Origin of the sequence: Mucilaginibacter phyllosphaerae (assembly GCF_004378255.1) — a bacterium.
Taxonomy (GTDB): Bacteria; Bacteroidota; Bacteroidia; order Sphingobacteriales; family Sphingobacteriaceae; genus Mucilaginibacter; species Mucilaginibacter phyllosphaerae.
The window spans coordinates 516,927-632,269 of record NZ_SNQG01000003.1; the positions used below are offsets into that span (position 1 = coordinate 516,927).

Here is a 115,343-nt window from a genome sequence, read left to right on the forward strand (position 1 = left end):
TGTTCTGGGCGTTTATTTATAACCTGATCGGCATACCGTTAGCCGCGGGTGTTTTGTACCCCGTGAACGGCTTCCTGCTCAACCCGATGATCGCCGGGGCGGCAATGGCGCTAAGTTCTGTGTCTGTCGTCAGTAATAGCCTGCGGCTTAAATATTCAAAAATTAATTTTTAATAAAATAAACAAATGGAAACTTTAAAATTCAAGACCACCATCAAATGCGGTGGTTGCATATCAAGTGTTACCCCCGTCCTCGATCATTTAGAAGGTATAGAAAAGTGGGAAGTGGATACTGTGAACCCCGATAAGATCCTTACGGTAACGGCAGCAACAGCATTGAAGCCGGAAACGGTGATCAGCGCATTGGCAGCCAAAGGCTACCTGGCGGAGGCCATGTAGGTAAATCTAACAATGATAAGCCCCCGGACCGGTAGGTTCGGTGGACTTATATGATTATCAGGAAAATAAGCTAAATTTAAACAATTGTAACATTCTTGTGTAGTAGTAAATAATGAGGAAATTTGGTGCTTTTAGCTTGGCTGCGTTTTACCTGTTGTTAACAACAGGTGTGTTCGTATGCCTGGTGCATTGTAGTGCCGAATATATGCTCGGAAAGCCCGCACAGGCGATGGCCGCCCATAAAGACGATGATCAAGATGGCCACGACCATGAAGCGATGCTCCCTGCCGGACATGATGATAATCATGAGAAAGGAAAAGCGCACGATCATAAAAAAACCTGCGGAGGAGGAAAAGACTGCAGTTGTTGTAATCAGCATGATAATTACGTCGTTAAGGAGAATACTTCCGGATCGGCTGAACTTCAGCTGACCGCTTTACAGGTTGCTATAATCCCCTTACCCTATCATGCGCTGGCACCGGTGCATCGTATTTACCAGGCCAAAGTATCGTGGCATAATGCAACGGGACCGCCGCGCGCTGCCGAAGAGCAACTATTTATTAAATTCCGCTCCCTTCTGATCTGATTCAAGCTTTGCTGCAATTCTGCGGCCTGAAGAACTATTGCCTTCATTTTCTTTTAGCTTGAATTAAACATGACACTATATATCAAAAATATGGTTTGCGACCGCTGCATCATGGTCGTTAAACAACAACTGGAAAACTCAGGTTTCCGTATTATTTCGATAACGCTGGGTAGCGCTGTTGTCCAGCCCGAACCTGATGCTGTTCAGATAAGTTCTATTTCTTCCTCCCTGAAGCTGCTTGGCTTTGAACTGATCGATAATGAAAAGGACCGCGTTGTACAGCGTATCAAGGACCTGATCATTGAAAAAATACATCACAGTGACCTTGCGGACAGCCACCTCAGTTTTTCAGATTACCTTTCCGACCGGGTGCATAAGGATTACACTTATCTCAGCCGGATGTTCTCGGAATCGGAAGATACGACCATTGAGAAGTATATTATTCAGCAAAAGATAGAAAAGGTCAAAGAGCTGCTGGAATACGGCGAGCTCAATATGAACGAGATCGCCTGGAAGATGGGTTACAGCAGCAGCGCTCATTTATCTGCGCAGTTCAAAAGCATCACCGGTTTTACGCCCAGCCAGTTCAAGGTTTCCGGACAACGGCAGCGTAAGGCTATTGATAAAATCTAAATGTCCCTTTAAAAAGACTACCATGAAAAACAACATATTTACCGTTCTTTTCATCTTAACAAGTTTGCACCTTATGGCGCAGCAAGGGCAGATGAAAAGCTCCACAGCTACTCTGAATGACCATACCATTACACCTGGTAAGCGGGTAACCTACGACCTGTATATCAAAGACAGTATCGTAAACTATTCCAACAAACCCGCGCACGCAATGGCCATCAACGGACAAATACCCGGCCCCGAACTTCAATTTACCGAAGGGGATACCGCTTACATTACGGTGCATAACCTGATGAGTGCTGAAACTTCACTGCACTGGCACGGTATTCTCATCCCGAACCAGTATGACGGCGTACCTTATTTAACTACCGTACCCATTAAGCCCAATACTTCGCACGTTTTCGTTTTTCCGCTCAAACAAACCGGGACGTATTGGTATCACAGCCATTCCATGCTTGAAGAACAATCGGGGCTCTACGGCTCAATTGTGATCCATCCTCAGAAAAAGGCCGTCCAATTTCCGGAGCAGGTGCTGCTATTCTCGGATTGGACAGATAAAAAACCAAGCCAGGTTTTACGGATGCTTAAACGGCAAACCGACTGGTTTGCCATACAAAAGGGCTCGGTACAAAGCTATGGCGAGGCGGCATCAACGGGCTACTTCAGCGATAAGCTGAAACAGGAATGGATGCGGATGCCAGCTATGGATATTTCAGATGTAAAATACGACCGCTTTTTGGTGAATGGCACAACAGGTGCCGATCTGTCCAAATTTACTCCGGGAGAAACGGTTAGGCTAAGGCTGATCGACGGGTCATCTTCCACTTATTTTTGGATACAGTTTGCCGGGGGCAAAATGACGGTAGTAGCTGCCGACGGACTTGAGGTAAAGCCGGTTGTGGTTGATAAGCTGCTCATCGGTATCGCCGAAACTTACGATGTACTGGTCACCATACCCAAAAGCGGAAAATATGAGTTCAGGGCAACTGCGCAGGATGTCTCCGGAAAGGTGTCGGCTTATTTTGGATCGGGGCAGACTACAAGCGCACCCGATATCCCCAAAATTCCCTATTTTAAAATGATGCACAGTATGAACAATATGATGGCGGGGATGAACGGCATGGCAATGGGGGCAGTGGCATCTGATAAGGTAAAAAATGATGGACTGAAACTCGGCATGGACAAAGGCGACAAAATGAATATGGATGGTATTGGAATGGGCGACATGAAAATGAAGAAAGATACCATGCCCATGAAACCTGTGAGTAAAAAAGACATGAAGATGGATGAGATGGGCGATATGGATATGAGCGGCATGAAGGCCATGAAAATGAAAAAAGACACAACGCCCATGAAAGCTAAGCTGATGGATAAAATGGATATGAAGATGGACGACATGGGCGATATGGATATGAACGGAATGAACGGAATGAAGGATGACGGCCGTGGTATTAAAATGGAACATGGCGGGTCCATGATGCTGAGTATGGGCGGCGAAGGCAAAATACTCACTTATGCTATGCTGCAAGCCAAAAACCCTACCATTATCGATGAAAGTCACCCGGTACGTACTTACCAGCTTTACCTTACCGGGAATATGTTGCGTTATGTATGGTCTATCAATAATCAGGTACTTTCCGAGGCTGACCGTTTACTTATCAAAAAGGGAGACCGCGTTAGATTTGTGATACACAATACCACCATGATGGAACACCCTATGCATCTTCATGGGCATTTCTTTAGGGTGCTGAACGGTCAAGGCGACTTTTCGCCGCTTAAACATACGGTAAGCGTAGAACCCATGAAAACCCAGGTGATCGAGTTTGAGGCCGATGCCGCGCACGATTGGTTTTTCCATTGCCACGTACTATACCACATGATGGGCGGTATGGCTCGTGTTGTACGATATGCCGATTCGCCAAGCAATCCCGAGGTTGATAAATACCAGCCGTCTAACCCGCTGATCAATGACGACCGCCATTGGTTTTTGTGGGGCTCCGCGGCAATTCATTCTCAGGGTAGTTCCGGCTCCTGGTTTTTGAGCAATACACGTTATGAAAGTAATATAGATTACAGGGTAAGTTACGATGGCCGCTATGAGGTAGAACCCCGTTTTCAGCGTTACCTGGACCACCGGCAGTTTTTTGCAGCATATATTGGCGGCGATTTCAGCGATGATGTAAAAGGCAACCCGCCGGGCAAGGGTGGTGAACAGATAGGCGTAGTAGGTTTACGCTACCTTTTGCCCCTGTTCTTTCAAACCGACTTGCGTGTAAGCCACAAAGGCCGCGTAAGGTTTATGATAGGGAGGCAGGATATTCCTCTTACCGCGAGGCTGCGGCTTGGTGTTTCTTACAATACCGACGATGAGTACCAGATCGGCACTTCTTACGTGTTGGGGAGAAACTTCGCGCTATCTGCCAACTATGATAACCAGTATGGATTTGGCGGAGGCTTGACATTGATCTATTAACCAACTGATTTATAAAATTTAAAAATTAATTAAATATGGAAAAGATGAATAATGGAAGCTATAAAACTTTTGCACTGACCATGATAATTTCGTTCATCCTGATGTACGGGATCATGTTTCTGAATGTTGATGAAGCGGATCATATTTACCTCAGCATGACCCGCTTTTATATGACTCTGATGATGGTGGCGGCGATGGCTTTACTGATGCTGGCTACAATGGGCATGATGTATAAAAACAAAAGGCTTAACCTTATTATCGGTATAGTGGGTATTGCTGTATTCTGCCTTTCCCTTGTCGGTGTGAGAACACAGACATTAGTTGGCGACGTGCAATATATGAAGGGAATGATCCCGCACCATTCCATTGCTATCATGACCAGTAAAAATGCCCATATCAAAGACCCTGAAGTACGCAAGCTTGCAGATGGCATCATTGCAGCCCAGGAGAAAGAGATTGCGGAGATGAAAGCGATTTTAGCCAGGATGAAAAAGCAATAAATCATACACAGCAGCTGATCATTAACATTTATCGATCAGCTGTTTTTTAATTTTATACAATTGCTTGATATGATTTGATAAATATCGGTTATCTTTAAGCCTTTAGGCTAAGTGCTACATGAAAAAAAACTGTGCGATAATTATGACATCATTTTACCTGTTGTTAACAACAGGTGTTTATGCGTGTCTGTTGCATTGCACGGCAGATTATATTTCCGCAAACCTATTGAAAAGCGCAGCCATTCATGCTGTAACTGAGGAACACGAACATGATGAAAAAGGCGAAGATGACGATTGCCGGAAGGGCGATTGTGACTGCTGCTATCACCACGGCAGCTATGTTGTAAAAGAAAACTACCATCCGGTTGCTGATTACAAATTGACCGCGATCCACGTGGCGATTATTCCTCCAGACCGTCAGCTTTTCTTTTATGTGCCGGAAATATTTATGCCGGTCATCAGCTGGCCCAGATCGACCGGGCCGCCATATTTTCGAAGCCGCCCACTTTACATTTCCAACAGGACTCTTCTTATCTGATTTTAACTGCCGCGAATCTGCGGCCTGGATTGCTATTTCCATATATCGCCAGCGCGATGAGCATTCCTATCGTTAAAAATTTCTTGCCATTATCTTATTAGCCATTTCCATGTGAAATGTTCAACCGGACAGGCAATGCTGTTTAGCATTGCGGCCTGATCTGTTGCATATATGCATTTTCGAAATCAGTTAAAGAGCTTTAAGGTACTGGTTTGCATACAAATCAAATATTAAGTAATCCTAACCATATTTTAAATGAGCAACTATTTTATTACTCAGCCGCCTTTCGGAAAATTAAAAGGAAAATCATCGCTTATCGCCTTCGCCAATAAAGTTCTAAGATTTATGAAAACAGGTTATACGGTAAGCCCTGTTGACACCATTGTTGACATGAACACTCTTGAGCAGCGAATTAACTATTATCACTTATTAGAGCATGTGCTGGACGCGGATATCCCGGGCGACGTTATAGAACTCGGCACTTTTACCGGGCAATGCGCCATGTTGTTCCAAAAAGTACTTGAGCAACATCAATCCGTTAAAACGCTTCACCTTTATGACACTTTCGAATCAAAATACACTATAAAAGGAAGTGTGGAAGAACAACTTATCCAAAACTTTAAAAATGCAGGACTTTCATTGCCGGTTTTACATAAAGGGTTATTTGAAGATACGATCCCTGGCCAGCTGCCGGCACAGATTTCATTCGTTCATATTGATTGTGGTTTTGGGGGTGATCGGTACCAGCATAAAAGCGTTATAACTCATTGCCTGGAAGCAGTATATCCCAAAATGCCGAAAGGTTCAGTTTGCATACTCATGGACTATTACGATGAGGCAGTTAACGGGGTCGGTTTTGATGCCCATCCGGGTGTTAAAATGGCCTGTGACGAATTTTTAAAAGACAAACCGGAAACCGTAAGCTGTTTATATGGCAATCAGTATTATCATGGATTTTTCAGGAAGAAGTAGTTGGTAGCGGTTCGGTTTTCTATCATAAAGACTTTTATGCTTAGAAAACTGTGTCCGTTCATTTTTAACCGTGACCAACCTTACCTGAACTTGTGTAAGGATCACTTTTCAGACAATAAAAATCTTACAGCAATGAAAGAAGACATTATTTACGGTATTCAAAATCAATTTGGTGCAAAAAGAACAATTAAAATTGTTCCTGAAACAGAACCTAAAACGAATACCGGTATCTGTATTACCGGTGCATTTCACCTATTCTACATGATGATGATGAATGCAAATCTGCCGCCCGCTCCTATGGAAATGGACACCTATATGTGTTTTGCAGGGAGCCTGTGTTTTATGGACGACGCCTTCCACGACTGGCATTATGATGGTAAAACCTTCGCAGAAGCAGAAATAGATCAGATCGTTAAAATCATTCAGGATAATGTAAAGGAATGGCTGGACCAGGGCGATATTCCCCTTATTCTTGAAGAATAACATTTGGAAATCAGATAACTGAATGATACCCGAGCGATGAACGAATGCCTGCATTAATATCCTGCCAGGTAACATATATGCGTCGGGAATAGCGAATGATTGTATGTGAAGAAAAAAACGGCCGCAGATTATAAGGGTTGTGATATTTTGATCAGATTGATATAGTTTGTTTTAACTTATCTAAATTAGGACGTCCGTTATATGCCGGCAACCCATTTATAACATATGAATGAACATTTACAATCTATAATCAGCCAATACAAAAACGACAGGGAATCCGTTTATAATACCTGGTTTATTAATAATGAAGAGCGGTTAAAGGCCTTTCGTTCGATCCGCAGGGGTGTCCTGCAGGTTATCGACGATATCAAGTGCAACCGTTTTGGCAACGACTTCAAAGGTACTTCACTGGAATTTGTGCTTTCCTGTATTACGGAACAGAAACAGGTTTTTGAAGGTGCTTCGCACCCTTTTTACTGGAAACCTAAATTGAGAATACCGGACATTTATGAGAACCAGGCGAATAAAACAGCGTTCGGACAGTTCCTTGAAAACTGCATCCATGCAAAAAACGAGCAGCAGGTGGTCAAAGAAATTGAAAAACTGGATGCACTGAAGATCAAAGGACTTGGCCCTGCTGTAGCCAGTATCCTGTATTTTCTGCACCCTACCTGGATACCTCCTTTTAATACGGCGATCATTAACGGGTTTAATTATTTGTTCAAGGATAAAAAGAAATTGGGGAGCTGGAGCGAGTACCTGAAGATCAGGGAGGTCATTATGGATATGAACCGGAAGCACTGCAATGAGTTGTCGCTGGATACCGGTGCTTTAGCGGGGCTGCTTTTTGAGATCGGGACGCAGAAGCTGCTTTTGGGCAAAGACGAGTATCTGTCGGAGACGGAGCGTAGCCGGCTTGAAAAACTCATCGAAAAACGGCACAAGGACAAACGTACGGAAATGGCAGATGAGCATCTTCATAATGAAATGCAATATCACCTGTTAAAGATTGGGCATGCACTGGGCTACGATGTCATCGCGGCATCAAACGACCGTTCCAAAAGCTGGGATGGAAGTAAGTTCAGCTTTATTTCACTGGCTGACTTTCCGCAGCTCTCCCTTGAAAAAGAAGTGCTGAACACTGTCAAACTGATCGATGTACTTTGGTTTCAAAAAGGCACGTCAAAAGTGATCGCTGCCTTTGAAGTGGAAAAAAGCACCAGTATCTATTCCGGCATCCTGCGTTTAACGGACCTGAGCTGCAGCCTGAATAATAAGGAGGAAGTACTGTATCTCGTTGTTCCTGATCAGCGGGAGAAAGATGTGCTCATGCAGCTTTCCAGACCATCTATCCGGCAGGGTAATATGGAAATGAAATATATCTGCTTTTCGGACCTGCGGCAGCATTGCGACGCGCTGTGCAAATTTGGCGACGATCATGCGATCATGCAAAAAATAGCAAGAGTAGCGGTTTGATCAATTTCTATCAAAATATAAGAATATGACGGAATTATATAAATCTGTCGCATTACTAATTTTTAAGTTTGTATGGAAATGAAAGGTAAAGCACTGATATTGTTATTTGTATTCCTGCTCAACACGGTCGCCGGGTTGAGCTGTGCCTTACATATGGCTCATCGGGAACTTCGTGAGGTGAAAGATCATCACGGGCACCGGCACGCCATCGGATCTGCAGTTCATCAACATACGGCAAACAAAACCATGGTGTCACCAAATGACCCCTGCTGCCAAGGTGCCGTCAATAACTTTATTTCGCAGGCTAAACAAATTCCGGCCGGCAATACCACCGTGGTTATACCACCCTTTTTCTTTATCAGTCACCCAATTGATTTTTTTTTGAACCCGGTGAGTGATATGTGTTTGCCCCAACTCAAAGTTACGGATGAGCGGCGACGGCCTCCTGACACGGATATCCGGGTTTCCATACAAAGTTTCCTGATCTGATTAGAATAGTCTGAATATATAATGGCTACGCCATGCTTTATAGTATACTATGTCAATAATCAATTTAAAAGATCATGAAAAAAATATTTTTAATAGCAGCGCTGATCGCGACCGCGTTTACTCAACAACTTTTCGCTCAAGGTGCCAAATCAACCGTATTGAGCCCGTTGCTGACTTCCTATTATAGCGTGAAAAACGCACTCATTGCTTCCGCAAGTCCTGAGGCGGCTGCAGGCTCAGCTGAATTTGTGAAATTATTGAGCGCAGTGGACATGAAATCACTACCGGCAGCTGATATGGAAGCGTTTATGTCCTTGCAGGAGAAACTGTCAGCCGATGCCAGACGTATTTCTGAAAGCAAGAATATCTCCCTTCAAAGGGAGCGATTTGCCAATTTATCCGCCAATTTTTTCAAGCTGGCTAAGGCCGTTAAACTGACCGACCAAGCTGTATACTACGACTACTGCCCGATGAAGAAGAGTTACTGGCTATCTGCTGATGCCTCAATCAAAAACCCATATTATGGCAACCAGATGCTTACCTGCGGCAAAGTGAGCGAAACCCTGAACAAATAATCAACGGGAGTAATGAACACCCTGCTAAATGATTTTACTTCGTTTAGCAGGGCTACTATGTTACCATAAAAATTACGTCATGAAAAATCTGATCATCGTCGTTGCCTTTGCTGCAACTTCATTAACCATAGCAGCCTGCAATAATTCAAATAAGCCTGTTGCTTCAAGCACAACTGACACTACTAAAATGGCCTCATCAACCGGAAAACAGGCAGCTCAAACAAAACCGGCGGTAAAAAGTCTTCTTGACAATTACCTGCAATTAAAGAATGCGCTCGCCGCTGATAATAGCGACGACGCTGCCACCGCAGGAAAAGCAATCGCGGCAGGCTTCGCCAATTTTGATCAAACCGCCTTGACTGTTACTCAAAAGAAGTCTTTTGCCGACATTCAAGGGGATGCTAAAGAAATGGCCGAACATATTGGCGAAAGCGCTGGGAAGTTACCCCACCAGCGGGAGCATTTCGAGATGCTGAGCCAGGATATGGTCGATCTTGTTAAACTATTCGGCGCGGGAGAATCCTTATACGTTGATCATTGCCCCATGTATAACAATAACAAAGGAGCTGACTGGCTAAGCGAAACCAAAGCAATCAAAAACCCCTATCTGGGTACTAAAATGCCAACCTGCGGGTCTGTTAAAGAAGAAATCAAATAAGTCATGAAACGGATGTTCAAACGTTTGCTAGGTGTTGCCCTGCTTTTGTTCACCGCTATACAGTTCATCTCCCGTGATCATAACGAAACGGGCAATACGCCTGTCCATGATATCTCCGGCGTTTATCATCTACCTGCCGGCGTCGGGCTGATCCTGAAAAGATCCTGTTATGATTGCCACAGCAATCAAACGGAATACCCCTGGTATGCCAGGCTACAGCCGGTACGGCTGTTGATGGATCGGCATGTGCGGGATGGAAAGGCTGAATTAAATTTTAATGCGTTCGGAACTTACAGCGCCCGAAAACAAAGGAGCAAATTGCGGGCGATAGGTGAAAGCCTGGAGGAGGGTTCCATGCCCTTGTCTTCCTACACGCTGCTTCACCGGGACGCGATCCTTTCCAAGGCGGAACAAATATTATTAATGAATTGGGTTAAACAAACATCGGATAGCCTGTAGAAAAAATAAAGATGAAGAAAATACTGATCGTAGCGGTGCTGCTTTGCCTTAGACAGGTAGTATTCGCACAAAACGATATCCAAAATATGAGCGGGATGCAAAAACAGCAACCCATTACCTATACTTGCCCGATGCACCCCGAGATACATGCTGCGAAACCGGGCAACTGCCCCAAATGCGGCATGAAACTGGTCAAAGAAAAACCGAAAGCTGCTGTTAAAAAAGCTATTGGAATGAATATGCCCATAAAGGAGAAGAATGCGAAAACGGATGGCATGGCAATAGGAACAAAACCGGCAGTACATGCCGGGACCTACACCTGCCCGATGCATCCGGACATCCATTCCACGCAACCGGGCAATTGCCCTAAATGCGGGATGAAACTGGTCAGAGAGCCGTCAAAATCCATGGAAATGCCGGTGGCTGACAGCACAAAAAAGGAAGAAAATATGACCGGCATGAAAATGGACGGTATGGATATGCCCGCTGGACCGGCCGAAATGCAGGCAGCGAAAGCCCGCCTGGGAACTGTCAAAACAGTCTCAGCCAAATATCCTCCGCGTATTGTGCGTTACGATCTGTATATCGCCGACACGACAGTGACTTACGGGGGAAAGCCCAAGCGGGCCATTGCTGTTAACGGAAGCATCCCGATGCCGACGCTGACCTTTACCGAGGGAGATACGGCAGAGATCTATGTACATAACAGACTTAAAGAGGAAACATCTCTGCACTGGCACGGACTTTTCCTGCCGAACCGTTATGACGGTGTTCCCAATATGACGCAGATGCCGATCCCGCCCGGGGCGACCCACCTGTATAAATTCCCCATCAAACAGCATGGTACCCACTGGTACCATAGCCACACGGGCTTACAGGAGCAGATTGGAATGTACGGCGCTTTTATTATGAATAAACGGCAGGAATGGGATATACCGACCATCCCGCTGGTGTTAAGTGACTGGACCAATATGAACCCCAAAGAGGTATCTCGCAGTCTCCATGCCGCAACTGATTGGTTCGCCATCAAAAAAGGCACCACCCAGAGTTATCTGGAGGCCATCCAAACCGGGCATTTTAAAACCAAGGTAGGCAATGAATGGAAGCGGATGAATGCAATGGATGTAAGCGACGTTTACTATGATAAGTTTCTTATCAATGGTGAAAATCAAAACGAACAGCCTCAGTTTAAGGCAGGTGATAAGGTGAGGCTGCGGATCGCCAATGGCGGTGCGTCTTCTTATTTCTGGCTGAAGTACGCCGGCGGTAAAATGACCGTGGTAGCGACGGATGGTAACGATGTGGAACCCGTTGAAGTGGACCGGCTGATTATAGCTGTTTCCGAAACTTATGATGTGGTGGTGACCATCCCGGAAAACAAAAGTTACGAGTTTCTGGTCACCCCGGAGGACCGCACCAAATCCGCATCGCTTTGGCTGGGTAAGGGGAAAAAGGTTTACGCGGGCAAAATGCCCAAGCTGAAGTACTTCGCCGGGATGAAAATGATGAATGACATGATGGATATGAACGGCAATATGGTGCAAATGGACGGCATGGCCATGCAAAACCAGATCATGGACATGAATACGGTCATGTACCCGGAAATCACCGGTGAAGAAAAGCCCAAAACGGCTGACAAAAAAAGCAATATGCCGGGTATGCAGATGGGGAATGATAAAAGTATGTCAGGTATGAATATGGCAGCGGATAATCCTGATATCGTCACCCTTAATTATACGATGCTCCGTGATCCAAATAAAACTACTTTACCTAAAGGCCCGATGAGGGAATTAAAATTTGATCTGACCGGGAACATGAACAGGTACGTCTGGACGCTGGATAATAAAACGGTATCTGAGTCGGACAAGATCCTGATCAAAAAAGGCGAGAACCTTCGCATTATTTTATATAATAACAGTATGATGAGGCACCCGATGCACCTGCACGGGCATGACTTCCGGGTGCTGAACGGTGAGGGTGAGAACGCGCCGATGAAAAATGTGATCGACATTATGCCAATGGAAAGGGACACTATAGAATTTGCCGCCAATGAGCCGGGCGGTGACTGGTTCTTTCACTGCCATATTCTTTACCATATGATGAGCGGTATGGGCCGTGTGTTCAGTTATGAAAACTCCCCACCCAATCCGGACGTTCCTGATCCGAAACTGGCGCAACGAAAGTTATTCTGGGACGACCAGATGCCCCACCTGATGGGGAAAGTCGGCCTGGAAAGCAACGGTACTGACGGACAATTAATGCTGGGCGGTACCCGTTGGAAAGCGAATACGATGTGGCATCTGGGCACGGACGCGATGATGGGTTATGAAAGTGAAACAACGGTGGGCCGTTATATCGGGCGAAACCAGTGGCTGTTCCCTTATGTGGGCTTCGATTATCACTACAAAAAGTTTAACCCTGATGAAAAGAATATTTTTGGCAGCGATTACAAGAACCTTTTCGGCCAGGTCAGTAATAAAGAAAACCGGCACACGGTGGTTGCGGGTGTAGCTTATACGCTACCTATGCTATTTGTGGCTGATATGCGGATCGACGGTAATGGTAAATTGCGCTTCCAGTTGGGACGGGAAGATATCCCGGTAGCGCAGCGGCTGCGCATGACGCTCATGATCAACACCGACAAGGAGTACACAGCAGGTTTGCGGTATATCATCACCAAATACTTTTCATTGTCCACTCATTATGATAGCGACATGGGCCTTGGGGGTGGCTTAACGTTAACCTATTAATTTAGTACTGCTATGGTTAATTAGTGACAACAGTCACTAATTAACCTGTTGATAATCATTGAGTTTAAAGTTCATTAAGTGGAGTTTTGTGCTAAGTAAAATACTTATACAAAATATTCAATCATGAAAAAACTGCATCTTTTATTATTAATAATCGTAACGCTTGCAATAGGTATTACTGTCAAAGCTGTTGGCCAAACGAAAAAGGACACCACTCAGAAAATTTACATCAATGGCAAAGGTGGAATTCATGATCATGGCGGGACAAAGCTTGGCTACATTGATAAAAATAATATGGTCAGGGATAATACCGGTAAAGAATTATATTTTATCGACAAAGCCGGCAATGTTATCGGCTCCGACGGACGAAAATTAGGTACGGCAAAAAAGAACGGATCTTATTATAATATCGACGGGGAGAATGTTTTAAATACAAAAGATATTGATAAAGACAAATGCGCCATTTTAGATCCGCAGGGACATAGTTTCGGAACAGCGCACAAAAATTACAAGCTGCATGCTTGCGCCGCGCATTGCTATTGGCTAATGAAGGCGAAGGAAAAAGCGGTAAAGAAATCTCAATCGTTTAACTGATATTAAAATTAAAGATTATGATGTACTACGGGAGTTTTGGAGGAATGCACTTGATATGGTGGTTCGTTTGGATGATCATGCTTTTCTGGATATTCGCAACACCATACGATATTCCGGGTCAGCGCAGGCGTAAAGACACGCCGCTGAATAGGCTGCAAAAGCGGTTTGCTGCTGGCGAAATTACAACAGAAGAGTACCAGGAAAAGAAAAAGATCCTTGAAATGGATTTAGCCAACTAAACTGAAGACTATGGATATGAGCAAAATGCCGGAAGGTATGGACCACAGTAAAATGCAAAAGGGTCATGACCCGCACATGGGCATGTCGGAGCACGACCATCATGCCATGATGATCGCTGATTTTAAAAAGCGTTTTTACGTGGTGCTGGGACTCACCATCCCTATTATGCTGTTATCAACCATGATACAGCACTTCATGGGGGTGAACTGGACTTTTACCGGGTCTTCCTACCTATTGTTTGCTTTATCCTCCGTAGTTTTTATTTATGGCGGCTGGCCATTTTTAACGGGATTAGTGGATGAAGTAAAGGCAAAGAATCCCGGCATGATGTTCCTGATCGGCTTTGCCATTACCGTTGCCTACAGCTACAGCGTAGCGATTGTATTCGGCTTAAAAGGGATGGATTTCTTTTGGGAACTCGCTACTCTTATTTTGATCATGTTGTTAGGCCATTGGATAGAAATGCGGTCGGTGATGGGCGCGTCAAACGAACTGGAATTATTGGTTCAGCTCATGCCAGCCGAAGCCCATATGGTAATGCCGGATATGGTACATGATGTAAAAACAGATACGTTAAAGGAGAACGATATTATCCTGATTAAGCCCGGCGAAAAGGTCGCGGCAGATGGGATCATACTGGAGGGCGAGAGTTACCTGAACGAATCCATGCTGACCGGTGAATCAAAGCCGGTATTGAAGGTAAAAGGCGATAAAGTGATCGCCGGTTCGATCAATGGCAACGGGTCTTTTAAAGTTACGGTATCTCATGCGGCTAAAGACTCTTATTTATCGCAGGTAGTTAAGCTGGTGGATGATGCACAGAAGTCAAAATCTCAAACGCAGCTTTTAGCGGACACAGCAGCTAAATGGCTAACTGTTATCGCACTTGTTACGGGCATCGGAACATTTCTGTACTGGTATTTAACCGGTCAAACCTTAGCATTTGCAATGGAACGGATGGTAACCGTAATTGTTATTTGCTGTCCTCATGCTTTAGGACTGGCTGTCCCATTAGTAGTGGCTAAGTCAACGGCACTATCCGCTAAACATGGTCTGTTGATCAAAAACCGGACGGCGTTTGAAAACGCAAGGAAGATCACTACAATCGTATTTGATAAGACTGGAACGCTAACTTTAGGTAAGTTTGAAGTCTCTAAAGTTGTTACGCTAAATAAGGAGATAAAGGAAGATGAACTGATCCGTTTAGCTTCTGCCTTAGAACAAAAATCCGAACACCCGATTGCCACCGGCATCCTGCAAAAAGTTAACGAATTAAAACTAACGATTCCTCAAGCCGATAACTTTAAGGCGATCACCGGCCAGGGCATCGAAGCGACCGTAGAGGGCAAAAAGCTAATGGTGGTTAGCCCTGGTTATTTGAAGGAAAATAAGTTAGCTGTGCCGGAGGGTTTTATTGCCAATGATACCGAAACGGTGGTGTTTGTACTGATCGATAAAAAGCTTGCCGGATATATTGCTTTATCAGATGAGATACGTCCCGAATCAGCAGATGCTATTAAAACGCTAAAGGCTGAAAATATCAAATCTATCCTGCTTACCGGTGATAATACGAAAGTAGCAGCCAGTGTAAGTAAAAGTTTGGGTATGGATAGTTTTATTGCCGAAGTGCTACCGCATCAAAAATTGGAAAAGATCAAAGAACTCCAAAGTAAAGGTGAGTTTGTGGCGATGACCGGCGATGGGGTGAATGATGCCCCGGCACTTGCCCAAGCGGATATTGGCATCGCAGTAGGTTCCGGAAGCGATATAGCAGCAGAAACGGCGGGGATCGTGTTGGTGAACAGCAATCCCAAAGATATTGTTAGCCTTATCCTGTTTGGTAAAGCGACTTACCGTAAGATGATACAAAACCTGATATGGGCAACAGGCTATAATGTGGTAGCACTCCCTTTGGCAGCGGGGGTATTATATAACCAGGGCATTGTATTAAGCCCGGCAGCCGGGGCAGCATTGATGACCGTTAGTACAGTAGTGGTAGCAATTAATGCCAGTATGCTTAAAGTAAAAGAATAATCAACCAACATGGCTCGATTAGTGCGTGTATAGTAAAAATTTAACCAATAAAAACATGAAAAGAATTATGATCGCCTTAGTTGCTGTTACCTTAAGTTACAGCGCAATGGCACAAACCAAAATGGCCGACACCTCTATGCATAAGATGTCGCACATGTCTATGAAAAAAATGAACCACTCTGCGATGATGATGGATGGTAAAATGATGACCATGATGCATGGTAAAAGTATGCCAATGACCAAAACAATGACTATGATCAATGGCACTATGGTAATGACAGACGGTACCGTTAAAATGAAAGATGGAAAAACCATGATGCTAAAAGAAGGGCAATGCGTAATGATGAATGGTAAGGTGATGAAAATGCCAATGAAAAAAGGCATGATGGATGATAAGATGAAGATGTAATTGCTTCCGTCTAAAAACCCGGCTGACTCTCTATAATCAGCCGGGTTTATTTAAATTTTTTTATTAGTTTTATGTAAGCTTTTTGAAATAATTGCGACTAAGTCAATAGTTAAGCAGAATAAAGAGTTGTCATTCAAAATATATAATTTTATTATCTTCGAATTGTGAAACGCTCCGCGCTTATCTTATTAACGGCTATTTACCTGTTATCCTGTGTGGGTATCGGGGTGAACCGTTTTTATTGCTGCGGTAAGCTGGCTTCGGTTAAAATTACTTACGCTACGACAGATCATTCTGATAAGGATAATTGCTGCAAAAACGATATCAAATCCTTTAAGGTAAAGGATACCCACGTTAACACAACAGTTTTCGCTTTAAGTGATCTTTCACCGGTGATCCTGCCGACATTAAGCAACTGGAATGCCATTGTCCCTGTAAAGGAAAAAACAGCAGCAATCGGCTATCAAAGCCACGCCCCACCTGGGAGTGCTGCTACACCGATCTATACTTTAAACTGCGCCTACAGGATCTGATCTGTATTTTCTTAGTCCGTACTTTCTGTACCCGGCTATCTTTTCCGTCTTAATCCATCTTAATTCATAACCCCGTATAGGTTTTACCTATGCTATTTATTCATTTTTAAATTTTAACAACATGAAAAAGTTAATGCTGATGGCTGTTGCCATCCTGTTTTCGGCCGCGACCGTTTTTGCAGCCAGTGGTATCAATGCGGTATCCGACACCACCCAAACCAAAAAAGCAAAACCGGCCAAAGTACAATACACTTGTACCATGCACCCGGAAGTATTGAGTGACAAACCTGGCAAATGCCCAAAATGTGGTATGACCCTGGTTAAGAAAGTGGGTGCTGAAAAGAAACCTGCAGCAAAAATGAAAATGTAATTCATTTCAGCCCCGCTAATGGCGGGGCTGATTAAAGCAATTAAGATGATCAATCAATTGATAAGCCTGTCCTTAAAAAACAGGTATCTCGTACTGCTGGTTTCCATCGGGCTTTTTGCCTGGGGCGTTTACGCCGTTCGTGAAAACCCCATCGATGCCATACCCGACCTGTCGGAGAACCAGGTCATCGTATTTACCGAATGGCAGGGCCGCAGCCCGCAGATCATGGAAGACCAGGTGACCTATCCGCTGGTGAGCAACCTTCAAGGCATCCCTAAGGTAAAAGCTATCCGCGCCACATCCATGTTCGGGATGAGCTTTGTATATGTGGTTTTTGATGGTAAGGCAGATGTATACTGGGCACGAAGCCGTGTGCTGGAACGGTTGAACTATGCGCAGCGCTTACTCCCGCAAGGTATCATCCCAACATTGGGGCCGGATGGTACAGGAGTGGGCCACATTTTGTGGTACACTTTAGATGCCAAAGGTATTGATCTTGGCGAACAGCGAGCGTTGCAGGATTGGTATGTGAAATTGGGTTTGCAAACAGTACCCGGGGTGAGCGAAGTAGCCTCTTTCGGCGGCTTCGAGAAGCAATACCAGGTTAATATCGATCCGCATAAGCTCAACTACTACAATATTCCGCTATCACAGGTGCTTAAAGCGGTAAAGAGTAATAACAATGATGTAGGCGGCCGGAAGTTTGAGATGAACGGAACCGGGTACATTGTGCGGGGGCTTGGCTATATCAAGAGCTTACAGGATGTAGAAAATATAGCTATCGGTACTATCAAAACGATACCGGTTAGGGTAAAAGATGTCGCCACGGTTCAAATGGGCGGAGATCTACGCCTGGGAATATTTGACCAGAACGGAGATGGTGAAGCCGTTGGCGGTATAGTGGTGATGCGTTACGGGGAGAATGCCGATAAGGTGATCCATGCGGTTAAAGACAAGATGGCCGATATTCAAAAAGGCTTTCCGCCAGGTGTTAAATTCAAGATCGCTTATGACAGGAGCGAACTGATCGAAAGCGCCATAGGCTCCGTAAGGCATACACTGATCGAGGAAATGATCACCGTATCCATCATCGTTATCCTGTTCTTATTGAGTTTTAAAAGTGCATTAAGCATTATTATTCAAATCCCCATTACCATCGCGGCCAGCTTTATTTTGCTCAATGCCTTTGGCATATCCTCTAATATAATGTCATTGACCGGTATCGCGCTGGCTATAGGCGTTATCGTCGATAACGGCATCGTGATGGTAGAGAATTCACACCGCAATTTATCCATTGCACAAGAAAAAGAAGGTCATGACGACAGCAGAAAGAATTAAGATAATTGAGGCATCCTGCAAGCAGGTAGGGCGGGGTGTGTTCTTTTCCACGCTCATCATAGTTGCTTCTTTCCTGCCGGTATTTTTACTGGAAGGCCAGGAAGGTAAACTATTCGGGCCTTTAGCCTGGACAAAAACCTTTATCCTCGCTATCGATGCTATCCTTGCCGTTACCTTAGCTCCGGTACTGATCTCCTTTTTCCTGAAAGGGAGACTGCGGACAGACGATCATAACCCCCTAACCAGAACCCTCGAAAGAGTATATCGCCCGATACTCGACTGGTGCGTTACCTGGCGCAAAACAACAATAGGGATTAACGTCATCGCGTTAATTATCAGCATACCGCTTTTAATGAGCCTGGGCAGCGAATTTATGCCACCATTAGATGAAGGTACTATCCTGTTTATGCCGGTGACTATGCCCGATGTGTCCAATACGGAAGCCAAGCAGCTATTGCAGGTGCAGGATAGGATCATCAAAAGTATTCCCGAAGTAAAAAACGTTCTGGGTAAAGCAGGGCGCGCTAATACGGCTACAGACAATTCGCCGATCAGCATGGTAGAAACCATCATCCTGTTAAAACCAACCAGCGAATGGCGCAAAGGGATCAAAAAAGAAGACATTATTGATGAACTAAACGCCAAATTGCAGATTCCCGGCGTGGTAAACGGCTGGACACAGCCTATTATCAACCGCATCAATATGCTTTCAACCGGTATCCGTACCGATGTAGGGTTAAAGATCTACGGACAAAATATCGATACGCTATACGCCTTATCAAATAAAATGAAGGCCGCGTTAAATGGAATAAACGGCATCAAGGACATTTATGTTGACCCCATCACCGGCGGCAAATACCTCGATATACAGATCAACAAGGATGCGATAGGCCGCTATGGTTTAAGTGTGGATGATGTGAACGAGGTGGTTGAAAGCGCGTTAGGCGGAATGAGCCTGACACCGACAATTGAGGGCCGAAGAAGATTTAGTGTGAACCTGCGCCTGGCACAGGACTACCGCAGCAACCTTGATGCGATCAAACGCACACTGGTGCAAACCCCCGGTTACGGGCCTATCCCCTTATCATCCGTTGCCGATATCACGATCAGCGACGGGCCTTCGATGATCCAATCGGAAAACGCGCTGTTACGTGGCGCGGTGTTATTTAATGTCCGTGACCGTGACCTCGGTAGCACGGTAAAGGATGCACAGGAAAGGTTGAATACGATGGTAAAAAGCTTGCCAAAAGGCTATTATATGGAATGGAGCGGCCAGTATGAAAACCTGATCAGGGCGGAACACACCTTGAAAGTGATCCTCCCTATTGTGCTGCTGATCATATTTGCTTGCTTATATTTTGCTTTTCATTCTATCCGGGAAGCGTTTTTTAGTCTGATCTCCATTCCCTTTGCCCTTATCGGCGGGGCTTATATGGTGTATTTCTTTGGAGTGCACTTATCAGTGGCGGTAGCTGTAGGGTTTATTGCGCTGTTTGGCATAGCGGTAGAAACGGGTATTGTTATGGTTATTTACCTGAACGATGCGATGCAGCAACTGGTAGCTTTAAAAGGCAATTCTAAGGAAACCATTACCAAAGAAGACCTGCGAATTTATGTAATGAACGGCGCGGTAAAACGTTTGCGGCCCAAATTGATGACCGTTTGTGTGGCCCTGTTTGGATTAGTACCTGTATTATGGGCAACAGGAACAGGCAGCGATGTCATGCTGCCCATTGTGCTGCCTATGATAGGCGGGGTTTTAACCTCTTCGACACATATTCTTTTAGTAACGCCGCTCATCTTCCTGATGGTTAAGGAATACGAGTTAAAGAAACTCGGTAAACTGGAAGTATTAGAAGTAAACCATTAATCAAATGAAAACTAAAGAAACAATATACTTAACACTGCTTTGCTTCGCCGGCCTAACCGCAAAAGCACAGGTACAGTATTTACCGATAGACAGCGTAATGGCTCGAATTGACCTGAACCCCTCGTTGCTTTCTTTTGATGGCAAGATAAGTGCAGAAGATGCATACGTAGCGGGCGCAAGAAGCCTGGAGGCACCTAAGATCAGCGCGGGCCAATACCAGGTCAACTACCAGCCAAAACCTTATGCTGGGTGGTTCATGATCTATGGTGAGCAAACATTTACCAATCCCGTCAAACTCCGGGCGAAAGAAGACTATCTGAAAGGGGTATCCAAAGTAACGGCGGAAGATAAAAATTACCTGAAAAACCAGCTTTTCGCGCAGGCTCGGTCAGCCTATTTTGACCGGGTAGTGCTGGAAAAAAAGCTGGCTTTGCTGAAAAGCACACAGGGGCTATTGGAATATATGATTAAAGACGCCAATATCAAGCTGACCTACGGAAAGGAAAAACTAAGCAATATTTACAAAGCTAAAGCTGACCTGTACCAATTAGATAATACAAGGGAATTGCTGAACAATGAAATACAGCAAAAAAACATCATGCTCAATACATTAATGAACAGAGATAAGCGGGAGGCATTTTCGGTAGATACCAACGTGGTAATCAGAGATTATGAAACTTCGTTAACTGATACTTCATCATTGGCCACATCCCGCAGTGATATCAGAGGGATCAGCCGCAGCATTGAATTGCAGCAGCTTAATGCCAAAGCAGAATATAGCAAGCGGAAACCAGACTTCGGCATTCAGGCTGGCCACATGATAGGGTTCAATAATACACCAAGTCAATATACCCTAATGGGAGTCATCACCATACCTATCGTGCCATGGGCCTCTAAAGGATACAAAGCGAACCTAAAAGGTATCCGTTATGAACAGGAAGCGTTAGCACAAAAGAAGGTGGATGTTTTAAACCAGGCTGAAGGGCAGATCGCCGCCTTAAAAGCGGATATCAGCAGCAGGAAAAGGTTACTGATTAATTACCGGCAAAATATCATTCCCGCTCAACAGAACAGCTACAAGACTGCCCTGCTATCTTACGAGCAAAATACGGGGGATCTTCCATCGGTGCTGAATGGTATTAAGGATCTGCAAATGGTACGAATGGAAGCACTTGACCGCTTACAGGAACTATTACGATTACAGGTTGCTTACGAAAAGGAAAATGAAAAATATTAAAATAGTGTTCGGCTGCATATTATTAACGTCAATGTTAAGTAGTGCCTGTTCTGATAAGAAAGTAAAAACCATGCCTGTGGCCGATGAAAAAATGACCGGTAAATTTACCTGCCCTATGCACCCCCAGATCATGGAGGACCACATCGGTAATTGCCCGATATGCGGGATGTCGCTGGTAAAAAAATCAGGCACCGCTGGTAAAAGCGCGGGGATTAGCCTACTTACTGTTTTACAACCTGTCAATTCCACGGTGATATCAAACGTTAAGGCCGTTCATCCCGAGCAAAAAACGGTACCGACCCAAATTTCGGCACAGGGCTACCTTGATTTTGATACGCGCACCTTCAATAACATCGCTGCACGATTTCCGGGGCGTATCGAAAAATTATATCTTAAATATAGATTTCAGCAGGTACATCGCGGGCAGCGCATCTTTGATGTATACAGCCCCGAAATGGTCACCGCACAACAAGACCTGTTGTTTTTAAACGCAAACTCCCCGCAGGAAACTAATCTGATCAGCGCCGTGAAGCAAAAATTGTTGCTATTGGGGATGACAACCGGCCAGGTAAACCAGGTGATAATTTCGGGGAAATTATATTACAGCCTGCCTGTTTTTAGCCCCTACCAAGGCTATATTACTGATGTGCCTGGCAATCGTATGGCAGGCACTGCCTGGCAAAGTCAAGGAATGGCTTTTGAGAGCAACAGCCCGTTAACGATAAAAGAAGGCATTTATGTGGAAACCGGGCAAACCGTTTTTAATGTGATTGATCCAAGCCGGCTATGGGCTGTTATTAAAGTCGATCCGGCGAGCTTAGCCGCTTTAAAATTAAACCAACGTGTGAAAATATCCATACCCGACCAGCCAGAAGTAAGCATTAGCGGGAAAGTGGATTTTATAGAACCGGTTTTGCAAAGCGGCGATAAAACCACCAGTATCCGGGTTTATATTAAAAACGATGCCCATCATTTAAAAGTGAACAACCTGGTACAGGCAACGATACAAACGGGCGAAACCGCGGGCTTGTGGATACCCCGGACGGCGATTACCGACCTGGGGCAAACAAAAATAGTATGGATAAAAGACGGCAGTGTTTACCGGGCGCATCAGATAACCACCGGAATGAGCCATAATAATGAGATCGAGATAAAGAACGGTTTAAGCGCTACCGATAATGTTGCCGCAGATGCCCAATATTTAACAGATAGTGAAAGCTTTATTAAAACGGACAACCATGAAAAATAACCAGATAAAATACTTGCTGCTGGCTTTTACAGCTACCATTATTCTTGCGGCGTGTAAACAAAAAGTACCGGCCAAGCCCGAAACTATGGATATGGTAAAAAAAAGTAATGCGTATTACACCTGCTCAATGCATCCGCAGATCCATGAAGACCATCCGGGGGATTGCCCTATTTGCAGTATGAAACTGATAAAGGTTGAAAGTACCTCAAACATGGACAATATGAATATACCCAGCCTCAGGCTGACGGCCATACAGGTCCAATTAGCCGATATACAAACAGATACTGTTAGGGAGCAAAACATCGGCGATCAGAAAACGCTTACAGGAACGGTTACTACCGATGAAAACAAGGCAGAAGATATAAGTGCCCGCATACCCGGCAGGATACAGCGATTATTTGTAAAGACTATAGGAGAAAAAATAGGGGTAGGCCAGGCTATTTATTCCATTTACAGCGAAGAGTTGCTGGAAGCTGAGAGAGAATATTTATTAGCCAGTCAGCAGCAAAAGCAGCTTAATAACCCTGATGTAGATTATGCTCAATTGATAGACGCCGCAGCGCATAAACTCCAGTTATGGGGCTTGTCCCAATCGCAGATCAAAACACTGGCATCATCCGGAAAGGTGTCTGCAATAGTCCCCATACTGAGCAAGGTTAACGGGACGGTAAGCGATATTATGGTACGCGAGGGCGACTATGTGACCGAAGGAATGCCCATCATGAAAACCCAGGGATTAAATCGCTTATGGGTGGAGGCACAGCTTTATGCAAATGAAACCGGAAACTATAAAGAGAATAATATCGTAAAGGTTTCCTTTCCAGATCTAGACGATGCATTGATCAAAGGTAAGGTGGAATTTATAAATCCGGAGTTGTCAGCTACATCAAAAGTGGATCTGATTAGGATAAGTATCCCCAACCCGCAAGGTTTGATCCGGCCCGGTATGCAAGCGTATATCGCTATAGGTGGTGGCAATTCCAGTTCGTTAGCAGTACCCACTTCGGCTGTCCTCACCAATGGCAAGGGTAGCATAGTTTATGTGAAAAATACGGATGGTAGTTTTTCACCGAGAATGATCAAAACAGGTACCGGTAACCAAAACTATTTGCCTATTTTATCAGGCTTAAATTCAGGTGACGTGGTCGTTATCAATGGTGCGTATTTATTAAACAGTGAAGCCATCTTTAAAAACGGGAGCGGCAACACGATGGCCGGGATGAAAATGTAGGTTAGCTCAATAGGCTTTTCGTAATCTGTCCGCCAATTCGTCCGATAAAGGGCTTTCTTCAATAGCCAGGGCCGCTTTTTCTATATCATAAGAAAATCGGATGAAATCGATATTTATAGTATCCGTAATGGTAATTATCACATAACAACCCATTGGGTTACCATCTTTTGGCTTCCCAATAGAACCAATATTAATCACATGCTTATCGCCAATAATGCGGTGATAAGGCAAATGTGAATGTCCCACACAAAGCACATTGGCCTTTGCTTCTGCCATCATATCCTGTACATAGCCTTCGTCCGCATCTTCCAATACGTATTCGTTGATGCTGCGGGTGCTGCCATGTGCCAGCACAATATTTAAGTGGTCATTGTTAAGCTGATATTCCAGTTTGATATGTGCCGGTAAGGTATTCAGGTAAGCGCGGTTTTCTTCCGTGACCAATTCATAAGCATAGCCTTTTACCTTTTGGTCATGGTTGCCTGCCAGCGTAGCAATACCGCGCTTGCGTATTTCGGCAATAATTTCATTCGGCCAGATGTTGTAGCCTATCATATCGCCTAAGCAATAAACCGCATCCACCCTACGATTGTCCAGGTCAGCCAGGAATGCATCGAAAGCCGGTAAGTTGGCGTGTATATCTGAAAAAAGTGCGAACTTCATCTTAACCGTTTCTTAACATGTCAGCGTATTCATTAGGCAGCGGGCTATCCTCAACCGCTTTTGCTGCTCTCTCTATGTCATAATCGAAGCGGATAAACTCCACCTGTATGCTGTCCTTGTCTTTTATTGAACTGTTCTCATTGATATGCAACAACACATAGCCGCCTCGCGGGTCTTTGTCTTTTGGTTTACCCACCGAACCAATATTGATGGCATGTCTGTAGTGGGTATCTCCGATAATTTGAGTTGGTAATACCCGATGGTAAGGCTGGTGGGTATGACCAAAGCACATCACATCGGCATCAGCCGTTTCCATAATACGCAGCATACTTTTTTCGTCTCTATCCTCAAACAAGTATTCATTTACCTTGCGCGGGCTGCCATGCACAAACAACACGTTCAGTTTATCATTGTTAAGTTGGAACTCCAAACGGATATGTGCCGTTAAGGTGCGTAAATAAGCCCGCTGCTCGTCTTTCACCACCTCGTTGGTATAAGCGATAGATATTTTGCCCAAGGCTTTTTCCTCGTCTGTTTTATAAGCACAGCCGCAATCATCACTATGGCGGCCAATACCAAAGTCATAGTTGCCGGTGATGCAGGGAATATTGCGTTTGCGGATCTCATCAATAACTTCATTCGGCCAGATGTTATAACCTACCAGGTCGCCCAAGCAATAGATGGCATCAGGTTTTTGTGTTTCCACATTGGCAAAGAATGCTTCCAATGCTGGCAGATTCGCGTGTATATCTGAAAAAAGAGCAATTTTCATTATAAAGCTGTTAGAGTTTTAGAAGTATAATATTTCTTACGGAAATAAAAGGCGAGGTTCACTAAAGCGATCAAGGCAGGCACTTCGACCAATGGCCCGATTACCCCGGCGAAAGCTTCGCCTGAATTAATACCAAACACGCCTATGGCAACGGCAATCGCCAGTTCAAAGTTATTACCGGTTGCGGTAAAAGCAATTGAGGTAGAACGGGAATAATCCGCACCAAATGACTTGCCGATAAAAAAGCTCAGCACAAACATGATGGTAAAGTAGATAACCAGCGGTATAGCGATACGCAATACATCAAAAGGTATCTGTACGATCAGGTTACCTTTTAAGCTGAACATCACCACGATGGTAAACAGCAATGCGATAAGTGTTATCGGTGAGATGAATGGGACATATTTGGTTTGGAACCATTCTTCACCTTTCAATTTGATTAAGGTGTAGCGACTGAGCACACCGGCAGCAAACGGAACGCCGAGGTAGATACCTACACTTTTGGCGATCTCACCAATCGTAATGTTTACCGCCAGTCCTTTTAAACCGAATAACGGCGGCAGTACGGTGATAAACAGGTAGGCATAAACACTGTATAATAACACCTGGAAGATACTGTTTAAAGCAATTAACCCTGCCGCATACTCCCGGTTACCTTCAGCCAACTCATTCCAAACAACTACCATAGCGATACAACGGGCCAATCCTATCAGTATCAAACCAACCATATAGGCCGGATGGTCACGTAATAAGGTAATAGCTAATACAAACATCAATACCGGCCCGATGATCCAGTTCAAGATAAGCGAAGCGCTCAATACTTTGGTGTCCTTGAATACCTCGCCCATGTTCTCGTATTTTACTTTGGCCAGCGGCGGATACATCATTAATATTAAGCCAATAGCTAACGGAATATTGGTTGTACCACTCGAAAAAGAGTTAATAAAATCAGATGACGAGGGAATGAAATAGCCGATACCTACGCCAATGGCCATTGCCAGGAATATCCATAAGGTTAAGTAGCTATCGAGGAAGCTTAATTTTTTACGTTCGGCCACCGGGGCACAGTTGTTTGCTGACATAATTTATTGCGTATATCGTGTTTTAATATGAATTGAGTATTAACTACTTCCAGTTTTCTTTGAATTTTGAAGCTGCGAATAACATTTCCAAGGTGATCAGTTTGGCTTGCGCCTCGTATTGCTCATCGGTTGCACCCATTGCTAAGGGTGTGTATTTTAGTTTTACGGCGAACTTATCAGGGCTTGTCAACAGTGATGCTGCGCTTTCCTGAGCCAGTACGTGGATCGCCTGCGGATTTGACGGTGATGTTTCCATCGTCACCGAACCGCCCTGGTCATTATATTTGGCTTCTTCGCCGCTGATCTTAAAGCCCAGTTTCGCTAATGCAGGTGCAACTTTAGCAGATGACGCTGCACCTACAACAAAGATCTTTACATCATTGATACCATAAGATGCTAATGCTGATTTTAGTACCGCTTTGGCAATAGGCGCGCTAAACCCATCGTTGCCTACAAACTCCACGATCACCGGCTGTTTCTTGCCTTTGGTAACAATGCCCAATTGCTGGATACCGTATAGTACTTCCTGACGATCATCCGTAATAGCACTATTCTTTTTGATCTGTTTAAAGGCTTGGGCCAATTCAGGATAAATAGGGTCTGCCACAGGTGCAAAAGCGGAACTTACCACCAGTAAGCCTGCAAAGAAAAGTAAGGATAAGTGTTTCATGATTTTAAGGGTTAATATTGGTTTTAAAGGTTATTGTTCATGCTTCCGTCAGCAATTTCATCGATCAATTTGTTAAACTGAAAGGATAGTCGCTTAAAGTAGTCCGGATCGAGCCGGTATAAAGTCGCGCCATCTTTTTCCATCCGGCTTAGCACATTTGCGGCTGTTAAGCTTTTGAGGGTTTTCTTGATCACGCTCGGGCTGTTTGTCAATTTGGTTAATTCATTTCCTGCTGTCCAGTCCTGCCGTTCCTGTAAATGAGCGATGATCGCCATACAGGTTGGGGATGCCATTAATTTGTTAAAGGCAGCTAATGCGATATCGTTAGGATCGTAAACTACTGTTGACTTGCCCATGTTATTGATTGCCTTATTGCTATTTAACGATTAATTGGTTCAAAAAAAATTAGTTAACGTGTTCGCTTACAAAATCTGCCGCGTAAACTTTGATCATATCCCGCACCCGGCGAAATTCGTCCATGATTTCTTCGGGTGTGCCGGTCGCTTTAGCGGGATCTGGAAAGTTCTCGTGGAAACGTTCGACCTTACCCGGAAAGAATGGGCAGGCTTCATTCGCGTTATCGCAAACCGTGATCACCTGGTCAAATGGGATAGTGATGTATTCGTCTACGTGGTTAGAGGTATGCTTCGAGATATCAATATGATCCTCCGCCATTACCTGGATGGCTTTTGGATTAACGCCGTGTGTTTCTATGCCCGCACTGTAAACATTGGCCTTATCACCTGCAAAGTAACGCAGGTAACCTTCGGCTAATTGGCTGCGGCAACTATTGCCGGTGCACAGTACTAAAATGTTTTTCTTGCTCATAATTCTTTTTTCATAACGATGGCTGATACCGGGCAAACATGCCCGAACTCAGATGATTGCTGAACTTCGACGGGCACTTCTTCCCGTTTAATTTTGCTGTATTTCTTTCGCTCGAAATATGCTGGTGCGGTTTCTGTCAGCAGGTACAAAGCAGAAAGGCCATTCTTTTTGCTTATGTTATCCAGCCGTGCTAATAGTTTGCCAGCAATACCCGTTCCCCGATGGTCGGGATGCACGGCTAAAGAGCGTAACAGCCCATAATAACCATAAACCTCTACACCGCCTACACCAACCAAATTACCATCCTGAATGGCTACAATAAAGTTGTCCAGCGTGTCCGGCAGGTCGGCTACCGGCAGCTTTTCAGCTGCCAGCAGTTCAACTATCTTGTCGCGGTATGTTTGGGCCTGGTCAATGATCATATTTTTTAGAGTTAGCAGCAGCCTCCACCCGGTGTGCAGCAAGCTTCCGCAGGTGCTGCCAGGTTTACTAATTGTACTTTGGGTTTTTCCGCAACCGCAGGTGTGCAACATTCTTCTCCCTTATCATCCGTACCGCAACTACCACCACGGCCTATCGCTTTACATTGTACCGCATCAGGGCGTAAATCAACCGTTAAAGCATTTCCGTCCACGATCATTTCGTTAGGGAACATTTGGCGGGTATCAAACTCGGAATTACCAAACTCGATCTTTACCGTACCGTTCGGATTAAGGGGTAACATTTTTTCTACAACATCAACGATAGACAAAGCTTTGCCAACTTTCATCGAGCGTTCCTGCTGTTCTGCGTTTTCCGGCACCCAAAGTTGCACAATGATCTCTGTCCAGGCATTCATGACTCCGCCGCAGTCTACGGAGGTGATAGGCGCTTGTTTGATCTCAGTGATATGGTAAGCGGCATCAACCAATTTACCTTCCGCGTATTGAAATTGCAGGTCAAGATCGGGATGCTGTAATAAGGTGTCTTTAAAGGTTTTCCAGTTGATCGATTCTACTTTATTCATGGCTTTCTATTTATTATATTGTAATATTACGATGGATTAATTCAAATTTTTTTTAACAGCAGGTCGCCTTCAAATCATAAGCCGCAAAGAAGCCGCCCATTTGTTCTTTTAGCTCGTTCCAAACCGGAGGATTAATGCAATAGCAAACACTAACGCCTTCAATGGTGCCCTGTATCAAACCGGCATTTTTCAGTTCTTTCAAATGCTGTGATATGGTCGGCTGAGCCAAACCCAATTCATCCACAAGGTCGCCGCAGATACAAGTATTCGATTTGATGATTTCCTGTAAGATAGCGATACGTGCAGGATGTGCGATTGCTTTCAGCATCACAGCTAACCTGTTCTGCTCGTCGGTGAATATCTCTGTTTTTGTTAAGCCCATACTATATATTGCAATATTGCGATTAATATTCGATATATCCAAACTATTCTTATTTCCATTTAATAAAGCCATAAGAAATTAAATTACGTAATTTATATATGCTTTTGAAACATTCGTTCAGATCTGCTTTGATGTTGCTTTTCATCCTTTTCGGGGTATCGGTCAGTGCGCAAACCAAAAAGGTCAAAGCCACAGACTATATCAAGCTGTCACAAAATTTCCTGTATGCTGCCAAAACAGGAGATAGTACCGCAGCATTTATTGATACTTTAAAAAATTCAGATCCAAATATTTTAGCGGAGCAGTTGAACAATGATCATAAAAAACTGGCATTCTGGTTAAACCTGTATAACGGTTTTACACAAGTAATCTTAAAGAAAGATCCGGATCAGTATAAAACGCGCGGGTCCTTTTTTTCCAGTAAACAAATCTATATCGCCGGTCAGGAATTAAGTCTTGACCTGATCGAGCATGGGATATTACGCCATAGCAAGGTGAAATGGAGCGAGGGTTACCTGGGTAAACTTTTCCCTTCGGGGTTTGAAAAAAAGTTTCGGGTTGCAAAACTGGATTACCGGATTCATTTCGCTTTAAACTGCGGGGCTAAAAGCTGTCCGCCAATCGCTTTTTATGAGCCGGAACAAATCGACAAACAACTGAATGTTGCGGTTAAAACCTATTTAAAAGGCGAGGTAACTTATAGTAAAGCGGCTAATACCGTGGAGGTGCCTGCATTGATGGGCTGGTTCCGTCACGATTTTGGTGGTAAAAAAGGTATGCTGGAGATCTTAATCAACAATAAGATCATCCCGGAAGGAACTAAACCAACTATCCATTTTAAAAAGTACGACTGGAGTTTATATTTGAATAATTACAAATCTGAAAACAATGGCTGATCATTATTACAACGCTGAAGACCTCGGCAAATTTGGGAATATAGGAGATTATCAGAAAGAAATGGCCGACAAATTCTTTTCCTATTATGGGGAAGTATTTAAAGACGGCGCACTAACTGCTAAAGAAAAATCGTTGATCGCTTTGGCGGTAGCCCATGCTGTTCAATGTCCCTATTGTATTGATGCTTACAGCAGCGATGCCTATGAGAAGGGTTTTAGCGAAGCGCAAATGATGGAAGCGGTGCATGTAGCCTCGGCCATTAAGGGAGGCGCAGTACTGGTACACGGTGTACAGATGATGAACAAGGTGAAAGAAATCAGCATGTAATGATCAAATCCTTAAAAGTCCTGCAAAACCCTTTAGCTAATAGTTCTTATCAGCTGGATATTCTGGAACATAACCCCGCGCATAAGCATGCTTCGTTCAAAGATAAAGTTGCTGCAACCGGTATGTTCCCACTGTTAGCCGGTGGTGTAGAAATTTTCCAGGTGAACATGGGTAAGATGTGTAACCAGGTATGCAAGCACTGCCATGTGGATGCCGGGCCGGATCGCAAGGAGATCATGACGCGGGAGACGATGCAACTTTGTTTAAATGTTTTAGCTAATTCGCCTATTAAAATTGTTGACCTGACAGGCGGCGCACCCGAATTAAATCCTGATTTCAAGTGGTTTGTGGAGCAGATCAAAGCATTGGGGAAACATATTATTGTCCGTTGTAACCTTACCATTATATTGGCCAATAAGCGTTTTCATGATCTTCCGGAGTTCTTCAAGCTCCATCAGATAGAAGTGGTTTCTTCACTACCCAGCTTCACCCAGGACAGAACGGATAAGCAACGTGGGAACGGTGTGTTTGAAGATTCTATTAAGGCGCTTCAAATGTTAAATGCAGTTGGATACGGAATGCAAGATACCGGCCTAACGTTAAATTTGGTTTATAACCCGGCAGGTGCTTTTCTGCCACCATCGCAGGATGCGCTTGAAAAAGAATATAAGTTCGAGCTAATGAAGAAATACAACATTAGTTTCAATAGCCTTTTTGCCATAACCAATATGCCCATCAGCAGGTATCTGGATTACTTATTGACGACCGGTAATTACGATAAATACATGGATAAGCTTATTGCGGCTTTTAATCCCGCGGCAGTGGCCAATGTGATGTGCCGCAATACCATTTCGGTAGGCTGGGACGGATACTTATATGACTGTGATTTTAACCAAATGTTAGACCTGAAAGTTACCCCAGCAACTTCGCAACATTTGGCAGATTTTGATTTGAATTTATTACAAAACCGGGAGATCATTTTAAAACAACATTGCTACGGCTGTACAGCGGGTGCGGGTTCCAGTTGCGGAGGTGCAGTTGCAGAGTAGTTATGGATGATATTACGCCATTAAATACAGCTCTCATCATATTTGTACGTCACCCCGAACTGGGTAAAGTTAAAACCCGGCTTGGAAAGGTTATTGGCGATGAAAAAGCGTTGTCTGTTTACAATTTATTATTAGGCCATACCCGGCAGATCACGATTCCATTAAACTGCCGGAAATTTATCTATTACACCGACCAGGTTATTGAACACGATATCTGGACTTTCCCCGGCTATACGAAAAGGCAGCAGTTTGGAGAGGACTTAGGCGCAAGGATGTCCAACGCGTTCAAAGAATTATTTGACCAGGGTTTTGAAAGGGTGATGATCATCGGTAGTGATTGCTATCAATTACAGACACACGTATTGGAGCAAGGGATAGACGCGCTGAATGATAACGATGTGGTTGTTGGGCCTACTTTTGATGGCGGCTATTACCTGTTGGGTTGCAACCATTATATTCCTGAATTGTTCACGCATAAGGACTGGAGTACGGATCAGGTCGCTACCCAGACGATTTCGACAATAAGCCAATTGAAACTAAACCATAGCTTACTTGAAAAATTGCATGATGTCGATGAACCTGCCGATCTGGAATTGAACGGAATATTCCTTTAGCGGTAGTTCAGCATTTCTTTATACTTCACAACCATGCTCTCCTGGCTGGCTCCCTTTTGATACATTTTGACGATAGTGTAGTTAGCTTTTTGAACCGTAAGCCAGCCATTGGAATCATACTTCCGGGCGGAAATCAATACGGGCTTCTTGATGATTTTGTACTTACCCTGTTTTCGGGCGCGGGCGCAAAACTCAAACTCTTCCATAATTTTCATGTTGCCGTCAAAACCGCCAGTCTGTTGAAACAGATCTTTAGAGATAAACAAGGTTTGATCCCCACCCATACCGCCGAACGTATCCAGCCGGCTCAGCATAGCATTTAACTTGAGCAGCCAGCTTTTGCTATCATAAGTAGAAAGATACCTGCCCAGATCATATCCGGCTTTTACCGCGTTCGCAATGTCTGTTACGTAAGTCTCTGGCGGTAAGGTGTCTGCGTGAACGAAGTAAAGAAAGTCGCCCTTAGCCAGCGAAGCGCCAAAATTCATTTGTGCTGCACGGCCTTTTTGAGGGCTAATAACGCCCTTTGCGCCGGAACTATTTGCCATTAACAGAGTATGATCACTGCTGCCGCCATCTACAACTATGATCTCTGCCAAACTACCTTTACCAAAGCGCGTTAGGTAGTCCACCAGTTTGCCGATATGTTCAGCTTCATTAAAAACAGGAATGATAATGCTTATCTTCATCGTTTAATTCACGCATCTAATCGGTTAAAATGTACGTATATCAATCAGTGCACGTTAAAGTTAATTAAAGTCATGACAATTAAAATTCTATATACGATTGCCTTTTGCTTGCTGTTATCAGTAAGTTTAAAAGCCCAACAGGTTAAACTCATTTCGGTTTCCCAATTAGAAAGCCGGATGAAACAGGGGAAAGACACCACTTACTTGGTCAACTTTTGGGCAACGTGGTGCAAACCATGCGTAAAAGAACTGCCCGAGTTTGAAAAATTTAAGGCATCGGTAAAGGGCAAGCCTGTTAAAGTGATCCTAATCAGCACGGACTTGAAATCTAAACTGGAAAGTGGCGTACAACCCTTTGTTAAAACGCATCAATTAACCGGCGAAATTTACCTGCTGAACGAAGCACCAAATTCATATACTGAAAAAATAAGCCCTGACTGGTCCGGCGCATTACCGGGAACCTTAATTGTAAAGAACGGCAAAAAAAGGTTTCACGAAGCGGCTTATACTTATGATGAACTGGCTACGGCTGTTAAGCAGGTTGATTAAGCCAGTCGAGCGTTTTGCTTACACCTTCACGTAAAGGCATTATTGTGTAGCCTATTTCCTGTTCTGCTTTTTGAGAGCTAACGATCCAATGTTTGTTGTACTTGCGTACAAACGGGGGTGTGATCATCGGTTGTTTTCCAAACAATTGAGCCATCATCACCTGTACACGCGACAGGAACAGCATCACCGGCAAGGGAACATTGTACATCTTTCTTTTTACCCCGGTTAACTCGTCTACCAATCCGAAAAAGTCATTGTAGGTGGCATTAACGCCACCCAATAAATAACGCTCACCTGGCTTTGCTTTTTCCATCGCGGCTATCAGCCCGTTTATCGTATCATCTATGTAAACGTAATTGCCAATGCTTTTGCCGTTGCAGGGTTTGATCTTCCATTGCCCGTTAATATACATTTTCATCAAACGGGTAAATCCGTTACTCTCGGTTAATATGCCTGGGCCATAAACGCGGCTGGGGTTAACAATCACACCCCGGATACCTTTAGCTATATAGCTTTTCAGAAGCTTTTCGGCTTCCACCTTGCTTTGCTCATACAAGGTTTCCAGTTTTGGGTTGGCGTTCGTGCCTTCACATACTGGTTTGCCATCTACAGAATCTCCTACAACTCCGGCAGTTGAGGTAAATAAAACGTCTTTAATGCCCGATGCAAGGCAAGCGTCCAAAACGTTTCGCAGCCCGCTCACATTAATCATGTGGAAGCTTTGCGCGTCTTTATGCCATACGGATGCCAAAGCAGCGAGATGATAAACCTGTTGGCAACCCTTCATGGCAGTTAACAGAGATGGCGGATTTAAAATATCACCCTCAAATAGGGTTATATTTGGGTGCTTCAACAACAACCTGCCTTTCTCCTCATCACGTACCAGGGCATGTATGGTGTGCCCGTCGGCAGCCAGTCGTAAAGCCAGTTTCTGCCCTATATAACCGGTTACACCTGTGATAAATATCTTCATTAACAGTTTAAATTAGCAACAACCACCGCCGTCATAAAACCAGGTGGAGTTTGATATAAAAATGTCATTACGATTCAACGCTGCCAGGTTTCCCGCTGTTTTATCGCACACGGCCAAAGGTTGATTAGGCATTAAAATATGTCCTTTTTCATCATCGAAATATTCGTTTTCGCCATAATAAATAGCGGCTTTGCCGGTGAACACGCATGGGCCGTCAGCAGGCATAGGGTCTTTAATGGCGCAAACCTCTACACTCTCAATGTATAGTAACTCATCAGTAGGGTACTGTCCTGGAGCCAAAATACGATACGGCCTTTTAGCCCTTATCTCAATCGTACCGAAGCCAATATCGGTGATACTCTTAATATAATCACTTAATGATAGGGAGCCGGTCAGGCATAAGGCCCTTAACCTGTCATCGCTGCGTAACGCCTCGTTCATCGGCTGGTCGCAAACCGGATCAGACATCACCAAACGTCCGCCGGGCTTTAACACGCGGTATATTTCGGTTAAGGCTTGTTTCAAATCGTTTTCCTTAAAGATATTGAACAGGCAATTCTGCCCTGCTATGTCTATAGAGTTATCCGCTACAGGTAACTCCAAGGCAGAGCCCTTACGGAGATCGATAAATTCCTTTTTGAACCAGGGATTCAATTTTTCTGCTTCAATCAAATTATCTGCACAGCTTTGCAACATTTCATCCACAATATCCACGCCTATCACACCTTGAATATTCCGGTTGAAGTAGGAAAATTGCAAAAGCTCCATACCACCGCCAACACCAACATAAAGTATAGTTGGATCGTTAGCGAGATCGTTGGCACTTACGATGGAGCCGCAACCGTAATTCATTTCCTGCATGATCTTAGGTATCTCCAGCCCCGGAAACGCGTTCATTGGCGTTGTGGTGCAGCAAAGGCCAACATCAGGTTTTAATGCAGCACCGCGATATACATTTACAGTTTCTTCAAGATAGTTATCCATAGTTCTTTGGTTATAGAAAACATACGTTATTCGATGGCAGATAGCTTTTGAGCCTATCGAATAAAAAACGTTTTTTGGTTATTAAAACCTAATATCAGAATTTCATCGTAATTTAATAGGAAAAGGAATTCTTGAAACAGACTTCTATCGACTTAACGGTAAGTTCCAAGCTATGAATAATGTATTACAGCCATTAGCAATAGGTCTGCTCTTTGTATTAACTTACATTGCGGAGCATATTTTTCCGGAACAAAAAGGAATTTTAAAGAAGAGACATGATCTCATCAATATCGCCATTGGTATCATCAATTTGATATTTTCATTTATTACCGGCTATGGTTTGCAGAAGCTCATGAATTACGCTGCGGGACAGCATTTAGGGCTGGTTCCTTTTTCAAAAATCCCTGCATTCCTATCAATGCTTATTCAAATCCTCTTAATCGATTTTTTCGTCTATTGGTGGCATCGGATCAACCATAAAATACCAATGCTTTGGAAATTTCACAAGTTTCATCATGAAGATGAAAGTATGAATTCAACAACAGCAGTCCGATTCCATACAGTAGAATTATTTTTTTCCGTATTAGCAAAGGCGGTCTTTCTGGTGCTGATGGGCATTACAGTTACGGGATTGATAGCTTATGGCATTTTGTTTTTCCCGGTTGTTTTGCTCGTTCATTCGAATATCTGTATCAACACTAAGTTGGACTATAAGCTAAGAAAATTGATTGTAAGCCCCCTAATGCACCGGATACATCATTCTAAAATAATCTCAGAAACCAATTCCAATTACGGTTCGATTTTCCCTTTTTGGGATTGGATTTTTAAGAGCTACCGAAAAAAGTCAATAGGGATAATTAAGTTTGGGATATAATATTAAATAAAGTATTATATCCCTATGTATGATTTAAACATCTTTTTTAACCAACCAATCGCCTCAAATCTTTTAGAAAATGGTTCGAGATTATTCCCCTACGGGCTACCAACCCTCTTTACAAAGCGTAAAGAGGGTTTTTGCTTTTTTGAGTTAATTAAAAAGCGCCATGATTGCGTTTAAACGCACATTTTTAGTTCGATTCCCCTAAGGTTATCCTTAGGGGAAGATAATATAAACTCTGATGGATTAGGGATTTAACTGATTAGAAATGAGCAATGTATAACTCTTATAAAAGAGTTCGATGTTAATTGACATCATTATTTTTCGTTAAAATATTTTTTAATTGCAAGGTCGGCAAGTAAATACAAGAAGTTCAATATTTCCTTTGCCTGTTCTTCAGTAGCCGTTATTCCATTTTCCTTTAAAATCTTAATTACTTTTTCGTTGCTAATGCGTCTTTTATTCTGATGTGGATAATCGCCCATATTGGATATTTCTAATTTTCCTGTGGATTAATACTGTGAAAGCAAGTTAAATTATTGCTAACCCATTTGCTGTGGACTTTCCCTTGGGGTTTTTAAAAGATCAAATTAACCAGCTAAACGCGTCAAATCACCTATAAAGAGTTCGAGATTTTCCCCTCAAGGCTATAAAATAGTTAACTACCTTATTATTAGGTATATATTTATTTAGGTAAATGAGTTTAAATATTGACGTTTTGTAAAAAAACAGTTCCGATATCATCGCTTACCTAGTTAATTCCATTCAGCACAGCTATGTTTTTATAGAGATCATCCTCTATGGGCAATTCAGTACTATCATTGAAAGGGTCTTGTTCCGTCCTGATTTATTTTTAAGTTGGCGGCATATTCGAGATAGTTCTTAAACAGTAAAAAAACAAATAGTTACCGTTTGCTTAAATTTAGACGGTACAATGATCTTGTAACAAATACTAAATTCTTAACAGATACTGTTTACCGAGTTTAAGACGGTAAATAGAAATAACACCCGCTAGTCATCAAACCGCGCAGTTCGTAGTCTTCCCTTGCTAAGTAAACGTAATCGGCCCAGCATTTTTAGGCATGAAGGATTAACGCAGATCGTGGTGTTTAATGGATTGCGTTTATTGGTTATCAGAATAGGCGGAAGTAAATAGTAATGTATATTTACAGCGTCATGGTCAAACAGATAACGATCAATAAATTCCTGGAGCTCAAAGACAAAATTGCGCTAATAGATGTGCGCACACCTGCGGAACACGAACATGGCCATGTGCCCGGTGCGTTTAACCTCCCTTTGTTCAGTAACGAAGAAAGGGTAAAGGTAGGAACGACTTATAAACAGGTCGGCCGCGAGGAAGCGATCCTGTTAGGATTTGACCTGACTGGCTCCAAATGGTCCGGGTTCATTAAAGAAGCTTTGATCATTGCACCTGACAAAAGAATAGGTGTTCATTGCTGGCGCGGCGGGATGCGCAGCGGGGCGATGGCCTGGGCGCTCGACCTTTATGGCTTTGAGGTGTATGTCATACAAGGGGGCTATAAAAAATACCGGGGGTGGGTACATCAGCAGTTCGAGCACCCATATAAGCTTCAGATACTGGGCGGGATGACCGGTTCGGGCAAAACGCGCATATTACAGCAACTTAAAAAAATGAGGGAGCAGGTCATTGATCTGGAAGACCTGGCCCAGCACCAGGGCTCATCTTACGGCAGTATGAATAAAATGGTACAACCCACCCAGGAACAGTTTGAGAATAACCTGGCTGAACAGTTAAAAAACACAGGGCCGCAAAAAAAGGTATGGGTGGAAGATGAAAGCCTGACCATCGGCAAACGTTCCATACCTAACACCTTCTGGCACCAGATGCGGAATGCAGCGATGATAGATATTAAGGTAGCGTTACAGCAACGCGTTAACGCATTAGCCGCTGAATACGGTTCTTTAGATAAGCATTTCTTGATGGAATCTACGGAACGCATCCGTAAAAGGCTTGGGCCTGAACAAACCAAATATGCTATTGAAGCCATCATGGAGGGGCGAATGAGGGATTTCGTAAAGATCGTTTTGGTCTATTATGATAAAACATACCGGACAGGTTTAAGTAAGCGAAATGCCGCACAGGTGTTTTCACTGGAGCTAAACGATACCGACATCGCAACCCAAGCCCGTCACCTATTAAATTTTACCGCCAATACTGTTATTTACTAATGGATCAAACAATAAAACTAACCCAATACTCCCACGGCTCGGGTTGCGGCTGTAAGATCAGCCCGGCTGTTCTCGATAAGATACTGCACAGCCCGATACCTGCAATTCCGAATAAAAAGCTATTAGTAGGCAATGATAAACGCGATGACGCGGCGGTTTTAGACTTGGGTAACGGCACCGCCCTGATCTCTACGACCGACTTTTTCATGCCGATAGTGGATGATGCCTATGATTTTGGGCGTATAGCCTCGGCTAATGCCATCAGTGACGTTTACGCGATGGGTGGTAAGCCTGTATTGGCTATCGCTATTTTAGGCTGGCCGATTGATAAATTACCCCCCGAAGTCGCCCAAAAAGTACTGGAGGGTTCACGGGCCATTTGCGCCGAAGCAGGTATCACGCTGGCCGGGGGCCATAGTATTGATTGCCCCGAGCCGGTATTTGGTTTGGCAGTGAATGGTATGGTCAATATCCGGCATCTTAAACAAAATTCGACCGCGACCGCCGGTTGCCGTTTATATCTCACCAAAGCTTTAGGCGTGGGTATCTTGTCCACCGCTCAAAAAAAAGGTGTATTGTTACCGGAAGATGCGGCCATTGCTTTAAAAAGTATGACCACGTTAAATAAGCTGGGCGAAGTGTTCGGGCAGATGGCTGATGTAAAAGCCATGACAGACGTAACCGGGTTTGGATTATTTGGACACCTCTCAGAAATGTGCGAGGGGAGCGGTTTATCGGCCGTTATTGAATATGACAAAGTGCCTGTGATCCCATCGCTAAACGGGTATTTAGAACAAAAATGCTATCCCGGAGGTACCGGGCGCAACTGGAACAGCTACGGACATAAGATCGGGCCGATTACCGAAGAACAGAAATATATCCTGGCCGACCCGCAAACAAGTGGCGGCCTGCTGGTAGCCGTTGCGAAAGAAGGTGTTGCGACATTTGAAGCAACTCTAAAAGGCCTCGGACACAATTTAGCACCTATCGGTTGGTTAAAGAATCCAGATAACGATGCGCTGATAACGGTGATTTAAAGCATTAGTTGATGCTTGCTTTTTAAAGCTACAGAACAGGAAGTTTTGTTTGGTTTGAAAGGGGGTGATATGATCTTCATGGATACACCTGATCTTTTTAAAACCTTTTTGAAGCTGGGAGTTCAATTGATTTTCTGTATATTGTTTAATAGGCAGGCCACTGCATTTTTCGGGGCCATTCTCTGAGAATGTACCTATAACCATATAGCGATTGATCGCATCGCCTGCAATTTTTAAGTAGGCGGTTATCTGGCTTTCCTCGGTCAGGAAATGAAAGGCCGCCCGGTCAAGCCATAGGTCAAAATGCCTGTCGGTTTTGAACCCAGTAATATCGCAAACCACCCATTTGACCAATTCACTTCGTTCGTCAAGCCTGTTTTTTGCTTTGTTGATTGCCGCTTCAGAAATATCCAACACGGTAATATCCTGAAAGCCCTATTGTATAAGAAAATCCACCAGGTTGCTGTCACCGTCGCCGATATCAATGATACTGGAACTTTTAGAGAACAAGAACCCGTAGATAAAATCCAGGGATGTTTGAGGAACCGCCTGCGTCCAGCTTACCTGATCCGAAGTTTTATTGGAATAAACATCATCCCAGTGTGCTTTTTTATTACCTTCATACATAAAAATGTGATCTTTATAATAAAGGTCATCATGATTTGAACAAAATGAGCAATAAAATTCGCTTAACCATTTGCTGCCTGTTAATTGGCGGCCTATGGTTTTCATCGGCAAAGGCGCAGACATCCCCGGTAGCTGTACCTTCTGCCCTTAATAACTATCCCTGGACAGAACATGAACTCATGGAACCTGCTTTACTTGCTGCGAACATCAAAGAAAACCCGGCTAAACTGCCGCTGATTCTCAACATAGGCGCAGTCGAAGACATTAAAGGGGCAAAACATATTGGTGCTGCGGATAAAACAGAAAATTTAAAAGCACTGAAAGCAATGGTAACGACTCTGCCTAAAAACGCGGACATCGTCATCTATTGCGGGTGTTGCCCTTTTACCAAATGCCCTAACATCAGGCCTGCTTTCCAGGAATTGAAGAAAATGGGATTTACCCATATTAAATTGTTAAACCTTCCGGTCAACCTGCAAACCAATTGGATCGCTAAAGGTTATCCATTAGCGGTAAACTGATCAAGTCGGCTACCTTTATCTTCGTAATTCAAATGAATAAGTCAGTTCAGTTGGCGTTGTTAATGGCTTAACTTTCCAAAATTTATATATTGGTAAAATGAGAAGAATAAGTTTTTTTGTACTATCATTTATAATGGTTCTAACATTAAGTGCCCTGTCAGACGACCAGAGTTTAATCGGACAGGGACAGCAGCCACAAGTCAGCATGGATAATAAAGGGATTATCAGGGTGGTGTTCGGATCTGCCGACCAGATATTTTGTGCTGTTTCAACCGATCATGGTGCATCTTTCAGCAAGCCCGCACTCGTTGCCAAATTACCCTTAATGCACCTGGGTATGGCAAGGGGCCCGCAACTAACCAGCTCAAAAAACTTTTCGGTGATCACTGCAATGGATAAATCCGGCAATATCTACTGGTATCGTCTTGCTCATGCTACCGGCAAATGGAAAAGTATGGGCGTCATCAACGATCAGCCGGGGTCAGCCCCCGAGGGATTGATGAACATTGCGACTGACGACCAGGACCATTTTTACGCGGCCTGGCTCGACATACGAACCGGAAAGCAGAACCAGATCTATTTTTCTTCTCTATCGGGTAAAGCGATTCACTGGTCTAAAAATGCGATGGTATATCAATCACCCGACCAGCATGTTTGTGAGTGCTGTAAGCCCAGTATAGCAGTACAGGGTTCTTCGGTAGCTATCATGTTCCGAAACTGGCTGAACGGTTCGCGTGACCTTTATGTAACCCGCTCTTCAAACATGGGGCAAACCTTTGCGGCAGCGCAAAAGATGGGCATGGACACCTGGAAACTGAACGGCTGCCCGATGGATGGCGGGGGCCTGCGGATCAGCCCGGCGAGCGCGGTGCAGACGGTATGGCAACGGAAGGGGAATATTTATTATGCAACTCCCGGAGAGCCGGAAACCTACCTGGCCAGGGGAAGAACATGCAGTATTGCCGGAGGTGGAGCGAACCCGCTGATAACATACCAAACAGGTGATACGCTGAATGTGATCGCGTTCCCTCAAAAAACACCAAGGATGATCGGAACCGGCGGCTATGTGAAAGCGGTGCAACTAAGCGCAACCGGCAATCTTTTTGTGTGGGAACAAAAGAATCAGGTCAGGTTCCGAATAATGTAAAAATTAAACCTTGAGGAAATAAGCGTGATTATATTGGTTACCCCAAAGGCAAACGATCTTTTCCGTTTTGTCGGCAAAAAATTCATCATAAGCCAGTTCTGGACCAAGTCGAAAAGAAGGCCAGATAAACGCGACGCATCTACATGGGGGAGATCAGCCATTTCTTTTTGGGTCATCTTATATTTATTGAAAAAAAGGACGACCAATACCGCAATGTCAAGATCTGAGTGGATACATTTCAGGTAGTTCAACAATGATCAAATTATGTATGATTTGCTCATCCGGAGAAGCGTTTGTGAAAATAAAAACTGCATAAGTTCTGTTTGGTTCATTATTTTGATCACCTAACCATTCACCGGAAATTACAGCGTGGACATTGCGCACGCAAGTTCCGCCATCATAGCTGTTTTTTGCGCATCCAGACCATTCGAATATTCGATCATCAGCGTACGGTTAATGATATTTATATAAAAATCTTTCTGGCTAAATTTTTTAACCAAGTCTCTGAAGTGCTGGTCTATCGCGTCATCAGCACATCCCTTGCCTTCTGCAACCACATAAAATTTATTGGTGAAAGCTTTGTCCATTTTAAAATTGATTGATGCGACCACGAAAATATTGATGATCTTATCGATCAATGATTTCCGACGAATAAAAACTTTACCGTAATCTTTCCTCAATATAGCATATGCGCGGACCTGGTAGCTGCTATCGCTTCCTTGCCTGTCATTCCAGTTCATTTTCGATGCCCTACTTTGGCTTTTTGTAAATATTAAAAAGCATCTCCTGAACTGTTTTTGGACCATCAGCATACCGGTCAGGTTGGCTTGCATAGCCAGATATATAAAATTTAAATTCCTGGTTTCCTTGTAGTCAAGAAACTGCGTTTTATACTTATAATTGAGTAATTCATACGTTTGTTTAAGCGTAGCCACCTCTTTAGGCGATATGCCATCCGTATCAAATTGCAGATATTTCCTAATGTAACCCACGATCATCTGATGTATAATATTATTACCATGTGGATTTTGTGCCAGTTAGCGGTAATTATCGGCAAGGGGCACTATCGCATTATTCCGATTAAAAAAAAACCGGCATGATCCCGAACTTGGCCATGCCGGTTCAGAATTTAGTTGATAACTGTACCGTCTTTAACATCGTCGCCAGCTTTGGTAACGATACGGTCTGAGGGAACCAAAGCACCGAAAACTTCTGTAGAATCTTTTCCAGCAAGTCCTTCTTTGATATCGACCAGTTTCGCCTTACCGTTTCTTACCGTGATCACATATTCCCGCTCGGTGGAGCGAACGATTGCGGTATTAGGTACCAGCAAAGACTTGGCACCGGAAAGCATCGGGATCTTTACCTCCGCATACATCCCCGGTTTAAGTTGTCCGCTTTTATTGATAACGTCGATCTCTATTGCTTCGGAACGCATATTGCCCAATGCATTAGCTGAACGGCTGATCTTTGCGGTGTGCTCGGTGCCCGGCATTGCATTGAAGGTGAAAGTAACCGCTTGCTTCAGATCCACTTTATCTACATAATCCTCAGGGATGGCAACTTCTAAACGCAGTTTGCGGGTATCCTGTAGCACCAGCATGGGCTGGTCGGTGCCTTTGCCAGGCGCAACCAACGCGCCCGGCGAAACATTCCGCTGCACGATGGTGCCGTCAAATGGTGCATAAATTTTCAGATAACCCTGCATCGTGCTAACCGATTGCATATTAGATCGCTCTGCATTGGCTATGGCCATATCTGATTTCATTCTGGATACGGCATTGTCAAGGTCAAGCGGCGATACCGAACCGGGTTCAGCTGCGGCTTGCTTCAGGCGGTTATACTTTTCTTTACTGGCATTCGCTGTTTCCTGTGCCTGCAAATAGCGCGAATTCGCCGCCTGCAACTGCGATTCCATTTCAGGAGCTTCCAGTGTCATTAATAATTGGCCTTTACGAACCTGGGAACCCCGGTCAACGAAGATCTGCTTGACAAAACCGTTTGCTTTGGGGAACAGGTTAACCTCGTTATAGGGGTTTAGTTGTCCGGGCAACCTTGCGTAGCTGGATAAAGCTTTTTCGGTGATGGTGCCAGTCTCATATTTTTTGTTGCCGCTTGCTTTCGCTTCGGTCAGGTCTACCGGCTTTTCATTACCGGAGCAGGCTGCTAAAAAACAGGCTGCAGCGCCTAAAATGATTATTTTCGTTTTCATGTGTTTATATCGTTGATGTTTCAATAGCGGTATTTTCTTCCGGCATTAATGACGGTGATTCATAAGTGGTTTTGTCCTGTACCCAGGCAAATACGAGGGGCAGAATAAACAAAGCGGCAAGTGTGGAAGCAAATAAACCGCCTATCACGGCCCGGCCCAGCGGCGCGGTTTGTTCACCTGCCTCGCCCATACCTGATGCCATCGGCACCATACCTGCCATCATGGCAAAACTGGTCATGAGAATTGGCCGCAAACGGATAGCTGCGCTCGTAATAGATGCGCGGGTAGCATCTCTAAATTCCAGGCGTAGCTTTTCACCATTCGTTACGATCAGAATAGCGTTTGCCACGGACACGCCCGTAGACATGATCATCCCCATGTAGGATTGCAGGTTAAGCGTAGAACCGGTCAGCAGTAAAGCGGTTAGCGAACCTAAGATTACCGCCGGAACAGTCGAGAGTACGGTTAAAGAAAGCTTGAATGACTGGTAATTAGCTGCCAGCAGCAGGAAGATCACCAATACTGCAAAGGCTAAACCGCTTTGCAAACTGCCCATGGTTTCGGTTAGCAAACTCGACATCCCTTTCAATTCGGCGACCAAACCTTTTGGCGGTGCGCCCAGCGAGGTCATCGCCTTTTGAACATCGGCGGTAGCGGTGCCCAGATCTTGTTTATAGATATTGGCGCTCACCGTTAAAAAACGGCGCGGACCCGAACGGTCATATTCACCCGGTGAATAGATCACCTTGAAATCGGCCACGTCGGCCAATGTTGGGGTGCTTTGGCCTTTCAGTAGCGGGATCTCTTTCAGTTCGTCCATCGTGTTCATTACATATTCCGGGATCTGCACCTGTACCTGGTAGGTATAGGCAGCTTTTTCATCCAGCCATTGGTTCTTTTCTGTAAAGCGGCTGGAAGATGTACTGGCCGTAACTGAACGTGCGATATCGGTTACATTCAACCCGAATTGCGACACCTTTTGACGGTCGAGCGTAATGGCTACTACGGGTATCCTTAAAGGTTGTACTATCTGCACATCGCGCAGGTAACTGATCTGCTTTAATTTAGCGACCGCTTTATTGGTATACGCCTCAATCTGCGTCATGTCTTTGCCGGCCACCCTGATCTCAATAGGCGTTGCCGCTCCCTGGCTCATAATTTTTTCCGTCATATCGATGGGCTCGAATGTGATGCGCAGATCTGGTAACTGATGGGAGATGTTTTTCCGCAACGCGTCCTTGAGCTCATCCATATTTACTTTGTAATTTTCATCCAGATTCACCTGCAATACCGCCTCATGCGTACCCGTATTGAATATGTACAGGTTACTGGTACCGTAGCTGCTGGGCACGATGCCCACGTAGCCCGAACTGATAGCGATATGATGGTCTACCGTTTTATCGATAATATTGAGCACCTCTTTGAATTTATCTTCCGTGCGTTCCAACCGGGTACCGTCGGGTGCCTTGATACGGATCAGGAATTGCCCGTTGTTCAACTTCGGCATCATGTCTTTCCCGATGACCACAAAACCCACACCGGCCAGCACGATAACCGCCACGATATAGATCGGTACGATCAGTTTCTTATTCGGCATCCAGCGGGTAATGATCCCCATGAACCGCATTTTGACCTTTTCGAAAAAGTCGTTGTCTTCGGGATGATCCTGTTCTTCTTTCAGGTGATTGTTAACCTGTATTTCTTCCTTTTGATTTAAAGATTCGCCTGCATGTGCATGAAGTTCGCCATGTACATAATGCTGGTACTGCTCGGCTTTGATCAGCCAGTTGCTTAATATCGGTACCAGCGTTTGTGCCAAAACATAAGAAACGATCATCGTCAAACCGATGGACATCGATAAGGGCAGGAACATAGCCTTGGGCACGCCATTCATCAGGAAGGATGGAGCAAATACAGCCAGAATACAAAGTAGAATCAGGAGTAGTGGAAACGCTATCTCTTCACAGGCATCATAAATAGCCAGTTTTTTTGATTTTCCCATTTCCAAATGCTGGTGAATGTTCTCAATCGTTACCGTCGCCTGGTCGACGAGGATACCAATGGCCAGTGCCAGCCCGCTCAAGGTCATGATATTGATGGTTTGACCGAACATGCCTAAAAGAAACACGCCCAATAGAATAGATACCGGGATGGTAATTACAACGATTAAACTACTGCGCCAGTCGCGCAGAAACAGCAGCACCATCAGACCGGTCAGTAACGCACCTAAACCGCCTTCAGTTATTAAGCTTTTTACGGCATTGATTACGAAGATAGACTGGTCAAATTCGTAGGATATCTTCACATCGTCGGGCAGCAAACTTTGCATTTCCGGAATCTTACTTTTCAGATTTTGAACTACCGACCATGTTGAGGCATCGGCGGTTTTAACCACCGGGATATAAACAGAGCGTTTACCGTTGATCAACGCATAATCGACTGTCACGTCAGCCGCATCCGCTACACGGGCGACATCTTTCACCAAAACGGAAACCCCGTTTTGGGTTTTGATGGGAATATCACCAAACTCTTCTGACTTTTTTACCAGAGAGTTGATCGTCGTGGTAAACATGGTATTGTTAATACGGAGGTTACCAGATGGCGACATGGCGTTAAATTTAGCCAGCGCCTCTACCACCTGGTCAGGTGTCAGGTCATAACTGCGCATCTTATTAGGATCTACGCTAACGGTGATTGACCGCGAGTTGGCACCAAATGGCGGCGGCGCTGACAGGCCCGGTACTGAAGCGAACATCGGCCGGATACGAGTAGCAGCCATATCGTAAATTTCCTTTAAACTACGGCCGGGAGCGGACAGGACTAATTGTCCAACAGGAAGTGAAGACGCATCATAACGTACCACCTGCGGCGGCAGGGCGCCCGGCGGAAAGAACTTCATGGCACGGTTTACCTGCAAGGCAACCTGCGCCTGGGCTTCGGCCATGTTTACGTTCTCGTAAAAGCTCAGCTTCAGCATCGTTAAACCCTGAATATTCTTACTTGTAATGGTTTTAACGCCATTTACATACAGGAACTGATCCTGCAAACGGGTGGAGAAAAAGCCCTCCATTTGTTGGGGCGACATACCCCCGTAGGATTCAATAACATAGATGGTAGGCAGGTTTAACTGCGGAAAAATATCTATCGGTATTTTTATTGCACTAAGCACTGCAAATATTAAAAGGCTCATGGTGACCACCACCACGGTGATCGGCCTTTTGAGTGCGGATGTGACCATTGACATAGTTAATTAATTTAAAAGGTTTAAAACTGAACTGACCTGGTTACCTGTCACAGCTTTCTGGAACAAAGCGTTAGTGTACGCGGATTTGGCTTGTACATAATCGGTTTCCGCACGGTATAAAATATTTAAAGCGGCATTCAGTTCAATAATGTCGGTCAAGCCGCTTTTATATAGGGATAGCTTTTGCCTGTAACCGGCATTGGCCGCCTTCAACTGGTTAGGAATTTCCTGTAAACGCTGTTTTGCTGTGTTTAATTCCACATCCGCCTGGTTCACATTTAGCGCTAACGCACTCCTTTGTTCATCCAGTTGTTTTCGCGCATAGTCTGTCGCTGCCTTTTGGGTGCGGAGTTTGAGCTGTTTGCGCCGGATGTCAAACAGGTTATAGGAAATACCCACCCCGACCAGGTAATTGTTTCTGTTGAACCCCCAGCCGGTAGAAAGGCTGTTGAAATTATCATTGGCATCAATACTGGAGCCACGGCCCCAAACTGCGGCTTCCAGCAAGATCTTCGGATTGTACTGTTTCCTTACCATGTCTTCGCGATCAAGGCTGCCCTGATAGATCGACTTATAATAGTTGATCAAAGGGTTGTTGGCCGTATCTGCGCTCAGCATTGCAGGTGCTACTGCCTGACGGATCATATGGCTTTCAGCGGCGGTGTCCGGGATAATGCTTTGATAAGGCAGTCCGCTGATGGCTGATAGCTGTAGTTGAACCCTTTTTAACTGGTTGTCCAGCTCGATATAATTCAGTCGTGCTTTGGAAAGCTCGGCTTCGGCGATACTGGTATCAACACCAGGCCGAATCCCGCTTTTGGCAAGTGATTGAATGGAGCGTCTGATCTGCTCATTGCGCTGGATATTCCTGTTTTGAATGGAAAGGAGATCTTGCAGACGCATTAATTGCAGGTAGCTGCCTATAGTATAGGCCTGCAACTGGTATTTAGATTGTGCGAACTTGTTCTGTTCAACATTTATATCTGATTTAGCCACCTTGTTTTGGGCACCATAGGCTCCAAAATTGTAAATCTCCCAGTCGAGGGCTGCAATGCCCAGGTTGGTCAATGCCGCGCTGGTGTTGCTTTCAGTCCTTACGCCGCGTGAATTGGACGGGATGATACCAAAGCCAAAGTAAGGCCCGGCATCATTATTATTGGTGCCTATATCAGCCTGGTAATTCAGTTTGAGGTTGGGGAGCCAGTTGCTGCGGGTTTCTGCAGCCTGGGCCTGCCGGATGGTAATAGCAGCAGAGTCCGTGAGCAGCGAGGGTGCTTTTTCGTTTACCCGGTTTAATAAGTCTTTTAATTTGACCGGCGGATTTGTTTGCTGCGCGTAAGTATGCCCTGCAATAAAAAGGCAAATGACGACAATTAGCTGTCTTTTTGAACTTTGCATATTAATTTTTCGGAAATGAAATAAATGGTGAGTGCCTTTAATATCGGCAATACCTTAAACCAAAAGAATGTAGATTGCGCAAAAGGCCTGGTACGGCACTATTGCAGAAGTGGTATTGATCAGATCCGGATCACGCAAAGTGATAAGTACGAATGGAGGGGAGGAAAAAGCTGGGCGGAAACATTAGCAAAGAACTTGGGCTTAAACCTCCAGAACAGCGAAATAAACAGCAGGATAGTAAAAAAACTTAAAAAGGATCTGATGGAATCCGATACCGCTTTACGCTCTTCGAAGATCGATTTATCAGGCCGCTGGATAATGCTCAGTTGCTTGCCGGCAACAGCGCGGTATTCCAGCTTTCTTTTAAAAATAGAATTATGGGAAAGCGCTGTATGATGGGTGCCCTGAGTAAGACAGGGAATAAAAAAAATGTGGGTGGACGCCATGAAAAAATACACGGCAACAAGCGCGAGCACTAAGATATTCCTGGGAAATGTGGCCTGCTTCTTTTTCACCTTTTAATATTACTATGCAAATATCTTAAAACAATAAAGGTTTTTTTGCAAAATTATTGTTGCAATTGAATTTTATTTGTTGGTATACTTATATAGTAAATACTTGCACGCTTGAACCAATTGCCTGGAAAGGAATGCAAAGTTATAGACCCCGTCAGGTTTGGCCTGGCGATTTAAATTAAATAAACCAAATTACTTATATTTGTTTATGAGGGTACCAGATCGTAAAAAAATGAGTGTGCTGTTGCTGACTACGGCGTACTTATTTATCGTGCTTACCCATATTCTTTTGCTACCTAACCATCACTTGGTTTCAAATAAGTCGCAAGTACGCTACAATTCTATCTTCAAAAGGAAACCGGATAATTTCAGCGCTCAGGCATCCAGTATGATGCACCGTACGGACAAGTCTGTTTTAAATAAAGATCAAAATATGCAGAGCCTATTTGTTCAACTGGCCGGAGTGTTTTTGATCTTGTTTTTAATTCCCCGGACAGGAAGGCAACTAAGGCCACCTACCCCGATACCACATTACCTTTCGGCCACTTTCCCTTTCCGGCTCGCCCTTCGTATTTGATTCTTTTAGTAATAAGCGTTTAACAAACTGTCCATTCCGGTCAAGTTTCAATCTGTTTGTCTAAAAGAATTTATTATGCAAATTTTATTATCGAAAAGCCTGCGTCGTTTAAGCAGGCTATACAGCCGTGCCATCGTTAAAGTCCTGCCTGATCTTCGCCTCGAACATTACGCAGAGATCATCCTTTTATTGGCTTCCACGCAGCATACTCCAACCCACAAGGAGCTTGCTGAATTATTTCAGGTAGATAAGTCGCGTATTGCGGTGCTCATTGAAGGGATGACCAAAAACGGCTTTGTTTATACGGAACAAAATGTAGCGGACCGGAGGGCTCATTTTATCTATCTGACCAACAGGGGTAAAGAAAGTGTACCCAAGATACAGGAAGCTATAGAGCAAGTAAATCATATGATCAACAAGCAAGTCGACAAAACGCATTTGGATCATTTTTATGAAACACTTTTTAAGATGCAGTCAAACTTAGTTGACATCGCACTTTAGCTGTAAGCGACAGGAGCGTTAGAAGTAATCACTTCTGTCGAAGTCCCTGAGCACGTATACAGTAGGCAGCTTTACTGACGCATTATGCCGGGTGATTATTATCGGATGCTGTGGTTTATTTTCATAAATGATCGCTCGTATACTATAAAAAATTAATTTATGATTGCTAAAGATCTCAGAAGATTAAGCAAGCTATATGTAAAAGTGCTTGCTTTACACCTTCCGCCACCGCACACAGAATATATGGCTGAGGCAATGTTATTTATTTCCGGCAGCGCGGGGTGCATGAAACAAAGGCAACTTGTAGATTTTATGGAAGTTGACCGGAGAAGTCTGATGCCAATGCTAAAAGAGCTGCTGGACATAGGTTACCTGCTTGCTACGGAAGATCCCGAATGCAGGAACGAGTATCTTTTTTCGCTGGCCGAAAATGGTAAAAAAGTCATGCCTCAGATTCATGAGGCGGTTAGCGCCGCTGAAAAGATCATAGAAGAAAAACTTGGGGAATCCAGATTAAGTTTGTTTAAAAAGGAGATGGTTCAGATAGAGGTAAGCCTCAAAAGCAAACTGCTTGGTTATGAATTTAAAAAGCCATAAAAAGCTTCTAACCTGCGTTGAGTTAGATTTCGGTAATCCGTAAGATATATACATGGTAGCCCATCAAATTAATTGTTGCAATTCGAGGTTATTGAACAAAGTGCTTGTATCGCACCAGTCTCCTGACGGAACAAATTTTAATAATGAAGGTTGTATAACTTTAAGTGTGGATATGACTACTCAAAATAACATTGATAAGCCAGTTGCCAACCCCGGTGACCATCTGGCTAATGAACGGACTTTTTTAGCCTGGATCAGGACAAGCATTGCTTTAATGGGTTTCGGCTTTGTGGTGGTTAAATTCAGCCTGTTCATCCGGCAGCTCGCTTTGATTTTACCCGGTAAAGTGGTTTTACCAACCAAAGGGTATTCCTCTGAGATCGGTATCTTGTTGGTCGCCATTGGTGCCGCTATGGCATTACTGTCATTTTTCCGCTACCGTTCAACTGAAAAGCAATTGCTGGATCACGCTTATAAACCATCTTTTTTATTATCCGTTTTCCTGACAGCCTCCATTTTGGTTATTAGTGCTTTATTGATTTATTATCTTTTACCAAGTATTTAATATCGTCAATCATAACTTTTGGTTATTGAACATCACGTTTTGCGATATCACAAGCAGCTATTTTGACTGTACCTTTGATATATCAATCAAAGAGGACAGCAACAATGGAAGACCCGGATTTAGAAAAAGAGCTCGTTAAAACGATAATTAAAATGTCACGTTATACAATCTACATCAGTTGTATCGCGGTCGCCTGTATGGTTATTGTCATCGTTTCCCTGTCAAACATGGGGTCAAACAGCCCGGCGGTAATAGAAGCAACAGCGCCCGTTAGTACTACTATCCCGTCCACTGAATCCTCCGCCGGTACTACGCCGCGGTCTATTTCGGCTGATGCCTGGAAAGCTCCTGACGAAAGTACCATTCCGGCAGGCAAAGCAGGTGATGCCATTCGGTACGGCCGGGAGCTGATCGCGCATACCGCCCAATACTTCGGGCCTAAAGGAAGTGTAGCCATGATCACCAACGGGATGAATTGCCAGAATTGCCACCTGGCAGGCGGTACGAAACTTTTCGGTAACGATTATGCCGGGTTCATCAGCAGCTACCCCAAGATGAGCGGCCGAAGCGGCAAGGTTGAACCAGCTTCGGAACGCATTGCAGAATGCTTTGAACGCAGTTTAGCGGGCAAGGTGCCCGATACCGCAGGTAAAGAAGTACAATCCATATTGGCCTATATGAAATGGATCGGCAAGAGTGTAAAGAAAGGCCAGAAGCTATTTGGCAGTGCAACTGAAAAAATTGCTTTCATGGATCATGCGGCCGACCCTGCAAAAGGTAAAGAGGTATTTGTAATGAAATGCCAGAGCTGCCACGGCTCCAATGGTGAAGGCCTTTTGAACGCAGATAAAAAGACCTATGCCAACCCGCCACTATGGGGGAAGCATAGTTATAATGATGGTGCCGGGATGTACCGCTTAACCAACCTTGCCGGATTTGTCAAAAACAACATGCCTTTCGGAGCAACCTATCAAAGCCCGCAACTAACAGATGAAGAAGCCTGGAACGTATCTGCCTTTATCAATACACAACCCCGGCCGCATAAAGACCAGCACAGGGATTGGACCGACCTGAAGAAAAAACCTCTCGATTTTCCGTTTGGCCCTTATGCCGATGGCTTCAGCGAAAAGCAGCACAAACTCGGTCCTTTTAAACCCATCAAAGACGCACAAAAAGAATTAACCAGTAAAAAATCATAAACAAATAGAAAACATGAAAAAGTACGCTTTCCTACTCGCAGCATTCGCGCTGATCGCTTTTGTAAAACCTGCCACAGCGCAACAAACAGATCCGGCCACCTTTACCGGTGCCGAAGCTAAACTTAAACATTATAATGCTTTATACATCCTTAACTCTAATGATGAGAAAAGGATCAAAGGGACGCTGCGTAATATCGACAACGCGATTGAAGATCCACGGCTGAAAGGTAAACTGCATGTCGAACTGGTCGCTTTTGGTGATGGCGTAGCCGTATTTATGAAAAACGGTGCTTACGAACAGGCTTTGAAAGATCTGCAGGCCAAAGGGGTAATCTTAGCACAGTGCAACAACACGATCAGGGAACGTAAAATAGACAAGGCCGATCTTTTCCCTTTTATTTCCTATGTGCCCAGCGGCAATGGCGAGATCATTATCCGTCAATACGAAGGATGGGCGACCGTACACCCGTAATCCATATCACCAATTCAGTTTAAATAACAGCTCATGAAATATCTTCAGATAATATCCACAATAGCCATAATAATCGCCCTGGGTGGCCAGGTAAAAGCACAGGATCACCGCTTTGATCCGCCGTGGAATACCCCGCCGGAAAGTAAGGTCATGTTTACCGTGCCCGGCGTAGATAACGTACCCGATCTGTTCGGCGACATTATCGATCCGCAGTTAGTCGTATTCTTTGCCGGGAACCAGTTCATGTGCATAGACGACCTGATGGCAGCTTTTAAAAAGGAACACCCGCAATACCAGCGCATTTTTGCGGAAACTTTACCGCCGGGAATTTTAGCCAAGCAGATCATCGGTGGCTCCATCACCATCGCCAACATGCGCATCACTTTAAAACCGGATGTTTATACCGCTGGTAAAAGCCGCACCGACCAGATGCCGGAATATTTCAGCAGAACAGAACCTTATGCTTATAACCGTTTGGCCATTATGGTTCAGAAGGGCAATCCAAAAAATGTAAAAGGACTGAAAGACCTGGGCCGTGCGGATGTACGGGTCAGTATGCCGAACCCGGAATGGGAAGGTATTGGAAAGCGCATTGAAGAAGCCTATGTATTAGCCGGAACAGAAACTTTGCGTAAAACGATCATGGAAGACAAAGTCAAGGATAGCACTACCTACCTTACGCAGATCCACCACCGCCAAACACCCATGCGCATTTTATACAACCAATCGGATGCGGCACCCGTATGGTATAGTGAGGCTTATTATCAAATGATGATCAAACACCCTACAGACCTGGTAGAGATACCTGCTAAAGAAAACATCAACGCCACTTACGTTGCCGGGCAAATGAAAAATGCACCGCATTCACAGGCAGCGAAAGATTTTATGGATTTTTTGATCAGCCCGACGGCCAAAGCGATTTACCGCAAATACGGATTTACAACTAAATAAGATGAGAAAATATATGTTATTGCTGATCGCCACCATAGGTTGCCTGTCAGTTTTCGCCCAAACCGATACCCTGCATGTTTATGGCCCTGGTGGCCCGCTATCCGCCATGCAGGATTGTGCTAAAGTGTTTACTACAAAAACTGGCATCCCGGTAATTGTGGCGGGAGGTCCAGAGCCTAAATGGTTGGCGCAGGCCGGGCAAAATGCCGATGTAATTTATGGTGGTGCCGAGTATATGCTTACGCAGTTTATTCAGGCCCATCCGGGCATGGTTGATGCCAGTACAAGAGTAGAGTTGTACAAAAGAAAAGCTGCCATTTTGGTCAGACCGGGAAACCCTAAACATATTGCAACGCTGAAAGACCTGACGAGGCCAGGGGTTCATATTTTAGATGTGAACGGCGCAGGGCAGTTTGGATTGTGGGAAGATGTCGCCGGAAAAGAGGATTTAATCGGAAGTATCCAACAAAATATCGCAGGATCATTCGCCAATACTGCTTTAGGTATAGAGGCCTGGAAAAAAGATAATACCTATGACGCCTGGATCACTTATGCATCTTGGCATGAAAATTTGAAAACGATCACTCAAACAGTAGAATTACCGATATCATTGCGTTTATACCGGGGTACGCCGGTAGCAATAACTACTAACAGCAAGCATGTTGCGCAGGCTAAACAATTTGTTCAGTTCCTAAAAAGTACGGAAGGTCACACGATATTTAAAAAATGGGGTTGGGAATAAATCAATAACTTTACATTATCAATCATCTATAATGGTGATGAAAACAGTGCGATTTCATGATTGATTTTTGAACAACAAATCAAACAGATCATGAAAACTTTACAAAATTTAACACATTACCAATTTTCAGAACAAACCTTTGCTTTAGGAGAAAAGATCATTAATGTAAGCATATACATAGCAGCTTTTGCATTTATGATATTTCCTTTTGCTATACTATTTTTAAGATTATGTTAGACTTCCGCCTCCAGGTATTTTATACTGTTGCCAAACGGCTCAATTTCACCAAAGCTTCAGCTGAATTGTATATCAGCCAGCCCGCGGTTACCAAGCACATTAAGGAACTGGAAGCGGAATATAAAACCAGCCTTTTTGAACGGAGTGGCAATAAAAAAATAATATTGACCCCGGCGGGTGATATGTTACTGCAATATGCAGACAAACTCTTAGCTATTTACAAAGAATTGGAGTTTGACATGAACTTGTTGGTGAAACAACATATGGGTACGTTACGTATTGGTGGCAGCAATACCGTTTCCCAGTATGTTATACCACCGGTTTTAGCCCAGTTTCATCAAAGATTCAAAGATGTGCAAGTCAACTTGGTTACCGGCAACACTGAGCAAATAGAGCAGGCACTGTTAAACAAGGAAATTGACCTCGGTATTGTAGAAGGAATACACCGAAACCCACAGATTAAATACCAGGAGTTTATCGCAGATGAATTGGTGTTGGTGTGTAGTATCAAAAATAACACGATCAAAAAAGATGCTATTAAACCGGAAGAGTTAAAAAGTTTGCCGCTGTTATTACGCGAGCCGGGATCAGGTACGCTGGATGTTATTGCCCACGCCTTAAAACCCTTTGATATCAAAATTGCCGATCTTCAAACAGAAATGCAATTGGGTGGAACCGAAAGCATCAAATCTTATTTAATGCACAGCAATTGCTTTGCTTTCCTTTCGGTACAATCCATTTTAAACGAGTTAAAAACCAATTCCCTCAAAATAATAGATATTAAAGACCTAACCATTGAACGCCCGTTTTATTTTATCCAGCCGCACGGCCAACCAGCGTCACTGGCAGAATTATTCATGCGTTTTACGAAAAGCTATAAAGCGATTTGATCATCATATCTTTATCACGATGAAATTATTTGGAACTATTTTAGAAGAGGATTTACGTGCCAACAGCCAGCTGAAAACCCTGCCGGCCGAAACGGTGATGATGCAATCGAATAGTTATATCCGATCCATTCCGGTGGTGCTATCCGGCAGCATGCGTGTAATGCGCGAAGATGAAGATGGCCGCGAAATATTGCTTTACTATATCAAACCAGGCGAAAGCTGCATTATGTCTTTTTTAGCCGGGATACATGAAGATACCAGCAAAGTCAAATTGGTGGTGGAAGAAGATTCCGAAGTATTGATGCTACCTATAGCCAAAGCCAGTGAATGGATCAAGGTATATCCGGAATGGGCCGACTTTATCTTTAAACTTTATCATAAGCGTTTTGAAGAATTGCTCGAGGTGATCAATGCGGTTGCCTTTCAAAAGTTAGACGACCGGATCGTTTCCTTGCTGAAAAGAAAAGCGAATGTTTACGGATCGAATGAGTTTAGTATAACCCATCAACAACTGGCCGAAGAGTTAGGTACCACGCGCGAGGTAGTTTCCCGACTGTTGAAACAAATGGAAAAACAGGAATTAATTACGCTTTCCAGAAATAAGATCTCTTTAAATATCCCTCTGTAACATAGGTCACCAACCGTTAGCTGCGCAAGCGCTATTTTTGTTTCCATGGAAATAGCAGGATACGCATTGGCAATTTTGATCGGCTTATCATTAGGTCTCATTGGCGGTGGCGGCTCTATCTTAACCGTGCCCATCCTGGTTTATTGCTTTAAGATAGACCCCGTGATAGCAACCACTTATTCGCTTTTTGTGGTTGGTATAACCAGCTCGGCAGGTGCGCTAAGCCATTACCGCAAAGGTAACATGAATTTTAAAATAGCTTTTGTATTTGGTATTCCATCATTAATAGCTGTATTCATCATGCGTAAATGGGTGATGCCTGCTGTGCCGCATCATTTGCTCAATATTGGTTCGTTTGAACTTACCAAGCCAGTCTTATTAATGCTTGTTTTCGCGATGTTAATGTTGGCCGCTTCCATTTCGATGATCAGGAAGAAAAAAGAAATTTTAGTTTCCGACTCACAGTTGAGCTATACCAAATTGGTGATCCAAAGTATTATAGTTGGCATCATCACCGGTTTTGTAGGCGTGGGCGGTGGCTTTTTAATCATTCCATCGCTGGTTTTGTTTGCCGGTTTGTCCATGAAAAAAGCCGTGGGCACATCCTTAATGGTAATGACCATCAGTTCATTGTTAGGCGTATTGGGTGACGTAAGCCGGCATGCCCCAATCGATTATAAATTCTTATTGCTGTTTTCAGCATTTGCCATAGCCGGAATTATAACGGGCAGCTATTTAACCAAATATATAAGCGAAACAAAACTAAAGCCTGCTTTTGGCGGGTTTGTGTTGCTGATGGGCATATTTATATTGATCACAACTTTAACAAAATAATATGGATATCATTAAACAACCCTTGGCCCTGGTATGTGGCAGGTCCCCTGATCGGGTTGATCGTACCAGCTTTATTACTTTTAGGTAATAAAACTTTTGGTATTTCCGGAACGCTTAGACAGGTCTGCGCTGCCTGCATCCCCGCCAATATTTCATTCTTTAAGTATGACTGGAAAAAGGAGAGCTGGAATCTTTTTTTTGCAGCCGGAATTATTATAGGCGGCTTTATTGCTACCTACCTGCTGTCAAACGCCGGGCAGGTAAATATCAATCCACATACGACAGCGCTGCTGCAGCAGGAAGGTGTCAAGGATTTTAGCGGTTTATTGCCGCAGGATATATTCAGCTTTAGTCAGCTGTTCACCCTGCGTGGATTTATTTTTATTGTTGTGGGTGGTTTCCTGGTTGGTTTCGGAACCCGGTATGCGGTAGGCTGCACTTCAGGCCATGCCATCATGGGGATATCTTCTTTACAGTGGCCATCTTTAGTGGCAACCTGTTGCTTTATGATCGGCGGATTTGTGATGACCTGGTTCATTTTACCTTATTTATTACAGTTATGAAAAATGTCAAATTCTTAGTAGTAGGGATGCTCTTCGGTATTATCCTCGTCAAATCCGAAGTGATCTCCTGGTTCCGGATACAGGAAATGTTCCGCTTACAAGCCTTCCATATGTATGGGATCATCGGTAGCGCCATAGTCGTAGGCATCATTTCAATTCAGCTCATCAAACGGTTTCAGTTAACGACCATACACGGAGAAAAAATTGTTATTGCTGACAAAACATTTCATTGGGGTAATGTCTACGGTGGATTGATTTTCGGTTTAGGCTGGGCAATAACCGGAGCTTGTCCGGGACCGCTTTTCGCCGAGATCGGCAGCGGCTTCTTCGTAATTATAGTTACGCTGTTAAGCGCGATTGCGGGAACTTGGACTTATGGTTTATTAAGGGAGAAATTGCCTCATTAATAATAGATAAAATGAAAATCGAACAATTTGAAGATAAAGGGCTATCGCACTATTCCTATGCCATTTTGAGTGAATGTGACCGCCAGATAGTTTTGATAGATCCATCAAGGGATGTAAGTCAATATTTGGCTTACGCTGAGAATAATGGAGCGAGGATTATCGGCGTAATTGAAACGCATCCGCATGCCGATTTTGTAAGCGGGCATTTAGAATTGCATCAAACCACTGGCGCGACTATTTTTTGTTCTGCATTAGTAGGCGCAGTTTACCCGCATCAAACTTTTGATGACGGGAATAGTATCAGTTTTGGCAAGATCACATTAAAAGCGTTAAACACGTCCGGCCACTCTCCCGATAGTATCTCTATCGTATTAACACACGATGGTAAAGACAAAGCGGTATTTACAGGTGACACCTTATTCATCGGTGATTGCGGCAGGCCAGACCTGCGTGAAAGTGCAGGTAATCTAACAGCTAAAAGGGAAGAATTGGCAGCAAAAATGTATCATTCACTCCGGGAAAAATTAATGGTGCTGGACAATGAAGTAATTGTTTACCCTGCGCATGGGGCTGGAACACTCTGTGGTAAGGCATTAAGTGAAGCCAACAGCAGTACCATTGGCGCTGAAAAATTGAGTAACTGGTCGTTACAAAATATGACTGAATCGGAGTTTATATCTATGCTTTTGCAGGATCAGCCCTTTGTACCAAAATATTTCCCGTTTGATGTAGAATTAAATAAACACGGCGCAGGAAACCTGGCGCAGGAAATTGCAAATGTTCCGATTGGCCATCCTGAAGTATTAAACAGCAGTATTTATATCATTGACACACGGGCTGAAAAAGAATTTAAAAAAGGGCATCTTCCGGGGTCGATTAACCTGCAAAATGGCGGCAAGTTTGAAACCTGGCTGGGGAGCATTATTGCACCGGAGGAAGCTTTTTACCTGGTTGCAGAAAATGAGCAAATTCTCGAAAGCCTGATTTTGCGCTGCGCGAAGATTGGCTATGAGCATTTTATAGAGCGGGCATTTGTTTTTCAGGCAGGAACAGCAATAATGGATACTACTGATTTACGTAGGTTTTCAACGAATCAAACAGAATATACCATTGTTGACATTAGGAATACTGGAGAAGTGAAGGAACACCCGGTATTTAAAAATGCCATCCATATACCGCTTCCCGAATTAAGGGAAAGAGTTTCGGAAATACCCTTTAATAAACCCATAATTGTACATTGCGCGGGTGGCTATCGCAGCGCGGCTGGCAGCAGTATCATTAACAATGCTTTTGGCAATAAAGCAAAAGTCTATGACCTGGGCGAAGCCATTAAAGATTTTTTATAGCAATGGATAAAAAAGAACATTGGGAAAAGGTTTACCAAACCAAATCGCTGACCGAAGTGAGTTGGTATGAACCCGTACCCGAAACGTCGTTGAATATTATTGCCAGTCTCAAATTATGTAAAAATGCTGCCATCATTGATATTGGTGGTGGCGACAGTTTGTTAGCTGATCATTTGTTAGCATTGGGTTATACCAATATTACAGTGCTCGACATATCAGCAGCAGCGATTGAAAGGGCAAAATTGCGTTTAGGGCCAAGAGCCGCTTTAGTTAAATGGATCATAAAGGATATGCTCCTGTTTACCGGATCTGAAAAATTTGATCTCTGGCATGACCGCGCTACATTTCATTTCCTGACAGACCTACAAGACCGGCATATATATTTAGATATTGTAAACAGAAATCTAAAAGAGAAAGGCTATTTGATAGTCAGTACATTTGCGTTAGACGGACCTGAGAAGTGCAGCAATTTGCCCGTACATCAGTTTTCTGAATCAACGCTCTTCGATGTGTTCGGCCTTTATTTCACAAAGATAAATTGCTTTGAGAAAGAACACCCGACTCCCGTCCTTACTTTACAGCAATTTCTATATTGTACGTTTCAAAAAACAATAACTTTTGGTTATTGATCATCGCTTTTTATGATAAAAATGACTTGTAAGAATGATGGATCTTTGAGCATCAAAAGACAAGATTATGCATACTCAACAACATCCATTAACTTCTAAAACTGCCGGACTACTGATCAATTTGAATGAAAACAGCCGTAAGATTATTTTTATAATTTGTGTAACCTTATGTCTAACCCCGTTTATCAGTCCGGCTATCGCCTTATTGATGGGTTTAGTGATCGCCCAATTTACAGGGCATCCTTACTTGCATCTCAATCATAAAGCTACGCATCTATTATTGCAGATTTCTGTAGTTGGTTTAGGTTTCGGCATGAATGTGCATAGTGCCATGCAAGCCGGAAAAGAAGGGGTTTTATTCACAATTGCTTCGATCACCGGAACCTTGATTTTCGGTTATTTCATGGGCAAGTGGTTAAATATTGAAAAGAAAACCTCTTATCTGATCTCTGCCGGTACCGCCATCTGTGGTGGTAGTGCCATTGCCGCAATCTCACCGGTGATCAAGGCTGAAGAAAAGCAAATATCAGTCGCCCTTGGCTGTGTGTTCATACTGAACTCGATAGCTTTGTTTATTTTCCCGATGATCGGTCATCATTTTAACCTGTCACAAACGCAATTTGGCTTATGGTGCGCGATTGCCATCCATGATACCAGTTCAGTAGTAGGTGCCGCGAGCAAATACGGACCACATGCTTTGGAAGTAGCCACCACCGTTAAATTGGCCCGCGCTTTATGGATCATCCCGGTGGCGTTTATGTCGACTTTCATTTTCAAAAACAAATCAAAAAAAATCAGCATTCCTTACTTCATCGGTTTGTTTGTTCTGGCCATGATCGCCAACACTTACATCCCTGCCACTAAATTGATCAGCCCTTATATGATCATGATCGCTAAGGCTGGTTTAACACTTACCCTGTTTTTAATTGGTGCAGGTTTATCCAGAAAAGTATTGGTATCAGTTGGGTTCAAACCTCTGTTCCAGGGAGTCGTGCTTTGGATCGCCATTTCCTGTGCCGCTTTGTATGCCGTGATGCACTTGGCCTAACTGATGAGTGGTGGTACAGCCCACAAATTTCATCTGTTTTTATTACGCCAAACTGGGTTCTATGCACTTCCCCTTGGGATTTTTTAAAAATCAAATTATCCTGCTAATCGCTTCAAATCTTTAAGAAAATGGTTCGAGATTATTCCCCTACGGGCTACGAAGCCGCTTTACGAAAGTAGGGCGGCTTTTTTGTTTTTGCAACTCTTAAAAGATGCCCTATTATATTTAAATGAACATTTTTACTTTGAATAGTCTTCCACTGTGTGTTTTGCAAGGAGATACAAAAAGTCTAAAATTTCTGTAACTTGTTTTTCATTTGTTACAATATCATTTTTTATTCAGTACCTGTATTGCTTTAACAACTGTCGTTCTTCTTACTGTAGCTTTGACCATTGGATTTTTATGATCATCTAAATATTGCTTTAGTTTCTAATTTTTTTAGGATCTGGTTCAATTCATTAACCGATATTCCTGTGGCGTTTTGCCAACCCTTTGTTTGAAAAGACGTGCGAAATGCTGCGGATATTTAAAGCCCATGCCGTAAGCTATTTCGCTTATTGATTTGCCTGCGTCAAACATTCGTTCCTTCGCTGCATCAATTATTTTGTTTTGAAGGTATTCCTGAGCCGATTGCCCCGTTTCCTTTTTTACCAGGTCGCCAAAATATTTTGGCGAAAGATGGAGTTCTTCAGCACAATAAGCTACGGTAGGGAGGCCTATCATCGCTGGTTTATCCGATGTGAAGTAATTATCCACCAAGCTTTCGAACCTTGTTAAGATATCTCTATTAACATGTTCACGAGTGATAAACTGCCGGTCATAAAAGCGCTCACAATAATTCAGTAACAATTCAATATTGCTGATCACCAATTTCTTGCTATGCCTATCTATTGACCGTACTAATTCTCTTTGAATTTTGTAAAAACAGTCCAGCAAGTCGCTTTTTTCCCGTTCAGAAACATGCAGGGCTTCTTGGATACTATACAAGAAAAAATGATAGTTATGAATGTGTTTACCTAAACTGGTGCCATGGATAAAGTCGGGATGAAAAGCCAGCGCCCAGCCGTTTGGTTGAATTAAAGTATCTTCCTCATCAAAGCCCGCCAGTTGCCCCGGCGCAATAAATATGATCGTTTCTTGCTGGTAGTCATAATGGCCCCGCCCATACAACATATCGGCGCATTTTTCTTCTTTCAAAAACACAACATAAAGCCCCGAGAAAAAGCGGCTCATTTTGATCATCTTTGATTTCGACTGATCCAGAACAGTTACCAAAGGATGCAGAGTCTCTTGTCCCCGTTCCGTGTTGAATTGGGTTACGCTATCTAATTTGATGATCTTATTCATATTCGATATTCAGCTTACTCAAAATTAAGTATAAGTAATCCGGTTTTTCTAAAGCCAATAGATAATCTGGAATATTGGTTGGTATTACAGGAATATGTGTAAAGATCAGGTAGATAAATTCCAAGACCTTTGACAATGAATTAAACATGATCATGAAAAACATATTCCTTTTACTTACAGCTATTGTTTTTACTTCAATAGGCATTCATGCACAATCAAAAACGGATATAGCAAAGATTAAAACCATAAAAAAATACCAGGCGAAGGCACCTACAACGCAACCGTTCGGTAAGGAAGCTTTTGCCAAATCAAACAATACTACTATTCGCTGGCTGGGCATGGCCGGCTTCCTGGTCAACAGCCGGGGAACCACATTCATGATCGACCCATTGCTGGAAGGCTATGATATGCCTTTGCTGATGAAATTTCCGATCCTGCCTAAAGAGGTGCCGCATTTGGATGCTGTATTTGCCACTCATAGTGACAACGACCATTACAGCGTGGAAACCTTCAAAGACATCGCTCCTGTAACTACTGCATTCTATTCGACGATCTACGTAGATTCTCTAATGAAGAATGATGGTCTGAAATCTTTTGGATATCCCATCGGCGGCAAATTTAAATTCGGAAAAGTAAAGGGCAAGCTGATCCCGGCAGACCACGCCTGGCAAAATGCCTATCCAAGGCCGGGTCAAAGACATTTTGCTCCGGGTGATGCTTGTGGGTTCTGGTTCGATACGCCGGACGGTACGATCTATGCCACCGGGGATTCCCGCCCAATGGAAGAACAGTTGCATATGCCTGCGCCGGATGTGATCCTGCTGGATTATTCTGAGGACGCGCAATGGCACCTTGGACTCGAAGCCTCAGCAAAACTGGTTAATGCTTATCCAAAAGCCACAGTATTATTAGGGCACTGGGGTTTTGTTGACGCGCCGGACTTTACACCATTTAACGGAGATCCGGCAAAATTGAAGAAACTGGTTTCTAACCCAGAACGGATCAAAGTACTTGCACCCGGCGAACCTTTTGTTTTAAAAGCTGTCGGGAACTAAACAAAGAATTTGGTAATGAAGAACGCATAGGTAAGCTGGCTTCTGTGTTTGCCGGCCTGGCTATATTTATCAGTTGTTTAGGACTGTTTGGCATGGCATCATTTATGGCTGAACAGCGGGCTAAAGAAATAGGTGCACGGAAAGTGCTTGGTGCCTCTGCGTTCGCCGTGTGGCAATTACTATCCAAAAACTTTGCCATAATGGTTTTTATTTCCATCATGATAGCCTCGCCTGTGGCTTATTATTTCATGCCCAAACCGAAATCATTCAAAGTAAATTTAGATCCCTCTCGAAGGAGAGGACAGGAAGGATCTCTTACCCTGCCATACAGGCCTTTTCTTTAATGGCCAGGCTCATCAGTTTGTTTTTAAGCAGTGTGCGTGCGCGGTACAGGGTTGTGCGCGATAGTAGTTCGGTCATGCCTAATTTGCTGCTGATCTCCTGGTGAGAGAAACCTTGAATGGCATACATATCAAATACCGAGCGATAGGTAGCAGGCAGTTCCTGCACCATATTCATCAGGTCGCGGGCTTCTAAACCGTTATCGTTGTAGCTGTTGCTCACCGGGATATTCTGTTCTGCAAAATCATCAACCAGTACAACGCTTTTGGCTTTACGGTAACGCGAAATGGCGCTATGTACCATAATCCGGCGGATCCACCCTTCCAGGCTTCCTTCGCCGCGGTAATTGGCCATGTTTTTAAACATTTTAATGAAACCTTCCTGCAGTATATCCTGTGCCTCATCTTTATCTTTAGCGTAGCGCATGCAAACCGAAAGCATTTTAGGCGCTAATACTTTATATAACATTTCCTGTTGTTTACGGTCATTACGCAGGCACCCATTCCAAAGTGTTTGTAAGCGGTTATCGGCGGTGGTCATCATCTTTTTGTTATTTATTATACATTGGCCTGTGCCAAAATGAATCCACTTTTATAAGTATTTTATTATCAAATACTTATAATTTAAAAAGCACTGCAAGGTGTACGATAGCGTACGGTTGATGTTCCGTACCCGAACAATCAGCTGGCACTATGTTTAATTACAATCAGGTTTTAGCCGCGCACAAAAAACTGCCAGCAGATAAGTATCTTTGCAGCATCCGGGATAAAAACCCGGCATTACAGCATGATAAAAGAAGTAGAAATTGTTTGCCCTCCCGGGCAGCAGGAAGATGAAGCAATTTTAACAGGTTTAGCTTCGGCCGCAGCAAAAATACCGCAGCAAAAAATCAACGGTATCAGGGTACTCAAGCGCTCTATAGATGCGCGTGGCCGCAAAGTGCTTTACCGCATGCAGGTAAGGCTGTTTGTGGATGAGCCCGTACAAACCGAGATCTATAACCCTCAATATAAAAATGTAAAGGATGCCAAAAGGGTTATTATTGTTGGTGCAGGCCCGGCAGGCATTTTTGCCGCTTTACAATGCATTGGGCAAGGCCTAAAGCCTGTAATACTGGAGCGTGGCAAAGATGTTAAACAGCGCCGCCGCGATCTGGCAAACATCAATAAACAGGGGCTGGTTAACCCCGAAAGTAATTACTGCTTTGGCGAGGGTGGCGCAGGTACCTACTCTGATGGGAAACTTTACACCCGCAGCACCAAACGCGGCGATGTGAATAGCGTATTAAAAACCTTTGTGGCACATGGCGCAACCGAAGACATTTTAGTGGATGCCCGTCCGCATATAGGCACCAATAAACTCCCGCAGATCATCACCGCCATGCGCGAAAGTATTTTACAGGCAGGCGGCGAGGTTTTGTTTGATACCAAAGTAACTGCCCTGCTGGTTGAATTTGGCAAGATAAAAGGGGTGCAGCTATCCAACGACGAAAAGCTTTTTGCTGATGCCGTGATATTGGCTACCGGCCACTCCGCGCATGATGTTTTCAGGATGCTGCACAGCCAGGATATTCTGATAGAGGCAAAGCCGTTTGCACTTGGGGTGCGCATAGAGCATCCGCAGGAAATTATTGACCGCGCCCAATACCATTGCGAATACCGCGGACCAGACCTGCCCCCATCTTACTATAGTTTGGTTGAGCAGGTAGAAGACCGGGGCGTATTTTCGTTTTGTATGTGCCCCGGCGGCATCATTGCGCCTTGCGCCACCGCGCAGGATGAGATTGTAGTGAACGGCTGGAGCCCAAGCAAACGGAATAACCCCTTTGCCAACTCGGGCACGGTAGTGCAGATAAATATGGAAGATGTCAAAGGGGATCTGAACGACCCTTTTAGGATGCTTAACTTTCAGCAGCAGGTAGAGCATTTGGCCTTTAAGGCTGGCGGCGGTAACCTGGTTGCCCCAGCCCAGCGCATGGTTGATTTTGTGGAGGGGCGCGTATCTGCCGGCCTGCCCGGAAATTCTTACCTGCCGGGATGTAAAAGTGTAGATTTGAAAGAGGTGCTGCCCCACTGGATCCACAACCGCTTGCGTAAAGCGCTGCCTGCTTTCGGCCATAAAATGAAAGGCTATTATACCAACGAGGCCATACTGGTAGGTGTAGAATCGCGCACATCGTCACCCATTAAAATACCCCGAGATCGTGAAACCTTTCAGCATCCGCAGGTTGCAGGCCTGTTTCCATGCGGCGAAGGTGCGGGCTATGCAGGCGGCATCATTTCTGCAGCTATAGACGGGGTAAATTGTGCCGATGGTGCAGCAAGATATTTTAACTGATCCTGATAAGGATAATAGGCCTTGCGGTTAAGTCCCCTGCTATTCAATTGATGATCAAAATAATCTCCAACACAAAATACCGTTTGATATTCGGTGTTGGAGATTCAATTCAGTACTCTGCACTATATTATGCTTTAAACCGCTTCACCGTTTCTGTTAAATGGGCCAAGTGGTGGTTGCTGTGCCAGGCATATATAGCCAGGTTTTTTTCCAGTGATGTTACACTGCCCGATTCAGGGTGAATAAAAGTACGGCTCCATTGGTCTTCGGTAAAACTTTCAAACAGGGCCACCAGGTGCTGATGGATACCCTCCAGCATTTTAATAGATGGTTCTACCGGCAGGCGGTAATCGGGCTGTATGGCCCAACCGGCCTCGTCATATGGTTTTATGGTGGGGTTATCTTCGGTAAGGGCCAGCTTAAACCGGCATAACGAGTTCATGTGGCTATCGGCTAAATGGTGTACAACCTGGCGCAGCGTCCAGCCGCCGGTGCGGTATTGGGTATCCAGTTGCTGGTAATTTAAGCCGATAATTGCCTCGCGTACCCGGCCGGGCAAGGTGGCAATATCATGTACCCACTGGCGTTTCAGGTCGTCGGTATAGCTAACCGGCGGTGCAAATTTACCAATAGGGTAACGCATTTGTTCATCTGTCATTTTTAGTTTTATATAAGCGTATAATTATTATTGTTGCATAAGTAATTGCCCTAATTTAGCGTTTTACAGTTATTTTGCCCCATCAATGATCAAAAAGTTACTCGTGTTATTGCTGATGCTTAATTGCTCATCCGTCTTTGCCGAAACCATTCGTACGGATGTTTTGGTGGTGGGCGGTGGGGCAAGCGGTGTTGCAGCAGCCATACAAAGCGCGCGCAGCAATGTAAAAACCATGCTTACAGAACAAGGCCCATGGCTGGGTGGCAGTATAACGGCGGGCGGTATGTGCATACTTACAGGTAACCGTAACCTGGCATCGGGTATCTATGCCGAATTTAGGGCGCGTGTACGCGATGTTTATAAAATGCGATTAGGGTATGATACCACGCGTAATGCTCCTTTAGTGTTTGAGCCGGCTACCGGTGCGGCTATCCTCAAAAAAATGGCGGATACAGTAAAAAATCTTACTGTTAAAATGAATACCCGTTTTACCTCTGTCAAAAAAGAGGGTACCGGCTGGGTGGTTACGATAATAGAAGGCGGCAAACCGCTTACTATAAAAGCAAAGATAGTTGTAGACGCTACCGAACTGGGCGATGTAGCAGCCGGGGCAGGTGTGTTGCTTACTGCCGGTTTTGATAGCCGCAGCGATACTAAGGAGGCCCTTGCACCACAGAATGCCACTAACCAGATCCAGGATATTAGCTACCTGGCTGTTTTAAAGAATTTTGGCCGCGGGGCCGGCCGCACCATCCCACGGCCCGAAGGCTACGATGCCGGGCAATATGCCTGCCTTAAAAACGCTGATGTTAAAAAGTTGCTGGCAGCTACGGCTTTGCCCAATGATAAATACCTGCTTAACCCCGGCGATTGCGGTAACCAGTATTCGGTAACGAGTAATGATCTGATACCCGAAAATAGGGAGGCTACCTTCCGCAAGGCAAAGCTGCGCACCCTGGGCCTGATATACTACCTGCAAACCGAACGGGGATTTAAAAACCTGGGGCCGGCAGATGATTTCCCAACGGCCGACCATTTGCCTTATCTCCCATTTATCCGCGAGAACCAGCGTTCTGCAGGGCTGGTGCGCATGGTGCTGGATGATATTTATACCCCTTATAACCGCCAAAGCAAACTGTATCGTACCAGTATTGCCGTAGGCGATGCCTTGCCTGGCCATTATTACAGCGCAGCGGGTGTGCCAACGGTAAATTATCCGCCATTCCCGGCGTATAGCATTCCGCTGGGCGCCGTGGTAGTAAAGGACCAGGAAAATTTGCTGGTTACCGAAAAGGCGCTGTCGGTAACGCACCTGGTAAATGGCAGCGTAACCGACCCCGCCGTGCAGATGGCGATTGGGCAGGGTGTTGGCGCTACCGCCGCCTATTGCGTGTTTTTTGAAACCACCACCAAAAACCTGCGCCCCCGCGTGATACAGGGCGAGATATTGGATCATAAGGGTATGCTGATGCCTTTTGCCGATATTAAAACTACCGACCGCGATTACCGCCCCATACAGCAGGTAGGTGCAACCGGGATGCTGCAGGGAATTCAAAAGGCTGCAGGCCAAACCGCAGAGGTTTTGTTTATGCCCGATACCGACGTACGTACCGATGAGGTGCAACCCCTGATGAATGAGTTGTATGCACGCGCTTTTTTGTGGTTTAATAAAGAAAAACCCGGCGAGTTGTTTACTGTGGCCAACCTGTTGAGCTACATTAGCGAAATGACCCTGCGCGATCCTAAAAACCTACAGTTAGAAACCCGTAAAGCCTGGAAAAGCTATTATCATTTCCCTGCAGAATTTAACCTGAGCCGCCCTGTAACCCGCCGCGAATTTGCCGTGCTGGCCAACCGCTTCTTTAATCCATTTGCACGCAAGGTAGACATCAGCGGCAAAATGGTAAATTAGGGTTTGATGGTTGTTAAAAAGGATCTTTGACGGAAATAGATGCTATCGATGGCTAAAGCTGAAAATAAAAACAACCAGATACGCCGGTTTGTTGTTGTTATAAACAAAAGACTATGCATACCGCCGCAGATAACATACCGCCGCAAACCGAAGGCGAACATAACGACTTTATACATTTTGCCGATTGCGAAACTGTTGAGGAGGCACATCAGTTATTTTTATTGGCTAAGGACAGGCTGAAAGATATATCACAATGGCATGTATTTAGCGGGCCGCATTCGGCAAAATTTGCTATCACAGATACCAAGGGTGCCGAAATTTACAAGATGGCCCAAAAAGGCGACCTGTTCTCTATCGATTTACCTTTGCCTACGCCGGGTTCGCTGGCCGGTGACGGTAAGGAATGGGTACGGATAGAAGCGATGGAAGAAATTATTGATGCCCACGCCGAAAGCGAATATTTAACCATGACTATCAGGCCGGTGGCAAACCCCCGCCACCCGGATAAGGCAACAGCACATTTTTTTAGCCATGCATCAACCAATACCTTTATTGTAGAACGATATTTAAACCACGTTAGCGCTGCAGTTTACGGCCGTAACGAAATGCCCAATAACAGCGGCACCGGCTTATACGATACGGTGCGTAATACCATTGTTGCACTTGGCGCCCGTAACGGCCTTTCCGGCCCGCAATGGCAGCCCCTGGTTAAGGGCCTTTTAAACAGATAGCTTTCAAACAAAAAAAGAGACCGATTAAAGTCTCTTTTTTTGTTTTTGAAATAGTGCCGGCAAAAATTTAGTGCCCGCGGCCATGGCCTTTGCCCTTATCATGATGGCGGTCATCCCCTCCTTCGTGGCGGCCGTTATCATGGCGGTCGTTATTTTTATATTTAACTACTTTTTTGTTCTCTACAACACGTACCGGGCGGCGGCTGTTATTACCCATCCAGTAATTACGATATTTAACGTCGCGGCTATCACGTATGATAGTTTGGCCGGTACGCCCTTTGTAATTGGCATATTTTGTGCGGTAAACAGTAGCGCGGGTCCATGGCCTTGGCTCGTTCACTACTACTTTATAGCCGTTGTAAAGGTTGTAGTTGCTGTATCTTGGCGGTAAACTAGCCCTGCGCACCCAGGCATTGTTTTCCAGATACACATACCGGTGTGCCGGTACATCATAATAGGTATCTATATCCGGCATGTAGTAATAATCGGCACGGTCGTAACCCACAGGGCCCCACGCCGGCTGGCTGCCAATGTTAATACTTAAACTAACCTGCGCATCGGCTGATTTGTATGCTATGCAGCTTAAAAATATAGCTGCAGTGATCGTGATCTTTTTCATATTAGTTGTTGTTTTGCATGTATGACAACCATAAGCCATTAAAGTTTAACCAATAAATGTTATCACAGTGATGTTACAATATTATTATGGGGCAACAGGTTAAAAGGTAAAAGTGTAAAACAAGCGAGAATAGTTAGCCTTTAATCCTTGCCTTCGCCCTAACTAATCGTCATCATCCTTATCGGCAACTTTTTTGCCTGCCATGGCTAATACGGGTTTACCAATGGTTTTATAATCGCCGATGCCGTTTAGTATAGATGCCAGGCGGGGCTTATCCTGCATGGTTCTAACGGCTTCGGCTAATTCTTTATCATATTTAAAATTAGCCTCGTACCGGCCTTTTTCATAAGCATAGCGGGATGCTATTTCATTCTCCAGCACTTGTTTTATTTCGGTTTTATGCAATTGCAGGTCGTTTTTTTTACTGGCTGCCAGTTTTGCTTTTAAAGCTTCGTATTCGGCCTGTATGCCGTTAAATTGTTTCTCTTTTGTGGCTTCGGTTTTAAGGCTGTTCAGCATTTTTTCAGATATAGTGCTGTAACTGTAATTCTTCCCTTCAAGGTACCGGGTAAAATCGTCGTAACCTTCGTCTGTTAAAGTAAACGATTTTGGGTCGATAAGCTGGGGATGCGTGTTGCGGTATTGCGTAGCATAATCAAATACCAGCAGTTTGCTTACCAGTGTTTGGGTAACATTGGCAAACCGCTCCTGCTTAATAAATATATCCGGGTAAATGCCGCTGCCATCATAAACCGAGCGGCCATTTTTTGTTTTAAATTCATGTATGGATGAATCGGCCACTTTAATTACGCTGCCATCATCTTTGCGATGCGTATAATCCAGCTCCTGCACGCAACGGCCGGATGGTACATAGTATTTGGCAACTGTTACCTTAACCAGGCTGTTATAAGGCAAATTAAAGGTTTGCTGCACCAGGCCTTTGCCATAACTGCGTTGCCCTATAATAATTGCCCTGTCCAGATCCTGTAGTGCCCCGGCAACAATTTCTGAAGCAGATGCCGAGCGGCTATTTACCAAAACCACCAATGGCAAAGTAGGTTCCATTGGGTTTGATACCGTACTGTAGGTAAAGTTTTTCTCTTTTATCTTCCCTTTTTGCGATACTACCTGCACATCTTTTTGCACAAACAGATTTACAATTTTAACCGCTTCCTGCAAAATACCGCCCCCGTTTGAGCGCAGATCCAGGATGATGCCGTTAGGGTTATTCTTTTTGATAGCGGATAGCGCAGCAGTAACTTCATCGGCCGAATTTTCTAAAAACTTGTTTAGTTTAATATAGCCCATATTGCCGGCAACCATACCGGCATATACTACGTTTGGTTGTTTGATCTCGTCGCGCACCAGGCTTTTTACAACCGGCTGTTCGACATCGCGTTTCATGGTTAGCTTAACTGCGGCGCTCTTAGATCCTTTTAAAAGCTGGCTTACCTGTTCGTTGGTTTTACCGGCAAGTTCAGCATCGTTTATCTTCAGCATCTGGTCGCCCTGCCGGATATCTGCCTTCTGGGCGGGGAAGCCTGCAAATACATCAGATATAAAAACCTTGCCATCGCGCAAAAAAATGCTTGCGCCGATGCCGCCGTACTGGGTGCTTACATAATGCAGCTTATAATCTTCAATCTCAGATTCGGGTACAAACTCGGTATAGGGGTCTAAGCCATCCAGCATGGCATCCACACCGGTTTTAACCAGTTTGGCCGAATTGATATCATCAACATAGTTAATATTAACCTCTTTATATACCGATGCAAACACATCCAGGTTTTTAGATATCTGGAAAAGATCGTCCTGAAAACTCCATACGCTTACAGCTAATGCCAGTAGCCCTGTGTACAAAACCGGTTTTTTGTACCTGCTTATCATCCTTTTATCCATACCCTTTAACCTGTTGAACTATAAATATATAAAAGCCCAGCGGCTTTTTATAATAAACTGATATTAAAGGCGGTTAGTATCCATGTTCATTAATGCCTTGGTAAGGGTAAAAACCACGTATCTTCTATCGCGGTTTACCAGCTCCATTAAGCGGGTTATCAGGCTTTCTTCCTGGCCTTCGGTATATTGTAATTGCTCGTCGGTAAGGTGGTTATACTTGCGCTGTACCTTTATTTTTATACGTTCCCAGTCTTTATTACTGATCATTATCTCTGCCATGCTATAAATATTTAAACAAAAATATAAAAAATACACCGTTGCATGCGTTTAATGTGCTGCACGTTGTTAAACTTTTAACAACAATGCCCCTCTAAACCGTTTGTAAACCAAAACAATTAAAACCATGAAAAAATGTTTGTTAAGCCTTGCTTTAATATTTATAGCGGCAATAAGTGCAAAGGCACAATTCTCTGTAGGCGCCAAAGCCGGTATCAATTTCTCAAAGATCAATACCAGTAACGTAAACGAATCATCTGTAACCGGGTACCAGGCAGGCCTTTTTGCCCGTTTTGGAAGCAGCCTATACCTGCAGCCCGAACTTTACCTGGGCAGCAGCGGCGGTAAGTTTGATTTTAACAATAACAACAATACCGTTACCACCAATGGTAAAGTAACCTTTACCAGCTTAAATGTGCCCTTATTAATAGGTAAAGGTTTTGGGGGCGATAACTTAAACTTCAGGATAATGGCGGGGCCGGTTTATAGTTACCTGTTAGATAAAAACCAAAGTTTTAGCGATAATGTGAACGGCGCCTATCAGGATTTTGGCGATTATAAAAAGAGTACCCTCGGCTACCAGGTAGGCGGCGGCATTGATATTGGCCACATTACTGCCGACCTGCGCTACGAAGGCGGACTTACCAAAATAAACGAAAACTACGGCCAGCGGCAAAATATCTGGGCGCTGAGTGTGGGTTTCAAGTTTTTTTAATGGGGAATTGGCTGCATGCTGATCGGCCGGGCCCTGGGTGTTCACGTTCACAGGTGTGAACATCGTGAACATAAGTTAAACGACTGATTGTCATTGATATACGTAATTCTGCTTATCTTATCCTACTGTAAAACAGTGTTTTATGTTAATGTGCGAAATAAAGGATCAATCCTGCAAATGGCGGGTAGGGTGAGGTATGCTATTTATAAAGATATTTCTTTATTTTTTTTTTAATGGATATAGCCTGAAAGCTTTACACATTTTTGGGTGGAAGCTGGCAAATATGATCAGTTAAAGGATAATTTATACGACCTTTTTTCGCCCTTCAAACGGCCTGAATAGCCCGGTTTATCAAATCATTGGGTAACCCAAACGCGTGGAATGGTAAATTTAGTGGTACTCCTGAACCAGTAAGTGTTTATTACGATAGAATGGAGCTTTGTTGCCTACGGCAAAATTATTAAGGCCGGTCAGGAGATTGAAATGATGGATCAGGATATTTAAAAGTTGCATTAAGCTGAAAGCTTAATATGTTTTAGGTCGAAGTTGGAAACTTCGACCAGTGGGGGGGGATATAGGGGCTATTGAGTAGTTTAAATCCCTCCTTGGGGAGGGGTGCATAGGGCTGTGAAGTGGAGGGAGGGGTTTATTCGCCATGCTTTACGCCGAAACCCTCCCTGCACCCTCCCGTTGAAAGGGAATCGCACAAGCCCCGTACTTTGTGTCTACTCATGGGCTATTATCTCGACAGGGGAACTATGGCGGTTAAACCCCTCCCTGCCTTTGCGCGCGTCCTTCGACAGGCTCAGGATGACAGCCGCACCCTCCCGTGGCTATCGTAAAAGGGAATTTGGGTTGGCTGCCGCGCCAACTGCCAACTAATCCTCCGGCCTCTCCCTCGCATCTGCCATCCGCACTATCCTTGGCTCAAATTTAGCCAATACTTCAACTAAGTTTTCCTGCGCGGGTAGCGCCTTTGCGGTGCACCATTACTTCGGTACCATCGGCCAGTTGCTCTTTCCAGGCAAAGTTGTGGTGGTTCTCTATCATGCTTATCGGTTTAACACCCAGGGCACGGGCAATTTTATGGATCCAAACCATCACCGCGCACGATGGGGAGTATATAGAAAACATCACTATCGATCTTTCAGCTTATTATAACGATGTAATAGGGGTAACCAAAACGCCCGGACAGCGCGATGTGGAAGTAGTGTTTTGGATTGACGCCCAAAATGCACCCTATGTAATAACCAAGCCGCTGTATCATACAAAAAAGTTATTGAGCGAAGATGAAAAGGGTAATCATTAGTATCCGTGTAATTATGAATTTTGAATTGGAGCGAGAGTTATTAGGTTTCGGGTCAAAACTCCGGGTACTTGGGCCAGGGATATTGGTCAAACAGATCAAAAAACAGCTGTACGAAACTTTGGAGAGTTATAAGGTGCCGGATAGTACTTCTTCAGATAATATCCCTGAATAATTTTTTTTGCACTTAGCTCTTTACCTGATGTTGGCAATCTAAATGATTGTTATTAACAGGCCTGTGCTAACCTGTTTATTTGATTTTTGATCAAAAAGCCATATAGCTTAAAAGCTTATTTGTAATTGTTCTAAATAACGCTATATTTGCGGAAGGAAAAAAATAGCCGTACAAGTGGAATTGTACGGCCGACCGGCAAAACCGGGTTGCTCCTCAACGTCAATCAAAAAGCAATGCAATTTAGAAAATTTTTGCTATTGGCCGTGCTATGCGCCTATAGTATTTTTACACTCGCTCAAAGCCCCGGTTCTATCAGGGGTAAGGTTATCAATTCATCAGGGGCACCCGTGGGCGCTGCAACGGTAATGTTGCAGCAGGGAACAGGCACCATGACGGATGAACAAGGGTTGTTTTTATTTAAAGCAGTCCCATCCGGTTATTACCAAATTACGGTAAGCGCTGTAGGCTTTAAAACACAGCAAAAAGAACTTACCGTATCAGCCGGTAACCAGGCTGAAGTTCACTTTACGGTTAAAGATGCTGCGGTTAACATGGAAACGGTTACCGTAACCGGCCGCAGCGCTGTAAAAGAAACCAACCGGCAAGCTTTTAACGTAACGGCTGTTGATGCAAAAAAACTTTACAATACCACTTTAGATCTGGCCGGGGCGCTTGATCGCGTATCGGGCATTCGCGTTAGGGAATCCGGTGGCGTAGGCTCAAACTTTAATCTTTCTCTTAATGGTTTCTCTGGTAACCATGTGCGGTATTTTATTGATGGTATCCCGATGGATAATTTTGGGTCATCTTTCCAGATCAATAATATCCCCATCAATATTGCCGACCGGCTGGAGGTTTACAAAGGGGTAGTGCCCATCTGGCTCGGATCCGACGCCCTGGGCGGTGCTATCAACATCATTACCGGCGACCGTTACCGCAACTATGTGGATGCTTCTTATTCCTACGGCTCTTTTAATACGCACCGCAGCGTTATCAATGCCGCGGCCACCACTAAAAGCGGGTTTACCGTTCAGTTGAATGCTTTTCAGAATTTTTCGGATAACGATTATAAAGTAAAGGTAGATGCAGCGGATATCAATACCGGCGCTTACACACCGGGGGCCTACCTGCGCCGCTTTCATGATCAGTATCATAACGAAACGCTGATAGCCAATATTGGCGTAGTTGATAAAAGTTATGCCGATAAATTATTGTTCGGGATTACACTGGGTAAAAACTATAAAGAGATCCAAACGGGCGCCCGCATGGTATCTGTTTTTGGTGCCTGGCATCGCCGCGGTGATATTGTAATGCCCACCCTGAAATATAAAAAGGTTGACTTATTGAAAGGATTGGATGTAACCATCAATGCCAATTATAACCTGGGTAGCGAAACCAATATCGATACCATGAATGTGCGTTACGACTGGTTTGGCAACAGTAAGCCAAACGGTTCAAACGGCGAACGCGCAAGAAGCCTTTATAAGTACAAAAATAATAACGGTATAGCTACCACCATGCTTAACTACAGGATGGATGGCCGCCAAAGTATAGCATTAAGTAACGTTTTTACCACTTTTAACCGTAAAGGCGCCGATCCGTTAAACCCGGGTACAGATGATCTGCCTGCAAAAACGCAGAAAAATGTGTTAGGGCTGGGTTACAGCTATGATATTAAGGATAAGTGGAGCACATCGGTATTTGGGAAATACATTTATCAAAATAACTCAACCGGTACAAATGGCAGTGCTGCCACTACCAATAAACTTGGTTATGGTATTGCTACTGCGTACTTTTTAACGCCAAACCTGCAGATCAAATCATCATACGAGCTAACCAACCGGATGCCCGAGGCACAGGAGATATTTGGTGATATAGAGAACCAGGAAGGCAACCCAAGCCTGAAGCCCGAGCAAAGCAACAACGTTAACCTGGGTTTAAGCTATGCATTCGCCATCAACCCGAGCAATAAGTTTCAGGTTAACGCAAATGCTATCTATCGGCAGGCAACTAATTTTATTTACAACCGCTTAAATAACAATCAATCAAAACTGGTGGCTGATAACCGCGATGGTGTAAGAACGGTAGGCGGCGATGGCGAGATCAGATACTCTTACAAACAATGGCTTAATATTGGCGCTACTGCAACTTACCAGTACCTGCAAAACCTGCAAAAGTACGAACCGGGTTACAGCGGTGTTAGCCCGGTTTATAAAGATCAGATGCCCAACATCCCTTACTTTTTCGGCAACGCCGATGCCTCTGTGTCTTTAAGAAATGTTGGTGCCCGGGGCAATAATTTAAACATCGGCTACAACCTGCTATACGTGCATGCTTTTTACCTGTACTGGCCAAGCCGCGGAGGCGATAAGCTGGATATTCCACAACAAATAAGCCATGATATCAACTTGGTTTACAGCGTAAAAAATGGCAGATATAATATCGGCATAGAGGGCCGGAACATTGCCGACGCACTGCTTTACGATAATTTTAGTTTGCAAAAACCCGGTCGTGGTTTTTACCTCAACCTGCGCTATTTTATCAATAAAACTACAAACAATTAAGTAACACACATATATATGAAAATCAGATCTACGATCGCGGCACTATTAGTTGCCGCCACATTTGCATCATGTTCCAAAAATGATAGCGGTACACCGGTGCCAGAAAATCCGGGTAATTATATTCTTGCTGTAACCCCTGCTGCATCAACCGGCGTAGCCGATTATCTGCTTACGGCCGGCAGCCTGGAAACAGGTTCAATATCTACGGCCGGTAACGGTATAGAGCAAGACGGGACTTACCGTTACTACGTAACTACCAACAACAAGTTTTTTAGCCTGCTTTACGGCCAGGGCAACCCGGGCGCAGTAACCGCTTATGATGTAAAAGACGGCAAGCTGAATAAACTAACGAATTTTCAAACAGAAACCGTGCAGGCATTTGCCCCCGTTAAAGATGATCTTTTGCTTTTTAAGATCTCCAGAAGCACAGAAACCCCATTATCTAACTGGTACAAGGTTAATACTAACAGCCTGCTGATCACATCAGAGGGCACAACCAACACGCTGCAACTTAGCGGCAATGGCGAAATGGCGCACTTTAGCTGGATAAAGCAAATTGGCGACAAGGTATATGCGCCATATTTTACCATTATAGACAGGACCTTTGCCACCAACTATCCAGACGAGGCGTCGATCGCGGTGTTTAATTATGCGGATATGAAATTAGAAAAAGTGATTAAAGATACCCGCACCAGTTTTATAGGCAGGTATTTTACAGACGGCCTTGCCCTGACGGAGAATAACGACGTTTATGCTTTCTCGGCATCTGTAGCAGCTAAGGGCGGTGTGTTAACTTCAACCAAGCCGTCGGCCATTACACGCATCAAATCGGGCACAACAGAGTTTGACCAGTCTTACTTTTTCAATTTTGAGGATGTAAGCGGTGGTATGAACATTACCAACTGGATGTACCTGGGCAACAACAACTTTATTGTAAACGCCACTACAAAGGCAGAAAAAGGTGCTTATACTATAGGTAAAACCATAGGCATTGTTAATGTAGTAAACAAAACATTCCAAAAAGTTACGGGCATGCCGGCAACAGCAGATATGGTTAGCCTTACGTTTAGCAACTATACACCTAAAGACGGCAAAACGGGCTACATAGGCGTTAACCTGAAAGACGGCACCAGCTATGTTTATAAAATAGATGCCGCCACGCAAACTGCCACTCAGGGTTTAAAAGTTGAAGGCGGTTCTATCACATCGATACAATTTTTAAACTAATTTTTTAAAGTATAACTAAACACGATGATTCCTGATCAAAACAAGGCAAAGAAGTCAAACGGCTCGCGTTTTAAAAGAATCAATAATTGGCTGCACTTATGGCTTGGGCTGGGTTCGGGAATTATTGTGTTTATTGTTTGTCTCACGGGCTGCATTTGGGTGTTTAATGAAGAGATAACCGGCCTGCTGGAGCCCGAAACCAACATTGTGTACCAGCAAAAGCCGGTACTTACGCCAGCAGCACTGGCCGCCATTGGCGAAAGGGAATACCCCAAACTGATACCTGCTTACGCCAATTATCAGCAGGGTAAGGTGATTAACCTGTTTTTGCGTAAACCCGGCAAAGTGGTTCGGCGTGGTGGCGGCGGTGTTTTGTTAAAGGTAAACCCCTATAACGGCCGCATCATAGGTAAGCAGGTTAGCAAGAAAGGCCAGGTTGATTTTTTTCGTTTTATTTTAAACGGGCACCGGGCGCTTTGGCTGCCTTATGATATTGGCCGGCTTATAGTAGATTACGCCACGCTTATTTTTGTGATCCTGTTGATCACCGGGCTGATCTGGTGGTACCCCAAAAAGTGGAACAAATCTACCCGCGACAAAAGTTTTAAGATCAAATGGGGCGCATCCTTTAAGCGCGTTAATCTTGATCTGCATAATGTATTCGGCTTTTATGCCATGCTGTTTCTTTTGTTTATTGCGATGACCGGCATGGTTTTCGGCCTGCGCTGGTTTAGCGACGGCTTGTATTGGGTAACAACGGGCGGCGAAACTTTAAAAGAGGCAAGAAGGCTAAAGTCTGACAGCTTGCAAATGGCCGGCGCTAAAGATCCTAAATTAGCGATGGACCTAATTTGGGAAAAGGTACTGGCAGAAAACCCCAAATCAATGGGTTTTTATTATAACTACCCGGATATGGCCAACCCGGCATCAACCATTGCCGTTATTGTGTACCCAACTGCGGGGCAATTTTATAATAGCCGCAGCTATACGTTTGACCAATACACCCTAAAACCAATGAAACGGACAGACCCTTATGCCGTACCCTACCAAAAGGCCGGCTTTGGCCAAAAAGTACGTAAGATGAATTACGACATACATATAGGTGCAATACTGGGGTTGCCCGGAAAAGTTATGGCGTTTTTAGCTTCGCTCATCGGTGCCAGCTTGCCGGTAACAGGTTTCCTGGTTTGGTGGGGCAAGCGTAATAAAAAGCCCAAAAAGCGCGCAGGTGCCAAATCCGCACCCATAGTTACGGGTAATGCAGCCTTGCGTCAAAAAAAATTATCAGTTGCCGTAACAGAAGGGTGATGCCCCTTTTGATACTAAGCTGATAGCGTAACAGCGTAGATCACCGTCATAAAATGCTCATGTTTTAATCTAAAAAAAGTATTTATTAGAGTTTGCCTGATAATCTACTAATTTTGTGGACTTTATTGAGGCATGATCAAAAAACCCATAGCACTTCTGCTGAAAGAATCTGAAGAAGTAGGCGAAAATTCACTTAAACGCTCGCTCGGCCCGGTTAACCTGATACTTATCGGGATAGGTATTATCATTGGCGCGGGCTTATTTTCATTAACAGGCATTGCCGCCGGCCAGCATTCGGGCCCGGCAGTTACCATATCGTTTTTAATTGCTGCTTTGGGCTGTACGTTTGCAGCCTTGTGCTATGCCGAATTTTCGGCCATGATACCGGTTGCGGGTAGCGCCTATACCTACTCTTATGCCACCATGGGCGAGCTTTTTGCCTGGATAATCGGTTGGGACCTGATGCTGGAGTATGCCGTAGGTGCAGCAACCGTAGCGATCAGCTGGTCGCAATATTTAACCAAGTTTTTGTCCTGGTTTGATTTATATCTGCCCCCGCAATTAACACTTTCTCCCTTTGAAACGGCCAAAGCGGCCAACGGCGATGTGGTAAGCGGCATTATTAATTTGCCTGCCGCCCTGGTAGTTGTGTTGGTAACAAGCATCATTATTCGCGGTACTAAAGGCTCTGCGCTTATCAATGCCATTATTGTAAGTTTAAAAGTAGGCGTAGTGCTGGTGTTTATAGCTGTAGGATGGTCGTTCATCAATCCGCAAAACTATCATCCTTATATCCCGCAAAATACAGGTGTTTGGGGCGATTATGGCTGGTCGGGCATATTACGTGGCGCCGGGCTGGTGTTTTTTGTATTCATCGGGTTTGATGCCGTATCCACCGCAGCGCAGGAAGCCAAAAACCCGCAGCGTAACATGCCTATCGGTATTATCGGTTCGTTGGTGGTGTGCACTATCCTGTTTGTGATCTTTGCCCATGTGATGACAGGGATGGCTAATTATAAAGAGTTTATAGGCTCGGGCGCACCGGTTGCTATCGCTATCGAAAAAACGCATTATCAATGGTTAAGCAAAGCTATTGTGCTGGCTATACTTATAGGTTACACCTCGGTGATCCTAGTAGATCTGCTGGGCCAGTCGAGGGTGTTCTTCTCTATGTCTAAAGATGGTTTGCTGCCAAAGGTGTTTTCAGAAGTGCATCCAAAATTCCGTACGCCCTGGAAATCAAATATGCTGTTATGTGCCTTTATTGCTATTTTTGCAGCTTTTGTGCCCATCCGCGTGGTTGGCGAGATGACCAGCATTGGCACCTTACTTGCTTTTGTAATGGTATGCGCCGGGGTGCTAATTTTGCGTAAGCAGCAGCCGCATGTGCATCGCCCGTTTAAAACGCCGCTGGTGCCGTTGGTGCCTATATTGGGTATTTTAACTTGTTTTGCCATGATGACCTTTTTACCGGGTGATACTTGGCTAAGGCTGATTATATGGCTGGCAATAGGTTTGGCAATTTATTTTACCTACGGCAAAAAAAATAGTGTGCTGCGCAAGGCGTTGGCTGCAAAAAAAGAATAATATTGATAAATGGCCGGGTTACTGCAATTACGTGTTGATGGAATAAAATGGGAACTGCCCGATACCGCTACTTTTTATTTAGTGCGGGCGGTTGGTAGTAACATCGTATATAAGGCCGGGCAATTTATTACGCTGGTTTTTAACCACCATAATCAGGAGGTACGCCGTTCATATTCCTTAAGCTCATCGCCCGATGATGAGCGGCTTGCTATTACCGTTAAGCGGGTAAGCAATGGAGAGATCTCGCGTTTTTTGCTTACCAGGGTAAATGTTGGCGATGTTTTAAATGCGGCCGAACCTGCAGGAGTTTTTACCGTAAATGACTTTGAGGCAGAAAAAGACCTGGTATTTTTTGCCGCCGGGAGTGGCATCACTCCCATTTTTTCGCAGATAAAATATGTGCTGAACCGCCCGGGTAAAAGCCGGCTGCATTTAATTTACAGTAACCAGGATAAAAAAGCCGTTTTGTTTAATAACGAACTGAATGAGCTATTGGCAGCCTACCCCGATAGATTTAATATTACCCACCTGTTTAGCAGTGATGCTAACCGGTTAACCAATATCCGGGTAGAGCAGCTGGTAAAGCAGCAGCTAAATTTTGATAAAGCAAAGGCGGAGTTTTATTTATGTGGCCCGTTTGTATATATGCGGATGATACGGCTTACGCTGCTGTATATGGGCATCCACGCACCGCAGATACATAAAGAAAATTTTGTGCTGGAAACCGTGCCCGTTACCGGCAGCCAAACCAATTATCCGCCAAAAACCATCCGCATTAATTATGATGGCAGGCTGCACAATGTACAGGCGGGCGAAAATCAATCTGTACTGCAGGCTGCCCTGCAAAATAAAATTCAACTGCCTTATAGTTGCCGCAGCGGAATTTGCGCTGCTTGTGTGGCTTTTTGCAAAACCGGCAAGGTAGAAATGGCCAAAAACGAAGTGCTTACCGATGACGACATAGCCAAAGGCTGGATACTTACCTGCACCGGCCACGCGCTTACAGATGATGTGGAGATCATATATAAGTAGCAATTTACGGTGTTTGGTTTTACAGGTGCTGCAAGCCTGTTTGGTTATTGCGAACAATGTAGCTTTAGGCCCAATAATTAAAGCGAATTGTTTAAAATCAAAAAAGGGATGCTTTCGCACCCCCTTTTCTTCGTTAGTTAATCAGTATAGTTAGTTATTATAGTTCTTCGTCGTGCTGGGTTACATCTAAACCGGCAATTTCTTCTTCGGCAGTAACGCGCAGCGGGCTGATCAGGTCTGTTACTTTAAGCAGGATAAACGCCCCCACAAAAGCAAATACCGAAACGGCAACCAAGGCAACAAGATGTTTGATGAATAAAGCTGTTTCGCCATAAGCTAAACCATTACCTGTAGTATTTCCTACACTGTTAACGCTTTGGGTAGCAAATATACCTGTCATTAACATACCCACCATACCACCTACACCGTGGCAAGGGAATACATCCAGCGTATCATCAATATTGGTTTTGCTTCTCCAGATAACTACCAGGTTACTCACAACCGCGGCAACAATACCCACAATAAGCGAGCTTGATACGGTGATGAAACCGGCAGCAGGTGTTACAGCAACCAAACCTACAACAGCACCAATACAGGCACCCATTGCAGATGGTTTTTTACCTCTCAGGATATCAAAGAAGATCCACGACATGGCAGCAGCGGCAGATGCGGTAGTTGTGGTAGCCAAAGCCGTAGCAGCTAACTCACCAGAACCTAATGCAGAACCCGCGTTGAAACCAAACCAGCCAAACCAAAGCAGGCCGGTACCTAATATTACGTAGCTGATACGTGCAGGGGTGTGAGCATCTTCGGCACCGGTACGTTTTTTAAGATATAACGCTGATGCTAATGCCGCCCAACCTGCAGACATGTGCACTACGGTACCGCCGGCAAAATCTAACACGCCATATTTAAAGAAGATACCCTCCGGGTGCCAGGTTGCGTGCGCAAGCGGGATGTAGATGATAACAATAAACAGCGTAATGAAAATTAAGTAAGAATTGAAACGGATACGTTCTGCAAATGCACCGGTAATAAGCGCCGGGGTAATCACTGCAAACTTTAACTGGAACATGGCAAACAGGATAACCGGGATGGTACCGCCTAACCAGGCAACACCTAAAGTGTTCTGCATCATAAAAAATGATTTAGGGTTACCGATGATGCCTAATCCGCCAACGTCTGTACCAAAAGCCATGCTGAAACCAAATACTACCCAAATGATGGTAATAAGGCCCATACATACAAAGCTTTGTAACATGGTAGAGATAACATTCTTTTTGCGCACCATACCGCCGTAAAAAAAGGCCAGGCCCGGTGTCATCAATAACACAAGTGCGGTAGAGATCAGCATCCAGGCGATGTCTGCACCATTGTAAGTTGTTGCGGGTTTGGCAGCGGCCACATTACCCGGATACATAAAAGCAAGTATCACAACGATAACGAGGATTCCAAAGGGTACAATTTTTTTCATTTTTTTGATTTAAGTGAATTAGGATTTAGTTAATAGTTAGTGTTGGTCAGTATTTTATAAAACGATGTTTAGCGGCAGGCCCGGGCAATTCATTTAAAAATAGCATCAGCCCGGTGTGCAAACCATTGGCTGATGCTACAAATTTGTGATAAGGGCCGTTTTTATAAACTGTCGCGGTGTTTAATGCAAGTTTTAGATGATTTTTGTAGAAATAAGATGTGATATCTTTTTTTATTAAAGATTTCTCTTTTTTAATTGTGTAAACAAAAGTTAAATTCATTATAATTCCATTTTTGTGCGAATTTATTTGTGCAGATGGCTTTATATAGCTTTTGATCTTGGCAAAATTTGCCTCAATTAAGCCCCTGATGGAATTAATTTGAGTGTTAAGTATTAAAAATGGTTTTAATTGTAACAATTGCATACGCTAAAATAGCAATATTAAAATCATATTGTCAATAAAAATCATAAAATTTTATAAAATTCTTTAAAAATGGAGCTAAAAAATGAAAATAGATTTATAAATCGTTGCTTTAAATAGTCTGTGTGATATTTTTTTAACTAATTGTAGTATTTTTTCGGAAACTATTGCGATAGCGCAAACTTTTTTGAAATATTTAGGCAGAAGTGGCCGGAATATTTATCATTATTTAAATATCGAAGAGCGAAAGCTGGTCTGTTGGTGGTTTATTGTTTACGGGCATCGGTAAAAAGTTAGAAACCGTAATGCCAAGTAACCTGATCCGGCTATTTTCTATATCGGTTGCTGCCAGTAAATTTTTGGTGGTACTTAGCAGTATCTCCATTTCATCTGTACAATTGGGTAGCGACTGGCTACGGGTGATCTGCCTAAAGTCGCTGTATTTTATTTTGAGGGTTATGGTTCGGCCCTTTAGCTGGTATTTTAACAGGCGGTCATGCACGGTTTTGGCAATTTTTGCAAGCTCGGCATGCATCTCTTCCTGTCCGGTAAGGTCATAAGCAAAGGTATCTTCGGCACCCATAGATTTGGTTTCGCGGTGCGGCTGCACTTCGCGGTCATCCATGCCCCTTACTATCCGGTAATAAAATGCACCGGCTTTGCCAAAGCTGCGGGTCATTTCTTCTTCGGTCAGCTTTTTCAGGTCGGCGCCGGTAAATAAGCCCAGTTTTTTCATTTTACCAGCCGTAACCTTGCCAACGCCGTAAAATTTTTCAATGGGCAGGCTTTCCATAAAACTTTCTACAGATGAGGGGCCGATGAAGGTTAAACCATCCGGCTTTTTAATATCCGAGGCTATTTTAGCTACAAATTTGTTTACCGACACTCCGGCGGATGCCGTCAGGTTCAGTTCATTTTTGATCGCATCTTTTATTTGCTGTGCAATTTCAATGGCCGAGCCGATGTTTAGTTTGTCGTTGCTTACATCCAGATAGGCTTCATCTAAAGACAAGGGTTCTATCAGGTCGGTATAGCGGCTAAAAATCTCGCGGATCTTTTGCGATACCTCTTTATATGCGGCAAACCGTGGCCGTACAAACAGGGCATGCGGGCAAAGCTGCAGCGCCTGTTTGGATGACATGGCCGATCGTATGCCAAATTTACGTGCCTCATAACTGGCCGTTGCCACTACGCCACCACGCCCTTCGGGCAGGCCGCCTACCACCAGCGGTTTGCCCCGGTATTCTGGGAAATCGCGCTGCTCAACAGATGCATAAAAGGCATCCATATCAATATGGATTATTTTGCGCTTAACCTGTTTGCCTGTATCTGCCACCTGTTTTATTAACGATTATTAAAAGTATTTAGCTTTGTTAATACAATTTTACAAGCCCTTTCTGTAAGAGATAGACTTAAGCAGGCTAATATTAAAGCTATTTATTTAAATTACATTTGGCAAATATTTTACCAGTATCCGTCATGTCATCTCATCATATCGTTCGCGAAAAGCAGGAACCGGCCCTGCTGCTGCTTAGTCTGGATAATTTTTCGGAAGAGTTGCTGGGCCAGCTGCTGGAATGGAGCCCTACGGTTTTAACCACGCCATTGGTTGCCGAGCAGATGAATACGTATGAAATAAAGGTAGACATTATTATAGCCGACCAGATAGATACTAACCTGCAGTCAGACATCAGGCAGATTGCGCAGGGCAATGCCTCGCAAACCGAAGCAGCGCTCATCTATTTGATAGCGCAAGACTATAAGGCCGTAAATATTGTTGCAGATGCCTTTGACCTTGCCGGCATCACGCCCTTTGCCGAAAAAATAAACATCGTGATTTACAGCGGCAGCCAAAAAATATACGCCGTAAAGCCGGGGTTTAGCAAATGGAAGCCCGCCGGCGAGTACATTCGTGTTTTATCTGTATCTTTAAACCTGCAAACCAGCGGATTAAAGCAAATTGGTGGTGGTGATTTTGTTACCGAAGAAGATGGTTTTATTACCCTGAATTTTGACAGGGGCCTCCTTTTTATAGCCGAAGAGATCTGATTAGGATACAAGCCTGACAATCAAGCCGAATAAGGGCCTGCTTTTTGTTAAAAATAATTTAATGTCAATTAAACCGTTGATGAATTTGTTAGTCTTATACATACATCAGCATTAAAAACTGATCGATTATAAATTTCAAGATGAAAACAGCATATAAAAACTTAGTAAGTATAGCTTTAAGCGGAGTGTTGCTCCTGTCTTTAAGCTTATCTGCCGATGCACAGCGTGGTAGCAGGGGCGGTGGTGGTGGCGGCGGTGGCCGTTCATCCGGTGGCTTTAGCGGTGGCGGTGGTGGTGGCGGTTTTAGTCGTCCATCAGGCGGTGGCGGCGGTTTTAGCCGGCCATCCGGTGGCAATGCAGGTATAAGCCGTCCATCAGGCAGTTTTAGCCGCCCGTCAGGCGATGCAAGCATAGGCCGTCCTTCCGGTGGTTTTAGCCGCCCAGGGAATGGTAATGCCGGCTTTTCTCGCCCATCAGGTGGTTTTAGCCGGCCAAATGCCAGCGTAACGCCTGGTGCAAGGGGCTCTTATCAGGGGCGTACTAATGCCTATGGTAGTGTTAACGGCCGCCCTTATGCAGGTAACTACAGCCGCGGCACATACGGGTACCGGGGCGGCAACTATGGCCGGGGTGGTAATTATGGCCGTTACGGATATGGTTACAACCGGGGTTATTATGGCCCGCGTTATTTTAACCGTGGCTTTTATAACTATCGTGGTTACTATAACTCTTACTACCTGCCAAGGATCGGTTTCAGCATAGGCGTTTTACCTTACGGTTACTACCCGTTTTACTGGGGCGATTATCAGTACTATTACAGTGATGGTTTATACTATCAGCAAAATAATAACCAGTACACCGTGGTTGAGCCACCAGTGGGTGCGCAGGTAAATTCGCTGCCTTCAAAAGCAGAAGCCATAACTATTAACGGCGAGCAGTACTATGAATCTAACGGTGTTTATTACCGGGCAGTTACCAAAGATGACGGAACCGTTGTTTATGAAGTTGCCGGTAAAGATGGCGAGTTAAATACAGATGATGGCGGTGCAAACGGCGCTGGAGGCGGTGAGTACGATCAGCCTTACCAGATAGGTGATATTTTAACCACCCTGCCGCAGGATAGCCGCAAGATAAAGGTGAATGGCGAAAAACTGTACGTAGCACCGGATGGAACCTATTTCCAGGAAGGCCGCGATAACGACAATCATAAAATCTACAAAGTTGTGGGCCTGTCTACAGATGAGCCTGAAGATGATACTAATACCAACAATTAATATTGTTTAGGTAGTTTAAAAAGGGTTGGCGCTTTAAGCGCCAACCCTTTTTTTATTGCGTTATACTTTTAAATAATTGCTATAAAAGTATTAGGGCGATACAGGCAGGTTATTTAATTTTATCCGGAACGATATGACTATCTGCCATGAAAAAGAACTTTTTATTACTACTGCTTGCATTACTTACTTTTTTTAGCAGCGGCTTTAGCAAAGCCGTGCCACGCCTTACCTTATTTAAAGCTGATAACAAGCATTTTAAATATACCGGCCGGGTAGATTTCACTGATCCGCAAAAACCACGATTCTGGTCGCCGGGGGTATATATCACCACAAAATTTACCGGTACAGAATGCCGCCTGCTGATAAACGATGAGGAGATGCATGGCAAAACTCATAACTATATCGAAGTAGTTATTGACGGCAAAACATCGCGCATCCAAACCACGGGTAAAACAAACAGCATTGTAATTGCCAAAGGGCTGCCGCAGGGTGTGCACACCCTGCTGATCTGTAAAGACACGGAATCGGGCATGGGTTACCTGGAATTTGTGGGCCTGATGTGCGAGGGCATCCGGTCGCCTCATCAGCCTAAAAGAATGATTGAATATATAGGCGACTCTATTACAGCCGGTGCGGGTGTGGATGCAACAGCGGTGCCCTGTGGTAAAGGCGAATGGTATGATCAGCATAACGCTTATCTTACCTATGGCGCACGTACCTCGCGGGCGTTGAACGCGCAATGGCAATTAACCGCCGTAGCCGGGATTGGCCTGATACACAGCTGCTGCAATATGAATGTTTTGCTGCCGCAAGTGTATGATAAGATTTACCTGCGGAATGATTCACTGCTGTATAACTTTAAAAGCTACAAGCCCGATGTGGTAACCATTTGCCTGGGCCAGAATGACGGCCCGCAGGATTCGGTAAAGTTTTGCAGCGCCTATGTAAAGCTGATAGACAGCGTACGCAGCAAGTACCCAAAAACAAGTATTGTTTGTTTATCAAGCCCAATGGCCGATAAAAAGCTAACACCTGTGCTGCATAAGTATCTTAGCGGTATTGTGCAGTATGTAAATGCCCAAGGCGATAAAAGGGTAAGCAAATTCTTTTTTTCGCGCAGCTTTAACAGTGGCTGCGATAACCACCCGGATGCCGACGAGCACGAAATAATTGCGAAGGAACTTACGGCTTACATTAAACAGCTAAAAAACTGGTAATTTAAATTTATCGAAACATTTTTAACTACAAGGCATTAGTAATAGTATCAAACACATACTGTTATGGAAAATCATGATCATACTGCTTTAATAGCAAAACTGTTAAACTGTGTAGCCGCATGCGAAAATTGCGCAACAGCCTGCCTGCAGGAAACAGAAGTAAAACCCATGGTAAGATGCATCAGCCTTGATAGGGATTGCGCGGATATATGCAGCCAGGCTGCGCGGCTATTGCAGCGAAGGTCAGAGATTGCGCATCAGTATTTAGTGCTGTGCGAAGAAATATGCCGCATGTGTGCCGAAGAATGCGCTATGCACCAGCACGATCATTGCCAGCAATGCGCGGAAGCCTGCCGCCAGTGTGCCGAAGCCTGCCATGCCCATCATCAGCCCATAACCCAGGATTAGTTTGAAGGCGCTGATCTTAAATTGTACGCTTAAGCCTTCGCCGGCGGCATCCAATACCGAAGCCCTGGCTTTAGAGGTGATTGCAGAATTGCAAAGGCTGGGTGTTACAACCAACCTGATCCGTGTGGCCGATCATCCAATTATCACCGGTATAAAATCTGACTTAGGCGGGGGCGATGCCTGGCCCATGATATTACAGGAACTTTTAGCGGCCGAGATCTTAATTATTGCTACCCCAACCTGGATGGGTACCATGAGCAGCGAAGCCCTGAAGGTTTTAGAGCGGATAAATGGCCTTTACCCAGCCAGGGGTGAATTGGGCCGCCCGCTTACTTTTAACAAAGTAGCCGGCTTTGTAGTAACCGGAGCGGAAGACGGCGCCCGCCACGTAGTAACCGAAATTGCAGGCGCACTAATGGATGTAGGTTTTACCATAGCGCCGCAATGCTATACCTATTGGAACAATGGCCCCGGCCCCGGCGATAATTACCTGGAAAGCGATTACCGCAAGGAATGGTCGATAACAACCGGGAAAGCCGCGGCTGCCAACATGGTAGCGGTGGCTACGGCGCTAAAAAACACCCCGATACCGGGCAGATAGTTAACATTGGCGCCGATATGATTACCTTTGCAGCATGATTGACGTTGTATTAAAAAAAGGCAAAGAAAAAGCTGTACTGCACAAACATCCATGGGTATTTTCTGGCGCGATAGAAAATGTTAAGGGGAAACCGGTTAACGGCGAGATCATCCGCCTGCTGGACAGCAAAAAAGATTTTTTGGCTTATGGTTTTTATAACGATCAATCGCGCGTGGCCGTGCGTTTGCTGGAGTGGGATGAAAGCGTTAATGTAGATGATAGCTGGTTTCGTGATAAGGTACGCGTTGCGATTGCCGGCCGCGCCCATATTTTAGCAGATGGCACAACAGATACCTGCCGCCTCATCTTTAGCGAATCTGACTACCTGCCGGGGCTGATAGTAGATAAATATGCTGACCATATGGCGGTGCAGGTGCTTACATCGGGCATGCAAAACGCTATGCCGGTAATTATTGAGGAACTAAATGCTTTATTGAAACCTGCTAGTATTTTTGATAAAAGCGATGCCGCATCCCGGTTGCATGAAGGTTTAGCAACCACCAATGTATTATTGGCCGGCAGCCAGCCCCCCGAGCTGGTAATGGTAAAAGAAAATGACATTAGTTACGGCATTAATATCGCCGAAGGCCAAAAATCAGGCTTTTACTGCGATCAGCGTTACAACCGCCTGGCGCTGGCTGCTTACGCAAGGGGCAAAAAAGTGCTGGATTGTTTTAGTTATACCGGCGGCTTTACCTTAAATGCTTTAAAGCATGGTGCGGCATCGGTTACCAGTGTAGATAGCTCGGCACTGGCGTTGGAAACCCTGCAAGAAAATATCCGCCTGAATAAATTTGAAGGGGCAGAGCACCAGGCCATAAAGTCTGACGTGAACGTTCAGCTGCGTAAATTCAGGGATGACGGCGATAAGTTTGATATTATTGTTTTAGATCCGCCTAAATATGCGCCCTCCCACTCGGCTTTAGACCGGGCATCGCGTGCGTATAAAGACCTGAACAGGTTGGGGATGCAGCTGCTGAATAGCGGCGGCTTACTGGCCACGTTTTCCTGTTCGGGCGCTATGGATATGGAAACCTTTAAACAGGTACTGGCCTGGGCTGCGCTGGATGCCGGCAAGCAGGTGCAGTTTATTTACCAGTTTCATCAGCCCGAAGACCATCCCGTTAGGGCATCATTCCCTGAGGGGGAATATCTTAAGGGGTTGTTGTGCAGGGTTTGGTAGTGCCTTATCAGCAAACTGTAAAGCAACCTCTAAACTACAGGAATAATAGCTTAGAAATTGCTTTGGGCATTTATTGCATGCACTTGATACTTTTTGCCAGGAAACTTAAAGTAAAGTTTAGTCCAAAGTGATCTGCCTTTTAATACTTTCTTCTAAAGATATAAAGGTTTCGGTACGTTGTATGCCTTTTACGCTTTGTATATTTTCGTTCAATACCTCGCGCAGGTGATTGGTGTCATGGCAAACAATTTTGGCAAAAATGCTCCAGCTGCCGGTGGTGTAATGCAGTTCTACAATTTCGGGCACCATTTTAAGCTGTTTAACCGCTTCGTTATACTGTGAACCTTTTTCCAGGAAAATGCCCAGGAAAGCGGTTACATCATAACCCAGTTTTTGAGGATTTACTTCCAGGCTGGCACCTTTAATTACACCCATCTCTTCCAATTTTTTCATGCGCACGTGTATGGTTCCGCCTGAAACGATCAATTCTTTTGCGATTTCGGTGTATGGAGTGGTCGCATTTTTCATCAATATTGATAAAATCTGTATATCCAGATTATCAATTTCTAAATTTTGAGGTTTCCTGTGAGGCATAATTTTAAATATCTATATTCAAATACAAGTATAATTATAATAAAAGTAAAAATAAAAATATTTTGTTGAAATATTTGCAAGAAAGTATCAACTCTTTTAGATTTGTATAAAGCAAATGACAATTGCTCTATCGTTCTTTAATAAATAAACATTGTTGGGTGGTGAAATTTTTGGCAGACACACCTCCTTGTCCCGGTGGCGGAGAATATGGGAAACCCGAAGCGGGCTAACCACTCTGTGAAGGTTCGAACCCTTCCCCAACAGCTAAGTTCTAAGTCGAGCGTATCAAGTCCGAAGTCAAATATGACTAAAGACTACTAACATTAGACTAAAAACTTAAACATCCTGTAGGATGGTGAAATTTTGGCAGACACACCTCCTTGTCGCGGTGGCGGAGACTCTGGGAAACTCTTAGCAATAAGAATAACCACTCTTTGAAGGTTCGACCCCTTCTCCTACAGCTCTTCTCATAATTTAGGTTTATAATTGGTTAGTAAAGGCCCCTGCCCATCAGGGGCTTTACTTGTATAATAAGGTTTTTTTTCTGCATGTATTCTTACAAGATAGTATCGGATAATGGCTCGCTTTTACTTTAAGGCAATATGGCAGAACATTTCTTAATAAACAGAATGCCAGTGTGTTAAATAGCTTGATGCAGTTTAGTGCCAGTTAAATATTTTTATTGTAACGCTTTTTTTACAAAAAGCTAAACAAAATACAGAGTTATGCATTGTGTATGCGATGAAAAAGAAACACCAAGCCGGATCGCTTACCCCGTGGCAAAGACTCGTGCGTATTTTACATAACGAACGTGTAACAATCAATTACATATTTATCTATGCTATACTCATAGGGCTTATCGGGCTTTCGCTGCCCCTGGGTATCACGGCAGTATTTAACTTGCTATCTAACGGGGCAATGTACAGTTCTACATATATCTTAATCGCCGTTATCCTCATCGGGATAATTGTTGGGGGGATAATGCTTATTGGCCAGCTTACCCTGGTAGAGGTATTGGAGCAAAAAATATTTGTTAAAGCAGCTATAGAGTTTGCCTACCGGCTTCCACGAATTAAAAAAGAAGAGATGGAAGGCGAAAACCCGCCAGAACTGGTTAACCGTTTTTTTGATGTATTAACCATACAAAAAGGGCTAACTAAACTACTTGTAGATATTGTGGCTGCCGGCGTGCAGATCTTTTTTAGCGCCATACTGCTTTCTTTTTATCATCCGGTGTTTATTGGTTTCGGGCTTTTTACCATTTTGTGCATTGTTGCCATTATTGCTATTTACTACAGGCGGGGCGTTGATACCAGTATCGAAGAATCTGAATATAAATACAAGGTGGTAGCTTATCTGGAAGAAGTGGCCGCCAACCTTGATGAATACCGCGGGCAACCGCATAAGCGCGATAGCGTTACCCACCAAACCGATAAAATAACCGCCAAATACATAGAGGCAAGGAATGATCATTTTAGTGTTTTAAAAAGGCTGTTTGCCAGCGCAGTGGTGCTGCGCACCATTTTAATGGGTGCTTTATTATTGTTAGGGTCTTATTTTGTTGTTAACCGCCAGATGACCTTTGGGCAGTTTGTGGCTGCCGAGGTGATCATTGTACAGATCAGCTACGCGGTAGAAAAATTGATGACCAACCTGAACACGGTATTTGATATGGTAACCGGCAGCGAAAAACTTGCCGTAGTAACCGATCTGGAGATAGAGGAAGGAGAATTAAATCATGGTTAGCGAATCGAGCAAAATATTGGAGCACAAGGTAAAAGAAGCCTCCGCTTTGTCGCGCGCGCAGCTATTGCCAGAAAACGGGCCGAAGTTGATAGGCAGGATAATGCTGTTGCTGCTCATCTTATTAATTATTATTTTGTTTTTACCCTGGCGGCAAACCATTGGCGGCCGCGGTACTATCACTTCGTTGAGGCCGGAAGACCGGCCACAAACCGTGCAGAACCAAATAGGCGGGAGGATAGAACGCTGGGCCGTACGCGAGGGGCAGGAGGTTAAAAAGGGTGATACGATCATGGTGATCTCAGAAACCAATCAATCATACTTTAACCCCGAACTGCCGGTGCGGATGGACGAGCAACTGAATGCCAAACGGGGCAGTGAGGTAGCTGCCGATCAAAAGATAATAGCCTCTGATGCGCAGATAATTGCGCTTACCAACGGGCTTCGCATCCAGCTTTCTGCAGCACAAAATAAAGTTAAACAGGCGCTTAATTATGTGCAGATTGATAGTGCCGACCTGGTGGCTGTTAAAAATTTTTACGAAACAAGCAAGTCGCGCCTGGTTAGATACGAAGCCGGTTACCGTAATGGGTTGTTCTCTTTAACGGATATAGAAACCCGCAGGCTTAAATTACAGGAGGACCGGGCAAAGGTGGTAAGCCAGGAGAATAAGCTTAACAATGCCCGGCAGGAGTTATTAAACGCCAGGATAGAACTGGATAATATCCGTGCAAAGTATCAGCAATCGCTCGCCTCGGCACAGGCCGATCGTAGTTCGGCGGTGTCCAGCAAGGCAGGCGTACGGGAGGAGATAGCCAAGCTCAGAAATGAAATGTCTAATATTGATATCCGCAGGGCTTTATATGTTATACGTGCCCCGCAAAGTGGTTATGTGGTAAAAACATTAAAGGCAGGTATCGGCGAAAATATTAAGGAAGGCGAATCGGTAGCTACCCTGCAGCCAAAAGCGCCCCTGGTGGCTGCCGAGATCTATGTTGATGCAATGGATGTGCCGCTGATTTTAGATAACAGTAATGTGCGCCTTCAGTTTGAAGGGTGGCCATCCGTTCAGTTCTCGGGCTGGCCCTCTGTAGCAGTGGGTACATTTGCAGGCAAGGTATCGGTTATTGACAGGGTGAGCACCGGCGATAAATACCGCTTGCTGATACGGCAGGATAACCCCCTGCCCAAAAACGATGAGCCATGGCCATTGCAGCTAAGGCAGGGCTCGGGCGTTTACGGCAGGGTAATATTAAGGTCGGTGCCGGTGTGGTATGAAATATGGCGCCAGCTTAATGGTTTCCCGCCCAGCCTGGAAAAAGAACCCGCTACTACAACAAAATAAAAATAATAACCCCATCAAGCACGTATAAAAATAATGTACACCAAAACTTACCGGCAAATTATTACCTGTAGTTTATTGCTGATTAATTTGTTATGCATTCGGTTTTCGGCATTGGCGCAGCCGGGCAACCCGCCGGGCAGGGATACCGCAAGGCTGTTTGCACTGAAGGACCTGGAAGAGCGTGTGCTGATGTATCACCCGATTGTAAAGCAGGCAGATTTATTAACCGAGGAAGCAAAAGCAAGGGTACTGCAGTCCTTAGGCGGTTTCGACCCGGCAATTAAAGCCTCTTTTGGCCGGAAAGACTTTGGCGGCACCGAATATTATAACCATTGGGATAGCGAACTTAAAGTGCCCCTTTGGCTGGCCGGCGCCGATTTAAAGGTAGGGTATGACCGCAATGTTGGCGTTTATAATAACCCCGAAACGCGTACAGCGCTAAACGGACTGTCGGGGCTTGGGTTAAGCATCCCGCTGGGGCAGGGTTTGCTGATAGATGCGCGGCGTAATACCATGCGCCAGGCAAAGGTTATGGTAGGTTATGCCGAAGCCGAAAAAATAGCACAGATAAACAAGGTTTGGTTTACCGCCGTAAAAGATTATTGGAATTGGTTTTATGCCTACAGGCAATATGCGTTGATCAAAGAAGGTGTTGACCTGGCCCAACGGCGTTTTATTGCGGTGCGCAGCCAGGTATTAATTGGTGATAAGCCACCAATAGACTCGGTAGAGGCGGCCATTACCGTTCAGGACAGGCAGGTGCAGCTGCAATCTGCCAATGTAGCCTTGTTAAATACCCGGCTGGTGCTATCTAATCATTTATGGAATAAAAATGGCGAGCCGCAAGAGTTGCCGGTAGCCGCTGTGCCGCAAAGTGACAGCAAAGCCCTGCTCACTGTAAATAAGCCTTATTTAGATACTTTGATGAGTTACGCGGCCGACAGGCACCCCGACCTTTTAAAATTAAAAAGCGAGGGCGGCAGGTTAACTTTAGAACGCGCTTACCGGGCAGAACTGCTAAAGCCTAAGTTAAATGTTAATGGTTCATTCCTTTCAAACCGCCGCGATTTTGGCTCTAATGTGCCGGATGCTTATGATTTTAGATGGAGTAATTACAAGGTAGGGATAGATTTTTCTTTCCCGCTTTTTTTGCGTGCCGAGCGCGGTAAGCTGCGCGAAGTAAAGCTGCAGCAGCTTGAGCTGGATTATGATGTAAAACAAACCGGCCGCGAGATACAAACCGGCATCAATTCATCCTATAACGAGCTAAAGGCTTACGAAGCACAGGTTATACTGCAAACCCAAAATGTAAGCAACCAGCAGTTGTTGGTAAAAGGCGAACTGCAAAAATTTGAATTGGGAGAAAGTACCTTGTTTTTGATCAATAGCAGGGAGGCTAAACTTATTGATATGCAAATTAAAAGGGCCGAAACCATTGCAGGGATGCAAAAATCGCTTGCCGATCTGTATTATAAAGCAGGCGCACGCACGGGGCTCATAAAATAAGCCGTAAAAAGTTTAACCTGTTTGGCTTAATAGCGTAGCGGTAATTATAAGCAGGCGCCGCTTATCGGGCAAGCGATTTTATTTTTTATTTAATCAGTAACCGGTAGTAAATGTGTTATAAATATACCTTTGCTATATCTTAAAATACTGATGGATATAACACACCGTATTAAACAATTTGATGAACTGAATGCCGCTGAACTTTACGGATTGCTTAAACTGAGAAGTGAGGTGTTTGTGGTAGAGCAGAACTGTGTATTCTTAGATCAGGACGATAAAGACCAGCAATGCCATCATCTGCTGTTATTTGCTGATGGTACGCTTGCCGCATACTGCAGGCTGCTCCCTGCCGGGCTATCTTACCCGGAAGTTTCTATCGGCAGGGTAGTAACGTCGCCGGCCTTCAGGGGCACCGGGCTGGGCCGAAAGGTGATGGAGCTGGCCATCGGCTATTGTAACGAACTTTTTGGTAATCATATCATCCGTATAGGTGCGCAAACATATGCCCTGGCTTTTTATGCGTCTTTAGGGTTTACGGCGCAGGGCGATACCTATGATGAAGATGGTATTGAGCATGTGGAGATGACGCTGCCCCCGGCTGGTTAAAACCTAATGTATTTTCAGGTAATCATGCACCTCCTGGTCTACATCAATAATATCGATGTTTGGTTTCAGGATACGCCATTTACTGTCAACCAAAAAATAGGCCGGCAGGGTAGTGATTTTCCAGTTGCTTACATTGGGCGAACTGTCTCCCTTAAAATCTGCCACCTGCGGCCAGGTAAGGTTACTGAGTTTTAAAGCGCGTTTCCAAACATCCTCACTACTGTCTATAGATACGCTTACTATCTCAAACTGCTTTTTATCGCTGTCGCCGATGATCAGTCCGTTTAACATTTTAGAATGGTTACGCTGGCTTTGGTCGCTTTTTGCCGCCCAGAATTCTACCAGTATCAATTTCTTTTTTATCGATCGTTTGTCAAAGTCTTTACCATCAGGCGTAACACCTGTAATATCCGGTGCTTCGGCCCCCGGCAAAAGTTTCATCAGCAGGCTTAATTTATCTGCCACCTTTTGCCCGTCGGGCGTTTGTTTTGCCTGGGCGGTAAGCTTGTTTAATAAAGCATTGTATTCGGCAGGGTATTCATCCAGGTATTGCAGGTTCATGATATGGGCTGCAACTACATTATCCGGATGTTGGCTTAGGTAAGCTTTTAATATGGCAGGCTCCATTTTGCGCCTGGCTATCTGGTAATTACGTGTTTTGGCAATCAGGGCCGAACGTTCTTTTTTGGGTAGGCTGCGGGCCTCGCGCGTATCAAGGTAAATAAGATTGGTGCTGATGTTTTGGTTTAACTTACCGGCCATCCGGCCCTCTGTTACATAATAATCAGAAAGCTGCTGTTGTGTTTTTGAACTTGAGGTAATGGCCGGATAATCAGCACTGCCTGCTTTTGTTTGGATGGTATAGCTGCCATTCTCCAGGTAAACCTCAAAACTTATTTTTGAAGCAAGAGGCTTTTCCGTATCAATAATGCTGATATTGTAATACCCGGCGGTGCTTATGGGTTTGTTTATATGGGCTGCGCCATCTTTAAAATTCTGGCTTAACAGGCTCTCGTTGGCCTGGCTAAGTATAATTGTACCATTGTTTATACCGGCAGCATTAATAGTAAGATCAACCTTGGGGGTATTGCTGCAGGCGCTTATTAAAAGGGCAAATACAATAAGGTAACAGTATTTCATATATAAATTGTGATGGGAGATACGAAAATAGAAAAAGCTTCAGATATTACAGAAGCTTTTTCGTTACTCATCACAATTTAAACCCAGGTAGCCAATGTATATGGCATCTTCACATCCTTTTTGCACCGGCTAACGCGTAATTACCGTGCATTGCAAAACGGTGGGCAGCTCGCCAAAGTTGGGGCCTTTCCAATCTGTTTCATCCCCGTTAAGAATACGGAGGGGTTTAAATATACCATTCTGGTACCTGCCTTCCTCCACCTTTAAATACTGCCAAGCCTGGTTTGCCTGCTTGCCTGCGGGGGCAAAAGCTATATGGCAGTTGGTACCTATCAGCACAAATTTGTTTTCGCTCAACTTTACAATCATAGCTTTCCCATTAGGGGCAGTATTTTTTGTTGAGCCGCCCCTGCCTGATCCAAAGATTACGGTTACCTTCCATTGGCCTAAGTCAACAGTTTGGTCTGCCTGGTCTTCATGTTCTACCACGGCCTTTATTTTGCCTTCAAAACCCCATTGCGCCAGTTGGGGCATCATGGTTTTGATCAGGGCATAAGAGGTTGCATAGGGTACATATCGATCTTTATTTTCTGCCGATTCCGGGTCTTCTGCATTCCTGTCTATCCCGAATGGCGAAAAGCCTATACCGCCGCGGGCAATAACATTATACAGATATTTGGCATTTTCTTTATTAAAGCCAGCTTCGGGTACAAAAAGCGCGTTATCAGGTCTATCGTACAAGTCCAATACTTTTAAAACTTTTTCGCTGCCGGATAAATAAATATCAGGGGCAAGCAGATCAATAGCCGGTGCCGCAACTTTCCAGATGGGGATCACGTTATCTGTAGGGCCCCCGCTTTCATAACTTGATGCTTTGGGGTTAGTCAATGGGTCGCGCAGGGCTGCATTTACATACATGGGTAAGGGATAAACTGCCTTACCCGCTGCCGCAACTTTGCCAATAAAGCGGGCGATAGACCATGCCTGGAAGTACTCGTCCGCTCTGTCGCCAAACACCGTTTGCCAGCTACCGTTAGTAACCACGTTTACATTCATGGCTTTAAGCAGCTCGGGTTTCAACAGTTCGGGCGGTACCTGCCCTTCAAATAGTTTTTGAGCAATCGGCGAGTAATCTCTTACCGTATCCCATGAACCGGGCTCATTTTCTACCTGTACCATAATTACAGTACGTTGCGGGTCGGCCTTCTTAAGGTAGGCCATTAGCTTGGTAAAGGCGTTGATATCGGCATTCAGTGTAGCTTCTATATGGGGCGAGGGGGAGTCTATCTGTTTACCATCCCGGTTTTGTATGTTAGGGTATTTGCCGGCTTCCAGTTTCATCCATTGGGGCATGTAATGATTGCTGCCGTTTTTCCAGGTAGCAAACCATAACAATACCAGCCTGACATGGCGGGCCCTTGCCTGGGTAAGTAGTGTGTCAACTACCGAGAAATCAAACTTGCCTTGTTGGGCTTCAATTTGTTCCCAGTAAACAGGGATCTCGAGGGTATTGGCATGCAACTGTTTAATAGCAGCCCAAACATTGGGCAGCATACCCGGCCACGCACTTGAATTATGTGCCTGCCCACCCAATATCAGGAAAGGTTTACCATCAACCAGTAACTGGTGGCGGCCATTTTTATTGATAACATTTGGTAGGGGGTTATTATTGGATTGCGCAAAAATGTTAAGCTGTGCAAGCAACAAGGCAACGCATATCATTACGGTCTTCATTACGGTTAATTTGGTTGCGTTAAATTTAACAGAGATTGGTTGATTTTGTAAAGGGTTATAAAAATAAAGTTTGGAGGTGTTTGTTTTTTATACAGCGTATGAAGGACCGTGGGAATGAAAACCGATAGTTACTTATACATGTAGTGTTAAAACCAAGGCCTTTTCACGGGATGGTTTTGTGTGTTACAAGATGCAGCCGGCATAAAAAATCAGGCAATTACTTTGTCATGCGAATGCAAATTCCTTAGAACGTTTCTAAATAGCCATTATCGCTGCTTTAAGCCAAAACCATTTCTATCTTTTGGTACTTTTGCGTAAATAAATCTGAGTAATAATGAGCGAATTTAAACAAACCTTTAACTCATCACTGGGAAAGAAGCTGCTAATGGCTTTAACTGGCTTGTTTTTGTGTACTTTTTTAATTGTGCACCTTGGTGGTAATCTTTTATTATTTAAGCACGACCAGGGTTTTGCATTTAATAGTTATGCAAACTTCTTAACACATTTTCCACCTATCGAGGTTGTTGCCTATCTGCTGTATCTGGCTATACTGGTACATAGCATTTACGCCTTGGTATTAACCATTAAAAACCGCCGTGCAAGGCCTGTTGGCTATGCTGTACAAAGCAAGTCGCCGCAGTCCTGGTCGTCCAAAAACATGGGCTTGCTGGGTGCCATATTGCTGTTGTTTATTGTAATACACATGGGCGATTTTTGGTTTACCTACAAGTATAACAATATACTTGGGTTTAAAGAGTACCGTACCAACCAGATAACCGGCGAAACCACGGTTACGGCATTTACGCCTTCTAATCCCGATTTTGAAAGGTCATATGCTACCGAAAATAATGTAGAGATCGTACGCGTAAAAGATTTGCATGCCCGCATCCAGTGGAGCTTTAGCCATTTGTGGTATGTGGCATTTTATGTGATTGCCATGGGCGCGGTATCATTCCACCTGCTGCACGGCTTTCAAAGCGCCTTTAAAACACTGGGATGGGTGCATAAAAAGTACAATGGTATCGTATATTTTATAGGCACCTGGCTGTTTGCCGTAATTATACCGGTAGGCTTTGCCCTGATGCCAATTGTTTATTACATACAAAGTTTATCATAAATAAGTGAGTGGTTGATTAAGTGAATGGTGATTAGTTAACCATTCACTTAATCAACCACTCATCACTCACTAAAATAAAAGAAATGAGTTTAGATGCTAAAATTCCGCAAGGCCCATTAGCCGAAAAATGGAGCAAGCATAAATTTAACTTAAAGCTGGTTAACCCATCCAACAAGCGTAAATACGACATTATTGTTGTAGGTACAGGTTTGGCCGGTGCATCGGCAGCAGCATCGCTGGCCGAGCTGGGTTACAACGTTAAGGCATTTTGCTTTCAGGATAGCCCGCGCCGTGCGCACTCTATTGCTGCACAGGGTGGTATCAATGCCGCAAAAAATTATCAGAATGATGGTGATAGCGTTTATCGCCTTTTTTATGATACCATTAAAGGTGGTGACTACCGTGCCCGCGAAGGCAACGTTTACCGCCTGGCAGAGGTATCTGTAAATATTATTGACCAGTGCGTTGCACAGGGTGTACCTTTTGCCCGCGAATACGGCGGTTTGCTGGATAACCGCTCATTCGGCGGTTCGCAGGTATCACGTACGTTTTATGCGCGCGGCCAAACTGGGCAACAGCTTTTATTAGGTGCCTACTCGGCATTAAACCGCCAGATACACCTGGGCAAAGTTAAAATGTACACCCGCCACGAAATGCTGGATGTAGTTACTATTGATGGCCACGCTAAAGGTATTATCACCCGTAACATGAAAACCGGTGCAATTGATACACATGCAGGCCATGCCGTATTATTGTGTACAGGTGGTTACGGTAACGTATTTTATCTGTCTACAAATGCTATGGGCAGTAACGTAACGGCTGCCTGGCGCGCGCATAAGCGTGGTGCTTACTTTGCAAACCCTTGCTACACCCAGATCCACCCAACCTGTATCCCGGTTTCCGGAGATCATCAGAGTAAGTTAACGCTGATGTCTGAATCGTTACGTAACGACGGACGTGTTTGGGCGCCAAAAACGGTTGAAGTAGCAGAGAAACTGCGTAAAAAAGAAATTACCGCCGCCCAGGTAAAAGAGGATGAGCGCGATTACTTCCTGGAAAGAAAATACCCATCGTTCGGTAACCTTGTTCCGCGCGATGTGGCCTCTCGTAATGCCAAAGAGGTTGTTGACGAAGGTAAAGGTGTAGGCGGATCTGGCTTTGCCGTATTCCTGGACTTTGCCGAAGCCATACAGCGTTTGGGTGAAGATACCGTACGCGCCAAGTACGGTAACCTTTTTGATATGTACTATCAAATTACCGATGAGAACCCTTATCAGCAGCCAATGCGTATTTACCCTGCGGTACACTACACCATGGGTGGCCTTTGGGTTGATTATAACCTAAGCACCAATGTACCGGGCTTATATGCTTTGGGCGAATGTAACTTTAGCGATCACGGTGCAAACCGCCTGGGTGCATCTGCATTAATGCAGGGATTATCTGACGGTTACTTTGTTATACCTTACACGCTTGGCGATTACCTGGCAACCATTGGCCCTAAAGCCGTTGATACCTCGCACCCTGCTTTCGAGCAAACCAAACAGGATGTAGTGGACTATGTAAATAAACTTTTATCTCTTAAAGGGAATAAAACAGTTAGCGAATATCACCGCGAGCTTGGCCATATTATGTGGGAGTATTGTGGGATGGCGCGTACTGCCGAGGGCTTAACCAAAGCTAAGGCTATGATACAGGCGCTTAAAGCCGATTTTTGGAAGAATGCTATTGTAACCGGCGAGAACGAAGAGTTTAATGCTGCCTTAGAGAACGCAGGCCGTGTTGCCGATTTTATTGAACTGGGCGAACTGATGGTAGACGATGCATTGATGCGCCGCGAATCATGCGGTGGCCACTTCCGTTTAGAATCGCAAACGCCGGAAGGTGAGGCTTTACGCGATGATGAAAACTATGCCTTTGTTGCAGCCTGGGAATTTAAAGGTGAAAACCAACCCGAAGAACTGCATAAGGAAGAGCTGGTATATGAAAATGTTAAGTTAACACAACGATCTTATAAATAGAGAATGGTTGATTGGTGATTAGAGAATGGTTAAAACCACTCACTACTTAACCAACCAACTACTCACTAATCTCAAATCTAATAAAGATGAGTGGACACATGAACCTGACGCTGAAAGTATGGCGCCAAAAAAATGCACAAACACCAGGGAAGTTTGTGACCTACAAGGCCGAAAATATTTCGCCGGATATGTCTTTCCTGGAAATGCTGGACGTAGTGAACGAAAGCCTTACCCACAAAAAGGAAGACCCAATTCACTTTGACCACGATTGCCGAGAAGGTATCTGCGGTATGTGCTCGTTATATATCAACGGACGTCCGCACGGGCCAAAAAGGGCAATTACAACCTGCCAGTTACACATGCGTAGCTTTAGCGATGGCGAAACCATTACTATTGAGCCATGGCGTTCGGCAGCGTTCCCGATAGTGAAAGATCTGGCTACAGACCGTTCTGCGTTTGACCGTATCCAGCAAGCCGGTGGCTATGTATCGGTAAACACCGGCGGTGTGCCCGATGCAAACTCTACCCCGATACCAAAGGTAATTGCCGATGAGGCATTTAACTCGGCTACTTGTATTGGCTGCGGTGCCTGCGTTGCTGCATGTAAAAATGCATCGGCCATGTTATTTACTTCGGCTAAAATAACCCAGCTGGGTATGTTGCCACAAGGCCAGCCCGAGCGTTACAGCCGTGTACAAGCCATGGTTGCCCAAATGGATCAGGAAGGCTTTGGTAACTGTACCAATACCGGCGCCTGCGAGGCAGAATGCCCTAAAGAGATCACCCTGAACAATATTGCGTTCATGAACAATGATTTTTTCAGCGCCAAGCTATTCAGAGAACAACACGCGCACGACCATACCGGCGGCGAGTAATTGTTACACTATTGATTTACATATAAAAGCCCGGCTGCAATTTGCAGCCGGGCTTTCTTGTTTATATAAAGTTATAACCCCTGTTATGCCTTTTTAATGGTGGCCAGCAGTTCTTTCATTTCCGGTGGTTTTTCGTAAGCCTGTACCAGTTTGCCCTTATGGTCATAAATGGCAATGTAGGGGGTATGCTTAAGCTGGTAATATTTTTGTACAGTGTAGGTGTAACCTTCGGTACCTAAGGTAAAGTTAGGCCAGGCGGTTAATCCGTAATCTTTTTGGAACGTTTTTACCATCCGGATATCGCTAAACGTTATCATCACTACCTGTACGTTTTTAATGTCATTCATCATCGGCTTCATGTCGTTTATCAATTTCTGGCAGTGCCCGCAATCAGGTGCAAAATAAATAAGCATTACGGGTTTGTTCTTTTTCAGATCGGCCGGTGTGGTGTAAACATCATTGGTAGTTAAAATTTTATACGGTGCAATTACCGGCGGGGTGGTTTGCGCCCGTGTGCAAGCCGATGCAATTACCAGGCTTAAAAAAAATACAAGTTTCTTCATTTGTGTTAGTGTCATATTGTGTTTAAGCTTCCAGCAGTTCCAGCTGCCAGGCAATGTGTTCTTCTGTTACAGGATATAACGCATTATTGCGTATTGTATGATAAACGGCCTCAAATATCTGGTTGTAATCACCTTTTACAGATGGTACGGTTTCCACACACTTTTCATTATCAATATTAACGATGGTTAGTTGCCCTTCGTTGCCGGAAGGTTCTATGCCGTAAGCAGGGTCGGTGGGCATCATGCCTTTGTCCAACTGGGCCTCCTGCACATCGCTGCGGTTTTTTATAAAGCTGCCCAGGGTGCCGTTTACCCAAAAGCCGGGCGTGTCGCCTGCAATCTGCAGGCCCGATGTTAAATAAACATTCAGCTGGTTTGGGTACATTAAATGGTAATGGAAATAATCGGGCACTTCAGATCCATCCCGGTACATCCCGGTTGTTTTATGGAATGATAACGGCTTGCCAAATAAGGCAATCGTGTTATCAATTAAGTGGGCACCCAGGTCGTAAACCAGGCCACCAGCCGGCACACCTTTGGTTTCTTTAAAAGATTTTACACCGATGGCAGCCTTATATCTATCCATCCTAAAGGTAATTTCTATTAAATTACCCAGCCGGCCGCTTTCTATAACTGCTTTTGTAGACAGGAAACCACTGTCGTATCTGCGGTTTTGGTAAACCATCAGGTGTTTGTTCAGGCGGCGGGCGGTATCATAAAGTTCTTTCACTTCGGCAACAGTTGCTGCGGCAGGTTTTTCAAGCAATACATGTTTGCCGGCATTAAGGGCCAAAAGTGTGTGTTCAAAATGCAGATTACTTGGGGTGTTTACAATAACCAGCTCTATCTCATCATCATTCAGTAATTCCTGTATGGAATGATAGCTGGTAATATCCGGATAAATTTTACCGGCTTTTTTCTCATTACGCTCCACCACCCCTTTAAAGTTAAAACCCGCATTGGTACTGATGAACGGCGCATGAAAGATCCTACCGGACATGCCGTAGGCCATCAGGCCTGTAACTATTGGTGCATCCATAAGGGTAAATTTATCATTATAACGGTTAGCAACATAAATTTTGTAAAATAAAAAAGGGATAAGCATACGCCTATCCCCTTCATTTAAAATAGGCTTAAGCTTATTTCATAGTTGATTGAATTGCTTCAATTTTAGCTAAGTGTGCTTTAACTGTAGGCAATGTTTTGGTAGCAAAAGCCATCAAATCGGCATCTTTGCAATTTTTAGAAGCATCTTCTAACATTGATGCTACTTTTTTGTGGCCGTCAACCATCGCGTCAACATAGGCTTTATCAAAATCCTTGCCTGATTTTGCAGCAAGGTCAGCAGCCATTTTTTGGTGGTCTGCATCCGGTGCGGTTGGCAGGGTGATGTTCTTTTTCTTGGCAATTTCCATCAGCTCCTCGTTAGCTTTAGTATGGTCTGTCACCATCATTGCGCCAAATTCTTTCACCTGTGCGTTAACCGCTTTTTCTGATGCTAATTTACCTGCGGCAACTTCTGCCATACCTGCGTTAGCAGCATCGGTTGCAAATTTTGCATCTGCTTCGTCTACAGCAATACCGGTAGAACCATTAGTGGTAGTGTCTTTAACAGCATTAACGCTATCAGCGGTTTCTTTACTGTCTTTTGCGGCATTGTTGCACGCCTGGAATGATAGGGCTGCAACAGCCATCATTGCCACTAAACTTAATTTTTTCATTTTGTAGATATTTTTAGTTTTTATAGTTAACATTTAACAACTATTAATCTAATTGGTTTTACATATACGCACTTATAGTTTGTTATTGATATTATTGTTATACCTTAAAGTTTTATTATTTTTGAAGACATAAATTAACAGATATGAATTTTCCGGCAGAGTTAAAATACACAAGCGACCACGAGTGGATAAGGGTTGAAGGCGACGAGGCTTACATCGGTATTACCGAGTTTGCACAGGGCGAGTTAGGCGATATTGTTTACATCGATATTAATACTGTTGGGCAGGATGTTACCAAAGAAGCTGTATTTGGTACGGTAGAGGCTGTTAAAACAGTATCTGACCTGTTTATGCCGGTGGACGGCAGCATACTGGAAGTAAACAAATTGTTAGATAGCCAGCCCGAGCTGGTAAATTCCGACCCTTACGGCGATGGCTGGATGGTGAAGATTAAACTGGCCAACCCGGCTGATGCCGCCAACCTTTTGGATGCTGATGCGTACAAAGGTGTTATAGGCCACTAATTGATAAATGAATACAACACTTAAATATTACGGGTCTGCAATTTTGTGGGCCCTATTTATTTTAATTATATGTGCCGTGCCATTGCACGATGCAGATAAATCCGGCATGTTTTTTCCGGGTTTTGATAAACTGGTGCATTGCGGTTTATTTTTCGTGCTTTCGGTATTGTATTGTGTGGGCAGCATCCGTAAATGGAACACACACAACATCCGGATTGAAATTGCCATGAAAAATACGGTGGTGCTGATCAGCTACGGTGCCTTGATTGAAGTTTTGCAGATGCGCGTTTTTACCTGGCGCAGCGGCGACTGGAATGACCTGCTGGCAGATACTATTGGCGCATGCATGGGTATTTTTGCCGTACTATTAACCAGCAATGCCATCCATCATGAGAAAAGTTAAATACTTAACAGCCGCTTTAATTATAACTGTAGCGCTTTCCTCGTGCGGGTTGTTTAAAAAAGATTGCCAGTGCCCGCATTTTGGCAAAGTAAAAAGCAGTACAGCTATAAATGCGGCTTAACATAATACCGGCAAGGCCCCTTGCCGTTTCTATCTGTTAACGCGCATTAAGCTATATCTTTACATTCCCTTATTTGGATTTGTTTTAAATAACGCTACATTTGTAATCTAATTTACACGGCATGACGCTTGAGCAGCTTGGAGTAGGAGAAACAGGGATAGTAAAAGAATTTACAGATCTGGAAATGTCTGTAAAGCTGATGGAGATGGGTTGCCTCCCCGGCGAACCGGTAAGGGTTTCGCGCATTGCCCCGCTTGGCGATCCTATTGCCATACAGGTATCGGGCTACCAGTTAAGCCTGCGTAGATTTGAAGCATCAACCATTATTTTGCAATAGTATTATCATTTGAAAGCCGATATCAGAGTAGCGCTTGTAGGGAACCCCAATACCGGTAAATCCACACTTTTTAATGCATTAACCGGCTTAAATCAAAAAATAGGGAATTTTCCGGGGGTTACTGTCGATAAAAAGATAGGATACAGCCCACTGCCCGATGGCCGCCGCGCCGAGATCATTGATTTGCCTGGTACTTACAGCCTTTACCCCAAAAGCAAGGATGAGTCTATCGTGTTTTCTGTACTGGCCGAAAAGGATACCGAGTTAACGCCCGATCTGGTGGTTGTGATACTGGATGCCACCAACCTTAAACGTAACCTGCTTTTATACACCCAGGTTGCCGATCTGAAGATTCCCGTTATTATCGCCCTTAACATGGTTGACCTGTCAAAAAAGGCGGGCATCCGGATAGATATCGATAAATTGGCCCAAAAGCTGGGTGTGCCTATCATCCCCGTATCGGCCCGCAGGCTGGAAGGCATTGGCGAGTTAAAAGCCGCTATATCTTATGCCAACAAATTTGCCCTGCAGCAAAGCAGTATAGATGTAAAGGGCATAGCCCCGGAATTGATAACGGCCATAAGTAATGAACTGCCTGCCGATAACCCATATTTTGCCCTGCAGCTTGCCCACCAGCACGAGCATTTAAAATTTTTGACCCCTGCCCAAAGCAGCCGCATAGAGGAGCTGGAGAAAGAGCACGGTTTCCACACCCAAAAGGCACAGGCCGCCGAAACCATTGCACGGTATAATTACATCAACGATGTACTTTATGATACGGTTAAAACGCCGGTAACCGCGCATGACGAATCTGTTAGTAATAAAATAGATAAGGTGCTTACCCACAAGGTTTTCGGTTTTGTTATTTTTATCGGGGTGCTGCTGTTCATGTTCCAATCCATTTTTGCCTGGTCGGAATACCCCATGTCGCTTATCGAGGCAGGCTTTGTGTGGATAGAGGGTATTTTAAGAAATGTATTGCCCGCCGGCCCGCTGGCCAATTTGCTGATTGACGGCGTAGTGGCCGGGTTGAGCGGTGTATTGGTATTTATACCGCAGATAGCTATTCTGTTTGCCTTTATATCCATTTTGGAAGATACGGGCTACATGTCGCGCGTTACGTTTATGATGGATAAGATCATGCGGAAGGTTGGGCTTAACGGCAAATCGGTAGTGCCGCTGATAGGCGGGTTTGCCTGCGCGGTACCCTCTATCATGAGCACCCGCACCATCGAGAACTGGAAGGACAGGATGATCACCATTATGGTTACGCCATTGGTAGCCTGCTCTGCCCGCTTACCGGTTTATACGCTGCTGATAGCCCTGGTGGTGCCTAATAAAAATGTTTGGTGGATCTTTAACCTGCAGGGGCTGGCCTTAACAGGTATGTATGTGCTCAGTTTAGTATCGGCGGTGATTGTTGCCTATGTAATGAAATTTGTTTTAAAGGCCCGCGAGCGGGGATACTTTATTATGGAGCTGCCGGTGTACCGCATGCCCAGGTGGAACAACATGCTGTTTTCGATGTACGAGCGATCTAAAACCTTTGTGCTGGAAGCCGGCAAGGTGATCATAGCCGTATCGGTGATACTATGGGTGCTGTCGTCATACGGCCCCGGTAATCGTTTCGAAAAAATAGAGCAGAAATACCAGCAGCCGCAATTCACCAAAACGATGACCGCAGACAGCCTTGCGCGTGTAATATCTACCGAAAAACTGGAAAACTCTTATGCCGGTGTATTAGGGCATGTTATAGAGCCGGTGATAAAACCCCTGGGGTTTGATTGGAAGATAGGCATAGCGCTCATCACTTCATTTGCCGCCCGCGAGGTATTTGTAGGCACCATGGCTACTATTTACAGTGTAGAGGGCGATGCCGACCGCATAGACTCCGTACAGGATAAAATGCGCAATGCCCGCAACCCCAATACCGGCCGCCCCGTATTTACGCTTGCCGTAGCATTTTCGCTGATGATGTTTTACGCCTTTGCCATGCAATGTGCCAGCACCGTAGCCGTAGTTTACCGCGAAACCAAAGACTGGCGCTGGCCTGCCGCCCAGTTTGCTTACATGACGGTGCTTGCCTATGGGGCTGCGTTTTTAGTGTATCATTTGTTGAAATAACATTAATAGTTGCACCATAGTTCAATAAGCCCTTTACGTGCTTTCGGGTCATCCCTTTTTACCAGGGTAATGGCATCTGCCAAATAATTTTTAGAGAGGGCCCGTATTTTTTCGGCTGCCGGCCTGTCTTCTTCATAATAGTACTTCACCATATTTTTAAAGGTAGATTTAGTTACTACCTCTTTTGCAGGTACGGTAAATTTATTAGCTTTTAATATACCTTGTAGTTTGTCGGTTTTTTCATCCGCCTCGATGGTGTTTTTATTCACCTGCATAAATACAATTGCGGGTGCTTGTATAAGCGTGATTTTTGCCCAGGATTGGTCTGTAATACTGTTTACTACAGTAGTGTTAGGTTTTGATTGTGTTAGCCTGGGGTTGTATGCAGATACGAGTTGCAATGCCATAAGGTAAGTGCTGTTATCGCGTTCTTTGATGATTTTTAAAACGCTTTTCATCCCACTCTGGTCCCTATCCACTGCGTCTTTGTTTTTATACGCTTTTTCGCTTATATAGCTTTCAATCAGCCTTGCGCCAAGGTCTGCAACTAATTGTTTATTATCATTACCAATGGTGCGGTTTAATGTGATCAGGGCAATATCGCTTCTAAAGTGGGTATCGTCTTTTGTGAGAAGATCATTCATCAGCGTTTTGGTAAATTCACCGTATTTAAGGGAGTTGCCTACTACTTGCTGTTTTAATTGGTTTTCTTTTTCAATTAAGGCGTTTTCATGTTCCTTTAAGTCATTATTATACTTTAATATAAAGGAAACAATAACTAATATGCCGCCGCTTAGTATCTTTACAATTATATCGGCATAATCAAAAAGATCTCTTTTTGTAGAAGATTTAGTTGTCATAAGAAATGGGTTTAGGTTATAAAACTAATTAACTATCAGCAATATACGTGTATTTGCTAACATTGTAATTATTTTATAAGATTAGGCACTAATATTTATATCGGGGTAAAAATTGGATAAAGTAACAGTATTAGCACAGTATCTTCCGCCGGATGCGGCGCCGCTTATTGGCCGCTGGATAGATCACTTTAAATGCGAGTTTAAAATTTCGCGCAATCGCGGTACCAAGTTTGGCGATTACCGCGCGCCATATGATGGCAAAGGCCACCGCATCTCTGTAAATTTCGACCTTAACCCATATGCTTTTTTGGTGACCACTGTGCACGAGTTTGCACACCTGCATACCTGGAACGAGCATAAGCAAAAGGCCAGGCCGCACGGTATAGAATGGAAGCGTAATTTTAAGAAGATGATGCAGCCCTTTTTTGATAAGGAGGTGTTTCCGCCGGATGTAAGGCAGGCTATCAGTAACTATCTGGATAACCCCGCTGCTTCCAGCTGCTCAGACCTTACGCTATACCGCTCGCTGCGTAAGTACGATGCGCCGAAGGAATCTGTGCACACGGTAGAAAAACTGCCTTTAAACGCCCTGTTTAAGCTTAAGGACGGGCGCGTATTTCGCAAACAGGAAAAACTGCGCAAGCGCTACAAATGCATCGAAATAAGTACCCGCCGTATTTACCTGTTTAGCCCAGTTGCCGAAGTTGAGATAATAGGGGAACGTTAAAATAACCCGCGGTAAAATAAATGATTTTATGTTTTGTATTTAACCAAATGAGTTGGCCGTTTTTAAAAATGGCAACCCTTGAACGCATAGCACCTGAATTATCATAAAGGTAAACCTGGTCAAACAAGTTAATATGTTTAACTAAGTTCTTTTGCTTAATCGCCGTTCTTCTTTTCTCTAAAGCAGCCCTGGCCGCTTTACGTGGAAAAGATAATTTCCAAATTCTTTTATAGCGATGTTATCAGGATTGATAATATAGGTTTTGATTCTGCCTTTCGCTATTAAATGAGAAGCCAGTGTTGTTTTTCCTGAACCATTCGGGCCGCCAACAACAACTAATAATGGCATCACAAAGCGTTTAACGGTTTGATGATTTCTTCTAATAAGCGGCCCCCCACCCGGCTACCTCATCAATATAACGCTGATTGGGGTCTAATGCATATATTTCTTCTAACGTTAGTATAATACTAAGATACCTAAAATTTCAACAAAGCATCCATTACTTCTGCCAGCCTTGCTTTGGCCATAAACTGGTCTTCCAGCGCTTTGTTCATGGGGATGGCGGTATCCAGGCTGGCGCAGCGCATTACCGGTGCATCCAGGTGTTTAAAGCAATGTTCGCCTATATAAGCCGCAATCTCGCCGCCAAAGCCGCTGGTAAGCGTATCTTCATGCAGCACCAGCACCTTTGATGTTTTGTGTACCGTTCTTACAACGGCCTCCTTATCCCAGGGCTGCAGGCTGCGCAGGTCCAGTATCTCTATAGATTGATCGGGGTGCTTATCTGCATACTCTAAAGCCCAGTGCACACCAAGCCCAAAGGTAATGATGCTGGCTTTGGTGCCTTCGCGCACAATTTTAGCCTTGCCTATTTCTACGTAATAATCCTCATCGGGCACGTTGCCGCTAATGCTGCGGTAAAGGCCTTTGTGCTCAAAATACATTACGGGGTTAGGGTCGTCTATAGCGGCCATCAGCAGGCCTTTGGCATCATCCGGAAAGGCGGGATAAACTACTTTAAGGCCCGGCGTTTTGGTAAACCAGGCTTCGTTGGTTTGCGAGTGGAATGGCCCTGCGCCGCTGCCGCCGCCTGCCGGCATCCGTATCACCACATCGGCCGTTTGGCCCCAGCGGTAATAGGTTTTAGCCAGGTTGTTGATGATCTGGTTAAAGCCGCAGGTTACAAAATCGGCAAACTGCATTTCTACAACCGCTTTGTAGCCGTTTATGGCCAGCCCCATGGCCGTGCCCACAATGCCCGATTCGCAGATGGGTGTATTGCGCACCCTGTCTTTACCAAATTTTTCTACAAAGCCCTGTGTTATTTTAAAGGCGCCGCCATACTCGGCAATATCCTGGCCCATTATTACCAGGTTGGGGTGCATGCGCATACTTTGCTTTAAGCCATCGCTTATAGCATCAATATAGCGCTTATTGGTGCTCACATCAGATACGCGATGATCGGGGGTATTAAACAGGCGGTACATCGCCTGCTCTTCTGTTTTTACATGCGGTATAATATCGGGTTCGTTAAAAACCTTTTCTACCTCGGCATCAATCAGCGCGGTAAATTCATTTCTTAAATAAGGCACCCACTCGGTACGCAGCACGCCCTCGTCAAGCAAATATTTTTCAAAGCAATCCAGCGGGTCTTTCTTTTTCCACTCCTCAAATAATTCATCCGGAACGTATTTGGTGCCCGATGCTTCCTCGTGCCCACGCATCCTGAATGTCATACATTCTATCAGCACAGGCCGCGGTTTTTCGCGCATCTCTTCGGCCAGTTCTTTAATGGTGTGGTAAACTTCCAGCACGTTGTTGCCGTCAATTCGGCGGCCTTCCATGCCGTAGCCTGCCGCCTTATCAACCAGGTTGGCGCAGCGGTATTGTTCGTTGGTAGGGGTGCTAAGGCCGTAACCGTTATTTTCTATTATAAATATAACGGGCAGGTCCCACACGGCTGCAATATTCAGCGCCTCATGAAAATCGCCCTCGCTGGTAGCGCCTTCGCCGGTATAAACCAGCGTTACTTTTTTATCGTTATTTAATTTATCGGCCAGGGCTATACCATCTGCCAGGGCCAGCTGCGGGCCCAGGTGCGATATCATGCCGATGATCTTATACTGTTGCGTGCCAAAATGAAAGGAGCGGTCGCGGCCTTTGGTAAAGCCCGATAGCTTGCCCTGCCATTGGGCCATTAACCGCGAAACAGGGATATTGCGCGAGGTAAAAACACCTAAGTTACGGTGCATGGGCAGGATGTATTCATCATCATTAAGGGCCAGCGTGCTGCCCACGGCGATAGCCTCCTGGCCAATGCCCGAAAACCATTTGCCGATGCGCCCCTGCCTCAGCAGAATTAACATCTTCTCTTCAACCAGGCGGGGCAATAACAGTTTCTTATAAAACGTTATCAATCCGTCGTTATCTATATTTTTACGGTTAAAAATCATCGGGTAAAGCTAAGAAGTTTTTAAAACTTTGTATGTTTGAACAATCCATCTTTTCGCTATGAAGCAATTGTACGTTAGAATACTTATTATGTTTGCATTTTTTGGTTTGGTAGCTTTTATACCCGACCATTTTTTGATGCCCGAAAACTTTTATCTGCATAAAGGGGATAAACTTAACCTGCACCTGCTATCGGGCGAAAACCTGGTGAAAGACCGGGAAGTACCCTACACCAAGGCGCAAACCACAAAGTTTATGGTGTACGACGGATCTAAAAAAGACGACCTGGCAGCAGTGACCAAAAATGATGCATCGCCGCTGCTAACTTATGCCGTGGCAAACAGCGGGCTGGTAATGGTGCAGCTAAACAGTAACGAACTGAACGATATACCCCGCGAGGATTTTTTACCCTACCTTACCGAGCAGGGTTATGATGATATTGCCGATAAACTGAAAAACAGCAATGCCTTAAACTTTACCGAAAAATACAACCGCTACCTTAAAGCGCTTGTTACGGTGGATAACGGCGGCGGCAATGCTTACGAAAAGATACTGAACGATGATTTTGAGATCATCCTGAAACGTAACCCATACAAATTGAACTATGGCGATGATATAACTGCCGTAGTGAACTTTAAAGGCAAACCGTTTGCAGGGCAGGTAATGCTGTATATTAAAACCGCATCGGGCAATGTGTACCCGCAAAAACTGCTAAGTGATGCCCAGGGGAAAGTTTATTTTACGGTTAGCCGCGAAGGCATTTACCTGCTAAGGGCTACCAAGTTCGAAGCATCTAAAGGTAAGGATGCCGATTACGAAACATGGGTAGCCAGCTATACCTTCGCTTTTAGTAACAATGATGATGCGCCGAACACTTATAAAGAGTTTGGCTTTGGCGACAAGCATTAATTAGCTATGTTGGGCTAAAGCCCGAAAATTGATTGTTTGTTATCCGTTGACTGAAGCCAACGGCAATGATGTTTGTGTGTTCCACATTGTTGTTTAAGATAAAATCATTGCTATTCCATTTATGGGACGGATAAGAGGACGCATAACCCCTCCCTGCCATTACACAGATCATCCGCACCCCTCCCCAAGGAGGGAATTAATAAATAACCCAATAGTATCCGTTGTTGTTTAAGATAAAAATCATTGCCGTCCCATTTATGGCACGGATAAAGAGCTTATCCTAAAAACTGCAGCTTCTCCGGGTCGAACCAGGGTTTTAACTCGTAGCGTACCTGCAGCAGGCCGGTATCATAGGCTTGCTGGCCCATAAATATTAGCCCAACGCGGTCTTTAATATCTTTAAACAACGGTTTGCCTTCACCTAATATAACAGGATGAATGGATAGCAACAGCTCGCTTACCATGCGCTTATTCATAAAGGCCGAGATGATTTCGGCACCGCCGAACAGCCAGATATCGCCGCCATCCGTATCCATAATTTCTGCCACTGCGGCATCAAAACCGGCAGATGGGATGATGTGGAAAGTTTCGCCGGGCTGTTTAACTATCGTATCCGA

The 115,343-nt window shown here is 44.4% G+C and carries 122 protein-coding genes, 1 tRNA gene and 2 pseudogenes (2 of these 125 cut by a window edge); 86 read left to right on the top strand and 39 right to left on the bottom strand.

Going from position 1 to position 115,343, the window contains the following annotated elements; genetic code table 11:
- The 26 genes from E2R65_RS10565 to E2R65_RS10690 form a co-directional block, all read left to right on the top strand.
- A protein-coding gene (locus tag E2R65_RS10565; RefSeq protein WP_134336453.1) for a heavy metal translocating P-type ATPase crosses the window boundary here: on the top strand, positions 1–173 show its end. 2,071 nt of this gene lie to the left of the window's left edge; the window shows 173 of its 2,244 coding nt (coding positions 2,072–2,244); its start codon lies beyond the left edge, outside the window; the stop codon is at positions 171–173.
- Positions 174–185: 12 nt separating this feature from the next.
- Entirely contained in the window at positions 186–398 is a 213-nt protein-coding gene (locus tag E2R65_RS10570) for a heavy-metal-associated domain-containing protein (RefSeq protein ID WP_134336454.1), read from the top strand.
- A 112-nt stretch (positions 399–510) separates the two neighbouring features.
- Complete coding sequence (locus E2R65_RS10575; protein WP_134336455.1) at positions 511–984, top strand: hypothetical protein; 474 nt, start codon at positions 511–513, stop codon at positions 982–984.
- 69 nt (positions 985–1,053) lie between these two features.
- Positions 1,054–1,617, top strand: a complete 564-nt coding sequence (locus E2R65_RS10580) for a helix-turn-helix domain-containing protein (protein WP_134336456.1) — start codon at positions 1,054–1,056, stop codon at positions 1,615–1,617.
- A gap of 22 nt (positions 1,618–1,639) precedes the next feature.
- Positions 1,640–4,087: a multicopper oxidase domain-containing protein gene (locus tag E2R65_RS10585; RefSeq protein WP_134336457.1), complete on the top strand. Its 2,448-nt coding sequence runs from the start codon at positions 1,640–1,642 to the stop codon at positions 4,085–4,087.
- 35 nt (positions 4,088–4,122) lie between these two features.
- A complete protein-coding gene (locus E2R65_RS10590; RefSeq protein WP_229704636.1) occupies positions 4,123–4,587 on the top strand; it encodes a DUF305 domain-containing protein in 465 nt (154 codons plus the stop codon).
- 142 nt (positions 4,588–4,729) lie between these two features.
- Positions 4,730–5,125 carry a hypothetical protein gene (locus tag E2R65_RS10595; RefSeq protein WP_158285250.1) on the top strand — a complete coding sequence of 132 codons (396 nt, stop codon included), beginning with the start codon at positions 4,730–4,732 and terminating at the stop codon, positions 5,123–5,125.
- Between the two features lie 255 nt (positions 5,126–5,380).
- On the top strand, positions 5,381–6,097 hold the full coding sequence (locus E2R65_RS10600) for a TylF/MycF/NovP-related O-methyltransferase (protein WP_134336459.1): 717 nt from the start codon (positions 5,381–5,383) through the stop codon (positions 6,095–6,097).
- A 132-nt stretch (positions 6,098–6,229) separates the two neighbouring features.
- Positions 6,230–6,580 carry a hypothetical protein gene (locus E2R65_RS10605; RefSeq protein ID WP_134336460.1) on the top strand — a complete coding sequence of 117 codons (351 nt, stop codon included), beginning with the start codon at positions 6,230–6,232 and terminating at the stop codon, positions 6,578–6,580.
- A gap of 225 nt (positions 6,581–6,805) precedes the next feature.
- Positions 6,806–8,056 carry a hypothetical protein gene (locus E2R65_RS10610; RefSeq protein WP_134336461.1) on the top strand — a complete coding sequence of 417 codons (1,251 nt, stop codon included), beginning with the start codon at positions 6,806–6,808 and terminating at the stop codon, positions 8,054–8,056.
- 72 nt (positions 8,057–8,128) lie between these two features.
- Positions 8,129–8,545, top strand: coding sequence for a hypothetical protein (locus tag E2R65_RS10615; protein ID WP_158285251.1), 417 nt, complete (start codon positions 8,129–8,131; stop codon positions 8,543–8,545).
- A gap of 74 nt (positions 8,546–8,619) precedes the next feature.
- Positions 8,620–9,120 carry a DUF3347 domain-containing protein gene (locus E2R65_RS10620; RefSeq protein WP_134336463.1) on the top strand — a complete coding sequence of 167 codons (501 nt, stop codon included), beginning with the start codon at positions 8,620–8,622 and terminating at the stop codon, positions 9,118–9,120.
- Between the two features lie 79 nt (positions 9,121–9,199).
- Positions 9,200–9,778, top strand: coding sequence for a DUF3347 domain-containing protein (locus tag E2R65_RS10625; RefSeq protein ID WP_158285252.1), 579 nt, complete (start codon positions 9,200–9,202; stop codon positions 9,776–9,778).
- A gap of 3 nt (positions 9,779–9,781) precedes the next feature.
- Positions 9,782–10,237 (top strand): heme-binding domain-containing protein, encoded by a 456-nt coding sequence (locus tag E2R65_RS10630; RefSeq protein WP_134336465.1) that lies wholly within the window; start codon positions 9,782–9,784, stop codon positions 10,235–10,237.
- A gap of 11 nt (positions 10,238–10,248) precedes the next feature.
- Entirely contained in the window at positions 10,249–12,987 is a 2,739-nt protein-coding gene (locus E2R65_RS10635) for a multicopper oxidase domain-containing protein (RefSeq protein ID WP_134336466.1), read from the top strand.
- Between the two features lie 123 nt (positions 12,988–13,110).
- Entirely contained in the window at positions 13,111–13,581 is a 471-nt protein-coding gene (locus E2R65_RS10640) for a 5-fold beta-flower protein (protein ID WP_134336467.1), read from the top strand.
- Positions 13,582–13,598: 17 nt separating this feature from the next.
- Entirely contained in the window at positions 13,599–13,820 is a 222-nt protein-coding gene (locus E2R65_RS10645) for an SHOCT domain-containing protein (RefSeq protein WP_183500435.1), read from the top strand.
- A gap of 10 nt (positions 13,821–13,830) precedes the next feature.
- Positions 13,831–15,855, top strand: a complete 2,025-nt coding sequence (locus E2R65_RS10650; protein ID WP_134336469.1) for a copper-translocating P-type ATPase — start codon at positions 13,831–13,833, stop codon at positions 15,853–15,855.
- Between the two features lie 55 nt (positions 15,856–15,910).
- Positions 15,911–16,264 carry a DUF6799 domain-containing protein gene (locus E2R65_RS10655; protein ID WP_134336470.1) on the top strand — a complete coding sequence of 118 codons (354 nt, stop codon included), beginning with the start codon at positions 15,911–15,913 and terminating at the stop codon, positions 16,262–16,264.
- A gap of 164 nt (positions 16,265–16,428) precedes the next feature.
- Entirely contained in the window at positions 16,429–16,797 is a 369-nt protein-coding gene (locus tag E2R65_RS10660) for an HYC_CC_PP family protein (protein ID WP_134336471.1), read from the top strand.
- Positions 16,798–16,918: 121 nt separating this feature from the next.
- Positions 16,919–17,167, top strand: a complete 249-nt coding sequence (locus E2R65_RS10665; protein ID WP_134336472.1) for a heavy metal-binding domain-containing protein — start codon at positions 16,919–16,921, stop codon at positions 17,165–17,167.
- Positions 17,168–17,212: 45 nt separating this feature from the next.
- Positions 17,213–18,505: an efflux RND transporter permease subunit gene (locus E2R65_RS19905; protein WP_134336473.1), complete on the top strand. Its 1,293-nt coding sequence runs from the start codon at positions 17,213–17,215 to the stop codon at positions 18,503–18,505.
- Positions 18,483–20,375, top strand: coding sequence for an efflux RND transporter permease subunit (locus E2R65_RS19910; RefSeq protein ID WP_134336474.1), 1,893 nt, complete (start codon positions 18,483–18,485; stop codon positions 20,373–20,375). The genes E2R65_RS19905 and E2R65_RS19910 overlap by 23 nt, the downstream gene beginning before the upstream one ends.
- Positions 20,376–20,379: 4 nt before the next feature.
- Entirely contained in the window at positions 20,380–21,612 is a 1,233-nt protein-coding gene (locus E2R65_RS10680) for a TolC family protein (RefSeq protein WP_134336475.1), read from the top strand.
- Between the two features lie 31 nt (positions 21,613–21,643).
- Complete coding sequence (locus E2R65_RS10685; protein WP_158285253.1) at positions 21,644–22,861, top strand: HlyD family efflux transporter periplasmic adaptor subunit; 1,218 nt, start codon at positions 21,644–21,646, stop codon at positions 22,859–22,861.
- Complete coding sequence (locus E2R65_RS10690) at positions 22,824–24,092, top strand: efflux RND transporter periplasmic adaptor subunit (RefSeq protein ID WP_158285254.1); 1,269 nt, start codon at positions 22,824–22,826, stop codon at positions 24,090–24,092. Before E2R65_RS10685 ends, E2R65_RS10690 begins: the two co-directional genes overlap by 38 nt.
- Before the next feature lie 6 nt (positions 24,093–24,098).
- Here E2R65_RS10690 and E2R65_RS10695 read toward each other — a convergent pair whose 3' ends face one another.
- The 9 genes from E2R65_RS10695 to E2R65_RS10735 are packed head-to-tail and all read right to left on the bottom strand — an operon-like array spanning position 24,099 to position 29,495.
- Positions 24,099–24,755 (bottom strand): metallophosphoesterase family protein, encoded by a 657-nt coding sequence (locus E2R65_RS10695; RefSeq protein WP_134336478.1) that lies wholly within the window; start codon positions 24,753–24,755, stop codon positions 24,099–24,101.
- 1 nt (position 24,756) lies between these two features.
- Entirely contained in the window at positions 24,757–25,527 is a 771-nt protein-coding gene (locus E2R65_RS10700) for a metallophosphoesterase family protein (protein ID WP_134336479.1), read from the bottom strand.
- On the bottom strand, positions 25,527–26,609 hold the full coding sequence (gene arsB / locus E2R65_RS10705; protein WP_134336480.1) for an ACR3 family arsenite efflux transporter: 1,083 nt from the start codon (positions 26,607–26,609) through the stop codon (positions 25,527–25,529). The genes E2R65_RS10700 and arsB overlap by 1 nt, the downstream gene beginning before the upstream one ends.
- 43 nt (positions 26,610–26,652) lie before the next feature.
- Complete coding sequence (locus E2R65_RS10710; RefSeq protein ID WP_134336481.1) at positions 26,653–27,279, bottom strand: hypothetical protein; 627 nt, start codon at positions 27,277–27,279, stop codon at positions 26,653–26,655.
- Between the two features lie 23 nt (positions 27,280–27,302).
- Positions 27,303–27,635 (bottom strand): ArsR/SmtB family transcription factor, encoded by a 333-nt coding sequence (locus E2R65_RS10715; protein WP_134336482.1) that lies wholly within the window; start codon positions 27,633–27,635, stop codon positions 27,303–27,305.
- Positions 27,636–27,684: 49 nt separating this feature from the next.
- Positions 27,685–28,107 (bottom strand): arsenate reductase ArsC, encoded by a 423-nt coding sequence (locus E2R65_RS10720; RefSeq protein ID WP_134336483.1) that lies wholly within the window; start codon positions 28,105–28,107, stop codon positions 27,685–27,687.
- A complete protein-coding gene (arsN2, locus tag E2R65_RS10725; protein ID WP_158285255.1) occupies positions 28,104–28,529 on the bottom strand; it encodes an arsenic resistance N-acetyltransferase ArsN2 in 426 nt (141 codons plus the stop codon). Before arsN2 ends, E2R65_RS10720 begins: the two co-directional genes overlap by 4 nt.
- An 11-nt stretch (positions 28,530–28,540) precedes the next feature.
- On the bottom strand, positions 28,541–29,113 hold the full coding sequence (locus E2R65_RS10730) for a DUF6428 family protein (RefSeq protein WP_134336485.1): 573 nt from the start codon (positions 29,111–29,113) through the stop codon (positions 28,541–28,543).
- Between the two features lie 52 nt (positions 29,114–29,165).
- Positions 29,166–29,495 carry an ArsR/SmtB family transcription factor gene (locus tag E2R65_RS10735; RefSeq protein ID WP_134336577.1) on the bottom strand — a complete coding sequence of 110 codons (330 nt, stop codon included), beginning with the start codon at positions 29,493–29,495 and terminating at the stop codon, positions 29,166–29,168.
- A gap of 98 nt (positions 29,496–29,593) precedes the next feature.
- Here E2R65_RS10735 and E2R65_RS10740 point away from each other — a divergent pair, with 98 nt between their 5' ends.
- The 4 genes from E2R65_RS10740 to E2R65_RS10755 are packed head-to-tail and all read left to right on the top strand — an operon-like array spanning position 29,594 to position 32,382.
- Positions 29,594–30,391, top strand: coding sequence for a DUF547 domain-containing protein (locus E2R65_RS10740; protein ID WP_134336486.1), 798 nt, complete (start codon positions 29,594–29,596; stop codon positions 30,389–30,391).
- A complete protein-coding gene (locus E2R65_RS10745) occupies positions 30,384–30,719 on the top strand; it encodes an arsenosugar biosynthesis-associated peroxidase-like protein (RefSeq protein WP_117383553.1) in 336 nt (111 codons plus the stop codon). The genes E2R65_RS10740 and E2R65_RS10745 overlap by 8 nt, the downstream gene beginning before the upstream one ends.
- On the top strand, positions 30,719–31,768 hold the full coding sequence (gene arsS, locus E2R65_RS10750; protein WP_221229895.1) for an arsenosugar biosynthesis radical SAM (seleno)protein ArsS: 1,050 nt from the start codon (positions 30,719–30,721) through the stop codon (positions 31,766–31,768). Before E2R65_RS10745 ends, arsS begins: the two co-directional genes overlap by 1 nt.
- 2 nt (positions 31,769–31,770) lie before the next feature.
- Entirely contained in the window at positions 31,771–32,382 is a 612-nt protein-coding gene (locus tag E2R65_RS10755; protein ID WP_134336487.1) for a TIGR04282 family arsenosugar biosynthesis glycosyltransferase, read from the top strand.
- Here E2R65_RS10755 and E2R65_RS10760 read toward each other — a convergent pair.
- The gene (locus tag E2R65_RS10760) at positions 32,379–33,071 is read right to left on the bottom strand and encodes a TIGR04283 family arsenosugar biosynthesis glycosyltransferase (protein ID WP_134336488.1); all 693 of its coding nucleotides are present in this window, start codon (positions 33,069–33,071) and stop codon (positions 32,379–32,381) included. The genes E2R65_RS10755 and E2R65_RS10760 overlap by 4 nt on opposite strands.
- A gap of 72 nt (positions 33,072–33,143) precedes the next feature.
- Here E2R65_RS10760 and E2R65_RS10765 point away from each other — a divergent pair, with 72 nt between their 5' ends.
- Positions 33,144–33,620 (top strand): TlpA disulfide reductase family protein, encoded by a 477-nt coding sequence (locus E2R65_RS10765; protein WP_134336489.1) that lies wholly within the window; start codon positions 33,144–33,146, stop codon positions 33,618–33,620.
- Here the strand turns inward: E2R65_RS10765 and E2R65_RS10770 are convergent.
- Positions 33,604–34,593, bottom strand: coding sequence for an NAD-dependent epimerase/dehydratase family protein (locus E2R65_RS10770; RefSeq protein ID WP_134336490.1), 990 nt, complete (start codon positions 34,591–34,593; stop codon positions 33,604–33,606). The two genes, E2R65_RS10765 and E2R65_RS10770, sit on opposite strands and share 17 nt — an antisense overlap.
- Before the next feature lie 12 nt (positions 34,594–34,605).
- Positions 34,606–35,577 (bottom strand): arsenosugar biosynthesis arsenite methyltransferase ArsM, encoded by a 972-nt coding sequence (arsM, locus tag E2R65_RS10775; RefSeq protein ID WP_134336491.1) that lies wholly within the window; start codon positions 35,575–35,577, stop codon positions 34,606–34,608.
- Positions 35,578–35,749: 172 nt separating this feature from the next.
- Between arsM and E2R65_RS10780 the strand changes: the two genes are divergently transcribed.
- Positions 35,750–36,451, top strand: coding sequence for a sterol desaturase family protein (locus E2R65_RS10780; protein WP_134336492.1), 702 nt, complete (start codon positions 35,750–35,752; stop codon positions 36,449–36,451).
- Positions 36,452–36,771: 320 nt separating this feature from the next.
- On the opposite strand, the gene E2R65_RS19725 is transcribed toward E2R65_RS10780, so the two are convergent.
- Positions 36,772–36,939, bottom strand: a complete 168-nt coding sequence (locus E2R65_RS19725) for a hypothetical protein (RefSeq protein WP_183500431.1) — start codon at positions 36,937–36,939, stop codon at positions 36,772–36,774.
- A gap of 691 nt (positions 36,940–37,630) precedes the next feature.
- On the opposite strand from E2R65_RS19725, the gene mnmH reads away from it, so the two are divergent.
- Together mnmH and selD are read left to right on the top strand one after the other, a co-directional pair.
- On the top strand, positions 37,631–38,665 hold the full coding sequence (gene mnmH / locus E2R65_RS10785) for a tRNA 2-selenouridine(34) synthase MnmH (RefSeq protein WP_134336493.1): 1,035 nt from the start codon (positions 37,631–37,633) through the stop codon (positions 38,663–38,665).
- Positions 38,665–39,702, top strand: coding sequence for a selenide, water dikinase SelD (gene selD / locus E2R65_RS10790; RefSeq protein ID WP_134336494.1), 1,038 nt, complete (start codon positions 38,665–38,667; stop codon positions 39,700–39,702). The genes mnmH and selD overlap by 1 nt, the downstream gene beginning before the upstream one ends.
- Here the strand turns inward: selD and E2R65_RS10795 are convergent.
- On the bottom strand, positions 39,661–40,119 hold the full coding sequence (locus tag E2R65_RS10795) for a class I SAM-dependent methyltransferase (RefSeq protein WP_262712257.1): 459 nt from the start codon (positions 40,117–40,119) through the stop codon (positions 39,661–39,663). The two genes, selD and E2R65_RS10795, sit on opposite strands and share 42 nt — an antisense overlap.
- A gap of 18 nt (positions 40,120–40,137) precedes the next feature.
- Positions 40,138–40,329, bottom strand: coding sequence for a hypothetical protein (locus tag E2R65_RS19835; protein ID WP_229704638.1), 192 nt, complete (start codon positions 40,327–40,329; stop codon positions 40,138–40,140).
- 44 nt (positions 40,330–40,373) lie between these two features.
- Here E2R65_RS19835 and E2R65_RS10800 point away from each other — a divergent pair, with 44 nt between their 5' ends.
- Both E2R65_RS10800 and E2R65_RS10805 read left to right on the top strand, forming a co-directional pair.
- Positions 40,374–40,850, top strand: coding sequence for a rhodanese-like domain-containing protein (locus E2R65_RS10800; RefSeq protein WP_134336495.1), 477 nt, complete (start codon positions 40,374–40,376; stop codon positions 40,848–40,850).
- A 205-nt stretch (positions 40,851–41,055) separates the two neighbouring features.
- Complete coding sequence (locus E2R65_RS10805; protein ID WP_204986297.1) at positions 41,056–41,997, top strand: hypothetical protein; 942 nt, start codon at positions 41,056–41,058, stop codon at positions 41,995–41,997.
- Between the two features lie 362 nt (positions 41,998–42,359).
- Here the strand turns inward: E2R65_RS10805 and E2R65_RS10810 are convergent, their stop codons facing one another.
- From E2R65_RS10810 to E2R65_RS10830, 5 genes are all read right to left on the bottom strand, one after another.
- Positions 42,360–42,995, bottom strand: a complete 636-nt coding sequence (locus E2R65_RS10810) for a hypothetical protein (RefSeq protein WP_134336497.1) — start codon at positions 42,993–42,995, stop codon at positions 42,360–42,362.
- Between the two features lie 131 nt (positions 42,996–43,126).
- Positions 43,127–44,209, bottom strand: coding sequence for an efflux RND transporter periplasmic adaptor subunit (locus tag E2R65_RS10815; protein ID WP_134336498.1), 1,083 nt, complete (start codon positions 44,207–44,209; stop codon positions 43,127–43,129).
- A 4-nt stretch (positions 44,210–44,213) separates the two neighbouring features.
- Positions 44,214–47,447: an efflux RND transporter permease subunit gene (locus E2R65_RS10820; RefSeq protein ID WP_308472294.1), complete on the bottom strand. Its 3,234-nt coding sequence runs from the start codon at positions 47,445–47,447 to the stop codon at positions 44,214–44,216.
- Positions 47,448–47,459: 12 nt separating this feature from the next.
- Complete coding sequence (locus tag E2R65_RS10825) at positions 47,460–48,851, bottom strand: TolC family protein (RefSeq protein WP_134336500.1); 1,392 nt, start codon at positions 48,849–48,851, stop codon at positions 47,460–47,462.
- A gap of 119 nt (positions 48,852–48,970) precedes the next feature.
- Positions 48,971–49,366 carry a hypothetical protein gene (locus E2R65_RS10830; RefSeq protein ID WP_134336501.1) on the bottom strand — a complete coding sequence of 132 codons (396 nt, stop codon included), beginning with the start codon at positions 49,364–49,366 and terminating at the stop codon, positions 48,971–48,973.
- Positions 49,367–50,018: 652 nt separating this feature from the next.
- Between E2R65_RS10830 and E2R65_RS10835 the strand changes: the two genes are divergently transcribed.
- The 17 genes and pseudogenes from E2R65_RS10835 to E2R65_RS10905 all read left to right on the top strand — a co-directional run bounded on the left by E2R65_RS10835 (position 50,019) and on the right by E2R65_RS10905 (position 61,552).
- The gene (locus E2R65_RS10835) at positions 50,019–50,444 is read left to right on the top strand and encodes a MarR family winged helix-turn-helix transcriptional regulator (protein ID WP_117383535.1); all 426 of its coding nucleotides are present in this window, start codon (positions 50,019–50,021) and stop codon (positions 50,442–50,444) included.
- Between the two features lie 159 nt (positions 50,445–50,603).
- Entirely contained in the window at positions 50,604–51,041 is a 438-nt protein-coding gene (locus E2R65_RS10840) for a helix-turn-helix domain-containing protein (protein ID WP_133300226.1), read from the top strand.
- A gap of 172 nt (positions 51,042–51,213) precedes the next feature.
- Positions 51,214–51,606, top strand: coding sequence for a YidH family protein (locus tag E2R65_RS10845; RefSeq protein ID WP_117383533.1), 393 nt, complete (start codon positions 51,214–51,216; stop codon positions 51,604–51,606).
- A gap of 152 nt (positions 51,607–51,758) precedes the next feature.
- Positions 51,759–52,805 carry a c-type cytochrome gene (locus E2R65_RS10850; RefSeq protein ID WP_229704640.1) on the top strand — a complete coding sequence of 349 codons (1,047 nt, stop codon included), beginning with the start codon at positions 51,759–51,761 and terminating at the stop codon, positions 52,803–52,805.
- 13 nt (positions 52,806–52,818) lie between these two features.
- Positions 52,819–53,277 (top strand): DsrE family protein, encoded by a 459-nt coding sequence (locus E2R65_RS10855; RefSeq protein WP_117383531.1) that lies wholly within the window; start codon positions 52,819–52,821, stop codon positions 53,275–53,277.
- 33 nt (positions 53,278–53,310) lie between these two features.
- Positions 53,311–54,228: a molybdate ABC transporter substrate-binding protein gene (locus E2R65_RS10860; RefSeq protein WP_117383530.1), complete on the top strand. Its 918-nt coding sequence runs from the start codon at positions 53,311–53,313 to the stop codon at positions 54,226–54,228.
- Between the two features lies 1 nt (position 54,229).
- On the top strand, positions 54,230–54,970 hold the full coding sequence (locus tag E2R65_RS10865) for a substrate-binding domain-containing protein (protein ID WP_117383529.1): 741 nt from the start codon (positions 54,230–54,232) through the stop codon (positions 54,968–54,970).
- A 90-nt stretch (positions 54,971–55,060) separates the two neighbouring features.
- Complete coding sequence (locus tag E2R65_RS19615; RefSeq protein ID WP_158285256.1) at positions 55,061–55,207, top strand: hypothetical protein; 147 nt, start codon at positions 55,061–55,063, stop codon at positions 55,205–55,207.
- Positions 55,201–55,374, top strand: a pseudogene (locus E2R65_RS20000) (LysR family transcriptional regulator); the annotation flags it as partial. The gene E2R65_RS19615 and the pseudogene E2R65_RS20000, both read left to right, overlap by 7 nt.
- 15 nt (positions 55,375–55,389) lie before the next feature.
- Complete coding sequence (locus E2R65_RS10870) at positions 55,390–56,097, top strand: LysR substrate-binding domain-containing protein (RefSeq protein WP_373867795.1); 708 nt, start codon at positions 55,390–55,392, stop codon at positions 56,095–56,097.
- A 19-nt stretch (positions 56,098–56,116) separates the two neighbouring features.
- On the top strand, positions 56,117–56,725 hold the full coding sequence (locus E2R65_RS10875) for a Crp/Fnr family transcriptional regulator (RefSeq protein WP_117383527.1): 609 nt from the start codon (positions 56,117–56,119) through the stop codon (positions 56,723–56,725).
- Between the two features lie 45 nt (positions 56,726–56,770).
- Entirely contained in the window at positions 56,771–57,559 is a 789-nt protein-coding gene (locus E2R65_RS10880; protein ID WP_117383526.1) for a sulfite exporter TauE/SafE family protein, read from the top strand.
- A 5-nt stretch (positions 57,560–57,564) separates the two neighbouring features.
- A complete protein-coding gene (locus E2R65_RS10885; RefSeq protein WP_394347154.1) occupies positions 57,565–58,122 on the top strand; it encodes a YeeE/YedE family protein in 558 nt (185 codons plus the stop codon).
- Positions 58,119–58,529, top strand: a complete 411-nt coding sequence (locus E2R65_RS10890; protein ID WP_117383524.1) for a DUF6691 family protein — start codon at positions 58,119–58,121, stop codon at positions 58,527–58,529. Before E2R65_RS10885 ends, E2R65_RS10890 begins: the two co-directional genes overlap by 4 nt.
- A gap of 11 nt (positions 58,530–58,540) precedes the next feature.
- A complete protein-coding gene (locus tag E2R65_RS10895; protein WP_134336503.1) occupies positions 58,541–59,875 on the top strand; it encodes an MBL fold metallo-hydrolase in 1,335 nt (444 codons plus the stop codon).
- A 2-nt stretch (positions 59,876–59,877) separates the two neighbouring features.
- A complete protein-coding gene (locus E2R65_RS10900; RefSeq protein ID WP_134336504.1) occupies positions 59,878–60,504 on the top strand; it encodes a class I SAM-dependent methyltransferase in 627 nt (208 codons plus the stop codon).
- Between the two features lie 67 nt (positions 60,505–60,571).
- Positions 60,572–61,552, top strand: coding sequence for a YeiH family protein (locus E2R65_RS10905; RefSeq protein ID WP_117383521.1), 981 nt, complete (start codon positions 60,572–60,574; stop codon positions 61,550–61,552).
- 450 nt (positions 61,553–62,002) lie between these two features.
- Here the strand turns inward: E2R65_RS10905 and E2R65_RS10910 are convergent, their stop codons facing one another.
- Positions 62,003–62,899 carry a helix-turn-helix domain-containing protein gene (locus tag E2R65_RS10910; protein ID WP_134336505.1) on the bottom strand — a complete coding sequence of 299 codons (897 nt, stop codon included), beginning with the start codon at positions 62,897–62,899 and terminating at the stop codon, positions 62,003–62,005.
- A 152-nt stretch (positions 62,900–63,051) separates the two neighbouring features.
- Here E2R65_RS10910 and E2R65_RS10915 point away from each other — a divergent pair, with 152 nt between their 5' ends.
- A complete protein-coding gene (locus tag E2R65_RS10915; protein WP_134336506.1) occupies positions 63,052–63,954 on the top strand; it encodes an MBL fold metallo-hydrolase in 903 nt (300 codons plus the stop codon).
- A gap of 44 nt (positions 63,955–63,998) precedes the next feature.
- On the top strand, positions 63,999–64,298 hold the full coding sequence (locus E2R65_RS19840) for an ABC transporter permease (protein ID WP_308472295.1): 300 nt from the start codon (positions 63,999–64,001) through the stop codon (positions 64,296–64,298).
- Here E2R65_RS19840 and E2R65_RS10925 read toward each other — a convergent pair.
- The gene (locus E2R65_RS10925; RefSeq protein WP_134336507.1) at positions 64,270–64,839 is read right to left on the bottom strand and encodes an RNA polymerase sigma factor; all 570 of its coding nucleotides are present in this window, start codon (positions 64,837–64,839) and stop codon (positions 64,270–64,272) included. The two genes, E2R65_RS19840 and E2R65_RS10925, sit on opposite strands and share 29 nt — an antisense overlap.
- Before the next feature lie 243 nt (positions 64,840–65,082).
- Here E2R65_RS10925 and E2R65_RS10930 point away from each other — a divergent pair, with 243 nt between their 5' ends.
- Positions 65,083–66,633 (top strand): NAD(P)/FAD-dependent oxidoreductase, encoded by a 1,551-nt coding sequence (locus E2R65_RS10930; RefSeq protein ID WP_134336508.1) that lies wholly within the window; start codon positions 65,083–65,085, stop codon positions 66,631–66,633.
- Between the two features lie 127 nt (positions 66,634–66,760).
- On the opposite strand, the gene E2R65_RS10935 is transcribed toward E2R65_RS10930, so the two are convergent.
- Positions 66,761–67,291, bottom strand: a complete 531-nt coding sequence (locus tag E2R65_RS10935; protein ID WP_134336509.1) for a YfiT family bacillithiol transferase — start codon at positions 67,289–67,291, stop codon at positions 66,761–66,763.
- A gap of 85 nt (positions 67,292–67,376) precedes the next feature.
- Here E2R65_RS10935 and E2R65_RS10940 point away from each other — a divergent pair, with 85 nt between their 5' ends.
- The gene (locus E2R65_RS10940; RefSeq protein ID WP_134336510.1) at positions 67,377–69,203 is read left to right on the top strand and encodes an FAD-dependent oxidoreductase; all 1,827 of its coding nucleotides are present in this window, start codon (positions 67,377–67,379) and stop codon (positions 69,201–69,203) included.
- Positions 69,204–69,316: 113 nt separating this feature from the next.
- Positions 69,317–69,934: a hypothetical protein gene (locus tag E2R65_RS10945; RefSeq protein ID WP_134336511.1), complete on the top strand. Its 618-nt coding sequence runs from the start codon at positions 69,317–69,319 to the stop codon at positions 69,932–69,934.
- A 67-nt stretch (positions 69,935–70,001) separates the two neighbouring features.
- On the opposite strand, the gene E2R65_RS10950 is transcribed toward E2R65_RS10945, so the two are convergent.
- The 3 genes from E2R65_RS10950 to E2R65_RS10960 form a co-directional block, all read right to left on the bottom strand.
- On the bottom strand, positions 70,002–70,553 hold the full coding sequence (locus E2R65_RS10950) for a hypothetical protein (RefSeq protein ID WP_134336512.1): 552 nt from the start codon (positions 70,551–70,553) through the stop codon (positions 70,002–70,004).
- Between the two features lie 162 nt (positions 70,554–70,715).
- Positions 70,716–72,452 (bottom strand): S41 family peptidase, encoded by a 1,737-nt coding sequence (locus tag E2R65_RS10955; protein WP_134336513.1) that lies wholly within the window; start codon positions 72,450–72,452, stop codon positions 70,716–70,718.
- A gap of 63 nt (positions 72,453–72,515) precedes the next feature.
- Positions 72,516–72,731: a hypothetical protein gene (locus E2R65_RS10960; RefSeq protein WP_134336514.1), complete on the bottom strand. Its 216-nt coding sequence runs from the start codon at positions 72,729–72,731 to the stop codon at positions 72,516–72,518.
- 124 nt (positions 72,732–72,855) lie between these two features.
- Here E2R65_RS10960 and E2R65_RS10965 point away from each other — a divergent pair, with 124 nt between their 5' ends.
- The gene (locus E2R65_RS10965) at positions 72,856–73,443 is read left to right on the top strand and encodes a porin family protein (RefSeq protein ID WP_134336515.1); all 588 of its coding nucleotides are present in this window, start codon (positions 72,856–72,858) and stop codon (positions 73,441–73,443) included.
- A gap of 954 nt (positions 73,444–74,397) precedes the next feature.
- Here the strand turns inward: E2R65_RS10965 and E2R65_RS19845 are convergent.
- Positions 74,398–74,532: pseudogene (locus E2R65_RS19845) on the bottom strand (RtcB family protein); the annotation flags it as partial.
- Between E2R65_RS19845 and E2R65_RS19730 the strand changes: the two are divergent.
- The 7 genes from E2R65_RS19730 (at position 74,492) to E2R65_RS11000 (ending at position 82,642) form a co-directional block, all read left to right on the top strand.
- Positions 74,492–74,752, top strand: coding sequence for a hypothetical protein (locus E2R65_RS19730; RefSeq protein ID WP_183500394.1), 261 nt, complete (start codon positions 74,492–74,494; stop codon positions 74,750–74,752). The pseudogene E2R65_RS19845 and the gene E2R65_RS19730 overlap by 41 nt on opposite strands.
- 13 nt (positions 74,753–74,765) lie before the next feature.
- The gene (locus E2R65_RS20005) at positions 74,766–74,924 is read left to right on the top strand and encodes a hypothetical protein (protein WP_449406716.1); all 159 of its coding nucleotides are present in this window, start codon (positions 74,766–74,768) and stop codon (positions 74,922–74,924) included.
- Between the two features lie 233 nt (positions 74,925–75,157).
- The gene (locus tag E2R65_RS10980) at positions 75,158–77,488 is read left to right on the top strand and encodes a TonB-dependent receptor (protein WP_134336516.1); all 2,331 of its coding nucleotides are present in this window, start codon (positions 75,158–75,160) and stop codon (positions 77,486–77,488) included.
- Positions 77,489–77,503: 15 nt separating this feature from the next.
- A complete protein-coding gene (locus E2R65_RS10985) occupies positions 77,504–78,715 on the top strand; it encodes a DUF4374 domain-containing protein (protein WP_134336517.1) in 1,212 nt (403 codons plus the stop codon).
- Positions 78,716–78,739: 24 nt separating this feature from the next.
- Positions 78,740–80,023, top strand: a complete 1,284-nt coding sequence (locus E2R65_RS10990; protein WP_134336518.1) for a PepSY-associated TM helix domain-containing protein — start codon at positions 78,740–78,742, stop codon at positions 80,021–80,023.
- A gap of 132 nt (positions 80,024–80,155) precedes the next feature.
- Complete coding sequence (locus E2R65_RS10995) at positions 80,156–81,610, top strand: amino acid permease (protein WP_134336519.1); 1,455 nt, start codon at positions 80,156–80,158, stop codon at positions 81,608–81,610.
- 9 nt (positions 81,611–81,619) lie between these two features.
- Positions 81,620–82,642, top strand: coding sequence for a ferredoxin--NADP reductase (locus tag E2R65_RS11000; RefSeq protein ID WP_134336520.1), 1,023 nt, complete (start codon positions 81,620–81,622; stop codon positions 82,640–82,642).
- 157 nt (positions 82,643–82,799) lie between these two features.
- Here the strand turns inward: E2R65_RS11000 and E2R65_RS11005 are convergent, their stop codons facing one another.
- Both E2R65_RS11005 and dinB read right to left on the bottom strand, forming a co-directional pair.
- Positions 82,800–84,116, bottom strand: a complete 1,317-nt coding sequence (locus E2R65_RS11005) for an ammonium transporter (RefSeq protein WP_134336521.1) — start codon at positions 84,114–84,116, stop codon at positions 82,800–82,802.
- Positions 84,117–84,766: 650 nt separating this feature from the next.
- Complete coding sequence (dinB, locus tag E2R65_RS11010; RefSeq protein WP_134336580.1) at positions 84,767–85,825, bottom strand: DNA polymerase IV; 1,059 nt, start codon at positions 85,823–85,825, stop codon at positions 84,767–84,769.
- Between the two features lie 191 nt (positions 85,826–86,016).
- Between dinB and E2R65_RS11015 the strand changes: the two genes are divergently transcribed.
- The 6 genes from E2R65_RS11015 (at position 86,017) to E2R65_RS11045 (ending at position 91,308) form a co-directional block, all read left to right on the top strand.
- A complete protein-coding gene (locus E2R65_RS11015; protein ID WP_134336522.1) occupies positions 86,017–86,586 on the top strand; it encodes a thiamine pyrophosphokinase in 570 nt (189 codons plus the stop codon).
- Positions 86,587–86,726: 140 nt separating this feature from the next.
- Positions 86,727–87,860 carry a DUF6515 family protein gene (locus E2R65_RS11025; RefSeq protein ID WP_183500390.1) on the top strand — a complete coding sequence of 378 codons (1,134 nt, stop codon included), beginning with the start codon at positions 86,727–86,729 and terminating at the stop codon, positions 87,858–87,860.
- 146 nt (positions 87,861–88,006) lie between these two features.
- Positions 88,007–89,077, top strand: coding sequence for an SGNH/GDSL hydrolase family protein (locus E2R65_RS11030; protein ID WP_134336523.1), 1,071 nt, complete (start codon positions 88,007–88,009; stop codon positions 89,075–89,077).
- Positions 89,078–89,140: 63 nt separating this feature from the next.
- Positions 89,141–89,485 carry a four-helix bundle copper-binding protein gene (locus E2R65_RS11035; RefSeq protein WP_134336524.1) on the top strand — a complete coding sequence of 115 codons (345 nt, stop codon included), beginning with the start codon at positions 89,141–89,143 and terminating at the stop codon, positions 89,483–89,485.
- 1 nt (position 89,486) lies between these two features.
- On the top strand, positions 89,487–90,086 hold the full coding sequence (locus tag E2R65_RS11040) for a flavodoxin family protein (protein WP_134336525.1): 600 nt from the start codon (positions 89,487–89,489) through the stop codon (positions 90,084–90,086).
- A 34-nt stretch (positions 90,087–90,120) separates the two neighbouring features.
- The gene (locus E2R65_RS11045; protein WP_134336526.1) at positions 90,121–91,308 is read left to right on the top strand and encodes a class I SAM-dependent rRNA methyltransferase; all 1,188 of its coding nucleotides are present in this window, start codon (positions 90,121–90,123) and stop codon (positions 91,306–91,308) included.
- Positions 91,309–91,425: 117 nt separating this feature from the next.
- Here E2R65_RS11045 and E2R65_RS11050 read toward each other — a convergent pair whose 3' ends face one another.
- Positions 91,426–91,902 (bottom strand): Lrp/AsnC ligand binding domain-containing protein, encoded by a 477-nt coding sequence (locus E2R65_RS11050; protein WP_067063623.1) that lies wholly within the window; start codon positions 91,900–91,902, stop codon positions 91,426–91,428.
- 152 nt (positions 91,903–92,054) lie between these two features.
- Here E2R65_RS11050 and E2R65_RS19620 point away from each other — a divergent pair.
- From E2R65_RS19620 to E2R65_RS11070, 5 genes are all read left to right on the top strand, one after another.
- A tRNA-Asp gene (locus tag E2R65_RS19620) sits at positions 92,055–92,166 on the top strand.
- A gap of 477 nt (positions 92,167–92,643) precedes the next feature.
- Positions 92,644–93,648, top strand: a complete 1,005-nt coding sequence (locus E2R65_RS11055; RefSeq protein ID WP_134336527.1) for an ABC transporter transmembrane domain-containing protein — start codon at positions 92,644–92,646, stop codon at positions 93,646–93,648.
- Entirely contained in the window at positions 93,641–94,990 is a 1,350-nt protein-coding gene (locus E2R65_RS11060; RefSeq protein WP_134336528.1) for an HlyD family secretion protein, read from the top strand. The genes E2R65_RS11055 and E2R65_RS11060 overlap by 8 nt, the downstream gene beginning before the upstream one ends.
- A 33-nt stretch (positions 94,991–95,023) precedes the next feature.
- Positions 95,024–96,496, top strand: a complete 1,473-nt coding sequence (locus E2R65_RS11065; RefSeq protein WP_134336529.1) for a TolC family protein — start codon at positions 95,024–95,026, stop codon at positions 96,494–96,496.
- Between the two features lie 150 nt (positions 96,497–96,646).
- Positions 96,647–97,102: a GNAT family N-acetyltransferase gene (locus E2R65_RS11070; RefSeq protein ID WP_134336530.1), complete on the top strand. Its 456-nt coding sequence runs from the start codon at positions 96,647–96,649 to the stop codon at positions 97,100–97,102.
- Positions 97,103–97,105: 3 nt separating this feature from the next.
- Here the strand turns inward: E2R65_RS11070 and E2R65_RS11075 are convergent, their stop codons facing one another.
- The gene (locus tag E2R65_RS11075; protein WP_134336531.1) at positions 97,106–98,242 is read right to left on the bottom strand and encodes a TlpA family protein disulfide reductase; all 1,137 of its coding nucleotides are present in this window, start codon (positions 98,240–98,242) and stop codon (positions 97,106–97,108) included.
- A 129-nt stretch (positions 98,243–98,371) separates the two neighbouring features.
- Entirely contained in the window at positions 98,372–99,976 is a 1,605-nt protein-coding gene (locus E2R65_RS11080) for a GH35 family beta-galactosidase (RefSeq protein WP_134336532.1), read from the bottom strand.
- A 334-nt stretch (positions 99,977–100,310) separates the two neighbouring features.
- Between E2R65_RS11080 and E2R65_RS11085 the strand changes: the two genes are divergently transcribed.
- The 3 genes from E2R65_RS11085 to E2R65_RS11095 all read left to right on the top strand — a co-directional run bounded on the left by E2R65_RS11085 (position 100,311) and on the right by E2R65_RS11095 (position 103,986).
- Positions 100,311–101,093, top strand: a complete 783-nt coding sequence (locus tag E2R65_RS11085) for a succinate dehydrogenase cytochrome b subunit (RefSeq protein WP_134336533.1) — start codon at positions 100,311–100,313, stop codon at positions 101,091–101,093.
- Between the two features lie 83 nt (positions 101,094–101,176).
- The gene (locus E2R65_RS11090) at positions 101,177–103,111 is read left to right on the top strand and encodes a fumarate reductase/succinate dehydrogenase flavoprotein subunit (RefSeq protein WP_134336534.1); all 1,935 of its coding nucleotides are present in this window, start codon (positions 101,177–101,179) and stop codon (positions 103,109–103,111) included.
- 86 nt (positions 103,112–103,197) lie between these two features.
- Positions 103,198–103,986, top strand: a complete 789-nt coding sequence (locus tag E2R65_RS11095) for a succinate dehydrogenase/fumarate reductase iron-sulfur subunit (protein ID WP_204986298.1) — start codon at positions 103,198–103,200, stop codon at positions 103,984–103,986.
- An 83-nt stretch (positions 103,987–104,069) separates the two neighbouring features.
- Here E2R65_RS11095 and E2R65_RS11100 read toward each other — a convergent pair whose 3' ends face one another.
- The 3 genes from E2R65_RS11100 to E2R65_RS11110 form a co-directional block, all read right to left on the bottom strand.
- Positions 104,070–104,549 carry a TlpA family protein disulfide reductase gene (locus tag E2R65_RS11100; protein ID WP_158285257.1) on the bottom strand — a complete coding sequence of 160 codons (480 nt, stop codon included), beginning with the start codon at positions 104,547–104,549 and terminating at the stop codon, positions 104,070–104,072.
- A 22-nt stretch (positions 104,550–104,571) separates the two neighbouring features.
- Positions 104,572–105,588: a Gfo/Idh/MocA family oxidoreductase gene (locus E2R65_RS11105; RefSeq protein ID WP_134336536.1), complete on the bottom strand. Its 1,017-nt coding sequence runs from the start codon at positions 105,586–105,588 to the stop codon at positions 104,572–104,574.
- Between the two features lie 100 nt (positions 105,589–105,688).
- Complete coding sequence (locus E2R65_RS11110) at positions 105,689–106,270, bottom strand: DUF4142 domain-containing protein (RefSeq protein WP_134336537.1); 582 nt, start codon at positions 106,268–106,270, stop codon at positions 105,689–105,691.
- Between the two features lie 143 nt (positions 106,271–106,413).
- Here E2R65_RS11110 and gcvH point away from each other — a divergent pair, with 143 nt between their 5' ends.
- From gcvH to feoB, 4 genes are all read left to right on the top strand, one after another.
- Positions 106,414–106,794 carry a glycine cleavage system protein GcvH gene (gene gcvH / locus E2R65_RS11115; RefSeq protein WP_134336538.1) on the top strand — a complete coding sequence of 127 codons (381 nt, stop codon included), beginning with the start codon at positions 106,414–106,416 and terminating at the stop codon, positions 106,792–106,794.
- 7 nt (positions 106,795–106,801) lie between these two features.
- Entirely contained in the window at positions 106,802–107,197 is a 396-nt protein-coding gene (locus tag E2R65_RS11120) for a VanZ family protein (RefSeq protein ID WP_134336539.1), read from the top strand.
- Between the two features lie 242 nt (positions 107,198–107,439).
- Complete coding sequence (locus E2R65_RS11125) at positions 107,440–107,655, top strand: FeoA family protein (protein ID WP_134336540.1); 216 nt, start codon at positions 107,440–107,442, stop codon at positions 107,653–107,655.
- Positions 107,656–107,664: 9 nt separating this feature from the next.
- Complete coding sequence (gene feoB, locus E2R65_RS11130; protein ID WP_134336541.1) at positions 107,665–109,779, top strand: ferrous iron transport protein B; 2,115 nt, start codon at positions 107,665–107,667, stop codon at positions 109,777–109,779.
- A 2-nt stretch (positions 109,780–109,781) separates the two neighbouring features.
- On the opposite strand, the gene E2R65_RS11135 is transcribed toward feoB, so the two are convergent.
- On the bottom strand, positions 109,782–110,639 hold the full coding sequence (locus tag E2R65_RS11135) for a hypothetical protein (RefSeq protein WP_134336542.1): 858 nt from the start codon (positions 110,637–110,639) through the stop codon (positions 109,782–109,784).
- Between the two features lie 112 nt (positions 110,640–110,751).
- Between E2R65_RS11135 and E2R65_RS11140 the strand changes: the two genes are divergently transcribed.
- Positions 110,752–111,366, top strand: coding sequence for a SprT family zinc-dependent metalloprotease (locus E2R65_RS11140; protein WP_134336543.1), 615 nt, complete (start codon positions 110,752–110,754; stop codon positions 111,364–111,366).
- Positions 111,367–111,543: 177 nt separating this feature from the next.
- Here E2R65_RS11140 and E2R65_RS19625 read toward each other — a convergent pair whose 3' ends face one another.
- Together E2R65_RS19625 and E2R65_RS11145 are read right to left on the bottom strand one after the other, a co-directional pair.
- The gene (locus tag E2R65_RS19625) at positions 111,544–111,714 is read right to left on the bottom strand and encodes a hypothetical protein (protein WP_158285258.1); all 171 of its coding nucleotides are present in this window, start codon (positions 111,712–111,714) and stop codon (positions 111,544–111,546) included.
- A 128-nt stretch (positions 111,715–111,842) separates the two neighbouring features.
- Positions 111,843–113,819: an alpha-ketoacid dehydrogenase subunit alpha/beta gene (locus E2R65_RS11145; protein ID WP_134336544.1), complete on the bottom strand. Its 1,977-nt coding sequence runs from the start codon at positions 113,817–113,819 to the stop codon at positions 111,843–111,845.
- A gap of 88 nt (positions 113,820–113,907) precedes the next feature.
- Here E2R65_RS11145 and E2R65_RS11150 point away from each other — a divergent pair, with 88 nt between their 5' ends.
- Positions 113,908–114,726: a DUF4198 domain-containing protein gene (locus E2R65_RS11150; protein ID WP_158285259.1), complete on the top strand. Its 819-nt coding sequence runs from the start codon at positions 113,908–113,910 to the stop codon at positions 114,724–114,726.
- A 275-nt stretch (positions 114,727–115,001) separates the two neighbouring features.
- Here the strand turns inward: E2R65_RS11150 and E2R65_RS11155 are convergent, their stop codons facing one another.
- Positions 115,002–115,343, bottom strand: partial view of a dihydrofolate reductase family protein gene (locus E2R65_RS11155; protein WP_134336546.1) — the 3' portion only. It continues 207 nt past the right edge of the window; only the last 342 of its 549 coding nucleotides appear in the window; the start codon falls outside the window, past its right edge; the stop codon is at positions 115,002–115,004.

Bases quoted from the DNA above. Each gene is read 5' to 3' on its own strand.
- E2R65_RS10570 (WP_134336454.1), top strand. From the start codon at position 186: ATGGAAACTTTAAAATTCAAGACCACCATCAAATGCGGTGGTTGCATA.
- E2R65_RS10575 (WP_134336455.1), top strand. From the start codon at position 511: ATGAGGAAATTTGGTGCTTTTAGCTTGGCTGCGTTTTACCTGTTGTTA.
- E2R65_RS10580 (WP_134336456.1), top strand. From the start codon at position 1,054: ATGACACTATATATCAAAAATATGGTTTGCGACCGCTGCATCATGGTC.
- E2R65_RS10585 (WP_134336457.1), top strand. From the start codon at position 1,640: ATGAAAAACAACATATTTACCGTTCTTTTCATCTTAACAAGTTTGCAC.
- E2R65_RS10590 (WP_229704636.1), top strand. From the start codon at position 4,123: ATGGAAAAGATGAATAATGGAAGCTATAAAACTTTTGCACTGACCATG.
- E2R65_RS10595 (WP_158285250.1), top strand. From the start codon at position 4,730: ATGACATCATTTTACCTGTTGTTAACAACAGGTGTTTATGCGTGTCTG.
- E2R65_RS10600 (WP_134336459.1), top strand. From the start codon at position 5,381: ATGAGCAACTATTTTATTACTCAGCCGCCTTTCGGAAAATTAAAAGGA.
- E2R65_RS10605 (WP_134336460.1), top strand. From the start codon at position 6,230: ATGAAAGAAGACATTATTTACGGTATTCAAAATCAATTTGGTGCAAAA.
- E2R65_RS10610 (WP_134336461.1), top strand. From the start codon at position 6,806: ATGAATGAACATTTACAATCTATAATCAGCCAATACAAAAACGACAGG.
- E2R65_RS10615 (WP_158285251.1), top strand. From the start codon at position 8,129: ATGGAAATGAAAGGTAAAGCACTGATATTGTTATTTGTATTCCTGCTC.
- E2R65_RS10620 (WP_134336463.1), top strand. From the start codon at position 8,620: ATGAAAAAAATATTTTTAATAGCAGCGCTGATCGCGACCGCGTTTACT.
- E2R65_RS10625 (WP_158285252.1), top strand. From the start codon at position 9,200: ATGAAAAATCTGATCATCGTCGTTGCCTTTGCTGCAACTTCATTAACC.
- E2R65_RS10630 (WP_134336465.1), top strand. From the start codon at position 9,782: ATGAAACGGATGTTCAAACGTTTGCTAGGTGTTGCCCTGCTTTTGTTC.
- E2R65_RS10635 (WP_134336466.1), top strand. From the start codon at position 10,249: ATGAAGAAAATACTGATCGTAGCGGTGCTGCTTTGCCTTAGACAGGTA.
- E2R65_RS10640 (WP_134336467.1), top strand. From the start codon at position 13,111: ATGAAAAAACTGCATCTTTTATTATTAATAATCGTAACGCTTGCAATA.
- E2R65_RS10645 (WP_183500435.1), top strand. From the start codon at position 13,599: ATGATGTACTACGGGAGTTTTGGAGGAATGCACTTGATATGGTGGTTC.
- E2R65_RS10650 (WP_134336469.1), top strand. From the start codon at position 13,831: ATGGATATGAGCAAAATGCCGGAAGGTATGGACCACAGTAAAATGCAA.
- E2R65_RS10655 (WP_134336470.1), top strand. From the start codon at position 15,911: ATGAAAAGAATTATGATCGCCTTAGTTGCTGTTACCTTAAGTTACAGC.
- E2R65_RS10665 (WP_134336472.1), top strand. From the start codon at position 16,919: ATGAAAAAGTTAATGCTGATGGCTGTTGCCATCCTGTTTTCGGCCGCG.
- E2R65_RS19905 (WP_134336473.1), top strand. From the start codon at position 17,213: ATGATCAATCAATTGATAAGCCTGTCCTTAAAAAACAGGTATCTCGTA.
- E2R65_RS19910 (WP_134336474.1), top strand. From the start codon at position 18,483: ATGACGACAGCAGAAAGAATTAAGATAATTGAGGCATCCTGCAAGCAG.
- E2R65_RS10680 (WP_134336475.1), top strand. From the start codon at position 20,380: ATGAAAACTAAAGAAACAATATACTTAACACTGCTTTGCTTCGCCGGC.
- E2R65_RS10685 (WP_158285253.1), top strand. From the start codon at position 21,644: ATGTTAAGTAGTGCCTGTTCTGATAAGAAAGTAAAAACCATGCCTGTG.
- E2R65_RS10695 (WP_134336478.1), bottom strand. From the start codon at position 24,755: ATGAAGTTCGCACTTTTTTCAGATATACACGCCAACTTACCGGCTTTC.
- E2R65_RS10700 (WP_134336479.1), bottom strand. From the start codon at position 25,527: ATGAAAATTGCTCTTTTTTCAGATATACACGCGAATCTGCCAGCATTG.
- arsB (WP_134336480.1), bottom strand. From the start codon at position 26,609: ATGTCAGCAAACAACTGTGCCCCGGTGGCCGAACGTAAAAAATTAAGC.
- E2R65_RS10710 (WP_134336481.1), bottom strand. From the start codon at position 27,279: ATGAAACACTTATCCTTACTTTTCTTTGCAGGCTTACTGGTGGTAAGT.
- E2R65_RS10715 (WP_134336482.1), bottom strand. From the start codon at position 27,635: ATGGGCAAGTCAACAGTAGTTTACGATCCTAACGATATCGCATTAGCT.
- E2R65_RS10720 (WP_134336483.1), bottom strand. From the start codon at position 28,107: ATGAGCAAGAAAAACATTTTAGTACTGTGCACCGGCAATAGTTGCCGC.
- arsN2 (WP_158285255.1), bottom strand. From the start codon at position 28,529: ATGATCATTGACCAGGCCCAAACATACCGCGACAAGATAGTTGAACTG.
- E2R65_RS10730 (WP_134336485.1), bottom strand. From the start codon at position 29,113: ATGAATAAAGTAGAATCGATCAACTGGAAAACCTTTAAAGACACCTTA.
- E2R65_RS10735 (WP_134336577.1), bottom strand. From the start codon at position 29,495: ATGGGCTTAACAAAAACAGAGATATTCACCGACGAGCAGAACAGGTTA.
- E2R65_RS10740 (WP_134336486.1), top strand. From the start codon at position 29,594: ATGCTTTTGAAACATTCGTTCAGATCTGCTTTGATGTTGCTTTTCATC.
- E2R65_RS10745 (WP_117383553.1), top strand. From the start codon at position 30,384: ATGGCTGATCATTATTACAACGCTGAAGACCTCGGCAAATTTGGGAAT.
- arsS (WP_221229895.1), top strand. From the start codon at position 30,719: ATGATCAAATCCTTAAAAGTCCTGCAAAACCCTTTAGCTAATAGTTCT.
- E2R65_RS10755 (WP_134336487.1), top strand. From the start codon at position 31,771: ATGGATGATATTACGCCATTAAATACAGCTCTCATCATATTTGTACGT.
- E2R65_RS10760 (WP_134336488.1), bottom strand. From the start codon at position 33,071: ATGAAGATAAGCATTATCATTCCTGTTTTTAATGAAGCTGAACATATC.
- E2R65_RS10765 (WP_134336489.1), top strand. From the start codon at position 33,144: ATGACAATTAAAATTCTATATACGATTGCCTTTTGCTTGCTGTTATCA.
- E2R65_RS10770 (WP_134336490.1), bottom strand. From the start codon at position 34,593: ATGAAGATATTTATCACAGGTGTAACCGGTTATATAGGGCAGAAACTG.
- arsM (WP_134336491.1), bottom strand. From the start codon at position 35,577: ATGGATAACTATCTTGAAGAAACTGTAAATGTATATCGCGGTGCTGCA.
- E2R65_RS10780 (WP_134336492.1), top strand. From the start codon at position 35,750: ATGAATAATGTATTACAGCCATTAGCAATAGGTCTGCTCTTTGTATTA.
- E2R65_RS19725 (WP_183500431.1), bottom strand. From the start codon at position 36,939: ATGGGCGATTATCCACATCAGAATAAAAGACGCATTAGCAACGAAAAA.
- mnmH (WP_134336493.1), top strand. From the start codon at position 37,631: ATGGTCAAACAGATAACGATCAATAAATTCCTGGAGCTCAAAGACAAA.
- selD (WP_134336494.1), top strand. From the start codon at position 38,665: ATGGATCAAACAATAAAACTAACCCAATACTCCCACGGCTCGGGTTGC.
- E2R65_RS19835 (WP_229704638.1), bottom strand. From the start codon at position 40,329: ATGTATGAAGGTAATAAAAAAGCACACTGGGATGATGTTTATTCCAAT.
- E2R65_RS10800 (WP_134336495.1), top strand. From the start codon at position 40,374: ATGAGCAATAAAATTCGCTTAACCATTTGCTGCCTGTTAATTGGCGGC.
- E2R65_RS10805 (WP_204986297.1), top strand. From the start codon at position 41,056: ATGGATAATAAAGGGATTATCAGGGTGGTGTTCGGATCTGCCGACCAG.
- E2R65_RS10810 (WP_134336497.1), bottom strand. From the start codon at position 42,995: ATGATCGTGGGTTACATTAGGAAATATCTGCAATTTGATACGGATGGC.
- E2R65_RS10815 (WP_134336498.1), bottom strand. From the start codon at position 44,209: ATGAAAACGAAAATAATCATTTTAGGCGCTGCAGCCTGTTTTTTAGCA.
- E2R65_RS10820 (WP_308472294.1), bottom strand. From the start codon at position 47,447: ATGGTCACATCCGCACTCAAAAGGCCGATCACCGTGGTGGTGGTCACC.
- E2R65_RS10825 (WP_134336500.1), bottom strand. From the start codon at position 48,851: ATGCAAAGTTCAAAAAGACAGCTAATTGTCGTCATTTGCCTTTTTATT.
- E2R65_RS10835 (WP_117383535.1), top strand. From the start codon at position 50,019: ATGCAAATTTTATTATCGAAAAGCCTGCGTCGTTTAAGCAGGCTATAC.
- E2R65_RS10840 (WP_133300226.1), top strand. From the start codon at position 50,604: ATGATTGCTAAAGATCTCAGAAGATTAAGCAAGCTATATGTAAAAGTG.
- E2R65_RS10845 (WP_117383533.1), top strand. From the start codon at position 51,214: ATGACTACTCAAAATAACATTGATAAGCCAGTTGCCAACCCCGGTGAC.
- E2R65_RS10850 (WP_229704640.1), top strand. From the start codon at position 51,759: ATGTCACGTTATACAATCTACATCAGTTGTATCGCGGTCGCCTGTATG.
- E2R65_RS10855 (WP_117383531.1), top strand. From the start codon at position 52,819: ATGAAAAAGTACGCTTTCCTACTCGCAGCATTCGCGCTGATCGCTTTT.
- E2R65_RS10860 (WP_117383530.1), top strand. From the start codon at position 53,311: ATGAAATATCTTCAGATAATATCCACAATAGCCATAATAATCGCCCTG.
- E2R65_RS10865 (WP_117383529.1), top strand. From the start codon at position 54,230: ATGAGAAAATATATGTTATTGCTGATCGCCACCATAGGTTGCCTGTCA.
- E2R65_RS19615 (WP_158285256.1), top strand. From the start codon at position 55,061: ATGAAAACTTTACAAAATTTAACACATTACCAATTTTCAGAACAAACC.
- E2R65_RS10870 (WP_373867795.1), top strand. From the start codon at position 55,390: ATGTTACTGCAATATGCAGACAAACTCTTAGCTATTTACAAAGAATTG.
- E2R65_RS10875 (WP_117383527.1), top strand. From the start codon at position 56,117: ATGAAATTATTTGGAACTATTTTAGAAGAGGATTTACGTGCCAACAGC.
- E2R65_RS10880 (WP_117383526.1), top strand. From the start codon at position 56,771: ATGGAAATAGCAGGATACGCATTGGCAATTTTGATCGGCTTATCATTA.
- E2R65_RS10890 (WP_117383524.1), top strand. From the start codon at position 58,119: ATGAAAAATGTCAAATTCTTAGTAGTAGGGATGCTCTTCGGTATTATC.
- E2R65_RS10895 (WP_134336503.1), top strand. From the start codon at position 58,541: ATGAAAATCGAACAATTTGAAGATAAAGGGCTATCGCACTATTCCTAT.
- E2R65_RS10900 (WP_134336504.1), top strand. From the start codon at position 59,878: ATGGATAAAAAAGAACATTGGGAAAAGGTTTACCAAACCAAATCGCTG.
- E2R65_RS10905 (WP_117383521.1), top strand. From the start codon at position 60,572: ATGCATACTCAACAACATCCATTAACTTCTAAAACTGCCGGACTACTG.
- E2R65_RS10910 (WP_134336505.1), bottom strand. From the start codon at position 62,899: ATGAATAAGATCATCAAATTAGATAGCGTAACCCAATTCAACACGGAA.
- E2R65_RS10915 (WP_134336506.1), top strand. From the start codon at position 63,052: ATGAAAAACATATTCCTTTTACTTACAGCTATTGTTTTTACTTCAATA.
- E2R65_RS10925 (WP_134336507.1), bottom strand. From the start codon at position 64,839: ATGATGACCACCGCCGATAACCGCTTACAAACACTTTGGAATGGGTGC.
- E2R65_RS10930 (WP_134336508.1), top strand. From the start codon at position 65,083: ATGATAAAAGAAGTAGAAATTGTTTGCCCTCCCGGGCAGCAGGAAGAT.
- E2R65_RS10935 (WP_134336509.1), bottom strand. From the start codon at position 67,291: ATGACAGATGAACAAATGCGTTACCCTATTGGTAAATTTGCACCGCCG.
- E2R65_RS10940 (WP_134336510.1), top strand. From the start codon at position 67,377: ATGATCAAAAAGTTACTCGTGTTATTGCTGATGCTTAATTGCTCATCC.
- E2R65_RS10945 (WP_134336511.1), top strand. From the start codon at position 69,317: ATGCATACCGCCGCAGATAACATACCGCCGCAAACCGAAGGCGAACAT.
- E2R65_RS10950 (WP_134336512.1), bottom strand. From the start codon at position 70,553: ATGAAAAAGATCACGATCACTGCAGCTATATTTTTAAGCTGCATAGCA.
- E2R65_RS10955 (WP_134336513.1), bottom strand. From the start codon at position 72,452: ATGGATAAAAGGATGATAAGCAGGTACAAAAAACCGGTTTTGTACACA.
- E2R65_RS10960 (WP_134336514.1), bottom strand. From the start codon at position 72,731: ATGGCAGAGATAATGATCAGTAATAAAGACTGGGAACGTATAAAAATA.
- E2R65_RS10965 (WP_134336515.1), top strand. From the start codon at position 72,856: ATGAAAAAATGTTTGTTAAGCCTTGCTTTAATATTTATAGCGGCAATA.
- E2R65_RS19730 (WP_183500394.1), top strand. From the start codon at position 74,492: ATGCTTATCGGTTTAACACCCAGGGCACGGGCAATTTTATGGATCCAA.
- E2R65_RS20005 (WP_449406716.1), top strand. From the start codon at position 74,766: ATGAATTTTGAATTGGAGCGAGAGTTATTAGGTTTCGGGTCAAAACTC.
- E2R65_RS10980 (WP_134336516.1), top strand. From the start codon at position 75,158: ATGCAATTTAGAAAATTTTTGCTATTGGCCGTGCTATGCGCCTATAGT.
- E2R65_RS10985 (WP_134336517.1), top strand. From the start codon at position 77,504: ATGAAAATCAGATCTACGATCGCGGCACTATTAGTTGCCGCCACATTT.
- E2R65_RS10990 (WP_134336518.1), top strand. From the start codon at position 78,740: ATGATTCCTGATCAAAACAAGGCAAAGAAGTCAAACGGCTCGCGTTTT.
- E2R65_RS10995 (WP_134336519.1), top strand. From the start codon at position 80,156: ATGATCAAAAAACCCATAGCACTTCTGCTGAAAGAATCTGAAGAAGTA.
- E2R65_RS11000 (WP_134336520.1), top strand. From the start codon at position 81,620: ATGGCCGGGTTACTGCAATTACGTGTTGATGGAATAAAATGGGAACTG.
- E2R65_RS11005 (WP_134336521.1), bottom strand. From the start codon at position 84,116: ATGAAAAAAATTGTACCCTTTGGAATCCTCGTTATCGTTGTGATACTT.
- dinB (WP_134336580.1), bottom strand. From the start codon at position 85,825: ATGGATGCCTTTTATGCATCTGTTGAGCAGCGCGATTTCCCAGAATAC.
- E2R65_RS11015 (WP_134336522.1), top strand. From the start codon at position 86,017: ATGTCATCTCATCATATCGTTCGCGAAAAGCAGGAACCGGCCCTGCTG.
- E2R65_RS11025 (WP_183500390.1), top strand. From the start codon at position 86,727: ATGAAAACAGCATATAAAAACTTAGTAAGTATAGCTTTAAGCGGAGTG.
- E2R65_RS11030 (WP_134336523.1), top strand. From the start codon at position 88,007: ATGAAAAAGAACTTTTTATTACTACTGCTTGCATTACTTACTTTTTTT.
- E2R65_RS11035 (WP_134336524.1), top strand. From the start codon at position 89,141: ATGGAAAATCATGATCATACTGCTTTAATAGCAAAACTGTTAAACTGT.
- E2R65_RS11045 (WP_134336526.1), top strand. From the start codon at position 90,121: ATGATTGACGTTGTATTAAAAAAAGGCAAAGAAAAAGCTGTACTGCAC.
- E2R65_RS11050 (WP_067063623.1), bottom strand. From the start codon at position 91,902: ATGCCTCACAGGAAACCTCAAAATTTAGAAATTGATAATCTGGATATA.
- E2R65_RS11055 (WP_134336527.1), top strand. From the start codon at position 92,644: ATGAAAAAGAAACACCAAGCCGGATCGCTTACCCCGTGGCAAAGACTC.
- E2R65_RS11060 (WP_134336528.1), top strand. From the start codon at position 93,641: ATGGTTAGCGAATCGAGCAAAATATTGGAGCACAAGGTAAAAGAAGCC.
- E2R65_RS11065 (WP_134336529.1), top strand. From the start codon at position 95,024: ATGTACACCAAAACTTACCGGCAAATTATTACCTGTAGTTTATTGCTG.
- E2R65_RS11070 (WP_134336530.1), top strand. From the start codon at position 96,647: ATGGATATAACACACCGTATTAAACAATTTGATGAACTGAATGCCGCT.
- E2R65_RS11075 (WP_134336531.1), bottom strand. From the start codon at position 98,242: ATGAAATACTGTTACCTTATTGTATTTGCCCTTTTAATAAGCGCCTGC.
- E2R65_RS11080 (WP_134336532.1), bottom strand. From the start codon at position 99,976: ATGAAGACCGTAATGATATGCGTTGCCTTGTTGCTTGCACAGCTTAAC.
- E2R65_RS11085 (WP_134336533.1), top strand. From the start codon at position 100,311: ATGAGCGAATTTAAACAAACCTTTAACTCATCACTGGGAAAGAAGCTG.
- E2R65_RS11090 (WP_134336534.1), top strand. From the start codon at position 101,177: ATGAGTTTAGATGCTAAAATTCCGCAAGGCCCATTAGCCGAAAAATGG.
- E2R65_RS11095 (WP_204986298.1), top strand. From the start codon at position 103,198: ATGAGTGGACACATGAACCTGACGCTGAAAGTATGGCGCCAAAAAAAT.
- E2R65_RS11100 (WP_158285257.1), bottom strand. From the start codon at position 104,549: ATGAAGAAACTTGTATTTTTTTTAAGCCTGGTAATTGCATCGGCTTGC.
- E2R65_RS11105 (WP_134336536.1), bottom strand. From the start codon at position 105,588: ATGGATGCACCAATAGTTACAGGCCTGATGGCCTACGGCATGTCCGGT.
- E2R65_RS11110 (WP_134336537.1), bottom strand. From the start codon at position 106,270: ATGAAAAAATTAAGTTTAGTGGCAATGATGGCTGTTGCAGCCCTATCA.
- gcvH (WP_134336538.1), top strand. From the start codon at position 106,414: ATGAATTTTCCGGCAGAGTTAAAATACACAAGCGACCACGAGTGGATA.
- E2R65_RS11120 (WP_134336539.1), top strand. From the start codon at position 106,802: ATGAATACAACACTTAAATATTACGGGTCTGCAATTTTGTGGGCCCTA.
- E2R65_RS11125 (WP_134336540.1), top strand. From the start codon at position 107,440: ATGACGCTTGAGCAGCTTGGAGTAGGAGAAACAGGGATAGTAAAAGAA.
- E2R65_RS11135 (WP_134336542.1), bottom strand. From the start codon at position 110,639: ATGACAACTAAATCTTCTACAAAAAGAGATCTTTTTGATTATGCCGAT.
- E2R65_RS19625 (WP_158285258.1), bottom strand. From the start codon at position 111,714: ATGCCATTATTAGTTGTTGTTGGCGGCCCGAATGGTTCAGGAAAAACA.
- E2R65_RS11145 (WP_134336544.1), bottom strand. From the start codon at position 113,819: ATGATTTTTAACCGTAAAAATATAGATAACGACGGATTGATAACGTTT.
- E2R65_RS11150 (WP_158285259.1), top strand. From the start codon at position 113,908: ATGTTTGCATTTTTTGGTTTGGTAGCTTTTATACCCGACCATTTTTTG.